This window comes from Micromonospora sp. IBHARD003, assembly GCF_056106285.1.
The window spans coordinates 57,672-171,390 of record NZ_JBWBBX010000001.1; the positions used below are offsets into that span (position 1 = coordinate 57,672).

General features: G+C 68.7%; 99 protein-coding genes and 1 pseudogene (2 of these 100 only partly in view). 49 read left to right on the plus strand and 51 right to left on the minus strand.

What is annotated here, in order from left to right; translation table 11 throughout:
- The 6 genes in view from ACTWOL_RS00220 to ACTWOL_RS00245 are tightly spaced (at most 24 nt apart) and all read right to left on the minus strand, a layout consistent with a single transcriptional unit that may run on beyond the window.
- Positions 1-655: the 5' portion of an SDR family NAD(P)-dependent oxidoreductase gene (locus ACTWOL_RS00220; protein ID WP_474292971.1), read on the minus strand. It extends 89 nt beyond the left edge of the window; the window shows 655 of its 744 coding nt (coding positions 1-655); its start codon is at positions 653-655; the stop codon falls past the left edge of the window.
- A gap of 11 nt (positions 656-666) precedes the next feature.
- Positions 667-1,335: a GntR family transcriptional regulator gene (locus ACTWOL_RS00225; protein ID WP_474292973.1), complete on the minus strand. Its 669-nt coding sequence runs from the start codon at positions 1,333-1,335 to the stop codon at positions 667-669.
- A gap of 24 nt (positions 1,336-1,359) precedes the next feature.
- Positions 1,360-2,250, minus strand: coding sequence for an SMP-30/gluconolactonase/LRE family protein (locus ACTWOL_RS00230; protein ID WP_474292975.1), 891 nt, complete (start codon positions 2,248-2,250; stop codon positions 1,360-1,362).
- The gene (locus ACTWOL_RS00235) at positions 2,247-2,897 is read right to left on the minus strand and encodes a bifunctional 4-hydroxy-2-oxoglutarate aldolase/2-dehydro-3-deoxy-phosphogluconate aldolase (protein WP_474292977.1); all 651 of its coding nucleotides are present in this window, start codon (positions 2,895-2,897) and stop codon (positions 2,247-2,249) included. Before ACTWOL_RS00235 ends, ACTWOL_RS00230 begins: the two co-directional genes overlap by 4 nt.
- The gene (locus ACTWOL_RS00240; protein WP_474292978.1) at positions 2,894-4,330 is read right to left on the minus strand and encodes an aldehyde dehydrogenase family protein; all 1,437 of its coding nucleotides are present in this window, start codon (positions 4,328-4,330) and stop codon (positions 2,894-2,896) included. The genes ACTWOL_RS00235 and ACTWOL_RS00240 overlap by 4 nt, the downstream gene beginning before the upstream one ends.
- Complete coding sequence (locus tag ACTWOL_RS00245) at positions 4,327-5,520, minus strand: mandelate racemase/muconate lactonizing enzyme family protein (protein ID WP_474292979.1); 1,194 nt, start codon at positions 5,518-5,520, stop codon at positions 4,327-4,329. The genes ACTWOL_RS00240 and ACTWOL_RS00245 overlap by 4 nt, the downstream gene beginning before the upstream one ends.
- A gap of 52 nt (positions 5,521-5,572) precedes the next feature.
- On the opposite strand from ACTWOL_RS00245, the gene dgoD reads away from it, so the two are divergent.
- Positions 5,573-6,736, plus strand: coding sequence for a galactonate dehydratase (gene dgoD / locus ACTWOL_RS00250; protein WP_474292981.1), 1,164 nt, complete (start codon positions 5,573-5,575; stop codon positions 6,734-6,736).
- Positions 6,737-6,865: 129 nt separating this feature from the next.
- Here the strand turns inward: dgoD and ACTWOL_RS00255 are convergent, their stop codons facing one another.
- Positions 6,866-9,148 carry a carbohydrate-binding protein gene (locus ACTWOL_RS00255; protein ID WP_474292982.1) on the minus strand — a complete coding sequence of 761 codons (2,283 nt, stop codon included), beginning with the start codon at positions 9,146-9,148 and terminating at the stop codon, positions 6,866-6,868.
- A 184-nt stretch (positions 9,149-9,332) separates the two neighbouring features.
- Between ACTWOL_RS00255 and ACTWOL_RS00260 the strand changes: the two genes are divergently transcribed.
- Positions 9,333-10,763, plus strand: coding sequence for a sulfatase-like hydrolase/transferase (locus ACTWOL_RS00260; protein ID WP_474292984.1), 1,431 nt, complete (start codon positions 9,333-9,335; stop codon positions 10,761-10,763).
- A gap of 27 nt (positions 10,764-10,790) precedes the next feature.
- On the opposite strand, the gene ACTWOL_RS00265 is transcribed toward ACTWOL_RS00260, so the two are convergent.
- The 3 genes from ACTWOL_RS00265 to ACTWOL_RS00275 form a co-directional block, all read right to left on the minus strand.
- Complete coding sequence (locus tag ACTWOL_RS00265) at positions 10,791-11,444, minus strand: formylglycine-generating enzyme family protein (protein ID WP_474292986.1); 654 nt, start codon at positions 11,442-11,444, stop codon at positions 10,791-10,793.
- A 136-nt stretch (positions 11,445-11,580) separates the two neighbouring features.
- Positions 11,581-13,065 (minus strand): sulfatase family protein, encoded by a 1,485-nt coding sequence (locus ACTWOL_RS00270; RefSeq protein ID WP_474292988.1) that lies wholly within the window; start codon positions 13,063-13,065, stop codon positions 11,581-11,583.
- A gap of 165 nt (positions 13,066-13,230) precedes the next feature.
- Positions 13,231-14,391, minus strand: a complete 1,161-nt coding sequence (locus tag ACTWOL_RS00275) for an ROK family transcriptional regulator (protein ID WP_474292990.1) — start codon at positions 14,389-14,391, stop codon at positions 13,231-13,233.
- A gap of 1,013 nt (positions 14,392-15,404) precedes the next feature.
- Here ACTWOL_RS00275 and ACTWOL_RS00280 point away from each other — a divergent pair.
- Positions 15,405-16,199: a GntR family transcriptional regulator gene (locus tag ACTWOL_RS00280; protein ID WP_474292992.1), complete on the plus strand. Its 795-nt coding sequence runs from the start codon at positions 15,405-15,407 to the stop codon at positions 16,197-16,199.
- Positions 16,200-16,564: 365 nt separating this feature from the next.
- Here the strand turns inward: ACTWOL_RS00280 and ACTWOL_RS00285 are convergent, their stop codons facing one another.
- The 9 genes from ACTWOL_RS00285 to ACTWOL_RS00325 form a co-directional block, all read right to left on the minus strand.
- A complete protein-coding gene (locus tag ACTWOL_RS00285) occupies positions 16,565-16,786 on the minus strand; it encodes a hypothetical protein (RefSeq protein WP_474292995.1) in 222 nt (73 codons plus the stop codon).
- Positions 16,787-17,916: 1,130 nt separating this feature from the next.
- Entirely contained in the window at positions 17,917-18,303 is a 387-nt protein-coding gene (locus tag ACTWOL_RS00290; RefSeq protein WP_474292997.1) for a hypothetical protein, read from the minus strand.
- Between the two features lie 447 nt (positions 18,304-18,750).
- Positions 18,751-19,869 carry an NAD(P)-dependent alcohol dehydrogenase gene (locus tag ACTWOL_RS00295; protein ID WP_474292999.1) on the minus strand — a complete coding sequence of 373 codons (1,119 nt, stop codon included), beginning with the start codon at positions 19,867-19,869 and terminating at the stop codon, positions 18,751-18,753.
- A gap of 703 nt (positions 19,870-20,572) precedes the next feature.
- A complete protein-coding gene (locus tag ACTWOL_RS00300) occupies positions 20,573-21,895 on the minus strand; it encodes an aldehyde dehydrogenase family protein (RefSeq protein ID WP_474293001.1) in 1,323 nt (440 codons plus the stop codon).
- Positions 21,896-22,754: 859 nt separating this feature from the next.
- Positions 22,755-23,900, minus strand: coding sequence for a DUF475 domain-containing protein (locus ACTWOL_RS00305; RefSeq protein ID WP_474293003.1), 1,146 nt, complete (start codon positions 23,898-23,900; stop codon positions 22,755-22,757).
- 125 nt (positions 23,901-24,025) lie between these two features.
- Positions 24,026-24,421, minus strand: coding sequence for a universal stress protein (locus ACTWOL_RS00310; RefSeq protein WP_474293005.1), 396 nt, complete (start codon positions 24,419-24,421; stop codon positions 24,026-24,028).
- A 104-nt stretch (positions 24,422-24,525) separates the two neighbouring features.
- Entirely contained in the window at positions 24,526-26,025 is a 1,500-nt protein-coding gene (locus ACTWOL_RS00315) for a tripartite tricarboxylate transporter permease (protein ID WP_474293007.1), read from the minus strand.
- Positions 26,025-26,561 carry a tripartite tricarboxylate transporter TctB family protein gene (locus tag ACTWOL_RS00320; RefSeq protein ID WP_474293009.1) on the minus strand — a complete coding sequence of 179 codons (537 nt, stop codon included), beginning with the start codon at positions 26,559-26,561 and terminating at the stop codon, positions 26,025-26,027. The genes ACTWOL_RS00315 and ACTWOL_RS00320 overlap by 1 nt, the downstream gene beginning before the upstream one ends.
- A complete protein-coding gene (locus ACTWOL_RS00325; protein ID WP_474293011.1) occupies positions 26,558-27,559 on the minus strand; it encodes a Bug family tripartite tricarboxylate transporter substrate binding protein in 1,002 nt (333 codons plus the stop codon). Before ACTWOL_RS00325 ends, ACTWOL_RS00320 begins: the two co-directional genes overlap by 4 nt.
- A gap of 79 nt (positions 27,560-27,638) precedes the next feature.
- Between ACTWOL_RS00325 and ACTWOL_RS00330 the strand changes: the two genes are divergently transcribed.
- Genes ACTWOL_RS00330 through ACTWOL_RS00340 form a run of 3 tightly spaced genes read left to right on the plus strand, consistent with a single transcriptional unit; the run spans position 27,639 to position 30,447 of the window.
- Positions 27,639-29,303: a sensor histidine kinase gene (locus ACTWOL_RS00330; RefSeq protein ID WP_474293013.1), complete on the plus strand. Its 1,665-nt coding sequence runs from the start codon at positions 27,639-27,641 to the stop codon at positions 29,301-29,303.
- Positions 29,300-29,974 (plus strand): response regulator, encoded by a 675-nt coding sequence (locus ACTWOL_RS00335; RefSeq protein ID WP_474293014.1) that lies wholly within the window; start codon positions 29,300-29,302, stop codon positions 29,972-29,974. The genes ACTWOL_RS00330 and ACTWOL_RS00335 overlap by 4 nt, the downstream gene beginning before the upstream one ends.
- Before the next feature lie 53 nt (positions 29,975-30,027).
- Entirely contained in the window at positions 30,028-30,447 is a 420-nt protein-coding gene (locus tag ACTWOL_RS00340; protein ID WP_474293016.1) for a hypothetical protein, read from the plus strand.
- A 435-nt stretch (positions 30,448-30,882) separates the two neighbouring features.
- On the opposite strand, the gene ACTWOL_RS00345 is transcribed toward ACTWOL_RS00340, so the two are convergent.
- The 4 genes from ACTWOL_RS00345 to ACTWOL_RS00360 all read right to left on the minus strand — a co-directional run bounded on the left by ACTWOL_RS00345 (position 30,883) and on the right by ACTWOL_RS00360 (position 34,746).
- The gene (locus ACTWOL_RS00345) at positions 30,883-31,266 is read right to left on the minus strand and encodes a hypothetical protein (protein ID WP_474293018.1); all 384 of its coding nucleotides are present in this window, start codon (positions 31,264-31,266) and stop codon (positions 30,883-30,885) included.
- A gap of 346 nt (positions 31,267-31,612) precedes the next feature.
- Complete coding sequence (locus tag ACTWOL_RS00350; RefSeq protein ID WP_474293020.1) at positions 31,613-32,008, minus strand: hypothetical protein; 396 nt, start codon at positions 32,006-32,008, stop codon at positions 31,613-31,615.
- 155 nt (positions 32,009-32,163) lie between these two features.
- Positions 32,164-32,457, minus strand: coding sequence for a hypothetical protein (locus tag ACTWOL_RS00355; protein WP_474293022.1), 294 nt, complete (start codon positions 32,455-32,457; stop codon positions 32,164-32,166).
- Positions 32,458-33,294: 837 nt separating this feature from the next.
- Positions 33,295-34,746 (minus strand): amidase, encoded by a 1,452-nt coding sequence (locus ACTWOL_RS00360; protein ID WP_474293024.1) that lies wholly within the window; start codon positions 34,744-34,746, stop codon positions 33,295-33,297.
- Positions 34,747-34,873: 127 nt separating this feature from the next.
- On the opposite strand from ACTWOL_RS00360, the gene ACTWOL_RS00365 reads away from it, so the two are divergent.
- The 3 genes from ACTWOL_RS00365 (at position 34,874) to ACTWOL_RS00375 (ending at position 38,362) form a co-directional block, all read left to right on the plus strand.
- On the plus strand, positions 34,874-35,500 hold the full coding sequence (locus tag ACTWOL_RS00365; protein WP_474293026.1) for a TetR/AcrR family transcriptional regulator: 627 nt from the start codon (positions 34,874-34,876) through the stop codon (positions 35,498-35,500).
- 838 nt (positions 35,501-36,338) lie between these two features.
- Positions 36,339-36,785, plus strand: coding sequence for a DUF485 domain-containing protein (locus tag ACTWOL_RS00370; RefSeq protein ID WP_474301069.1), 447 nt, complete (start codon positions 36,339-36,341; stop codon positions 36,783-36,785).
- A complete protein-coding gene (locus tag ACTWOL_RS00375; protein WP_474293028.1) occupies positions 36,782-38,362 on the plus strand; it encodes a solute symporter family protein in 1,581 nt (526 codons plus the stop codon). The genes ACTWOL_RS00370 and ACTWOL_RS00375 overlap by 4 nt, the downstream gene beginning before the upstream one ends.
- A gap of 382 nt (positions 38,363-38,744) precedes the next feature.
- On the opposite strand, the gene ACTWOL_RS00380 is transcribed toward ACTWOL_RS00375, so the two are convergent.
- On the minus strand, positions 38,745-39,065 hold the full coding sequence (locus ACTWOL_RS00380; protein WP_474293030.1) for an alpha-galactosidase: 321 nt from the start codon (positions 39,063-39,065) through the stop codon (positions 38,745-38,747).
- 192 nt (positions 39,066-39,257) lie between these two features.
- Positions 39,258-39,434 carry a hypothetical protein gene (locus tag ACTWOL_RS00385; RefSeq protein WP_474293032.1) on the minus strand — a complete coding sequence of 59 codons (177 nt, stop codon included), beginning with the start codon at positions 39,432-39,434 and terminating at the stop codon, positions 39,258-39,260.
- Between the two features lie 277 nt (positions 39,435-39,711).
- Between ACTWOL_RS00385 and ACTWOL_RS00390 the strand changes: the two genes are divergently transcribed.
- The gene (locus ACTWOL_RS00390; RefSeq protein ID WP_474293033.1) at positions 39,712-40,245 is read left to right on the plus strand and encodes a GNAT family N-acetyltransferase; all 534 of its coding nucleotides are present in this window, start codon (positions 39,712-39,714) and stop codon (positions 40,243-40,245) included.
- A gap of 98 nt (positions 40,246-40,343) precedes the next feature.
- Here ACTWOL_RS00390 and ACTWOL_RS00395 read toward each other — a convergent pair whose 3' ends face one another.
- Both ACTWOL_RS00395 and ACTWOL_RS00400 read right to left on the minus strand, forming a co-directional pair.
- A complete protein-coding gene (locus tag ACTWOL_RS00395) occupies positions 40,344-40,544 on the minus strand; it encodes a PspC domain-containing protein (protein WP_474293035.1) in 201 nt (66 codons plus the stop codon).
- A gap of 580 nt (positions 40,545-41,124) precedes the next feature.
- On the minus strand, positions 41,125-41,490 hold the full coding sequence (locus tag ACTWOL_RS00400; protein ID WP_474293037.1) for a hypothetical protein: 366 nt from the start codon (positions 41,488-41,490) through the stop codon (positions 41,125-41,127).
- Between the two features lie 410 nt (positions 41,491-41,900).
- Here ACTWOL_RS00400 and ACTWOL_RS00405 point away from each other — a divergent pair, with 410 nt between their 5' ends.
- Complete coding sequence (locus tag ACTWOL_RS00405; protein ID WP_474293039.1) at positions 41,901-42,761, plus strand: hypothetical protein; 861 nt, start codon at positions 41,901-41,903, stop codon at positions 42,759-42,761.
- Between the two features lie 106 nt (positions 42,762-42,867).
- On the opposite strand, the gene ACTWOL_RS00410 is transcribed toward ACTWOL_RS00405, so the two are convergent.
- A complete protein-coding gene (locus tag ACTWOL_RS00410; RefSeq protein ID WP_474293041.1) occupies positions 42,868-43,770 on the minus strand; it encodes an SDR family oxidoreductase in 903 nt (300 codons plus the stop codon).
- 54 nt (positions 43,771-43,824) lie between these two features.
- Here ACTWOL_RS00410 and ACTWOL_RS00415 point away from each other — a divergent pair, with 54 nt between their 5' ends.
- Positions 43,825-44,421, plus strand: coding sequence for a TetR/AcrR family transcriptional regulator (locus ACTWOL_RS00415; RefSeq protein ID WP_474293043.1), 597 nt, complete (start codon positions 43,825-43,827; stop codon positions 44,419-44,421).
- On the opposite strand, the gene ACTWOL_RS00420 is transcribed toward ACTWOL_RS00415, so the two are convergent.
- Both ACTWOL_RS00420 and ACTWOL_RS00425 read right to left on the minus strand, forming a co-directional pair.
- Positions 44,405-44,659, minus strand: a complete 255-nt coding sequence (locus tag ACTWOL_RS00420) for a hypothetical protein (protein WP_474293045.1) — start codon at positions 44,657-44,659, stop codon at positions 44,405-44,407. The two genes, ACTWOL_RS00415 and ACTWOL_RS00420, sit on opposite strands and share 17 nt — an antisense overlap.
- Before the next feature lie 34 nt (positions 44,660-44,693).
- The gene (locus tag ACTWOL_RS00425) at positions 44,694-44,852 is read right to left on the minus strand and encodes a hypothetical protein (protein WP_474293047.1); all 159 of its coding nucleotides are present in this window, start codon (positions 44,850-44,852) and stop codon (positions 44,694-44,696) included.
- Positions 44,853-44,902: 50 nt separating this feature from the next.
- Here ACTWOL_RS00425 and ACTWOL_RS00430 point away from each other — a divergent pair.
- The 4 genes and pseudogenes from ACTWOL_RS00430 to ACTWOL_RS00445 form a co-directional block, all read left to right on the plus strand.
- Positions 44,903-45,036: pseudogene (locus ACTWOL_RS00430) on the plus strand (aminoglycoside phosphotransferase); the annotation flags it as partial.
- A gap of 218 nt (positions 45,037-45,254) precedes the next feature.
- Positions 45,255-48,740 carry a cytochrome b5 domain-containing protein gene (locus tag ACTWOL_RS00435; protein ID WP_474293048.1) on the plus strand — a complete coding sequence of 1,162 codons (3,486 nt, stop codon included), beginning with the start codon at positions 45,255-45,257 and terminating at the stop codon, positions 48,738-48,740.
- A gap of 451 nt (positions 48,741-49,191) precedes the next feature.
- Positions 49,192-49,512 carry a hypothetical protein gene (locus ACTWOL_RS00440; protein ID WP_474293050.1) on the plus strand — a complete coding sequence of 107 codons (321 nt, stop codon included), beginning with the start codon at positions 49,192-49,194 and terminating at the stop codon, positions 49,510-49,512.
- A gap of 21 nt (positions 49,513-49,533) precedes the next feature.
- Entirely contained in the window at positions 49,534-49,728 is a 195-nt protein-coding gene (locus ACTWOL_RS00445; protein WP_474293052.1) for a hypothetical protein, read from the plus strand.
- A gap of 126 nt (positions 49,729-49,854) precedes the next feature.
- Here the strand turns inward: ACTWOL_RS00445 and ACTWOL_RS00450 are convergent, their stop codons facing one another.
- Positions 49,855-51,189, minus strand: coding sequence for an ABC transporter substrate-binding protein (locus ACTWOL_RS00450; protein WP_474293054.1), 1,335 nt, complete (start codon positions 51,187-51,189; stop codon positions 49,855-49,857).
- A gap of 103 nt (positions 51,190-51,292) precedes the next feature.
- Positions 51,293-51,682, minus strand: coding sequence for a hypothetical protein (locus ACTWOL_RS00455; protein ID WP_474293056.1), 390 nt, complete (start codon positions 51,680-51,682; stop codon positions 51,293-51,295).
- 238 nt (positions 51,683-51,920) lie between these two features.
- Here ACTWOL_RS00455 and ACTWOL_RS00460 point away from each other — a divergent pair, with 238 nt between their 5' ends.
- The 9 genes from ACTWOL_RS00460 to ACTWOL_RS00500 all read left to right on the plus strand — a co-directional run bounded on the left by ACTWOL_RS00460 (position 51,921) and on the right by ACTWOL_RS00500 (position 60,923).
- The gene (locus ACTWOL_RS00460; protein ID WP_474293058.1) at positions 51,921-52,967 is read left to right on the plus strand and encodes a LacI family DNA-binding transcriptional regulator; all 1,047 of its coding nucleotides are present in this window, start codon (positions 51,921-51,923) and stop codon (positions 52,965-52,967) included.
- A gap of 502 nt (positions 52,968-53,469) precedes the next feature.
- The gene (locus ACTWOL_RS00465; protein ID WP_474293060.1) at positions 53,470-54,420 is read left to right on the plus strand and encodes a SagB/ThcOx family dehydrogenase; all 951 of its coding nucleotides are present in this window, start codon (positions 53,470-53,472) and stop codon (positions 54,418-54,420) included.
- Between the two features lie 9 nt (positions 54,421-54,429).
- The gene (locus ACTWOL_RS00470; protein WP_474293062.1) at positions 54,430-55,518 is read left to right on the plus strand and encodes a hypothetical protein; all 1,089 of its coding nucleotides are present in this window, start codon (positions 54,430-54,432) and stop codon (positions 55,516-55,518) included.
- The gene (locus ACTWOL_RS00475; protein WP_474293064.1) at positions 55,515-56,879 is read left to right on the plus strand and encodes a YcaO-like family protein; all 1,365 of its coding nucleotides are present in this window, start codon (positions 55,515-55,517) and stop codon (positions 56,877-56,879) included. Before ACTWOL_RS00470 ends, ACTWOL_RS00475 begins: the two co-directional genes overlap by 4 nt.
- Positions 56,854-57,531: a lysostaphin resistance A-like protein gene (locus tag ACTWOL_RS00480; protein ID WP_474293066.1), complete on the plus strand. Its 678-nt coding sequence runs from the start codon at positions 56,854-56,856 to the stop codon at positions 57,529-57,531. The genes ACTWOL_RS00475 and ACTWOL_RS00480 overlap by 26 nt, the downstream gene beginning before the upstream one ends.
- The gene (locus tag ACTWOL_RS00485) at positions 57,528-58,292 is read left to right on the plus strand and encodes a CPBP family glutamic-type intramembrane protease (RefSeq protein WP_474293068.1); all 765 of its coding nucleotides are present in this window, start codon (positions 57,528-57,530) and stop codon (positions 58,290-58,292) included. Before ACTWOL_RS00480 ends, ACTWOL_RS00485 begins: the two co-directional genes overlap by 4 nt.
- Complete coding sequence (locus tag ACTWOL_RS00490) at positions 58,289-59,317, plus strand: ABC transporter ATP-binding protein (protein ID WP_474293070.1); 1,029 nt, start codon at positions 58,289-58,291, stop codon at positions 59,315-59,317. Before ACTWOL_RS00485 ends, ACTWOL_RS00490 begins: the two co-directional genes overlap by 4 nt.
- 3 nt (positions 59,318-59,320) lie before the next feature.
- Complete coding sequence (locus ACTWOL_RS00495) at positions 59,321-60,070, plus strand: ABC transporter permease (protein WP_474293072.1); 750 nt, start codon at positions 59,321-59,323, stop codon at positions 60,068-60,070.
- Between the two features lie 4 nt (positions 60,071-60,074).
- Positions 60,075-60,923, plus strand: coding sequence for a class I SAM-dependent methyltransferase (locus ACTWOL_RS00500; RefSeq protein WP_474293074.1), 849 nt, complete (start codon positions 60,075-60,077; stop codon positions 60,921-60,923).
- Positions 60,924-61,029: 106 nt separating this feature from the next.
- Here ACTWOL_RS00500 and ACTWOL_RS00505 read toward each other — a convergent pair whose 3' ends face one another.
- Positions 61,030-61,260 (minus strand): hypothetical protein, encoded by a 231-nt coding sequence (locus ACTWOL_RS00505; RefSeq protein WP_474293077.1) that lies wholly within the window; start codon positions 61,258-61,260, stop codon positions 61,030-61,032.
- Between the two features lie 147 nt (positions 61,261-61,407).
- On the opposite strand from ACTWOL_RS00505, the gene ACTWOL_RS00510 reads away from it, so the two are divergent.
- From ACTWOL_RS00510 to ACTWOL_RS00520, 3 genes are all read left to right on the plus strand, one after another.
- A complete protein-coding gene (locus ACTWOL_RS00510) occupies positions 61,408-63,546 on the plus strand; it encodes a right-handed parallel beta-helix repeat-containing protein (RefSeq protein ID WP_474293078.1) in 2,139 nt (712 codons plus the stop codon).
- Positions 63,543-64,022, plus strand: a complete 480-nt coding sequence (locus ACTWOL_RS00515) for a cupredoxin domain-containing protein (RefSeq protein WP_474293080.1) — start codon at positions 63,543-63,545, stop codon at positions 64,020-64,022. Before ACTWOL_RS00510 ends, ACTWOL_RS00515 begins: the two co-directional genes overlap by 4 nt.
- Before the next feature lie 73 nt (positions 64,023-64,095).
- Positions 64,096-65,412 (plus strand): hypothetical protein, encoded by a 1,317-nt coding sequence (locus ACTWOL_RS00520; RefSeq protein ID WP_474293082.1) that lies wholly within the window; start codon positions 64,096-64,098, stop codon positions 65,410-65,412.
- 454 nt (positions 65,413-65,866) lie between these two features.
- Here ACTWOL_RS00520 and ACTWOL_RS00525 read toward each other — a convergent pair whose 3' ends face one another.
- The 3 genes from ACTWOL_RS00525 to ACTWOL_RS00535 form a co-directional block, all read right to left on the minus strand.
- Complete coding sequence (locus ACTWOL_RS00525; protein ID WP_474293084.1) at positions 65,867-66,751, minus strand: LLM class flavin-dependent oxidoreductase; 885 nt, start codon at positions 66,749-66,751, stop codon at positions 65,867-65,869.
- An 88-nt stretch (positions 66,752-66,839) separates the two neighbouring features.
- Entirely contained in the window at positions 66,840-67,430 is a 591-nt protein-coding gene (locus ACTWOL_RS00530; RefSeq protein ID WP_474293086.1) for an isochorismatase family protein, read from the minus strand.
- A 195-nt stretch (positions 67,431-67,625) separates the two neighbouring features.
- Positions 67,626-68,231 (minus strand): DsbA family protein, encoded by a 606-nt coding sequence (locus ACTWOL_RS00535; protein WP_474293088.1) that lies wholly within the window; start codon positions 68,229-68,231, stop codon positions 67,626-67,628.
- Between the two features lie 126 nt (positions 68,232-68,357).
- On the opposite strand from ACTWOL_RS00535, the gene ACTWOL_RS00540 reads away from it, so the two are divergent.
- Complete coding sequence (locus ACTWOL_RS00540) at positions 68,358-69,278, plus strand: helix-turn-helix domain-containing protein (RefSeq protein WP_474293090.1); 921 nt, start codon at positions 68,358-68,360, stop codon at positions 69,276-69,278.
- 46 nt (positions 69,279-69,324) lie between these two features.
- Here ACTWOL_RS00540 and ACTWOL_RS00545 read toward each other — a convergent pair whose 3' ends face one another.
- The 5 genes from ACTWOL_RS00545 to ACTWOL_RS00565 all read right to left on the minus strand — a co-directional run bounded on the left by ACTWOL_RS00545 (position 69,325) and on the right by ACTWOL_RS00565 (position 76,842).
- Positions 69,325-70,008: an aquaporin gene (locus ACTWOL_RS00545; RefSeq protein WP_474293092.1), complete on the minus strand. Its 684-nt coding sequence runs from the start codon at positions 70,006-70,008 to the stop codon at positions 69,325-69,327.
- Positions 70,009-70,124: 116 nt separating this feature from the next.
- The gene (locus tag ACTWOL_RS00550) at positions 70,125-71,129 is read right to left on the minus strand and encodes an MBL fold metallo-hydrolase (RefSeq protein ID WP_474293094.1); all 1,005 of its coding nucleotides are present in this window, start codon (positions 71,127-71,129) and stop codon (positions 70,125-70,127) included.
- Positions 71,130-71,852: 723 nt separating this feature from the next.
- Positions 71,853-74,162 carry a GH92 family glycosyl hydrolase gene (locus tag ACTWOL_RS00555; protein WP_474293096.1) on the minus strand — a complete coding sequence of 770 codons (2,310 nt, stop codon included), beginning with the start codon at positions 74,160-74,162 and terminating at the stop codon, positions 71,853-71,855.
- Positions 74,163-74,475: 313 nt separating this feature from the next.
- A complete protein-coding gene (locus ACTWOL_RS00560) occupies positions 74,476-75,264 on the minus strand; it encodes a DUF4142 domain-containing protein (protein WP_474293098.1) in 789 nt (262 codons plus the stop codon).
- Positions 75,265-75,462: 198 nt separating this feature from the next.
- The gene (locus tag ACTWOL_RS00565) at positions 75,463-76,842 is read right to left on the minus strand and encodes an FAD-binding oxidoreductase (protein WP_474293100.1); all 1,380 of its coding nucleotides are present in this window, start codon (positions 76,840-76,842) and stop codon (positions 75,463-75,465) included.
- A gap of 508 nt (positions 76,843-77,350) precedes the next feature.
- On the opposite strand from ACTWOL_RS00565, the gene ACTWOL_RS00570 reads away from it, so the two are divergent.
- The 3 genes from ACTWOL_RS00570 to ACTWOL_RS00580 all read left to right on the plus strand — a co-directional run bounded on the left by ACTWOL_RS00570 (position 77,351) and on the right by ACTWOL_RS00580 (position 80,920).
- Positions 77,351-77,776, plus strand: a complete 426-nt coding sequence (locus ACTWOL_RS00570; protein WP_474293102.1) for a hypothetical protein — start codon at positions 77,351-77,353, stop codon at positions 77,774-77,776.
- A gap of 148 nt (positions 77,777-77,924) precedes the next feature.
- Entirely contained in the window at positions 77,925-79,007 is a 1,083-nt protein-coding gene (locus tag ACTWOL_RS00575; protein ID WP_474293103.1) for a hypothetical protein, read from the plus strand.
- A gap of 38 nt (positions 79,008-79,045) precedes the next feature.
- Positions 79,046-80,920 (plus strand): hypothetical protein, encoded by a 1,875-nt coding sequence (locus ACTWOL_RS00580; protein WP_474293105.1) that lies wholly within the window; start codon positions 79,046-79,048, stop codon positions 80,918-80,920.
- On the opposite strand, the gene ACTWOL_RS00585 is transcribed toward ACTWOL_RS00580, so the two are convergent.
- Positions 80,862-81,680, minus strand: a complete 819-nt coding sequence (locus tag ACTWOL_RS00585) for an alpha/beta fold hydrolase (protein WP_474293107.1) — start codon at positions 81,678-81,680, stop codon at positions 80,862-80,864. The two genes, ACTWOL_RS00580 and ACTWOL_RS00585, sit on opposite strands and share 59 nt — an antisense overlap.
- Positions 81,681-82,058: 378 nt before the next feature.
- On the opposite strand from ACTWOL_RS00585, the gene ACTWOL_RS00590 reads away from it, so the two are divergent.
- The 3 genes from ACTWOL_RS00590 to ACTWOL_RS00600 all read left to right on the plus strand — a co-directional run bounded on the left by ACTWOL_RS00590 (position 82,059) and on the right by ACTWOL_RS00600 (position 85,410).
- Entirely contained in the window at positions 82,059-82,787 is a 729-nt protein-coding gene (locus ACTWOL_RS00590; RefSeq protein WP_474293109.1) for a class I SAM-dependent methyltransferase, read from the plus strand.
- A 771-nt stretch (positions 82,788-83,558) separates the two neighbouring features.
- Positions 83,559-84,002 carry a hypothetical protein gene (locus ACTWOL_RS00595; RefSeq protein ID WP_474293111.1) on the plus strand — a complete coding sequence of 148 codons (444 nt, stop codon included), beginning with the start codon at positions 83,559-83,561 and terminating at the stop codon, positions 84,000-84,002.
- Positions 84,003-84,243: 241 nt separating this feature from the next.
- A complete protein-coding gene (locus ACTWOL_RS00600; protein WP_474293112.1) occupies positions 84,244-85,410 on the plus strand; it encodes a hypothetical protein in 1,167 nt (388 codons plus the stop codon).
- Positions 85,411-85,579: 169 nt separating this feature from the next.
- On the opposite strand, the gene ACTWOL_RS00605 is transcribed toward ACTWOL_RS00600, so the two are convergent.
- Positions 85,580-86,644 (minus strand): helix-turn-helix domain-containing protein, encoded by a 1,065-nt coding sequence (locus ACTWOL_RS00605; RefSeq protein ID WP_474293114.1) that lies wholly within the window; start codon positions 86,642-86,644, stop codon positions 85,580-85,582.
- A 180-nt stretch (positions 86,645-86,824) separates the two neighbouring features.
- Here ACTWOL_RS00605 and ACTWOL_RS00610 point away from each other — a divergent pair, with 180 nt between their 5' ends.
- The 4 genes from ACTWOL_RS00610 to ACTWOL_RS00625 all read left to right on the plus strand — a co-directional run bounded on the left by ACTWOL_RS00610 (position 86,825) and on the right by ACTWOL_RS00625 (position 91,440).
- Positions 86,825-87,817: a hypothetical protein gene (locus ACTWOL_RS00610; RefSeq protein ID WP_474293116.1), complete on the plus strand. Its 993-nt coding sequence runs from the start codon at positions 86,825-86,827 to the stop codon at positions 87,815-87,817.
- Positions 87,790-88,200 (plus strand): hypothetical protein, encoded by a 411-nt coding sequence (locus tag ACTWOL_RS00615; RefSeq protein ID WP_474293118.1) that lies wholly within the window; start codon positions 87,790-87,792, stop codon positions 88,198-88,200. Before ACTWOL_RS00610 ends, ACTWOL_RS00615 begins: the two co-directional genes overlap by 28 nt.
- Positions 88,201-88,924: 724 nt before the next feature.
- A complete protein-coding gene (locus tag ACTWOL_RS00620) occupies positions 88,925-90,004 on the plus strand; it encodes a C40 family peptidase (protein WP_474293120.1) in 1,080 nt (359 codons plus the stop codon).
- Positions 90,005-90,126: 122 nt separating this feature from the next.
- A complete protein-coding gene (locus ACTWOL_RS00625) occupies positions 90,127-91,440 on the plus strand; it encodes an RICIN domain-containing protein (protein ID WP_474293122.1) in 1,314 nt (437 codons plus the stop codon).
- Positions 91,441-91,591: 151 nt separating this feature from the next.
- Here the strand turns inward: ACTWOL_RS00625 and ACTWOL_RS00630 are convergent, their stop codons facing one another.
- Positions 91,592-92,278 carry a hypothetical protein gene (locus ACTWOL_RS00630; protein ID WP_474293124.1) on the minus strand — a complete coding sequence of 229 codons (687 nt, stop codon included), beginning with the start codon at positions 92,276-92,278 and terminating at the stop codon, positions 91,592-91,594.
- Positions 92,279-92,529: 251 nt separating this feature from the next.
- Between ACTWOL_RS00630 and ACTWOL_RS00635 the strand changes: the two genes are divergently transcribed.
- Positions 92,530-92,877 carry a response regulator transcription factor gene (locus tag ACTWOL_RS00635; RefSeq protein WP_474293126.1) on the plus strand — a complete coding sequence of 116 codons (348 nt, stop codon included), beginning with the start codon at positions 92,530-92,532 and terminating at the stop codon, positions 92,875-92,877.
- Between the two features lie 127 nt (positions 92,878-93,004).
- Here ACTWOL_RS00635 and ACTWOL_RS00640 read toward each other — a convergent pair whose 3' ends face one another.
- The 7 genes from ACTWOL_RS00640 to ACTWOL_RS00670 all read right to left on the minus strand — a co-directional run bounded on the left by ACTWOL_RS00640 (position 93,005) and on the right by ACTWOL_RS00670 (position 101,661).
- Positions 93,005-93,874: a DUF6924 domain-containing protein gene (locus ACTWOL_RS00640; RefSeq protein ID WP_474293128.1), complete on the minus strand. Its 870-nt coding sequence runs from the start codon at positions 93,872-93,874 to the stop codon at positions 93,005-93,007.
- Between the two features lie 85 nt (positions 93,875-93,959).
- The gene (locus ACTWOL_RS00645) at positions 93,960-94,985 is read right to left on the minus strand and encodes a NucA/NucB deoxyribonuclease domain-containing protein (RefSeq protein ID WP_474293129.1); all 1,026 of its coding nucleotides are present in this window, start codon (positions 94,983-94,985) and stop codon (positions 93,960-93,962) included.
- A gap of 156 nt (positions 94,986-95,141) precedes the next feature.
- Positions 95,142-96,584 carry an MGH1-like glycoside hydrolase domain-containing protein gene (locus ACTWOL_RS00650; RefSeq protein ID WP_474293131.1) on the minus strand — a complete coding sequence of 481 codons (1,443 nt, stop codon included), beginning with the start codon at positions 96,582-96,584 and terminating at the stop codon, positions 95,142-95,144.
- Between the two features lie 25 nt (positions 96,585-96,609).
- Complete coding sequence (locus ACTWOL_RS00655; RefSeq protein ID WP_474293133.1) at positions 96,610-98,397, minus strand: alpha-galactosidase; 1,788 nt, start codon at positions 98,395-98,397, stop codon at positions 96,610-96,612.
- A 73-nt stretch (positions 98,398-98,470) separates the two neighbouring features.
- Positions 98,471-98,605, minus strand: coding sequence for a hypothetical protein (locus tag ACTWOL_RS00660; RefSeq protein WP_474293135.1), 135 nt, complete (start codon positions 98,603-98,605; stop codon positions 98,471-98,473).
- A gap of 38 nt (positions 98,606-98,643) precedes the next feature.
- The gene (locus tag ACTWOL_RS00665; protein WP_474293137.1) at positions 98,644-99,504 is read right to left on the minus strand and encodes an alkaline phosphatase family protein; all 861 of its coding nucleotides are present in this window, start codon (positions 99,502-99,504) and stop codon (positions 98,644-98,646) included.
- Between the two features lie 42 nt (positions 99,505-99,546).
- A complete protein-coding gene (locus tag ACTWOL_RS00670) occupies positions 99,547-101,661 on the minus strand; it encodes an alpha-galactosidase (protein ID WP_474293139.1) in 2,115 nt (704 codons plus the stop codon).
- Between the two features lie 168 nt (positions 101,662-101,829).
- Here ACTWOL_RS00670 and ACTWOL_RS00675 point away from each other — a divergent pair, with 168 nt between their 5' ends.
- The 9 genes from ACTWOL_RS00675 to galK form a co-directional block, all read left to right on the plus strand.
- Positions 101,830-102,987 carry an ROK family protein gene (locus ACTWOL_RS00675; protein ID WP_474293141.1) on the plus strand — a complete coding sequence of 386 codons (1,158 nt, stop codon included), beginning with the start codon at positions 101,830-101,832 and terminating at the stop codon, positions 102,985-102,987.
- 169 nt (positions 102,988-103,156) lie between these two features.
- Entirely contained in the window at positions 103,157-104,425 is a 1,269-nt protein-coding gene (locus tag ACTWOL_RS00680; protein WP_474293143.1) for an ABC transporter substrate-binding protein, read from the plus strand.
- Positions 104,425-105,417, plus strand: coding sequence for a carbohydrate ABC transporter permease (locus tag ACTWOL_RS00685; protein ID WP_474293145.1), 993 nt, complete (start codon positions 104,425-104,427; stop codon positions 105,415-105,417). Before ACTWOL_RS00680 ends, ACTWOL_RS00685 begins: the two co-directional genes overlap by 1 nt.
- A 5-nt stretch (positions 105,418-105,422) precedes the next feature.
- The gene (locus ACTWOL_RS00690; RefSeq protein WP_474293147.1) at positions 105,423-106,268 is read left to right on the plus strand and encodes a carbohydrate ABC transporter permease; all 846 of its coding nucleotides are present in this window, start codon (positions 105,423-105,425) and stop codon (positions 106,266-106,268) included.
- 136 nt (positions 106,269-106,404) lie between these two features.
- Entirely contained in the window at positions 106,405-108,159 is a 1,755-nt protein-coding gene (locus ACTWOL_RS00695; RefSeq protein ID WP_474293149.1) for a glycoside hydrolase family 35 protein, read from the plus strand.
- 40 nt (positions 108,160-108,199) lie between these two features.
- Positions 108,200-111,244 carry an alpha-mannosidase gene (locus ACTWOL_RS00700; protein ID WP_474293151.1) on the plus strand — a complete coding sequence of 1,015 codons (3,045 nt, stop codon included), beginning with the start codon at positions 108,200-108,202 and terminating at the stop codon, positions 111,242-111,244.
- A gap of 177 nt (positions 111,245-111,421) precedes the next feature.
- Entirely contained in the window at positions 111,422-112,075 is a 654-nt protein-coding gene (locus tag ACTWOL_RS00705; protein WP_474293153.1) for an HAD family hydrolase, read from the plus strand.
- A 176-nt stretch (positions 112,076-112,251) separates the two neighbouring features.
- Entirely contained in the window at positions 112,252-113,217 is a 966-nt protein-coding gene (gene galE / locus ACTWOL_RS00710; protein ID WP_474293155.1) for a UDP-glucose 4-epimerase GalE, read from the plus strand.
- On the plus strand, positions 113,214-113,719 hold the 5' end (the start) of the coding sequence (gene galK, locus ACTWOL_RS00715) for a galactokinase (RefSeq protein ID WP_474293157.1). 754 nt of this gene lie beyond the right edge of the window; only the first 506 of its 1,260 coding nucleotides appear in the window; the start codon lies at positions 113,214-113,216; its stop codon lies beyond the right edge, outside the window. The genes galE and galK overlap by 4 nt, the downstream gene beginning before the upstream one ends.

The following is a 113,719-nucleotide window of genomic DNA, read 5'->3' on the forward strand; positions in this document are numbered from 1 at the left end:
CTGTGGCGATGTCGTCAGGTGAGGGGCAACGGCCCAGCGGAAATCGTGCTTCGCGCTGCGCCGTGATCTCGGCATCTTCCCATGCGTCCCGGTTGCGGGGAACCGCGACGAACGCGGGAGACACGCTGTTGCACCGTACGCCCAGCGGCCCCCATTCGACGGCCATGGTGCGGGTCAGCGCCAGCATCGCCGACTTGGCGGCGCTGTATGGTCCGTACTCCGCGAAGGCGGCGTGGGCGTGCACGGAGGCGATGTTGACGATCGCCCCGGGTCGGCCCTCGAGTCGTTCGACGAGGCCGGCTGCCCAGCGCCAGGCACTGACGGTCATCACCTGGTAGGCGTCCTGAAACCGCTCGACCGTGGCACCGGCCAGCGGTGTCAGCTGTTCGCAGAGCGTCGACATGACCAGAAGCGTGGGCGAGGGACCGGGCAGCTCGCCGTGTGCCCGGGCCACTGTGTCCGCAGAGGTGGCATCGCCGACCAGCATTCGGCACCTGGGGTCGCGCCACGGCGCCCGGGTCGTGTCGGGCGCGGTGAGGTCGACGCCCAGGACCGTTGCGCCGCAGCGCAGGAGTTCTTCGGTGATCGCCGTTCCGATGCCTCCCGCGGCACCGATCACGAGGGCGGTCCGGCCGGCGAGGGGTGCGTCGCGCATGACGGTGGCCCTCACTTGTCCGGGTGGCTGCTCTGGGTGCGCAGCGCCGTGGCGAGGCGCGCCACATGCTGTTTGGCCGTGAGTTCCGCCTTCTGGGCGTCGCCTGACGCGATGGCCTCGAGGATGGCACGGTGATCGGCGACAGCCAGGTGCGGTCCGCCGGTCACGGTCGTGGTGACCATGGCAAGCCGTACCTGTGTCTGGATGTCGTCCAGCATCCTCATGACGTAGGGATTTCCGCTGGCCTCGCGCACCAGTTGGTGGAACTGCATGTCCAGACGGGCGTGCTCGTCGAGGTCGCCGGACGCGACGGCCTCCTCGTGCCGGGTGACGATCCGGTTGAGCCGCTGGTGCAGTCGTGCGCTCGCATGTTCCGTGGCCAGCCGGGTCGCGACGCCTTCGAGGACCTCGCGGACGTCGTAGAGTTGGGCGAGCTCGTCGGCGGTGATGTGCGCGACCACGGCGCCACGCCGGGGGGCTTCGAAGGCGAGCCGTTCCTGGGTGAGCCGGACCACGGCTTCACGTACGGGGCTGCGGCTGACGTTCAGTTTCTGGGCGAGGGCGGGCACGCTGAGCCTGGTGCCCGGGGGCAGCGCCCCGGAGAAGATGGCGCTGCGTAGTGATTCGTACACCGTGTCGGTGATCCTGTCCGACGTCGGCAGCGGTGTCAGTTCGTCCATGCTGGGTCCTTCATGTTGCCTAGATTATGCTGCCGTCGCCGGCGGTAGGCTCCGTGGCCGGTAAGGGATGGCCGGCGGTCCCGACACCCCGGTGTGCACGGCGAACAGCCCGCCGTCGAGTGGTGCGGTGGCACCGCCCGGCGGGGCCTGTCCCGAGGTGATGAACAGGGTCCGCCCGTCGGAGCCTCCGAAGGCGCAACTGGTCGGGTGGTGGACGGGGAGCCTGATCACCGTGTCGAGTGTGCCGTCCGGCGCGTACCGGTGAAGTGACCCCGATCTGTACAGGGCCACCCAGAGGTATCCGTCGTCGTCGAGGGTGAGTCCGTCGGGGACCCCGTGGTGGGCGGAGAGGTCCACGAACGTCCGCCGGTGCCGCGGTGTCTGGGAGGCGGGTTCGATGTCGAACACGTCGATTCGCCGGGTCGGGGTGTCGACGTAGTACATGCGTTCGCCGCCGGGGGTGAAGGCGATCCCGTTGGAAATGGTCACGTCGGCCAGTTTCACCTCGACGGTCCCGTCCGGGTCCAGGCGGAACAGGGAGCCCGCGCCGGGCGTCTTGTCGTAGGCCATGGAGCCGAACCAGAAGGCGCCGTCGGGGGCACAGGTCCCGTCGTTCATGCGGATGCCCGGCCGGGCGAGGTCCACCAGCGGGGTGCGCCGGCCGTTTTCGTCGATCAGGGCGAGGCCCTCGCGGAGAGCGGCAAGCCAGCCGCCCTGGGCGTGCGGAACCACGGCGCCGATGTGGCTGCCGACGTCGAGGGCGCTGTCGGTGCCGGTCCCCGGGTCGTAACGGTGCAGCCGGGATGCGGTGATGTCCACCCACAACAGCCGTCCCGTGGCCTCGTCCCAGGCGGGGCCCTCGCCGAGTACCGCTCCGGCGTCCAGGACGAGTTCGGCGTCAAGGGTCCGGGTCATCGTGCCTCCAGCGTTGCGAGGTAGCGGCGGGTCGCGCGTTGGAGGGCGGGCCAGTCGTGTGCCTGCACCGCTTCGGCGTCGATCAGGGCGAGTCCGACGCCGAGGGAGACGCATCCGGCGTCCAGGCAGGCACGTCCGGCCTCCGCGGTGATCCCGCCGCAGGCGAGCATCGGGATGTCGGCGAGAGGTTCGCGTACCGCCCGGATGTACTGGGGGCCGGCCACCTGCAGGGGGAAGACCTTCACCACGTCCGCCCCGGCCCGCCACGCGGCGTGGATTTCGGTGGGGGTGAATGCGCCGGGGACCGCGACGAGGCCGCGGCGGTGCGTGGCGGCGACGATCTCGGCGTCGAAGTGGGGGGACAGCAGGAATCGGGCCCCGGCGTCGGCGGCCTGGTCCACCGCGGCCACGGTTCGCACCGTGCCGGCACCGATCCGTGCCGTATCGCGGTGCCGGGCGGCGAGAGCGGCGATGGAGGCGAGTGCGTCCGGACTGTCCAGCGTCACCTCGACAGCACGCACCCCCGCCTCGACCAGTGCGTCGACCGCGGGGAGCAGCTCGTTGGTGCCCAGGCCCCGGGCGATCACGACCAGTGGCGGAAGGGCCGGGGCTGCGGTTGCCCCGGCCTGTCGGTTCGCCGGCCTCATGCGGACACCGCCACGGACTGCGGGGCCAAGAAGACGTCGAGGCCTGCCTGGCCGCCCTCCCAGCCGATGCCGCTCGACTTGAGCCCTCCGAAGGGGATCTGCGGGGTGTTGGGCGTCGCTGTGTTGACGCCCACGATCCCGACGTCGAGCGCCTTGGCGACCTCCATCGCCCGGTCGTTGTCGGAGCCGACCACATAGCCGGCCAGGCCGAGTTCGCTGCTCCGGGTGTGGTCGAGCACCTCCGCGATGTCGTCGTAGCCCAGGACGGCGAGCACGGGGCCGAAGCTCTCCTCGGTCACCACCCGGGCTTCGCGCGCCGGCTCGACGCAGATGGCGGGGCGGACGAAGTGGCCCTTTTCCGGTAGCGCTCCCGCACCACGCAGGACCCGGGCACCGTGGCGCCGGGCGTCGGCGACGAGGTCCTCGATCCGTGCGACGTCGCCGGGCAGGGCCAGGGGGCCGAGCGAGGTGGCATCGTCCAGCGGGTCGCCGGACACGAGACCGTCGGTGATCCAACGGAGCTCGTCGACGACCTGGTCGAGCAGGCGGGCGGGTACCCAGGCGGTGTTCGCGGCGATGCACGACTGACCGTTGTTGCGGTACTTCGCCTGGGCGAGCAGCTTCGCCGCGGTCGCGGCGTCGGCGTCGTCGAGCACGATGAAGGGAGCGTTGCCGCCGAGTTCCAGCACGCAGCGGGTCAGATGCGGCACCGCCTGCGTGGCGATCGCCTTTCCGACGGCGGTCGAGCCGGTGAAGCTGATGCCCCTGACCCGTGGGTCGGCCAGCAGCGCCGAGGTGATGGCCCGCGGCTCCCCGATCAGTGTGGACAGGACACCGGGCGGCAGTTGGTCCTCGATGAGGGCGGCGAGACGCAGACCGGCTTCGGCGGCGACTTCGGACGGCTTGAACACCACGGTGCATCCTGCGGCCAGCGCCGCCGCGATCTTCCGTGCGGGGATCGAGACCGGGAAGTTCCAGGGCGTCGACACCGCCACCACGCCCAGGGGCCGGGTGTGCACCTCGTGCCGGATCCCCTTTACGGCGTGCACGGTCGAGCCGGTCCGGGGCTGAAGGGCTGCCGCGAACCACTCGAAGAACCCGGCGGACATACCGATCTCCGCATGCGCCTCGGCGAGCCGCTTCCCGGTCCCCCGCGCTGTGGTCTCGGCAAGTTCCGCGATGACCTCGGGCCGGCGGAGCTCCCGGGCGATCTCCAGCAGCGCTCGCGCGCGCAGTGCCTGAGGGGTGTCCGACCAGCTCATCAGCGCCGCCGAAGCCGCATCCACCGCGGCCACCGCGTCGGCCGCTCCGCCGCCGACCACCTCGGCCATGGCCGAACCGGTGGCCGGCTCGACCACCGTCACGGGCCAGGGAACCGACGGAGCCTGCTGTCCGTGTATCCGTACGCCGCGTACGGACCTCGTCGTCGTCATGGGGCGACCTCCGTGAATTGGTCGACAACGCTCATGTTCAGTTCGGCCCCAAGGCCCACGCCGTGGGGAATCGCGATCCGGCCGTCAACGGGCACCGGAGGGTTGTGCAGCAGCGGATCACGAAGCGGGTTGTGGCGCACGTCGTACTCGACGGTACTGACGGTGGGGGACGCGGCGGCGATCTGGAGGGTGGCGAGGAAGCTCAGGGCACCGCTGTACAGGTGGGGGGCCACTTCCTTGCCGTACGTCTCGGCGAGCACGCAGACGGCGAGGACTTCGCTTATCCCGCCGGTCTTGGCGACGTCCGGCTGCAGCACGTGGACTGCGGCGGAGCGTGCATAGGGAGCGAACTCGGCGCGGCCGTAGAGATTCTCGCCGGTCGCAATCCGCAGCCCGGTCCGTTCGTGGAGGCGCTCCAGGTCGTGCAGGCGGTTGCCGCGCACCGGTTCCTCGATCCACTCGACCCCGTGCTCGCGCAGCATCGGCGCCGCGCTGACCGCCTCCGCCACGGTCCAGCCCTGGTTGGCATCGGCGTAGACCGCCGTGTCCGGGCCACAGATCCGGCGGGCAGTGGCGAGGTTTTCGTCGTCGGTGGCGTCGCCGAAGCCGACCTTGACCTTGACTGCCCGGAATCCCGCATCCCGGCAGCGGGCGGCGAGGTCGGCGACGTTGGTCGGTCCCAGACTGCTGGCATAGACGGGGACGTGGTCCCGGAAGCGTCCACCACCGAGTCCCGACACCGGGACTCCCAGTCTCTGCGCACGGAGATCCCACAACGCGGTATCGACCGCGCTGATCGCCTGGTACACCGGTCCCCGGGCCCCCCACTGGCGTCCGAGAGGCTCCAGAACGCGCAGCAGTTCGCGTCGGATGCTGGTGATGTCGTCCGGGTCCCGGCCGATGAGCAGCGGGAAGACACCGTCGGTCAGCGTCGCAACGCGCTCGATGGGAGCCCACGAGGGGAAGTTCACCCAGCTCTCACCCCGGCAGATCAGTCCGTCGGCCGTGACAAGCTCCACCAATACCATCGACCGCTGCTGCAGAGGGGAGAATGACATGGCGATGCCATCGTGGACCTCTGCTCGCAGTGTTCGCACCCGGGCTTCGATGATCTTTCGGCCGTCGGGAATCACACCGGGGGCCGATACGGCCGCCGGCGATCCCTGACTGGGCACCTCGTCACGCTCCATGGTTACATGTTACATGTAAAAGCGGGCAGGGCCCATCCCCAAGGAGAGACACATGAAACTCGACGCACTGGACGTGTTCGCCGTTCCCCCGCGCTGGATCCTGGCCCGCGCCACCACGAGCGACGGCTCCGTGGGGTGGGGTGAGGCGATTGTGCCGAAGCGCCTCGGGACGGTGACCGCCGCGATGGGGGAGCTCGCGCGCGCGATCAAGGACATCGACACCAGCCGGATCGAGGAGATCGTCCAGCGGTTCCGGCAGGGCGCGTTCTTCCGTGGCGGACCGATCCTGTCCACCGCGGGCGCGGCGATCGAGCACGCCCTGTGGGACATCAAGGCCCGGCGCCTCGGGGTGCCTGTCTACGAAATGCTGGGCGGACGGGTACGCGACAAGGTCAAGGTCTACGCGTGGATCGGGGGAGACCGGCCGGACGATGTGGTCGCCGGCGCCCGGCTCCGGCGGCAGCAGGGCTTCTCCGTGGTCAAGATGAATGCGACAGCCGAATTCGACTACATCGAGACCACCGAAGCCGTCGACTCCGTGATCGCCAGGGTCGACGCGCTGCGCTGTGAATTCGGCAGCACCCTGGAGGTGGCACTGGACTTCCACGGCCGGGTACACCGCAGCATGGTCGGCCCGCTGCTGCGCGAACTGGAACAGTTCCGCCTGCTGTGGGTCGAGGAGCCCGTGGCGCCGGGCTACGAGTCCCTGCTCCCCGAGATCTGCCGCGCCGCCGGATCGACGCGCATCGCCACAGGCGAACGTCTCGCCTCCCGCTGGGAGTTCCGCGACCTCCTGCGCCACGGGGCGGTGGACATCCTGCAACCGGACGTCTCACTGACCGGCCTGTTCGAGCTGGAGAAGATCTGCCGCATGGCGGAGAGCTATGACATCCCGGTGGTCCCCCACTGCCCCAACGGACCGGTGTCCCTTGCCGCGTCCCTGCAGGTGGCCGCGTGCTGCACGAACATCCCGCTGCTCGAGCAGTCCCTGGGCCTGCACTACAACACGGGCTACTCCGGTTCCGGCTCCGCCGAGCTGCACCACTACCTCGTCGATCCCGCACCCCTCACCCCCGAAGCCGGGCACCTTCCGGTCCCGACCGGTCCGGGGCTGGGCATCGAGATCGACGCCAGTGCCGTCACCGCACGCCGGTCGGACCACGTCCTGCCGGATGCGGACTGGCACCTGCCCGATGGTCGCCTCGCGGAGTGGTAGTCAACGGCCCCTGGGAGGCGGCCGGTTGACGCCAGGCGCCCCGGAGGTACGGCGGGCGGCTTCCCGTACAGCGTGGCCGCGCCGGACGGGAAGCCGCCTTCTGCAGTCAGAAAGGACTGCCCACTGCGCTTACCGGCTCACGAACCCGAACCAGTCGAGGTTCGCGGTCCCGGTCCGGCCCGCACCCTCCACCACCAGGTACACATCGTGGATCCCCGAAACGGACGCCATGGTGACGGACTGGGACACATACGTACCGCCGCCTCCCGTGCCGGCCGCCGCAAGCGTCCCGACCGACCTGCCCGTGGGGCTGTCCAGCCGTACGACGATCCTTCCCGTGTAGGCCGGGTCAACGGACAGGTTCGCCCTGAACATCAGCGGGGTACCGCCGCCGACGTTGAAGTCGATACCGCTGTACTTCAGCCAGTCCCCGGAATCGAGACTGCCGACCACGGTGCGCGTTCCTGCGCTCTGCTGTACGGTGCCGGACTGCCCCGTGGACGCTTCGGCCTCGATCCTCGCTCTCACCGACTTCCAGCCCGCGGTCCAGAACTGACCGTACTCGTACGCCCCCAGGTCGGGCCCCCTGCCGGCATATCCGTCGGTGAACGGCGGATCGACCGTTCCCGCGTCGATCGCTGCCGCGGTCGACTGCAACCGGTAGTCCTGGTGCGCGGGGTCCACGAAGGTGGCGGACGACTTCACGGACAGGTTGTTCAGGTCGGTGTTGGTGGAGGTCGAGGCGCCGAAATGGTAACCGTGCGGGAGCGCCGTGTTGTTCACGACCCGGTTCTTCTCTCCGCCGTTGACCCCTACACCGCCGCCACCGGAGATGTTCCAGATGACATTGTGGTCGACCTGCGCACCGCTTGACTTGTTGTCGAGATAGAGCCCGTAGTAGACCTCCCTGGACCTGTCCTGGCCGTCGTCGTGGATCCAGTTGTGGTCCAGACGCGATCCTGTCATGTCAACGCCCGTGCCGGGCTTCGTGTTGCAGCAGATGTAGATCGGAGCCTGATCGGCACTCAGGTATCCGGTGCCCGACAGATCGTTGTACGCGATCCGGGCCTTCGGTCTGAGGAAGGTACTCGCGTACGCGGCGATGTTGACCGCGCTCCGGCCTGATTCGCTGATGGTGTTGTGCGTGACCGTCGCTTCCTGCCCGAAGACGCTCACACCAGCGGCGTAGGTGCCCGTGTAGTCGGTGTCGTGGATGTAGTTGTTCGTGACGGTGTTCTTCGAGCCTCCCACGGCGACACCGTTGCCGGCGCTGTAGGCGATGACACTGTTCTGGAGGACGTTTGCGGTGCCGGCGAGAATGATGCCGGTGTCCGTCGCGCCCACAGGCACGGTGCAGCCTGTGCCGATCTCGGTGTAGTGCGATACATAACGCACGTCGAGGCCGTCGAGTGTCACATGGCTCGTCCCCGCGTCCGTGGTGACGGTGGAGGCGAAGAGAGACAGGCCCTTGACATTCACATGGCTGCGGCCGGACAGATCGAAAGCCGACGTCCGTTTCTTGATCTTCACCGCGTGCTTGGCGGGGCTGTCCCCGCTGGGTGCCCACAGGTACAACGTCCCACCCGTGTAGGCCCACTGCCCCGGCGCCGACATCGCCTTGAGGGAGTCGTAGAGACGGTAGCGATACTGGCGCTGAACGGGGTTGGCCCAGCCGCAGGTCGGATGGCCGGCCAGCGTGACCGTGCCGCCGCCCGTCTTCGCGGTGTACGAGGACACCGTGTCGGTGCGGGAGACGTACCACTGGTTGGTCCATATCTTCACCCCGTTCCAGTATCCCGTCCCCTGGGAGAGATCCTGGCCGGTGATGGTCGTATGCGTGGTCGTCGACTTCATCGTGTTGGTGGTGGCCGACGCCGTCGCAAGGACCGGGCGAGAGATGTCCGCGCCGGGAGCGGGGTACTGGGCGATGTTGACCATGCGGTCGTCCACGAACACCTGATCGGTCGAGGTGTCCTTGTTCATCGTCACCTTGGCCTTGTACAACCGCCCTGCGGTGACCGCAGTGCTCAGAGCGGGCAGAACCGTGCCCACCTCGGAGGCGGTCGCTTGGCTCCAGGCCGTTTTCGATACTTCGTCCGCACCGCTCACGGTGACCTTGCCGTCGCCGTAGGGGACGAACGTGATCGGCGCCGTGGAGGTGCCGGAGCTCGCCGGCGTCACTGTCTCCCGATACGTACCCGCATGGATCCTGCAGGTGTCTCCGGCCGCGGCGACCGTGGCGCATTTCTGGATCGTCTTGAACGGCTTGTCAGAAGTGCCGGGGTTCGTGTCAAGGCCGGTGGCGGAGGAGACGTAATGGACCGCGCCGACCGCGTGGGCAGGCGCAGCCGGCACCACACCCAGTCCAAGTCCCATGAGCACCGGCACGGCAGTGGAAATTAATCTTCTCATCTTCAGACTCCTTGAGCTGGATCTCGTCCCGCTTGCACGGCGGTCTCACGGAGGGCTGCCCATTGCCGCTGCCTGGACGGCTCCCCCGCGGAACCCCGCTTTGACGCGCAACATGTTACATGTAGCATGGAGAAAATGGGTTACACCGCCCTGACAAGCCCCTGCGGGTCCCGAAGGAGTCCGAATGGCCAGCCGCGATCCGGAACGCCCCAACATCCTCGTCATCGTCTCGGACGACCAGGGGCCGTGGGCCCTGCGCTGCGCGGGGAACGAGGAGATACACACACCCACGCTGGACGCACTCGCGGAACAGGGGATCCGGTTCAGCCGGTTCTTCTGTACCTCCCCGGTGTGCTCGCCAGCCAGGGCTTCGCTGTTCACCGGGCTCATCCCTTCACAGCACGGGGTCCACGACTTCATCAGAGGCGCGGCGAACCGTGTCAGCTTCCTCGAGGACCGGGCCACTCTCTTCGGAGAACTGGCGTCCCACGGCTACCGTTGCGGAATCAGCGGCAAGTGGCATCTGGGCGCGAGCGACCGGCAGCACCCCGCGTTCGAGTTCTGGTACGTGCACCAGAGCGGGGGCGGTCCCTACTACGGCGCGCCGATGATCCGCGACGGGCAGCCGGTGACGGAGGACCGTTACATCACCGATGTCATCACGGACGAGGGTCTGGGCTTCCTCGACCGTTGTACCGACGAGGCCCCCTTCTTCCTCAACGTGAACTACACCGCGCCTCACAGCCCGTGGATCGACGCGCATCCCGAGGAGTACGTACGCCTCTACGAGGACTGCGCATTCGACAGTTGCCCCGACGAGCCGCGTCACCCGTGGCAGCACAGCAGTGTGCCGCCGGAGACCTGGGACCGCCGCCTCGACAGTCTCCGGGGCTACTTCGCGTCGATCACGGCGATGGACGCGAATATCGGACGGCTCTTGCGGCGGCTGGACGATCTGGGTCTGCGCGAGAGCACGGTGGTGTGGTTCCTCAGCGACAACGGGTTCAACTGCGGCCACCACGGTGTGTGGGGCAAGGGCAACGGGACCTTCCCGCAGAACATGTACGACAGCTCCGTGTTGGTGCCGGCGATCGTGAGCCAGCCGGGCCGGGTTCCGCAAGGGGTCGTCTCGAGCGCGCTGGTGTCCGGATACGACTTCACGCCGACGGTGCTGGAGCATGCCAATCTCCCCGTCCCCCGGGCGATTTCGGAGGTATCCCCAGGAAGCAGCTTCGCCGGGGTGCTGAACGGGGACACCGAGGACGACCGGACGCGCGTCGTCGTCTTCGACGAATACGGGCCCGTTCGCATGATCCGCAACCACACGTGGAAGTACGTGCACCGCTACCCGCACGGTCCCCATGAGCTGTACCACCTCGAGACCGACCCGACGGAGCGGACCAATCTCGTCTCCGATCCTGCACACAGCGACACCCTGCGTGCCATGCGGCTGGAACTGGCCCGCTGGTTCGACCGCTACGTCGTGCCCGCTCTCGACGGTACGCGGCAGCCGGTGACCGGCCTCGGTCAGCTCGACCGTCTCGATCGTGCCGTGTACGAAGACGCCTTCGAGACCGGCAAGGACGCCGACCACTCCGCCGGACACAGGCCCTGATGCCGGGGGCACGTGTGCGGGAACGGGTCAGGCGGACCAGGCGCAGCGAAATCCCATGTGGCCGGAACTGTCGGGGGCGTTGGAGGTGCGCGCGGTGACCCGGCAGCGGTTGCAGTGGGCAGGGTGGCACGGGTAGGAGCCGCCGCGCATGACCCGGGTGTTTCCGCGAGGCGGGCCGATCGAGTCGTTCTTCGCGGGAGCTGAGCCGGCGGTGTGCCAATGGGGGCTGAACCGGTCCGCGCACCACTCCCGGACGGTGCCGGCCACGTTGTGGAGCCCGTAGCCGTTGGGGGCGAAGACGTCGACGGTGACGGTGGCGGTGGCGTCGACGGGGTGCTCGGGGTAGGGGAAGTCGCCCTTCCAGATGGTGCAGCGGCGTTCGCCCTGCTGGTGGAGTCCATCACGGCACGCGTACCGCTTGCGTTCCGCTCCCCCGCGGGCGGCCATCTCCCACTCCGCCTCGGTGGGCAATCGTTTGCCGGCCCAGGTGGCGTAGGCGAGGGCATCGTGCCAGGAGATGTGCACGACGGGGTGGTTCTGGCGGTCGGCGATCGAGGAGCCCGGGCTCTCCCGACGCGTGCCAGCAGGCTCCGCGCACGGCGCGCCACCAGGGCGCGCCGGGAACCCTCCCGTCCAGGATGTACCTCGCCCTGGCCTCGAAGATTCGCCAGGCCGTGACACCAGCCGCAGGCAGTACTGTCGGTCGATCGGCCCCCGGCGCCTCTCGCGGACTGCTCGGGGCGGGCGACGATACCGTCGTCGGCCCGGCCAGGCCTGCCGATGGGGCGCCGGAGAACAAGGGTTCGCCGGCGCCGGCTCATGCGACCTCGTCGGCCACTCCGTCCACGTCGGACGCGCGGTCGCCGCCGATGTCGGACATGTAACTCATCCACGTGTAGGCGGGATCGCCCCGGCGCTGCAGCTCCCGGTAGAGACGGACCGTGAGATCGCGTCGCACACCTGCGTAGGCGGGGGATTCGTAGACGTTGTGCAGTTCATCCGGATCGAGCTCCAGGTCGTAGAGCTCGTTGACGCTCTCGGGGTTGTATACGAACTTGTGACGGCTGTCGCGGATCATCCGTTGCGAGTACGGGAAATGGTGTCCGTGGAACTCGGTGATCACCTGCTCCCGGGTGCCGTCCGGTGCCTCGCCGTCGAGCAGCGGCACAAGGCTCGTGCCGTCGCATCCGTGCGGTGCGGGCAGGCCGGCCAGTTCCAGCAGTGTCGGGTTGAGGTCGATGAGGGTGGCGAAGTCCTCGCGGACCTGAGGCGGACGGCCCGGTACTCGGATGATGCCAGGGATGCGATAGATGTCTTCGTACATCGCCGGGCCCTTGTCGTTGAGCCGGTGGGAACCGGTGAACTCACCGTGGTCGGCGGTGAACACCACGGTGGTGTCATCCCACAGGCCATGTGTCCGCAGCGCTTCCAGGAGCCGGCCGATCTGCTGGTCGATCAGTGTGACGTAGCCCCAGTAGACGGCGATGAGCTTGCGCCAGGCGTCGGCATCGAAGTCGTCCGAGGACCAGTACTCGCTGTAGCGGCGCTGCACGTCCGGCTTGCCGGCGAAGGTCTCGGCCATGGAGTTGGGCAACGGCACCGACGCGGGGTCGTACATGTCGTAGTACTCGTCGGGGATGAGGTAGGGCAGGTGGGGTCCGTACCAGTGGCAGGAGAGCATGAAGGGCTGTTCCTTGCCGTGCCAGTCGCCGGCGTAGCGGTCCAGGAGTTCCAGTGCCTGGTCGGCGAGATAGGCCTCCATGGTGGCCTCGGCCGGCTGCTGAAGGCGGCCCGCTATCAGGTGCCCGCGGCCGGTGCCGTTCGCTGCGGTGCCGAACACTGCGTCCTTCACCGCGAACCGGGGATACCCCTTGTGCTCCAGCCAGGCCTCGTACGACGGATGGTGGACAGGGTTGAGCGCCCCGGGCAGGTGCTCGCCGTCCATCCCGTAGTACTCGGGGCCGCGGGTGCGGCCGATGTGCCACTTGCCCACGTGGCCGACGTGGTAGCCGGCATCCAGCAGCGGCTGGGACAGCACGGGCGAGCCGTCCTCGACCTCGTCACGTCCGCCGCCGTTGCGCTCGGGGTTCACGAGCAGGCCGTGGCGGAACGGGTGCTGCCCGGTGAACAGTGACGCGCGGGCGGGGGTGCAGATTGCGGTCGGTGTGTAGAAGCGATCGAAGCGGGTGCCCTGCGCCGCGAGGGAGTCGAGTGCCGGGGTGCTGACCACAGGGTTGCCGTAGCACGCGAGTGTGTCGACCCGGTGCTGGTCGGTCATCAGGAACAGGATATTGCGGGTCACGGGGGACGACCTTCCGATCGGTCCGCGAGGAAAGGCGACGCACTGACGGCGCGCGGCCCCTCGCGGTCGGCGAAGCAGCACGATGCAGCCTTATTTTTTCCTGGATCGGATCATATTTCCCGGAGTCGGTGACCCACAAGGGGCACCGGTGGTCTCCCCCGGCTCTCAGACCGCCGCGCCATCCTCCTGCAGCATCACCGCGACCGCGCCCAGCGCCGCTGCGGTGACCCCCAGCTCCGCCTGCACCACCTCCACCCGGCGTGCCGCGTTCGGCAGCGCCAGCCGGCCGATCGCCTCGCGGACGGGCCCCATGACGAACGAGCCGAGCTGCGCCAGTTCACCGCCGATCACGATCCTGGAAGGGTCCAACTGCACCACGGTCCCGGCAAGTACTCGACCCAGACGCGCCGCTGCCGCGGAGACCACTCCACAGGCCGTGGGAGACAGGCTCTGCACAGCCGCCACCAGAGCGTCGAGGTCCGCCAGCGGCAGGCCCTGCCGGGCACACTGCTCAAGGAGGGCCGCGCCGCCGGCAAGGCCCTCCAGACAACCCTGGGCGCCGCAATGACAGGGCCTCCCACCTGGATCCACGTTCACATGCCCGATCTCGCCGGCGCAGCCGTGGGCCCCGGCCACCACCCGTCCACCGATGGCCAGGCCCCCGCCGATCCCCGTGGACCAGCGCACGTAGAGCACGTCCTGGACCGAGCGGCCCGCACCCCACGTCGCCTCGGCCTGAGCCGCCGCCCGGGAGTTGTTTCCGACCACCACCGGTACGCCGAACTCCCGTCCCAGCCGCGCACGCACCGCCTCGACCCGGGCGGGCTGCTCGCCGATGCCGACGATTCCGGCAACGCCGACGCCGATACCCGCCAGGGCCGAGATGTCGACGTCCGCTTCATCGGCGACCCGACGCAGCAGGTCGGCCAGCGCCGATGCCGGCGCCCCGGCCGGCATGGCGGCGGGCAGGTCGTGCAAGCCGCTGGCCACCACCTCGTGGGAGGCGTTCACGACGACCAGACGCATCCGGCTGCGGCCGATGTCCACACCGGCGTACAGACCCACGGCCGGGTTGAGGGCCACCAGGACGGCCGGACGGCCTCGGCCCCGGCCCCGGCCCCGGCCGACGTTGCCGTCACCGGCCGAACCCTGCTCGACGAGGACACCACCTTCGAGCAGTCCGGCAACCGCATTGAACAGGGTGGTCTTGGACAGGCCGGTACGTCGAGCCAGTTCGGCACGGCTGAGTGCCCCGAAGCGGCGCAGTTCGGCCAGGATCAGATCGTCGTTGGCCGCCCTGGGGCGGCGGACAGGGGCATCAGTCACGTACCGCATGATGGGCCTCCCCACTGCATCAGGGCAAAGAACGGGAGACAAGGCGCAGGCCGACCACAACGTCGGGCTCGCCCCTCTTCCCTGTCGGAACGTGCGGACCGCAGACGCCGGAGCGGAACCCACGCCCGGGGCGGGCTTCCGTCAATTATTCCATCACCGGGACTAATGGAGCCTTCGCCCCCTCCCGGTCGATCTGCATATACGAGGACATCCATGGGACCGCACCCGTGGCAGTTCAAGGAACGCTCCCTGAACTGCGGCTTCGTCCAGCAGAACCCCCGATCGGCTGCCGCAGGAATGCACCGGGCGATGGGCCGCCGCGTGCTTCGCCGGTCCGAGGGCAGATCCGCGACGGCGCCCGCGGCATACCTCGTTCGCGGACCTATTCTCACGGAGATTCCGTGATGCACAGCGGCATCGGGTCCTGGCACTCTCGGTGTCTGCCAGGGATGCCCCAGGTGCCGGCCGTCCTCCCCGGAACGGTCGAGCGCGTGCACCCGGGCCCCTGCGCGCGCAGGGGCCCGGGTGAGGCAGTGGTCAAGCTGATCACACTCGCCGCCGTACGTACCCGCCCGAAGGGTGTGCCGCACCGGGCAGTACGAGCGCTGCGCGCCTCTTGTGGACCCGATCGCGTAGAAACCGGTTCGTTCCCTCACCCCCCGGCTCAGCGACACGATCGGCGCGCCGCGCAGGCCCGCCCACCTGGACAAGGAGGGCTCCATGCCACTCGTTGACCCCCCTGCCGCCCGTCTTCCGTGCAGCCCAACGGGCCCCGGGGGAACAAGTACGCATCGCGACGCGGTATCTCGCCCGGCTGCCCGTACGGAAGCCCACCCCGTTGTCCGGGTGAAGGTCATGTGGGTCTCCTCCATCGCGGACGCGGCAGCCTCCGCCGTGCGCCATGCTCGTGGCGTCGGGCTGCCGTCGCGTCCTCGAGCCGCCCGGGCCACGCTGGCGCTCCCAGGGAGTTCGGCCTCGTGAGGCGGACCGAGGAGGGCTCCGCTGTGAGTCGTCCGACGTGCTCGCGTGACTCCTTCACACGCACACCCCTGCGGCGTCGGATCGTAGCCCAGTTCGAGGACCAGATCGTCAACGGTTTCTGGCCTCCTGGAACGCGGCTTCCCTCCGAACGGCAGTTGGCCACCGAACTGGGCATTGCCCGGTCGACGATCCGCCAGGCGCTGGAGATCCTGGAGCGTTCACAGCTCGTGGTCCGACGCCACGGCAGCGGTACATTTGTTTCCCGTCCGCGGCTCGGCCGGTCGCTGCTGGGTCACTTCTCCATTTCCACCACATTGCGCTACACCCGCATCATGGGGAGCACGGTCTTCAGAGGGCAGACGACACAGCCCGCCAGTCCGGCTGTCGCCGGCGAACTCGGCGTCCCTGCGGGTGCCGCGGTGGTGAAGATCGAGCGGACCCACTGCATCCGCGATGAGCCGTTCCTGCTCGAGTCGACCTGGGTGCCCGGCAACCTCTTCACCGAAGCCGAAACCGAAACCGAAAGCATCGATCTGCCCTCGGACCGTCTGCACCAGTTGCTCCGTGAGCGGATCGGAGACGAAGTCGTCCGCATCGTGGAATCGTTCGAACCCATCACGCTGAGGCGAGATGAAGCCGTCTTGCTGGGGCAGATAACGGGCGATCCCGCGTTGCTCTTGTTGCGGGCGACCTACGCCGAGGACGGCCGTGCCATCGAGCTCACGCATGCGGTGCTGCGTGCGGACCATTGCCGGCCTCTCGTTCAACGGATCGTCGAAGAACCTGTGTTCCGGTATCCGAGTGAGGGCGGCGCATGAGTTCACGGCGTCCGACACAGGTGGGCGGTGCTGCGCCGCCGTCGCGCAGATGCCCTCCTCACCTGGGGTGAAGCGTCGCGTGGAGGCGTTTTTGCAGGTTGAACCACAGCTGAAGGAACTGCACCGCGTTGCGTTCACACGCTCAGGGCCGGGCGCACGGACCGAGGAGGCGTACTTCGAAATCGAACACCCCCCTGCTGGAGTTGACCAACGAGCTCGGTTCGGCACCGACGACATCATGAGCTGCGTCCGCCGAGGACGTCGCGCGATGCCTGGCCGTCTACGCAGCCCAGGACGCGAAGCTCGCACGCCCGTGACGAAGCCAGGAAGCCGGGCGCGGTCAACTCTTCCCGCCCACCGCGAGATCAACTGTCAGCTGGGGCAGCCTGCCAGTCGTCGGTGCCACCCAGCAGCTCGGTCAGTGCGAGTCCGGGGTCGTCGGCCTCTGCGGACCAGCGGTCGTAGGTTGCCTCCCACAGCGGGGCGAGCTGGGAGGCCCACGGCAGCCGGTAGCGGTAGGTGAAGGTCGCCTCGCCGGGCTGCTCGATGGTGAGTTGCTGTCTCAGCAGGCTACTGCGGTGTCGCACTGCGGCATCAGGCTTCAAAAAGATCCGCCGGTCGCCGACGCTGAGCACCCGCCGCCCTCCAGCCTGGCGAAGCTCCGCCCGCAGACGCCCGAGCTGTCCGGACCAGAGGAGGGTGCCCTGCGATCCAGCGGGTTCGGTTTCCACCTGACTCCTCCTCGATACGGCCGCCGGAACAGCCTGTCCGCTGCTTGCTCCAGCTGCAAGACCAATGGGCACCCCTCGGTAGGCCAGCCCCCTGTGGGTGGGGGGAAACAGGGTGAGCATGTACGAGGGAACGCCCCGAACGATGACGGGGAAAGGGATCAGAGGCTGGCCGTTGCGCCCCGTGGTGGCCCATGCCCCGCTCGGCGGCGTCCGTCCTACGAACGGCAGGCCCGGCATCGGCCGTTACACCGGTATCTCCATTCGCTTATGGCCTCCGAAACCAGCTTGTGTGAGCGACGGTGAGGTCGTCTTCGGAACCGCATGCGAGACACCGGAAACCGTCACGCCTGAGGACGACTATCCGCGTGGTTTGGCGGGCCGTCGCGGGAGTACCTCATGAGCGCAGCAACCGCAGACTAACGCCGGGACGAACGACGGGGCGTCCCATGCGCGCGGGTCGGCGGAGTACTCGTCAGGATCATCCGGCACCCCATGGCATCCGCAGGTACGTCCTGGGAGCCCTGCGTAGCTGGTGTACGTGTCCTTGTCACTCACTGCGCCAGCCGAGAAGTGCCCAGGGCCTTGGACCGGCGCGTTCCGCCACCCGGCCAGCCGCGGCATCGCGTCGTCCGGCCGCGAAGACGGAGGCGCAGCCGGCAGCCGATCCGAGGTTCCACACTGCCCGCTGGCTGTCCCTGACGGTGACGGGCTGGGCGTACGGCGTCGACGGGATCGTGCTCGGCACCAGATCCCGAAGGACTCAAAGAGCTCTACCTCCAGGACGGCGGAGGCCGCGCCACAGGACCCGACGAGCAATAGAACGTTGATCGAACCGCACCTGCCGATAGGTGAGTACGGCCCCAACCCCAGGGCCAGGCATCGGAGCGTGGGGGTCCCGACCGTGGTCGGAGCCCTCCATCCAGACAGCGGGGCTGTGCCCTCCCCTTCTTCACCGTCCAGGGAGTCAACGCCCGACAGCCACCGGGTTATGCGCGTTCTTGCGGCTCTTCCTGAAGGGCCGCCCGATGCTGCCGCCCATCGGACGCGAGCGGCTCCGCCGGGCGGCCCTCCAATTCCCGCTGCCTGGCGGCCAGGGCCCTCGCCAGCATCTTCGCCCGGTGGGGGTTCGATGTACCGAGGGCCTTCGCCACCTCCACGGCCTCGTCCAACAGGGCCAACCGTCGCTCAGGCAACTCCCGCACCAGGGGCGACGCGCTCGCCTCCACCAGGACGTACGCCAGCTTCGACCCGTACGCCTCCGGCTCGACCTGTGTCAGAAGGCGGTAGATCCACAGCCCCTCGGCACCGCGCACCACCCGCCTGTTGGCACTGAGCAGCCTGACCCTCGCCAGCACAACCATGTCCTGATCCATCGATCCCCTTCGTCCCCCACCCCCGCCCCGTGCACGTCACACGGCGAGACAGCACAGCGAACGCGCCGACAACCGAGAAAGGTCGCCGACGGGTTGGCCGGAGAGTGGATGACGACGAGTCTGGCGTGCGGTACCAGCTGCCACAAGGCCGAACGAACGTGCCGTGTGTCCTACCGAAACCGCCTCCGAACAGGCATGATGGACCTGACACGCACTCAAGTCCCATCTGCCACCCCTTGCGTCGGCTCAGCCACGGCACGCTGTACATGAGTGCCAGTTTCTGATCAAGCAGCCATGCCCCCTGAAGATCACTGCTCCGTCACACGGGCACCCACCACGGCCGCGTCGGACGTGGACGCTGCCGTAGCCTCTGCTCGCGCCGCGCCGACCAACGGGGAGTGGCCAGTCGCGGATGTACTTCAGGGTGTGTTCCTCTCGACGCCGAGCTCAGCTGCCCGGCAACAACACGGGCTTGATGGTCGTACCTGCCACCGAGTCCCGCTCGGCGTCGTTGATCGCGCTGAGTGGATAGGTCCGCACGAGCCGGTCGAAGGGGAAGCGCCCCTGCTGCCACAGCTCCAGCAGCTGCGGTATGAAGAGCTGGGGCACGGCGTCACCCTCCAGAATTCCCCTCACGTTCTTGCCCTGTGCCAGGGCGGAGGGAGGAAGGGTCAGAGGCCGTGATTGGACGCCGACCAAGCCGACGGTACCCGTGGGTCTCAGGGCATCGATGGCCGTGTTGATGACGCTGGGGACCCCGGTGGTGTCCAGGGCGTACTGGGTTCCTCCCCGGGTGAGTTTGTGCAGCTGCGCCACGATGTCGTCGTCGCCACCGTGCACCGTGGCGGTGGCGCCGAGTTCACGGGCCAGGGACAGCCGGCTCTCGTGCAGGTCCACTGCCACGATCGTGGTGGCCCCGGCGACCCGGGCAGCCATGATCGCGGACAGGCCCACCCCGCCTGCCCCGAAGACGACGACGCTGGAGCCTGCCCCGGCCTGCAGGGCGAGGAGGATCGAACCGGCGCCCGTTTGGATCCCGCAGCCCAGCGGGCCGAGCAGCTCCAGCGGCAGGTCTTTGTCCACCTCGACGATGTTGCGTGCGGTGGCCAGCGCATAGGCCGCGAACGACGACTGACCGAACCAGCGGGCCGCCACGGGTTGCCCGTGGTGGTCGGTGGCCGGGCCGACACCGTCGAGGCCGGAGCCGGTGAGGTTGCGGCCGGAACCGGTGAGGTTGAGGCGGAAGAAGTCCTCGCAGTACGCCGGGTGTCCACCGAGGCAGTTCTGGCACGCTCCGCAGGAGTCGAAGGAGAGCACGACGTGAGCGCCAGGGGCGATTCCGGTGACACCGGGGCCCACCTCCTCCACTATCCCGGCGCCTTCATGTCCGGTGATGATGGGCGGCTGGGCCATGAACCCGGACGTCCTCGGCAGCATGTCGGTGTGGCAGAACCCCGCTCCCACGATCCGTATCAGCACCTGGCCGGGGCCGGGAGGCGCCAGCTCGACCGGCTCGATCGTGTAGGGGTCACTCGCCCCGCGCAGCACCGCGGCCTGAATCTCCATCTGAGTCTCCTTCATCTGATGTCATGCGCGGTGCGGGAAACGTGGCAGTGCACAGCCCGCCTCGACGACACGCATGTTCCTTCTTGTTGGCGCCTCCGGTGTGTCCCGCGCGCGAGCGCTTCGGGGGCTGCGCGCGGGCCCGGAGAACCGTGTGAACCGTGTGAACCGGCAGTTGGCCGACCTCCGGCGTGGGGGCATGGACACGCGTACAGCGGTGTCTGCACTCCCGTCCACTGCGCCTGTGGTCGGAGCGGTCATTCGCGATCCGCACCTCAAAAATTCAAACGTGGGCATCTGGCTGAAGACCCAGCGGGCCGCCGCCCGCAAGGCGCAGGGATCGAGCAGCAGCCTGGCGACGTCAGCGCCTGCCGCCGCTACTGCGCATGATGCGTCTCTGCCTCTCGAGGGGCTGCGCACCAGATAGCCCTTCTCCGCCCTCCCCACTCAAAGCGCTGCCCGCCTACCGCAACGTCACCGGAGACGGTATGAACACATCCCCAAGGCACACACCCGCTCGCCGCCGGTGGGTGTTACCGAGTTGTCACCCACCGGGACTCCGGGGTCAGCCGTCATGGGGCAGGTAGCGCCACTGACAGCCCGTCCGGTTCTGGTAGAAGGGTCGCTTGGATACGGTCTTCGCATACGGCGATCAGTGCCACGACCGAGCGATCACGAACCAGGGAAGATCGGACCTCACGCCCTCTCAGGCCAGCGGTTTTGCGAGTATGGCCTTGCGGTGGCTGAAGGTCTCGATGGAGTGGCGGCCGTGGTAGCTGCCCATGCCGCTCTCCCCGACGCCGCCGAAGGGCAGGTCCAAGACCATGAGGTGGGCCAGAGGCAGGCCGTAGCCGAGGCCGCCGGAGGAGGTCTCGGCAGCGATGCGGTGCCGGGTGTCGTCGGACTCGGTGAACACGTACAGGGCGAGGGGCTTGTCGCGGTCATTGACGAAGTCGATCGCCTCGTCGAGGCCGGTCACGGTGACTATCGGCAGGATGGGGCCGAAGATCTCCTCCTGCATGACCGGGGAGGTGGGGTCGACGTCGGCCAGGACGGTCGGGGCGATGAACTTGCTCGTCCGGTCACTACCTCCTCCCACAACCACACGGCCGGAGCCGAGCAGGCCGGTGAGACGGTCGAAGTGCCGCTCGTTGACGATCCGTCCGTACTCCTCGGACGTCGCGGGATCGGTGCCGTAGAGACCCTCGATGGCGCGAGTGAGGGCGGGTTCGAGGGCGGCGGCGGTCTGCGGATCGGTCAACACGTAGTCCGGAGCGACGCAGGTCTGCCCGGCGTTGAGGAACTTGCCGCGGGCCAGCCGTTCTGCGACCACGTCGAGATCGGTGCCGCGGTCGACGAAGACCGGGGACTTGCCGCCCAGTTCCAGGGTGACGGAAGTGAGGTGTTCGGCGGCGGCCCGCATGACGATTCGGCCGACCATGCCGTTGCCGGTGTAGAAGATGTGGTCGAAGTGCTCGGCCAGGAGTGCCGTGGTCTCGGGGATTCCGCCCTCGATGACGGCCACCGCCTCGGTGTCAAGGTATGCCGGCAGCAGCCTGGCCAGCGCTGCGGAAGTGGCCGGGGCCAGCTCGCTCGGTTTGGCCACAACCGCGTTCCCGGAAGCCAGCGCGCCGACCATCGGAGCGAGCAGCAGCCCGGCCGGATAGTTCCACGGGGCGATGATCAGTACGACCCCCAGCGGGTCGTACTGAGTCCAGGCCGATGCATCCCGCCCCAGCTGCGGCGGGACCGCTACCGCCTCGGGAGCCAGCCACGCCTGAAGGTGGTCGAGCGTGTGGTCGATCTCCCGGATCGTGAAATCGATCTCCGTGCGGTATGCCTCGCCGGAAGGCTTGCCGAGGTCGGCGTGAAGAGCCGCGGCCAGATCAGCGCCGCCCTCGGTGAGCATCTCCCGCAGCCCGCGCAACTGCGCCGTGCGCCACTCAAGGGGCTTGGTACGGCCGGTACGGAAGGCGGCACGCAGCCGCGCCACGATCTCGGCCGGTGACTCGGAGCAGAAGTGATTCACGGGGACCTCGCTGATAGTGCGGCGCGACCAAGGCGGACCACGCACGACAGGTGAACGGGGGTGGGTTGTACGGGTTCGTTGGGTGTTCACCAGTGCAGAGCAGTGCTCACCTGGAGAACGGTGTTCATTGAGCATTCATCCGAAGCGTTTTGTGCCTCTTCGTCCGTGCCGGCCATGCTCACGTAACCTTTCGATCGACCGCCATCACAGTGCGTCGTTCGATGTGACCAAGACTCCGACAGGGCGTTGTCCACTTTCCAGAGCCGACGGGGACGAAGACCGTCCACCCCTGTCCACCCGTGCCCGCCGCCGATGTCAGGCGCGCCGTCTCTCGAAGACCAATGCAGCTGCCCATCACCATCCGCCAAGCACGGCTCACAGCCGCGCCGTTCAAGGTCATCCGACCTGCCGGTCCCCTGGTGAACGCAGTGCTCATCGACCACGATCAGCACCCGGACACCGGGCCTTCCTCCTTGATCGTGGACACCTCGAAATTGAATCTTGAGTCCAGGAAGAGGAGTCCCGGGCGGGGACCCACCAGTTGGAGCTCCAGGCAGGAACTCAGGAGCTGCGGGTAGTCGCGGTGACTGTGCCAGCGTGGCCTGTCAACAGTCCGAATGAGGCTGGGCTCGAAACCGGTCTCTGGTGACCTGCCCGAATTCCTTGAGTCTCTGTTGAAGCCTGTGACCAAGGCTTATGGGCGCCGCCCCTTCATCGAACCGTGACGGCCAGCAGCCCGTCGGGGCGGCTGGCCGTTGGGGGCGGGTAGCGGCGGAGGTCAGCTGGCCTTGGCTGGCTCCCCAGCTCGTGCCCGTGTGCTGTCGCCACGCTCCCTGTCGACGGGTGCGTGGCGTCGCCGTCACACCGCGGAGGGGACTTTGGGCGTACCGTCCGCAGAGGGGACTTCCCTCTCGTCGGCGGCGAGTGCGCGTCTGCGGTGGACGGAGGAATGGAAGGACCACAGGATCAGGGCGACGCCGATGAGGCCGGTGACGACTTCGGGGATCTCGTACTGGATGGTGACCAGCAGGATCACAGCGAGCGCGCCGATCGCGTAGTGCGCGCCGTGCTCCAGGTAGACGTAGTCGTCGAGGGTGCCCCGGCGGACCAGGTAGACGGTCAGGGACCGGACGTACATCGCGCCGATACCGAGACCGAGGGCAATGACCACCGGGTCGTTGCTCACTGCGAAGGCACCGATGACACCGTCGAAGGAGAACGAGGCGTCCAGCACCTCCAGGTACATGAACATGAAGAAGGCAGCCTTGCCGACGATTTTGACGGCCGGGACCGGCCTGCCGGCCTTGCGGGCCTCCTCCTCGGCCTCGTGCTCGCGCTCTTCCTCTTCGAGCTTGTCCTCGAAGTAGCCGGAGAGGCCGCCGACGACGAGGTAGGTGATCAGGCCGGACACACCGGCGAGGAGCGCGGTGGCCGACTTGTCGGTGTGCTCGCCGCCGTACTGGTGGGCGTGCACCGCGAAGGTCGTCGCCGTGATCAGCAGGACGATCAGCGCGAGGCACGCCGCCAGCATGTCGATCTTGCCAAGCTTGGCCAGCGGCCGCTCCAGCCAGGCCAGCCACTTGATGTCCCGGTCCTCAAGAATGAAGTCCAGGAAGATCATCAGCAGGAAGACGCCGCCGAAGGCGGCGATCGCCGGGTGGGCGTCGGTGACCAGCTGCTCGTACGTCTCGTGGTCGTTGAGGGCGAGGTCGACCGCCTCGATCGGACCCAGCTTCGCGGTGACCGAGACAATCACCACCGGGAAGATGAGCCTCATGCCGAACACGGCGATCAGGATGCCGATGGTGAGGAAGATCTTCTGCCAGAACTCGCTCATCTTCTTCAGCACGCCGGCGTTGACCACCGCGTTGTCGAAGGAGAGGGAGACTTCGAGGACGGTCAGGATCGCGACGATCCCCAAGGCCGTCCAGCCCCCGTAGAACGCGGCAGCGACCAGGCCGAGCGCCGTGACTGCGAACGACCAGCCGAAGGTTTTCAGTACCACTGGCTACCCCATCATGGTGGTTGGGTTCCGTTTCGCACCGGCCCCCGAGCCGTACGCGGTCGGGCGCGCCTCCTGCGGGGACGGCGCCAATGCCGGAACTGCGTCGAGGGCCCGGTGCTGGGACGTCAGGAGTCGGCCTTCACCGCGAGAACCGGGCACGGTGAGCCCAGGAGGATGTGCTGTGCCGCGGAGCCCATGAGCAATTTGCCGACCGGGCTGCGGTGTCTGAGCCCGATCACGATCAAGGAGGCCGCTGTCGACTCCGCGAGGTCGAGGATCTCCTCGGCGGCGTCGCGCCCGCCGACGACCTGGCGTACGGCGAAGTCGACACCCGTGTCGCTCAGTTCGCTCCTGACGTGGTCGAGGTCCTTCTGCTCGGCGAAGCCGCGGTCGGCGTAGGCGTCGCCTCGCGTGGTGTTCACCACCAGCAGGTTCTCGCGCCTGGAGCGGGCTTCGGCGACTGCGGCGCGCAGTGCGGCCTCGCCCTCGGGCGTCGGTATGTATCCGACGAGTACGGTCATGGCTCTCTCTTTCCCGGGCACGTTGTGCCACGGTGCTCCGGCACGTCGTACGGCATGCTCGGACGGGTGGTGCGACAGGGTTCAGACGCGTCGTACGACGGTGCTCAGACGCGGCGCGCGACGGCCGGCCGTACGGCGTACCGACGGACCAGCGGCCAGGCCAGCACCAGCACGATCACCGTGTAGATCACATAGGACACCGGTCCGCCCAGCAGCCCGGACAGCTCGCCGCCGGACAGTTGAAGGGCACGACGACCTTGAAGTTCCGCACGCGGACCGAGGATGACGCCGATGATCAGCGGCAGCACCGGCAGCCCGAACCTCCGCATACCGAAGCCGAGCAGGCCCAGGAGCAGCAGCAGGAACAGATCCACGGGCTGGGCGTTGACCGCGTATGCGCCCATGGACGCGAAGAACACGATCCCGGCGTACAGATAGGGGCGGGGGATGCGCAGCAGCTTCGCCCAGACCGGAGCGAGCGGCAGGTTCAGCAGGAGCAGCAGCAGGTTGCCGATGAACAGGCTGGCGATCAGGGCCCAGACCAGGGTCGACTCGCGCTCGAACAGCAGCGGGCCGGGCTGGATGCCGTACGACTGGAAGGCGGCGAGCATCACGGCGGCGGTCGCATTCGTCGGCAGCCCGATGGCGAGCATCGGCACCAGTGTGCCGGCCGCGGACGCATTGTTCGCGGCCTCCGGGCCGGCCACCCCCTCGATCGCGCCCTTGCCGAACTCCTCGGGGTGCTTGGTCAGCCGCTTCTCCGTGGCGTACGACAGGAACGTCGGGATCTCCGCGCCGCCGGCCGGCATGGACCCGAACGGGAAGCCGTACGCGGCACCGCGCAGCCAGGGCTTCCACGACCGTTTCCAGTCCGCCTTGCCCATCCACGGTACTCCGACCGGGATGACCTTGGCGGGTTTGCGCCGCAGATGCGCGGCGACCCACAGGGCCTCGCCGACGGCGAAGATGCCGACCGCGACCACCACCACGTCGATACCGTCGGCGAGTTGCGGGATGCCGAAGGTGAGGCGCTGCTGCCCGGACACCGCGTCGATCCCGACGATGCCGATCACCAGCCCGATGAGAAGCGAGGCGAAACCGCGGACGCGGGAGGCGCCGAGCACGGCGGTGACCGCGATGAAGGACAGCATGACGATCGCGAAGTAGTCGGGTGCGCCGAGGCTGACCGCGAAGTCCACCACCAGCGGTGCGACGAACACCAGCAGCAGCGTGCCGATCGTTCCGGCGACGAAGGATCCGATCGCCGCGGTGGCAAGTGCCTGTGCGGCCCGGCCGGCCTTGGCCATCTTGTTGCCCTCGATGGCCGTGATGACCGAGGACGATTCACCGGGCGTGTTCAGCAGGATCGAGGTGGTCGACCCGCCGTACATCCCTCCGTAGAAGATGCCGGCGAACATGATGAACGCCTGCGTCGGCTCCATGCCGTACGTGATGGGCAGCAGCAGGGCCACGGTCATGGCCGGGCCGATGCCGGGCAGCACCCCGACCGCAGTGCCGATGGTGACCCCGAGCAGCGCCAGCAGGAGGTTCACAGGGGTGACGACGTGGGCGAACCCCTCGAGAAGGTGACTGAGGTTGTCCATCACAGGATTCCTTGCAGAACGCCGGCCGGAAGGTTGACGCCGAGCCCGATGGCGAAGGCGTAGAACGTGATCAGCGACAGCGCGAGCGAGATCGCGAGGTTGCGCACGTAGTGCCGGCTGCCCAGGGCGAAGGCGGTTCCCCAGAACAGGAGGGACCCGCTGATCACCCAGCCGAGAGGTTCGATCAGCACCGCGTTCACGGTGAAGGCGCCGATCACCAGCAGCACCGTGCGCAGGTCGAGCCGGGTCGTGAGGTCGATGTCCTCACCGGCCTCGGGCTCGCCGCGCCCGCCCCGGGCAACGTCGATGGCGTACACCAGCGCGACAACGACAAGGAGCCCACCGAGCAGCAGCGGAACACTGCGCGGGCCGAGCGGGTCGGTGCTGCTGGTCGTGTTTCCCATCCCGAGAGCGTCGATGATCACGAGCACCCCCACCAGGGCGAGGAACGCGCACACCCCGTACTGTGCGCGGTCCCCGTCCTTCGGCGGGTGGCGCTGATCTGCGTCGCTCCGCTCGTTGACGTCGAGGCTCATACCAGGCCGAGCTCAGTGAGGATGTCGGCCACTGCCTTGTCCTGATCCGCGAGGTACGCGGCGAAGGCGTCACCTGACATGAACGCGTCGGTCCAGCCGCGCTTGGTCAGCTCGGCCTTCCACTCCTTGGAGCCGTGCATCTCGGTCAGCGCGTCGATCCAGACCTTCTTGTCGGCTTCGCTGATACCGGGCGGGGCGACGATTCCGCGCCAGTTGGTGAAGACGAGGTCGATGCCCGCGGACTTCAGTGTGGGGACGTCCTTGAGGGCGTCGACCGGCTTCTCGCTGGTGACTGCAAGCACCCGGACCTGGCCGGCCTCGATCTGGTCGAGGAATTCGCCGAAACCGCTGGCGCCGAAGGCGATCTTGTTGCCGAGAATGGCGGGGAGCAGTTCGCCGCCGCCGTCGTAGCTGACGTAGTTGACCGTCTTCGGGTCTATGCCGACGGTCTTGGCGAGCCGCATCGGCAGCAGATGGTCCGGCCCGCCGGGTGACGAGCCGCCGCCGACCGCCATGGCCTTGGGATTCTTCTTCCACGCGGTGACAAGATCGCGGATCGTCTTGTACGGCGATTGCTTGGGCACGACGATCGCGCCCGCTTCCTCGATCAGCTTGGCGATGGGCGTGGTCTGCGCGAGCGTGGCCTTCGACTTCGCGGTGTAGGAGGCGCCGACTACGCCCAGGCCCATCTGCATGGCGAGCTTGCCGTTGCCCTTTTCGTTCAGGGTGCGCTGGAGGCCGACCGTGCCTCCCGCTCCCGGCAGGTTGAAGACCTGGACACCGGACGCGACCTTGGTGTCCTCCATCACCTTGGCTGCGGTACGCGCGGTGGTGTCGTAACCGCCTCCCGGGGTGTTCGGGACCATGATCCGCAGACCGGTCGCGGGCTTGTCCCCCTGCGTCGACGCGTCCTTCTGCGCCGTGGCGCCGCAGGCACCGACAGTGAGCATCGACACGGCGGCCAGGGCACCGACGAGGGCGGCTGTTCTTGGTCTCATGGCTGGTCTCTTTCGCTTCGGTCACTCGGACGCCATGATTGTGAGCCGGGGCCCACACCCCGTCTGCATTGTGTCGGCAGTGAAGGTTGAGTTCATAGTGGTCGAAAGGTTCCGCCGCCATACCCTCGCCGGTGAGCTGCTGATTCTTCAGTTCGCGATCATCATCGTGGTGCTTGTGGCGGTCGCCGCGATCTCCCTCGCGCAGTCGGAGGCGACCTTCAACCGGGTCGAAGGACGCCGGGTCACCGCGCTGGCCGAGCAGATGGCCGGAAACCCACTGACCCGCAGCCAGCTCGACCGCCTCGCGCCGCAGGAAGCACTCGCTCCACTGGTGCAGACGACCCAGACGCAGTCCGGCGTCACCTCGGTGACCGTCGCCGACCACAAAGGCAGAATCGTGAGCTCGACCATCCCCACGATGGTCGGTGACCGGATGCCCCTCGGCCCCGGCGTCGCCGTCGCACGCGGCTGGTCCGGCGAGGTGGAACTGGAAGGATCCAGCCACCTGGTGGCCCAGGTCCCGGTGATCGGAGCGGCACCGCAGAACCTCGGCCGGCACCTCGGAACCGTGATGATCAGCGAGACGTCACCCACGGTCTGGCAGCGGCTGAGCAACGCGTCGTCCTATCTGCTCGCCTACCTCGGGATCGCCAGCGGAATCGGCCTGATCGGATCGTGGCTGCTGGCCCGGCGCACCAAGCGCCAGACGCTCGGGCTGGAGCCGCGCGAGATCGCGGGACTCGCCGAGCACAGGGAGGCGATGCTGTACGGGATCGCCGAAGGCGTCGTCGCGCTCGATCCTCACTTGCGGTTCACCCTGGTGAACGAGGTCGGAAGGCGTCTGCTCGACCTGCCGGAGGACTGCGTGGGGATGAGCCTGGCCGACCTCGGGATCGAGGGCCGGCTGCACGACGTGCTGGCCGGGGCGCCCGGGGGGACGGACGGGCGGCTCGACGAGGTCGTCATACGCCGGGGCCGGGTGCTGGTGATGAACAGGATGACGGTCACGAAGGACGGGCGGCAGCTCGGCTCGGTCACGACCCTGCGGGACCGCACCGAGCTGGCACAGCTGGAACGCGACATCGGATCGTTCCGCAGCTCCACCGAGCTGATGCGGGCACAGGCCCATGAGTTCGCCAACCAGCTGCACACGATCTCCGGACTGATCCAGGTGGGCAAGCACGACGCCGTGGTGGATTATGTCCGCGCCCTCAGTAGACACCGTCAGTCGTTGGACATCACCGTGACCAGGCGGATCCGCGACATGCCCGTCGGCGCCCTGCTGATGGCGAAGTCCTCGCTCGCCGCGGAACGGAAGGTTGCGCTGCGGGTCTCGGAGCGTACGGCGCTCGACCGGCTCGCGCCCGAGGATTCCGCGGACGTGGCGACGGTGCTCGGAAACCTCGTCGACAACGCCGTCGATGCCGCGGCGGTCGGCGGCGAGGGCCACGAGGCGTGGGTGGAGGTCGAGTTGCGCAACGACTCGTCCAGCGTGGAGATCGTGGTGCGTGACTCCGGCCCTGGGGTGGCGCCCGAACTCGCCCAGGAAGTGTTTCTGCATGGCTTCACCACGAAGGCCGCCCAGGAAGGGGCGCGGGGCATAGGGCTGGCGCTCACCCGTCTCGTCTGCGAGCGTCGGGGCGGCGAGGTGGCGGTGGCCAACACGCCCGACGGCGCCATGTTCACAGCCCGGATGTCCGTAGCGGTCCTGGCCGACGCGGTACAGGAAGGAGCTTCCTCATGATCGACGTGCTGGTCGTCGACGACGACTTCATGGTGGCGAGTGTCCATCAGGTCTTCGTCGAGCGTGTCAAGCCCTTCCGGGTCGTCGGCACGGCGCACAACGGCGAACAGGCGGTCAAGGCCGCCGGCGAGCTGTGCCCCGACCTGGTCCTGCTCGACCTGTACCTGCCGGACATGTTCGGCCTGGACGTCATTCCACGGCTGCGGACCGCAGTGCACGACTGCGACATCATGGTGATCACCGCTGCGCGCGAGGCATCCGCAGTACGGCGGTCGGTGCGCCATGGCGTGGTCAACTACCTACTGAAGCCCTTCGAGTTCGAGGATCTGCGCCCCCGCCTCGAACGGTACGCCGCGCAGCGCAGCAGTCTGCTCGCCTCCGTCGTCAAGGACCAGTCCGATGTGGACCGCGTCCTGGCCGGTACAGCTCTGTCGGCATCGGGCCCGGTATTGCCGAAGGGTATGAGCGTGGAGACCGCACTTCTCGTCGAACGGACCCTCAGGGATGCCGACGGAACGCTGTCCGCCGCCGAATGCGCGGCCGCAGCCGGGATCTCCCGGGTCAGCGCCCGCCGATACCTCGAACACTTCCACGGCACAGGCCACGCGGACGTGTCCCTGAAGTACGGAGTCGCGGGCAGACCCGAGCGCCGTTACAGCTGGCGGGGGTGACGCCGCGAGCGATGTACTGCCCGGCAGGGGTGGGACGTGGGTCCGGACGGGGCATGGGCGAGACCGTCACCGCGCCGGCTGCCGGGATCCTGGTCGCGCCTGTGTCGTTCCTGCTCGCCGGGTGGGCGATCCTGTCCGGCACATGCGCCCGCCGCCGTTCCGGTGCACACCTCGAGGCAGCCGCTCCGAGTGAGCGACCGCGTCGAGGCGGTAGTAGTCGGCGACGCACCGGGCCGGCCAGACCCGGCGCCCCCGTCGCCGAAGGGCTCCAGCATCCCGCCGACCGGCAGGCGTACGTACGGCAGCACAAGGGCCCCCTGCGCCGCCCCGGCACGCAGCCACCGGTCCTGGCGGTCCCATCGCTCGGCCCTGATACGCATGTCGTCGCCGAGCCGGAGGAGGGGGCCCGTCAGGGCCCCGACGGCACCCACGTACAGCACGACCGCCCCGGCGAGGACGGCGTGCCGCCATAGTGGCGGTGCGTGGCGCAGGGTGCGTCCCAGGAAGCCGCCCAGGGCCACGAGCAGCAGCACGTACCGCTCGCGACGCCCGTGCTCTCTTCTTCCCTGGCCTGCTCAGCCCTCCTGCGCACGCCCCGAGCAGAAGCGTTCCGCTGAGCCCGGTGACTGCCGCGATCAGACCCCTCGCGCCTATAGACCGTGCGCGCCGCATTGCGTGAGCGAGGCTCATAGTGTGACCCGCGATTGACACTTGGGGGCATCGGCCTACGGGTTCGGTTGATGGGTGATTCAGTGCTTGCCTGGGCTCGCGGCCGCGGGTAACAGTTGCTGTCTGGTCGGCCGGGGGCTGGGGGTTCTCTTCCGCCAGTGTGACGGCGCGGTCTGATTCCCGGACGTTCTGGGTTTGGGGTGGCGCGGCGCCCGTGCGAGGTGCCGCCCCTTGCTCGACTATTCCGTCAGGCTCCTGGTGGAGCAGATCCCCGTGTAGTCGTTGGGACCGTCGACGATGCAGAGTTTCATCGTGTATGCGGTGCCCTCAAGGACGTTTTCCTCGAACTGCTGCCAGGTACCGGCCCCGGTGTTCACATAGGCCTCATCCATGATGAGGTTGCCGCGGTTGCGGATCAGCATGCCCCGGATACCGTGCCCGTCCCGCAGTTCGTCATAGACCCGGAAGATGTCGCCGTCGTCGTAAAACTTCATGCTCCCGGCCACATCGGACCAGGCCACGGTGAAGGTCACGTTGGCGGCGTAGGCGTTCGAGCCTGTGAAGACCAGTCCCATGGCCGCGATGCCGGTCACCGTCGCCCTGGTGATGGAGCGCCTGTTCATGGATCCCCCTTTGATCGATTGACGGGGACACGCTAGTACAGGGGACCGCCGAGGCGTGACCGAACTCGGCAAGAACGCCTTCCTCGGGAAGGTGTGCCTGGACCTCGAGCGCGCCCTGGCCGCCTTCGCAGATTGGTGGCCGACCGGCCATCGAGTGGCCATCGGTCGTGAGATTCGGTCACGGGATCCGCGATCCCACAATGGCTGTAGGTTCTGACTTTCGGTGTCATGCGCCGACGCTATGACCTGGACGTTCCACTTCAGTCTCACGACGTGTCGGCTGGCGGCTGTCTCAGATCGGTGTCATTTCCTCAGACTGTCCAGCCGCCTCCCCCTGTCCAGGGCGTCATGAACCTGCATCGGCAGCGATCCGTTCCACCCACTCACGCACCTTCACCGCTCGCTCGACGCGGCTGACGATGTCCTTCTTGGACGCCGCGTCCAAGGTCTCCGGGATCTTGTCGAAGGTGTCGGGAAGGACGTCGAGGAGACCCCAAATCTGTTCGCCGGTGCTGACGGTCAGCAGCTGCTGGCACCTCCACTGCAGCGGCATCTCGGGACGGTGCGTGAGCCGCTGCACGAGCGTCGGGAACAGGTAGTGCGTCGCCTCTGCAGCGAGGTGCTCTTGGAGCCAGTCGACCGGAAGGCGCTGACTGAAGCCGTGCATGGCGGCCTCCTGGGCCAGGGCCAGGAGCTGAGCGGTGTCGACGGCTCGGACGGTGCGGGGAAGCGTCGGGGTCATGTCGCGATGATGCCAAGAAGCCTGCGCGGCGCCGAGATGTCAGCTGGGCAAGGATGCGAATTGTTGACGGGCAGGACCCCAGACTTCTCGAACTCCACCGCGATGAGCTGAATGTCGCGCTGGAGCGTCAGACGACGGCAACGGGCGCGCCCCGGTCAGTCCCAGAGGGAGAGCGCGAGGACCATGGCGGCGACCGGGGCCAGCAGCCACGGCTCGGCCAGGGCCATGAGACCGGTGAAGATCAGGGCGAAGCAGGCCAGTGCCTTGGCGGTGCGCCGCTTGCCCTTGCTCTTCTTCGTGCTCTTGTTCTTCTTCACGCCCTTGACGTGAGGTGCCGCTGTGCCAAGAGCCGTCTCAAGGATGCCGGTTTCGGTGTGGACTGCGGACAGGGTCTCGGTTGTCGTCGCCGTGATGGTGGCGGTGGCGGAGTTCGTGTCGGTGTTCGTCATGGCACTCAGCTTCGTCGCGAGAGCACCGCCCTCGCGTCGGCGAAGCCCGCCTACGTGGGTGATGGCACCCGACACATACGTAACGTCGACTCAGAAGCGTCGGCTCCGCGCCGCGAGCGCCTGTCCTCGTCAGTGGGTCCGGAGTTGTCCGAGGTCCGGAGTTGTCCGAGGCAGGAGGCACCGCCAATCAGTTGGGCGAACGGCGGCGTGGCCGGTCGACGACCGGAGCCGAACCAACGTCTCCAGCACGGCTGGAGGTTCCAAGGCCCTGAACAAACGCCGAGTGCGAACAGCAGTGATCGGCCGTGCCGATTCCGAGCTACCCGTGGTCCTTCCGATGGAAGCGGAGAGCTCGACGACTTCCCAGCACGCGGGCGAGACCTACCGGTGCGGCGTGTGGCCGGGCGGGGGCGGACACCAGCTCACCACCAAGCTGTATACCGTTCGTGCCTGACACTTCGCTCACAGGCCGGACCCGAGCACACTTCCACCTGCTCAAGGAAGGCGGCCGGAGTCTCCGGCGCTGACCACCTGTACATCAAGCACGGACTGTTGGCCTGGCCGGCGGAGCAGGACATCGCCGCCGACGCATGGATCCCGCGCGATGCGGTCGGTGCGATCGGTGGGGAGGTGTTCTTCGCCCCTGCCAGACACACCAGCCGCCTGCGGGTTCTGCTCTCCGAGTCGCCCGGATCCCCGGCCCCGGCGGGAGAGGACCGCGCGCAGACGGTGCTCGGCCCTGAGGTGGAGGCCCGGGAGTACCGGACGACATGCACGGTGTGGTTCTCCCACTTCCTCGGTGCGTGGCCCGTGGACTCCCGGCTCCAGGAGTGCTCCTCAGTGGCCTGTGTGGTTCCCTGCCCACACCGTGGGAGTCCGGCCCGCCCACGGGCTTGCCTGCTCGAGCTGTCCGGCGAGGCGGAACAGGCGGCCTTCGAGCCCGAATCCGGCGGCGAACTGCATACCGATCGGGAGTCCCGTCTCCGTGTCGGCCGTCACCGGCACGGACATGGCGGGCGTACCCGCCACATTGAACGCCGCCGTGAACGGCGAAAGATCAAAGACGCGGCGGAGCCAGCCGAGGCCGTCCAGCCCCTCTGCACCCTTCGCATACGTGCCCAAGGGCAGGGGAAGCTCCGGCAAAGTCGGGGTGAGCAGTACGTCGTGGGTGTCGAAGAACCGTGCCAGGCTTCGGGCGACCCGGTTGCGGAGCGCGAGAGCGGTGACGAACTGGGGGCCACTGATCCGCTGTCCGTAGTGGTAGCTGGCAAGGGTGGGCGGTTCGAGGGTCGAAGAGTCGACGGGCCGGCCGAAGGCGGCAGCCAGCTCGTCGACCGAGGCCGTGAGATGCGCCGTCCACTGACGGACGCCGGCCAGGACGAACTCCTCCCAGTCGACCCCGAGGTCGACCGTGACCTCCTCCACCTGGTGGCCGAGGGATTCGAGCAGTCGCACGGTGCGAGAGAGGGCGTCGGCCACTGGCGTGGTGGTGCGGCGTCCGCCCCATGCCTGGGTGAGGACACCGATCCGCAGCGAGCCCGGGTGGCGGGTGACTTCCTCCGCGTATGGCCGGGACGGCTCCTGGGCGAAGTAGGGGTCGCCCGGTTCCGGGCCGCGTATCTGGTCGAGCAGCGCTGCACTGTCGCGTACCGTGCGGCTGACGCTGCCCTGCACGGCCAGGCCGTTGAAGAGCTCGTCGAAGTCGGGACCCATGGAGACCCGGCCACGGGTGGGCTTCAACCCGAAGAGGCCGTTACAGGCGGCGGGGACGCGGATCGAACCGGCGGCATCGGTGGCGTGCGCGATCGGGACCACACCGGCAGCGACAGCCGCGCCCGCGCCCCCGCTGGATCCGCCCGCGCTCCGCTCCAGGTCCCACGGGTTGCGGGTGGCGCCGTACAGCACTGGTTCCGTCGTGATGCTGTAGGCCATCTCCGGTGTCGCGGTACGCCCGAACGTCACGAGGCCGGAGCGACGGAAGCGCCGCATCAGGGAGGAGTCGGCGCCGGCGACGTTGCCGGCCGCGAGACGGCTGCCCAGCTCCATTCGCCGCCCGGCCATGGAGACTCCGAGGTCCTTGATCAGGAAAGGGACGCCGGCCAGCGGTGTGCTGCCGGGGACGGGCTCGTCGTCGGCCGGCCAGGTCTCCACGATGGCGTTGATCTGCGGATTGACCGCCTGCGCGGCCTCGCGTGCGGCTGCTTCCAGTTCGGCGGGTGTTACCTCGCCCTTTCTCACCAGCTCCGCGAGCCCGACCGCGTCGAAGCTCGCGTACTCGGTAATCCTCACTGTCACTCCCAACGGATAGAGCGGTACCGATGAGTACCGAATGATACCGATCGGTATCGCATGGAACGGACTGGTACCGTAGCAGGGGTTGAGTGGCCCAACAACGGACCGATGTCACGGAGAAGTCATGGCGGCGACAGCCAGCAGGCCGAGCAGGGTGGCGAAACTGCCGCCTCGGGAGCGCATCCTCGACGCCGCGGAAGAGCTCTTCCAGAGCGAGGGGATCCGGCGGGTGGGCGTGCAGACGATCGCCGAGCGGGCCGAGACCACCAAGATGGCGATCTACCGGCACTTCGAAACCAAGGACGCGCTGGTCGCGGAGTGGCTGCGAATCGTCGCCGCCGACTACCAGGCGGCCTTCGACCGGGTCGAAGCCGAACACCCCGGCCGCCCCAGGGAACAGATCCTCGGCCTGGCCCGCTTCATCGCCGAGGGACTGCCGGCCATCTCACACCGGGGCTGCCCGTTCATCAACTCCATCGCCGAACTGCCCGACCGCTCCCATCCCGCACGGCAGGTGATCGAGAAGCACAAGGCCCACCAGACCCGCAGACTGGTCGGCATGTGCACCGAAGCCGGGCTGCCCGACCCCGAGCAAGCCGCTGCCGCGATCACCTTCGCACTAGAAGGCGCGCAGGTCAGCACACAGAACGGAAGCATTGATCAAGCGGGCGACCGCCTGATCAGAATCATCGAGGGAATCCTGGCCCAGCACCACTCCCCCCACGACACATCCCGGGCAGCCACCGACTGACCTCCCCGCACCCGCGTACCCAATACCGAGAACCAGGTGCGCATTTACTCCAAGTGCACCGGAACGCGTCCTCGAACCGGGCATGGTGCAGGCCATCCAGCTGAGCCAGCCCGTAGCGCAGACCCCGTGTGCGGACCGCTTCCCACCGCGCCTGCTGTGCCGGGCGATGTGGTCGTGGGCGATCTGGTGGTCGGCGGCGACGCGGTTGCGCCAGTCCAGGACCTGCTCGCGGTCAGGTCCCCGAGGACCAGCTCCTGGTCGTCGTCGCCGTTCGCGACCTCCAGCTCCGGGGCGGGGGCGATGGCGGCCGGCGACAGGTGCGGGACCGGGACGAACGGCACACGTGGATGCGTGAGGAGCTATCGCGAAGGCCGACCGGGATCCTCGGTGACTGATGCCCGGATGACGAGTTGTGCCACTTCGGCGTAGATAGTGGTGCTCGGCCGGGGGGCTTTCTCTCTACCGGTGGCCGATCCCGATGCTCTGACCGATGCCCCGGAATCCAGCGCCTGAGTCGTCGTCGACGCCGGTCAGCATCCCGTACGCCCCCATCAGGCGCGGATGTCGGCATCGAGGGTCTGGACGTTCTTGTGTGCGCGGCGATGAACACAATGTACGGAAGTACGCCGGATCGTTGCCCTCCTCGATCTTGTGGCCCAAGCCGCCCGTGGGGGACCGTAATCCCGCAACGCGACCGCCGATGAACTCGGCGTAGTCCGCCGGGCATCAGCCCTGTCCTCACCCTGTGCGGGCACCTGCGCCCGGCCGTACCCACACGGTCGCTTTCTCGTCCCCGTGTTACCGCCCGCCAGGAGGTATCAGCGTGCCTGCCTTCGGCATGCCCACCGACGACGATCCACACTTCGTGGGTCCTCCCGTCCCCGGGAGACACCGGTCCCCTTCACCGCCACTGAGCAACTCACCGTTTCCGGGCCACTCTCCGCATCAGGGTCACTCACCGCAGTCCAGTCCGTCACCGCACCCCGGTCACCCGCCACACCCGACCTCCGCCGCACGGGAGCGCGCGGCACGTCGGCTGCCGGTGCGTATCACCCTCGTGCTGCTCGCCGTCCACGCGGCCATCGTGCTCCTCGCCTCACACGCCGAAGGCCTGCTGGCCGTGCCGCTGGCCGGCCCCGTCAACCTCGGTCTCGGTCTGCTCGTCGCGCAGACGTGCATGACCGCCGGGGTCGCCGTCTGGTACGGGCGCTACGCCAGGGCGGTCATCGACCCGGTGACCGAGGACCATCGGTCCTCTTTTCCTCACCCGGAGGGCCACCGGTGAACACCCTGCTCGCCGCCGGTTCCGGCGACAACTTCCCGATCTTCACGGTCTTCGCCGTCTTCGTCACCTGCACGCTGTTCTTCTCGGTGGCCGCGGTCGGCCTGGACAGCTTGAGCAACTACTACCTCGGACACCGCAAGCTGTCGTGGGCCGGCAACGGGCTGGCAATCTTCGGCTGTTTCATGTCCGCGGCCGGAATATTCAGCAACCCCGGGCTGGTCTCCCTCACGGGCTTCGACGGCATCCTGTACCTGCTGACCTCCACCGCCGGCTGGATCGTTCTGCTGATCCTGATCACCGACCGATACCACGGTTCCGCACGGTTCACGCTCGGCGACGTTCTCGCCCGGCGGCTGAGCCCGCGTCCGGCCCATACGGCGGCCGGCGTGGCGACCCTGATCATCTCGCTGCTCTATCTGATCGCCCAGCTCGTCGGTGCCGGGACGCTCGCCGCGCCCATCCTCGGTTTCGGTGGGGCCGGTGCCCAGCGTGCCGTCGTGGCCTGTCTCGGAGTCCTGATGATCCTCGCCGTCGTCGGCGGGGGCATGCGGGCGGCGACCATGGTGCAGGGCGCCAAGGCGGTGCTGCTCCTGGCCGGTGCGGGGTTCCTCGCGCTCGCTGCGCTGTGGCACTTCGACATGAGCCCGGCGGCCCTGCTGCGGGCCGCCGCCGACCACAGCGCCTTCGGTGACGACTTCCTCGCGCCCGGCACCCGTACCGAAGGCGGCGCCGGTGAACTGGACTCGCTGAGCCTGGAGTTGACGAGGCTGCTGGGCATCGCGGGTCTGCCCCACGTGCTGATGCGGCTCCGTACGGTGGCGACGGTGCAGGAGGCGCGGCGATCGGTGCAGTTCGCCGCCTTGCTGATCCTCGGTTTCTCCGCCCTGGCCGTGGTCATCGGGCTCGGCGCGGCCGGTGTGCTCGGCAACGAGGCCATCACCTCCGACAGCTCCTCCGGGGCGACCGCCGTGCTCCTGCTCGCGAACTCCCTCGGCGGCCCGCTGCTGCTCACCGTGATCTCGTGCATCGCCTTCGCCACGATCGTGGCTGTCGTGGCCGGTCTCACGCTCACCGCGGCCACGTCCCTCGCACACGACGTCTACGGGGTCACGATCAAACGGGGCAGGGCGACGGAGAAGGAGGAACTAGGCGTGGCACGACTGGCGGTGGTGCTGGTCGGTGTCACCGCCATCGCACTCTCCCTGTTCGTCCAGCACCTCAACATCTCGTTCCTGGTGGCACTCTGCTTCACCCTCGCGGCCTCCGCCGTGCTGCCCGCCCTCCTCTACACGCTGTGGTGGCGGGACTTCACGACCCGGGGAGCGACCTGGAGTGTCTACGGCGGCCTGCTGTGCACGCTTGTGCTCGTGGCCCTGTCGCCGGCGGTGTCGGGGAATCCGGGCGCGCTGCTGCCGAGCGTCGATTTCGCGGTCTTTCCCATGCGCAATCCGGGGCTGATCAGCATTCCGGTGGGATTCCTGGCGGGTTGGCTGGGATCCGTCATGGACCGGCGGGGGCATTCCGCAGAGGAAGCCGATCGATGGAACTCCGCGGATCGGACGGTGTTGCCGTCCTGACGCGGCTGCCCTGGGCCCGGTCCCCGGTCGGCAAGGAGTCCTGGCCCGCCCGAGGCGCGCCAGGACTCGGCGGAACCACCGGTGCCGGGGCGGTTGTTGCCGTCGTCGAACCACACCGGGCGGTCGACCGAGGCGCCGTGCGGCAGCGGCGCGGCGGAGGGGGCTCACAGCAGCCGGTGCATGTTCGGGCGGTTCCAGTTCCCGCTCATGTTGTTGATGCTGAAGCCGACCGCGAAGGTGTTGTCCGGGCACTGCAGCTGGTTGCCTTGGTGTACATGGCCACGTGAGACGCTCCCCCATTTCCCGTGCCAGAGCCCTGAACACGACCGCAGCTCCCGTACGTCACCTGCCGGAACGAGGCTTCATACGGGCTGCGGCTGCTTCAGTCCACCGGCCGCGCAGTCCGCGGCCGGAGGTCGGGATCCAGACCTGCCGGACGAAGAGAGGCGTCTGTCCAGGATCCAATGGGACTGGACGCAACGCTCCTGCGTGCGCCGAACCAGCCGTCGCCAAGGACGAAGACGTCGGCGCCCAGACCTGCGGCGAGCCGGGCCGGCGCTCGCTGACCATGGTGTTCAACACCGAAGCCGGCAGCTTCCCGCACGTTGTACACGACGGGCCGGCCGCGGCCCGGTGCCGGCAGGCCATGGGCGCCGAGGACATCGCCCCGGCGGCTGCTGTGCAGGGTGGACTCTCCGGCCACCCGAGACGGACAGCCGGTCCACGACGATCGGCGCGCTGCTCACGCCTCCCAGCGCGCCCCAGGCCGGTTCGGTGGGCGAGTCCGGCCCGCAGGGTCAGGGAGTGTCGCCGGACCAGTCCCAGCGGTTCCGCTCGCCGGGACGCGGGTCGTACAGAGCCCTGCCTCCGGGGCCGAACCGCCCGAGCTCGGTCATCAGCGCGACGCCGGTCTGGAACTCGTCCGCTGTCCAGCCGGTGATGTCGAGCAGCAGGCCGTCCAGCGGGCCGCCGAGACCAGTTCGGCGCAGCCCCGGTTCGGCCGCGGGCCCGGGTGGTCGTGGTCGGCGCCGTAGACCCGGCGGTGCAGCAGCTGCTCGTCATCACGGTCCATCCGTTCAGGCCTTGCAGCCGCTACTGACAGCCGGGTCCGGTCGCGTCACCTGCGGAAGCGAGAGACCCTGCTCTTGATGCCGGTGCTCGTCCGGCCAGGCTTTCGGTCTCACCTCGACCGCTCTGGCAAAGCGGCACGTCGTCTGCCCTGGCGTCGGCCTGGTGTTTTGCCCGGCATGATGTGCGGAGCAGGCGCCTTGGTGCATTGCCACCCGAAGCGGCGGCACGGGCGAACGCCGATTACCGATGAGGTACTTGCCTTCGGCAGGATGGGTGCCATGACCGAGATCATTACCCCCCGCCTCCTCCTCCGTCGCTGGCGTGACGACGACCTTGCGCCGATGGCGGACATCAACGCGGACCCGCGGGTCATGCGCTGGATCGACGACGGCTCTGTGCGCGACCTGGACCACACGGCGGAGGCAATCGAGCGGTGGGAAGAGGAGTGGGACGAGGAAGGCTTCGGACTCTTCGCCGTCGAACTGCTGGCTTCGGGTGAGCTGGCGGGCTTTACGGGCCTGTCCATGCCCGAGTTCCTGCCGGAGGTACTGCCCACCGTGGCGATCAGCTGGCGGCTCGGCTCACAGTTCTGGGGGCAGGGATACGCATCCGAAGCCGCTCACGCCACGCTGGAGTTCGCGCTCCAGGACCGCGGCCTCGACCGCGTCATCAGCATCAACCAGGTGGGTGACGATGCCTCCGAAAACGTCATCCGCAAGCTCGGCATGGTGCCCGAGCGAGAGACGGTACACCCGGTGTACGGCTATCCACTGCGCATCCACACCATCGATCTCACCGAGTTCCAGGCGTGAACCGACTGAGCTGTGGTCAGAGCTGTTCCGTGATCCGCCGGCCGATGTGCTGGAGGCCTTCGGGACCAACGGAACCCCTTGGGGCTGTTCGGGCCCCCTCACCAGGCGGTCGACGCGGTCTTCTCCGTCGGCAGCAGCATCCACAGCGCCAGGTACAGCAGGAACTGCGGGCCCGGCAGCAGGCACGACACCAGGAAGATCACCCGCATGGTGGTCGCGGAGGTACCGAAGCGCCGCGCGAGCGCCGCGCACACTCCGCCGATCATCTTTCCGTCACGGGGGCGAGCAAGTGCAGCCATGGTGGGCTCCTTCACGAGTCCTTCGTGGGAGTCACACCTGTGTGCTCCCGATGACTCGATACTCGCCTGGAACCAGGGGCCGAAGCGTCGCTCTACGGTGCGATCCGGACCCTGGGAATCGTCGGGGTCGGCCCCTGAGGAACCTCCTCCCGGAGCAGGGGCCGCGCTCATTCCCGGGACGGGGAGACGGCCGGATCCCTCTGCGCCGCAGCCTCGCACGGCCAGCCGGGACCACCCGGCGCGCCTTCGGTGTGCACCGGGCGATGGACGCGGCGGACACGCTGTTGGGCCCGCTGGTCGCGTTCCAGATCCTGCGGGCGACGGTGGACGCCTACGACTGGTGTTCACTGCCGAGCTTCTGCGTCGCCGTGCTGGTCGTGCCGGGCGGACGGGGCCGTTGGGAACCCGAGGCCCGTCCCACACTGCGCGCCGGCTTCGCGGGGGACGAAGGGTCGCACTGGCAGCATCCACACCCGCCTGACCGGTACCACCTTCGGACCACGTTGATGAAAGTCCGCGGCACGGTGGTTCCTTGCCGCCACTGGCAGCAAGGAACCACCGCTACATCAGGGCCGGGTGGTCAGGCGTTCGCGCAGATCGCGTACACGCTGATGCCGACGCTTGCGTAGCCGTCCTGTCGGCCGAGTCCGATCCAGCCGCGCCCGTCGTCGGTTGGGAAGCTGCCGACCAGGACCGCGCCGTTGCCCTGGGCTTCGGCACCACCGCCGATGACTTTCTTGCCCGTCGGACAGTAGAGGGTCCGACGCTGGAAGTTGGGCACGTTGGCGTTGGGGAGCTTGACGATCTGGTAGCCGTCCACGGCCGCGACCGCCGCCGGCGCCTTGACCGCAGCGGTCTCGGCGGTGGTGGCCTGGGCTGCCCAGCCGGCCCCGCATACCAGGGCCAGTGCCAGCGCGCCCGTGCCGACCGCCTGCTTGCCTCGCATACATGTGTCCTTTCATCCTGAGGAACTCGCGGGTGGTGGAGTCCCCTTGGCGGTCATCGTCGCGGCGGCAGTCATCTTGCGACGGCTGATTCGGGGCAAACACCTCAATGGAGCGAACAAGGGGCAGAGGGGGCGCACACAACCGGAGATTCAAGGGCGCTCAAGGGCCCCGCTCCCGGACCCCGCCACCGCGCCCAACGCTCCGTCACACCCGGCGTGCCGCCCGCGCTCGATCCGGTGCAATGCGTCCGCGTCGCGATACGGTCATGCGGTGTTCCGCGCCGAGACCGTACCTGCACGGACAAAGCGCCAGTCGTGAGACCAGATCCACAAGGGCGGTCACAAAGTGCCGATTCGATCGAACAGTCGTGGCTGACGCCGCCTCACGCGCGAAACAACGGATTGCGCACGTGCGAGACGAGCCGACCGGACGTTACGCGCTGGCGCAGGAGTTCTATCGGCTCGCCACAGGCCCTCGCCGGCGGTACGGCCGTGCCGAGCTGAGTTTCATGCGCTGGTCACTGGCCCGTGGCGTACTCGCACCGCAAACCGCCGATCCACCGGGCAGCCCTTGGTGGCGCGCCGTCAACGAACGGCTGCTGCGCGACAAGACCGAGGCCCACCTGCTGTACACCGAAGGCTCGGGTGCAGCCAGTGCCCGGAGCGTCGAGTCCTGGGTGGAGTTCATCCGCGCGCCCTCACCGGGACGCTGGTACCGCGCGCACAACGCCAGCATCGTCGCCGGCTACCTGGAGCACGAGGACCTGGCCGCGGCCGAGCAGCGCGTGGAGCGGTTCATGATGAACGTCGCACTCCTCCGCGTCCTGTTCACCCATGCGATGCTGGTGCGGCCGGGACTCGCGCTCGGGCCGCTGGCTCCCTTGGGCCCTCTGCTGGCCGACCCGCGCCACCGGAGCGTCCAGATGTTCCTCGACCTCGGCCGGTCCTTCCCGCCTCACTACCCGGTGAGCACGCCCGTCGAGGAGACCGTCCTCGACGAGCACCCTCTCGCCCGCATGCTCGACTACGGTCTGATCGCCCCACGGCTGCCGGCACTCTACGCGTTCTCTGCCGCGTCTCTGGGCCAGCCTCGGCTGACGGGCCTGCTGGACGACGGTGTCCCCGCCTACGCTTGGCCGCACGCGGACCGATCGATCTGGTACATCGGCAACACGGGTCCGCACTTGCGTGCTATCGCGCGCGCCACCGGCGTGCGCCTGCGTTGGGAGCCGTCTTCGTTCGCCACCGGCCGTCGCAGACCAGGCCGGTGACGGTAGCGCGCCTCACGCCGGTGCTCCCCTCCACGGTCGACGACGATCTGTTCCGGGGGCGAGGGCCGGGGCGACGGCGGACTGAGGGCTGCTGCCTGGGGCGAGGTCACGGTTGACGAGGTTGCGAACCCTCCGTGAACGCGATGGCGTGGTCAACACCCCACTGGCGAAACGTTCGCGGCGCCGTCCCGAGGATGTCAGCCACCGCAGTGGTGACGTACGCGGGCTGCCCGACCGCCGCGCTCCACGCGGCGAGCAGCATGTCGACGGCGGAGCTGGGCACCGTACCCTCCCACAGGCTCCGGAACTCGTCTGGCGTCATCTCCTCGAATGCGATCCGGCGTCCCAGGGCATCACCGATGACGTCCACCTGCGCGGCTTGGGTCAGCGATTCGGGGCCTGTAAGGACGTAGTCGCCTCCGACGTATCCGTCCTCACAAAGCGTCCGCGCCACGACGGCTGCGATGTCGCGGTCGTCGACCGGCGCCGACTCGGCAGCGCTGTAAGGCCACCGGACGACTTCGCAGGCCCGGATCGCAGGCGCCCACCAGGCAAGCGAGTTCGACGCGAACATCCCCGGCCGGATGATCGTCGACTCCAGTCCGGTGGCCTCGATGAGTCGCTCGATGTCGGCGTGCAGCACCGCCATGGGATTGGGCTGCTGGAAGAAGGGGTGCGGCGTCTGATGCGGGGAGGAGAGGAAGACGACCCGCCGCACGCGGGCTGCCAGCCGCTCGACGACTGCCTCGGCGGTCTGAGGTGGGGCGGTCCAGACGAGGAAGACCGCACCGGCGCCATTCAATGCAGGGTCGAGCGACTCGGGCACGGTGAGGTCGCCGGTGAAGACCTCGACCTTCGCCGGCAGCGTCGCCGCCGCCTCGGGGCGACGGGTAAGGGCGCGGACCGGCACGCCCGCGTCGAGGAGTTGGTCGATGACGACGCGGCCGACCCGGCCCGTCGCCCCGGTTACGAGCACGGGAGGAATGTCTGTCCGATTCATGCCGCCCATGAGAACGTTACTCGGTTAAAAACGCAACCCGGTCACGAATGTTACGGTGGTCAGATGAACCAGCAGACGGGACTGCGGGCCCGCAAGAAGGCGCGGACGCACGACGCCATCGCCGACGCAGCCATCTCACTGTTCCTGGAGCGCGGCTTCGACCGCGTCTCGGTCAACGACATCGCCGCGGCAGCCGAGATCTCCAAGCCGACCCTCTTCCGGTACTTCCCCACCAAGGAAGACCTGGTGCTGCACCGGTTCGCGGACCACCAGGGCGAGGCCGCACGCCTCGTACGTGACCGCAGTTCCGGCACCAAGCCGGTAACAGCGCTGCACCGGCACTTCCGGGCCGGCCTCGATCGGTACGACCCCGTCACCGGCCTCAACGACCATCCCGAGGTGGTGGCGTTCCATCGGCTGGTGTTCACCACACCGAGCCTGACGGGACGGCTCACGCGATACCAGCTCGAGGACGAAGAGGCACTGGCGGACGCCCTCGGCGAAGGCATCCAGGCACGCCTGCGAGCCGCCCAGGTACTCGCGGTCCAACGCGTGCTCGCCCAGACCAACTGGCAGAAGATCGCCGACGGTCGAACCGCCCGCGACGTCCACCCCGAGGCCGTAGCCGACGCCGACCAGGCATTCAACCAGCTGCGGTGACCGTCGCCGCCTCCCGGTCCCACGTCACCGGACGGATCGGGACCGCTTGGACATCGAGCCGCTGCCGGCGATAGGCGTGCAGGTCGGCTTCCCCCGCCGCGAGCAGATCGGTCCCCCGCGACGCGAGGCACTCGGCCGGCCGCAGCACGACGTGCGCGTACGAACACATCGTCTCCGGACCCCGCCCCAGATGGACGAGATACCGGAACCATGAGCACAACGGCTCCACCGGCCGCATGTCCCGCCCCAGCACGACCGGGGTGCCGGCCGGGTCACCCGGCGAGCGGCCGAGGACCGCGGCAGACGTCCGACGGTGTCGGCAGTACCGTGTGCTCGGACCTCTCCGGCCAGCCGGTGTACCAGCGGGCGAAGGCCACCGGCACGCCCGACGCCACAACGCGTTCGCGTATCCCTGCCCACTGATCAACCATGTGCAGACCGTACGTGCCGCCACTGACACCAACCGATTTCCACGCTGTGACGGCTCGGCGACGATCTCGCCGTCCGGCTGTGCTGGGCGACGCTGTCCGCGGACGCGCTGCTGTGCAACGAGCACAAGTGGCTTCCCGCTCTCGCCCGCATCTTCCCTTGCCGGCCCCCGTCCCGCAGCGCCTCAGCGAGCTGACACACAGTGATCCCGCCCCTTGACGGACCATCCGCGCGTTCCGGCTTTTCGCCGCGCGGGCAACCAATGTGAGAGATCGCCACTCTTCCCCCCAAAGGCATCACACACGCCGGACGGACAACTGGGCCGCCTTTCCCACCTCGCGGTGCGTGGATGCGTTCCTCGTGCCGCACCGCCCGCCGGCTCGCCATCGGAGAGTAGCCGCACGATGACCGATTCCCTTATCCACCAGACGCCCGAGAGCACCCGCTCCACCGATGACCCCGCGGTGCCGAGCCGGAGTGTGCTGGAGTCCGCCGAAGAGTACAACGAGGCATACGGCCACGAACTGAAGGGCTTCCTCTCCTCCTCGTCCGGCTTCATGCCGAAGCTCCCCACCGTGCGGTCCTTCCCGGCGAGCCACGCGGCATGGGACGAGGTGATCGCGCGCATGCCGGAGCTGTGGCGCACGGTGACCCTTCGTCAGACGCTCCGCGACATGCCGGTACTCGGCGCCGGTCCGGAAGACCTCCCCGACGCATTCGTCTGGCGGGCGTCGGTGGCAATGAGCGTTTTCGCCCATGCCTTCGTGCGCGTGGAGGTGCTGCCCGACGACGGGCTGCCGCCCTCGATCACCGTGCCCTGGGCTCAGATCAGTGAACGACTCGACCGCCGCGAACCGCACATGTCGTACAACGACCTCATCGTGTACAACCATCTGTTGCGCGACGAGAATCTGCCGGATCCCTACCAGGTCGAGAATATGGAGCTTCTCGTACCCAGCGTGGACAACCGCGAGGAGAAACGTTTCTACCTGGCGCAGGTCGAGATCCTCGCCCGGTCAGCGCCCATCGTCACGGCGGTGGTACGCGCCCAGGAGGCCGTGGCCCGCGATGACCGTGACGCCCTCTCCGCCGAACTGTCGCTGATGCTGCGGACCTGGCGCGACATCACCGAGCTGTCGTTCCGCAAGGTCGACCCCAACCCGCTGTCGGCAACCTACGTCGACCAGGTGGTGTGGGCGAACACCGTCGCCCCGCTGGCGGTACCGATCAAGGCCGGCACCGCGGGGCCGGGAGGCGAGGCGTCCCCGGTCTTCCATCTCATGGATGCTTTCCTCGGCCGCAAACACAAGCAGTCCCGGCTCGGCAAGGAAGTCGCGGAACTGCGGGAGTGGTTCCCGCCCCATCACATCGCCTTCATCGAGGCGGTGGAAGAAGTCTCGGTGCGCGACTACGTCGCCTCGAGCGGTGACAGGCGCCTGCAGAACCTGTTCTCCACACTGTTCGACGCCTATGCCGGTAAGAAGGGCTATCTCGGCACCCACCGGATGAAGGTCTACGGCTTCCTGGAACTGGCCTTCAAGGTCGGCCGGTCCAAGACCATCACGGGCATCGTCGGCGGCTTCAAGGAGCAGCACTGGAAGACCCTCGACGAGATCCTGGAGGAGACCCGCCTGGAACGCTACAAGGAGCTCCCGCCGCACGTTCAGCACGCGCGGATACGCACCCGGACGCCGGCCGCCGAGGAGGGCGACGTCACCCATGTGGTGCTGGACGCCGCCGAGACCGGTGCCCTCTACCGTCCTGGTGACCGTTGCGGGGTGCTGCCCACCAACCGGCCGGAGACGGTCGAGGCCACACTGCGGGCGCTCGGTGCCACCGGCGAGGAGGAGATACCGCTCACCGCCGCCTGGCGGGAGGCGATCCGCTACCGCGCCCGGCACCCGCTGTCCACGGACACCCTGCCGGTGCGGACCTTCCTGTCCTACGCCAAGCTCCGTCCGCTGACCGGCGACCTGGCCGGCTCACTGCTGGCGATCACCGGGTCCCCGGGCCTGCGAGCCGTCGCCGGAAGCCGGGGACTGGCGCAGTGGGAGCTGTCCGACGCGCTGGCCCTGCTGACCGAGGAAGGCCATCCCGTCCACCGACTGCTGAGCGCTGGTGTCCGGGACGAGTGGTCACTGGCCCGGATCGTGCCACCGGAGGACTTCCGGATGTACTCGGTCTCCTCGGCCCCGGCACACGGTGACGGGGAGGTCTCCGAGGAGGTCCGGCTCACCGTTGCCAGACTGAGCCACCAGGCCGACGACGACAGCCCGCGCGGACCTGCGGCCGAACTGCTGGGCACCGCCTCCGGCTATCTCACCTCGGCCGGGGCGTCCGATGCGGTCCCGCTCCAACTGGTGCGGCCCAGCCGGTTCGGCCTGCCACGGGACAGCTCCCGCCCCGTCGTCATGTTCGCCGCCGGAGTGGGCGTCTCCCCCTTCCTGAGCTTCCTGGCACACCGCCGGACCGACCCCGCGGCCGGGCCGAACTGGCTGTTCTTCGGCACCCGGACACACCGCCATCTCTATGGCGAGCCCGACATCCACTCGGCACTGGCGGAGGGCAAACTCGCCCTCTACGTCGCGTTCTCCGCCGAGGACGGCGGTGTACGCGCGGGATTCGGTGAGCCGGCCCGCACGGTCACCACCCCCGCCGGGCGCCTGCACGATGTCCTCGCCGACGACCCGAAGGCCCAGCGGACCCTGTGGGACCTGCTGCGCAGCGAGGAGGACGGTGGACAGGGAGCCCACTTCTACGTCTGCGGGCGCGCCGAGTTCGCCGAGAGCGTCATGGCGGCCCTCAACCAGGTGGCCACCCGCTTCTCCGGCCCCGGTGAGCGGCCCGAGACCGTACTGCGCCGACTGGTCGCCGAAGGCCGCTACATGCAGGACGTGTTCAGCTCATGGACCCCGGCGGGGGCCGACGGCACGGCGTACGACGTCTCGGAGGTGGCGCGGCACACCACCGCCGAGGCCGGGCAGTGGATGATCCTCGACGGCGAGGTCTACGACCTGACGGAGTTCCTCCATCTACACCCCGGAGGCCCGCGCATCCTCACCGAGAACATCGGCCTGGACGCCACCACCGAGTACCGGGCCGTACTGCACCACGAGAACAGCGAGATCAACGCGATGCTCGCGATGTACCGGATCGGCACCGTCCGCCCGCTTGACCTCGGCGACCAGCGCGGTACCGCCGTACCCCCGGGCCATGACGCCGTCGAGATATCGCTGGACGAGCTCTACCGCTGCTGGGTCCGCTTGCTGCACCTGCTCACCGCGATGTCCAACGCCCTCGCCAACGACTGGGGCTTCATGGCGGGGGCGATGACCCGCGGGGACGACCCGGAAGGACTCAACGCGCTGAAGGTGCAGTACGCATCCAACACGCACCAGCGCTTCCTGGGCAGCTACTACGAGGCCGTGCTGACGGAGGAACTCCCTTCGCTGTGGGCGCTGACCACCGCGCTCGCCGCACCGCAGGGCCTCACACGCGACCTCGGCAGCGTCCTCACCCGGACCATGTCCGAACCCGACGCCCTCGCGGCGGCCCGCTTCGCGGAGGACTTCCGCACCGCCTACCGGTCCGTCGACGGCGACCCTGCCGCCGTGGACGAGTCCACCTGGTCGGCGCTGCAAGCGGTCTGCGTCGAGGTGCGGACGCAGGACCTGGCGTTTCTCGAGGATCTACGCTCGGCGATCCGCGACGGGGTCATGGTCTTCGAGGAACTGGAGGCCCGCGCGGCCACGGACGGAGCGGAGCGGCTGATCGCCGTCCTCGACGCGGTACCCGCGCTCGTGCGCTCCTACCACAAGGCCCTCCTCAGCGGCCTGGCCCCGGTGTGGCCCACCCCGCCCGGCGGGAAAACTCCCCGCTCGGCGGACTGACACTCCCCCAACGATCGGTGCGGTGCGGGCCGGACACTCTCAGATCCGGCTCGCCCACCGCATCCGAGTGACAGGCGCCCTCGTCCCCGGGAGCCGGCAAACCCCTCCAGAACGCCCACCAGCACACGACGACACCTTGTGCGAATGCTGCGCTGTTTCACTCAGTCGGGCTCCGCTTCTCCCTCGATCAGGGCAATCACTCTGTCGTTGGCCGGAGTCGGCGAAGGAGCGGTAGTCGGTGTGGAGAGTGGCGTTGTGGTCCTGGTCGCAGCCGGTGGCGTCGGCGTCGGTGACCATGACGACTCGGTGGCCCAGGGTGGAGGCGTCGCGTGCCCTCGTGTGTCTCCCTCTGTAGCCACCGGAGACTCATCAGAGTCTCGGTTACGCAACCCACTTCGATGCCCCGGCGTCCCACTCCACAACGGACGATTGCGATCACCCGGGAGAACACATGGCGAAGAAGGACCGGACGACGGACGCGGCGAGGGAGAAGGACCGCGAAAAGTGGATGGCGCGTTTCCAGGTACGGCTGGTCACGCAGCCGGGCGTGGACCGGGCAGTCGTGCTCCAGGCGGTCAAGGAAGTCACGGCCCGGTGCGAGGATACGGGAGAGCACCCGCAGACTGCGTTCGGCGACCCGGACGCCTACGCCGTGCAGGCCGCCGCACGACTGGTGCCGGTGGACCGGGCAGCGCGCGCGAAGCGGCACAACGCCGTGGTGGACGCGCTCGACTCCGTGTTCAAGAAGGCCAGGGACGTCGCCGGTCTGTGACCGGTTGCAGCGATTTCTGTCATGGCCTGGCGCACGGGTTGGGACACGGGCTTCCATCCGCGGGGGCTGCTGGGCAGCTCACGACCGGGGGCCCGTACTGTCCACCCGGGAGAGGGGGCCCGGCAGGCTCACAGGGGCCTCCCCCACAACGGCTGTATGCGGACGGCCGACGGCGGCGAGAAGACCCGCTCCACGATCTCCCCGGACGACATCTGACGGCCACCGCCGCGCCGGCCGGCGCACACCGGCCCCTTCGTGCGGCCCCAGCTCGCGGGCGGGCGTGGCCGGGCGGCGCGGCACGGGTGCCGCGCCGCCCGGCGCTTCTCTCCTGCCTGCCGAGTGCTACTTCTCGACGGAGAAGCCGTGCTTCTTGCTGTACTTGAGCGAGGCGTCCTGCCATGCCTTCAGCCCCTCCGCCAGCGTGGTGTCCGAGACGTAGGCCTTGCCGACCGTGTCGTCGAAGATCGAGTTGGCGTAGGACTGGAAGGGCAGGTACGACCAGTCGTCGGCGACGTTTGCGGCCGCCTCGGCGAAGATCTCGTTGGCCTTCTGGCCGCCGAAGTACGGGAATTCCTTGTTCCTGAACTCCGTGGACTCCAGCTCCGCGTTGGTCGCCGGGAAGGCGCCCTCCTTCATGCGGGTCGCGACACCGTCACCGGCGTTGGCGTACTCGACGAAGGCGTAGGCGAGTTCCTTGTTCTTGCCGAGCGCGGGCAGCGTCAGGGACGAGCCGCCGTTCTCCGCGCTCGTCTTGTCTCCCTTGGTCCAGGCCGGCATCTCCGCCGCACGCCAGTCGCCGGAGGCGTTAGGAACGCCGGTGACGAAGTTGGCGGGCATCCATGCGCCGGTGGCCAGGGTGGCGATGGTGCCGTCGCCGAGGCCCTTGTACCAGTCGTCGGTCCAGTTGGTGATCGGGGCGAGCAGTTTCTCGCTGATCAGCTTCTGCCAGACGGCCTCGAACCTCTTGGCACCCGCGTCATCGAAGTCGATCTCAACCTTGGTGCCTTCGAGCTGGTAGGGCCGCGAACCGGCCTGCCACAGCAGGGAGGTGGTGAAGCCCGCGTCGCCGGTGTCGTTGGCGATGTACGCCTTCGGGTCGGCCTTGTGCAGCTTGCGGGCCGCCACTAGGTACTCGTCCCAGGTGGTCGGGACGGCGATGTTGTACTTGTCGAATACCTTCTTGTTGTAGAACAGCGCCATCGGTCCGGAGTCCATCGGCAGGCCGTACACCTTGTCGCTGTCGCTCACCGCGTTCCACGGACCCGAGGTGTACCTGCTGGGGAGCTCGTCCGCCCCGTACGGGGCCAAGTCGCTGAGGCCGTCGGTGAGTGAGTACTGGCCGAACGCGAAGTACTCGACCTGCGCGACGTCCGGCACACCCTTGCCGGCGGCGATCGCGCCGGACAGAGCGGCGTAGTGCTTGTCGCCGGACCGCTCGCCGACCAGCTTGATCTTGACCTTGGGGTACTTCTTCTGAAAGTCGGCCGCGACCGTCTTCAGCGTGGGCTCCCAGGCCCAGACCGTGACCGTGCCGCCCTTGCTCAGAGCCGCCTGGAATTTCCCGGCGGGCGCCTTCGTGTCGGAACTGTCGTTCGAGCTGCCGCAGGCGGTGGCGCCGAGCGCCAGGGTCGAGAGGAGTGCGAGGCCGCGCAGCAGGCGGCTGGTCGTTCTTCGCATGATGGTGCTTCCACTTCTCCGTGGGTGGGACTGGTGAGGGCGGGGGTCGTGCAAGGGCGGTGCTGGGCAAACGTGGGGCTTGGGGCGGCCGCAGGGCCGTGGATCACTCCCTGACGCTCTCGTGGTGAGACCCGACTGCCAGTACTTCTGCGGCAGCGGGAACGCGGTGATCGGCGGCGTGACGGTGAGGAGCGAACCGGCGATCACACGGTTGTCGATCACGTCGCCGCCGGCGGTCGTCACCTGGGAGTTCCAGACGCTCCGGGCCGGGAGTCAGCAGGGAACAGTCCGCGTCCTTCGGCATGGTCAGAGGAAGGACGTCGTTGTTCCAGGTGGCGCCCGTGGTGAACAGCAGCACGGTCACGATGCCGGGGGCGAGCAGTGACAGGGCGAACACGGCCACGAACGGACCGATGAAACGCCATCCCGTCCAGGAGCTGCGGTCCCGTCTCGCCGGCGGGGGTGGTGCCGGCGTCGGTCGCAGCGTCGTCATGTTGTTCCTCGCTCGTGCAGTCCTGGAACCGGGGGTGTCGTGAGGAGACTTCCGATCGCTTCACCGCCCTCGCGATGTTTACGCAAACATCCGCCACGCACGAGAGGTCGACATGTTGTCATGTTTACGTAAACATCTGACGGCGGCATGTCTACACTGCCGTGAGAACTATGGTCAAGGGCCCCGTTGGAGCAGACGGTGACGCCTACGCGGACGGAGAGGTGGGGACACCGTGGACATGGCTGAAAGAACCCCTGCCAACAAGACGGGACGTGCCAGAACCACCGCCTCCATGGCCGACGTGGCCCGCCTCGCGGGGGTCTCATCGCAGACGGTCTCCCGGGTCTCCAACGGTTATCCCGGCGTGAACGAGGAGACCCGGCAGCAGGTGCTCGACGCGATGAAGGAACTCGGCTACCGGCCCAACAGCGCCGCTCGCGCACTGAAGCGCGGGGAGTTCCGGACCATCGGGGTGATCACGTTCTCGCTGTCCTCGACGGGAAACGTCCGCACGCTGGAGGCGATCGCCAACTCCGCCGCCGCCGAGGGGTACGCGGTGACGCTGCTGCCGGTCGCGGTGCCCACGCAGGACGAAGTGCGGGGCGCTTTCACCCGGCTCGAGGAACTGGCCGTCGACGCGGTGATCGTCATCATGGAAGTGCATCTCCTGGACGCCACGACGATCACGCTGCCGCCGTATGTACACGTCCTCGTCGTCGACTCCGACGCCGGGGAGCACTACACGGTCGTCGACACCGACCAGGCGGGTGGAAGCCGTACCGCTGTGCGGTATCTGCTCGACCTCGGGCACGACACGGTGTGGCATCTGGCCGGGCCCGCGGATTCGTTCGCGGCACGGCGCCGTACCGATGCGTGGCGCGCCACGCTCGCCGAGGCGGGGCGTGCGGCGCCGCCCCTCATCCGGGGGAACTGGTCGGCGGAGTCCGGGTATCACGCGGGGCTCGAACTTGCGGGTCGCTCGGACTGTACGGCTGTCTTCGCCGCGAACGATCAGATGGCGCTGGGGTTGCTGCGGGCGTTGCATGAGCGGGGGCGGCGGGTGCCGGAGGATGTGAGCGTCATCGGTTTTGACGACATTCCCGAGGCGAGTTCCTTTCTGCCTCCGCTGACCACCGTGCATCAGGACTTCGCCGGGGTCGGGCAGTTGTGTGTGCAGACCCTGTTGCGGAAGATGCGGCAGCGTTGCACCGAGCGGGGGACGACGCTTGTGCCTACGCGGCTCGTGTTGCGGGAAAGCACGGCTCCGCCGCCGGGTGCCGGGTAGTTCCGTGTCCGCGAGTGCGTTGCGGCTGATGTCGGGTGTCCGGGCTCCTGCTGGGCGAAGCTGCTGCCCGTCCAAAGTCCGGGAAGCGCGGTCACCGGTGATGCATATCGTTCGTCAACTCCCCTACTCCTCAGGGCACTTGGGGAGCGCGCTCCGCTAATTGGATGCTGCTCAACCATTCCCGGTGATGCGCCGTGACTGCTAGCCTCCGAACCGCTCGGTAACACGGCATTTCCGCTCCTCCCATCCCGATTGGAGGTGAAGGAACATGTTGAGCTTTTCCAGCCAGGTCGGCAGCACTGCCACCGGTGGTGCGTTCGTCCAGGTCGCGCCGGGTGCCAGCACGACGTGTGGCGGTGGCAACTGCTCGTGCACGTCCTGCTGTAGCTGGTAGCCGAATCGCGTCGGGCGGGACCCTGGCGGTCCCGTCCGACGCGTCTGCACCGGCGCACGCCCGCTCCGGATCGATCTCCACGCCACTCAGTGAGTGAAGGGCCCGAGGATGTCACTCAAAGACTCCCAGGAAGCCGTCTCCGCATATCTCGACCAGCAAAGCCACCTGGCCGCCGCAGGGGCGTTCGGTCAGCAGCACACATCGGTCTCCGTATACAGCGCGACCACCGTGGTACGTGCGCCGGAAGCAGTGGTGCGGGGCAGGTGGAGTCAGGCCGTGGACGGATTCGTCGGCGAGGAGCTGCTGCTGAACCATCGCCGCAGCGGCCGGGATCTGGGCATGCAGCTGGGCGTCTCGCGCTTCTACTCGCACGACGCGGTGCTCTCCAGCGCCCACAGCGATCTGCGGGAGCGGGAGGACCGTGCCATCGCGCTGCCGGAGCACCGCCGACTGAAGGGCGGACTCACCTCGATCGTGGCCGGCCGGCGAAGTGAGCGGCAGTTCTCGGGCCGGCCCGCCACGCTCGACGAGCTGGCCACCGTGCTGTGGCACGGGCAGGGCGTCACGGGCAGCCTGCCGGTCCCGACCGCTCCGGACGCCGGTGCCGCGGTGTCGCTGCGCACCGTGCCGTCCGGTGGCGGCCTGTACCCGGTCCGCCTCGCCGTCCTCGCACAGCATGTCAAGGGACTGGCACCGGGCGCGTACGAGTACCAGCCGCAGAGCCACACCTTGTATCCGCTGCACCGGACCCGGGTGCCGGTGGACCTGGCACGGCAGCTGTGGACCGCGGACGTGGAGCTCGACAAGGTCGCCTTCGCGCTCGTGTACGTCTACGACCTGTACGTCAATTCGCAGAAGTACGGTGACAGCGGGCTTGTCTTCGCCCTGATCGAGGTCGGCGGTATCTCCCAGAACATCCATCTGGCCCGCACCGCCCTCGGCATGATCGCCTGCGACCAGGGCGGTTACGACAAGCAGACCCTCGAGAAGACCCTGGGATACGACGGTACGTCACGCCATGTCGTCCATTTCACGCTCGTCGGACACGGAGAGGCCTGAGAACCGGCAATGACCGTTGCAGCTTCCGAGCCGGGCATCGTCCTGGCCCCATCCGTACGGCTACTGCCCGTCGAGCCGGGTGTCATCCGGCTGCGCTGGGGGATATGGAACTTCTCCGAGGTGACCGTGGACCTGCGGGCGGAGTCCCCGGCGGTCCGTGCCGCCATGACCGCGCTCTTCGAAAGGCTGGCCGCGGGCGGGACGGCCGACGGGTCCTTCGACGGGGCCGGCGGCCTCTCCCCCGTCGAGCGGGCGAACCTGCGGCTGGCGGTGAACGAGCTGCGGCAGGCAGGCTTCCTCGCCCACGACCGCCCTTCGGAACACGGCACCGAGATGGCACGGGCGCTGCTCGGGAACCTGGATCTCTTCGGCACGCCTGAGTCCTCCGGGGCCACGGTCGCCTTCGTCGCCGACTCGCCCAGCGCTGCCGCCTATGTGTCCCGGCAGACGGAGTCCCTCGGGGCGCCGGTGGAACTGCTGCCCGCCGAATTCACCACCGAGCTGGGCGTTGCCGACTTGACGTCGGGAATGGACGGCCTGGCTGCGGCCGACACGCTCAAGCGGCTCAGTGGGTACGTCGAGCACTGCGACTCACTGGTTGTCTGTATCAGCCAGGCCTCGATGCTGACACTGCGCAATCTCAACCGCCTCGCCTGCCACCTGGAGAAGCCGGTGGTGGTGGGGCTGCTCGACGGCCCGTTCGCCACGGTGGTCGGCGCCGAGAGCCCGCGGACCGGCTGCCTGGAGTGCTTCGAGCAGCGCTCGCTCGCCCGCCTGGAAGACCACATCGGCTACCACGCGTTCGTCGGCGCCGCCGTGCCCAAGACGGGGACCGGCCCGAACGGGATCGAGTGGCTGCTCTGCGCCTTCCTGGTCAACGAGGCCGTCCTGCTCCGCTCGCTGGGCACCTCCCGCTTCCTCGGCCGTGCGCTGAGCATCTACCTGCCGACGTATGAGATGCAGGCGCAGGACGTGCTGCGGATAGGCACCTGTCCGGCCTGCGGACACGTTTCACGGGACATCGTGGAGGAGATCAACTTCAGCAGTCGGGTCGTCATCGACCGCCATGTCCGCGATGCGCTCGGGGGACCGCGATGAGCCCCATCCCGACCCGCGGTTACCCGGGGATGACCACCGCGCTCGCCCGGTACGCGCGGATCGGCGGCAACCAGGGCGGTATCCTCCCCGGCATGCTGGTGTCGCCGGCCGCGGTCGCGGGCGAACCGCACCTGCGATCGGCGACCGCGGCGATGCCCCAGTACCACCGGCTGGCGCTGCGGGACCCTCATATGCAGATGCAGTACCACCTCGCCGGCTACGGGTCGACCAACGAGGAGGCGGTGACCCGGCTCACCGGCGAGTCGGTCGAACGGTACGCCGCGATGATGGCGATGCCCCTCTTCCAGCACCGCATCGAGTACGCCTCCTACCGTTCGCTGTCCTCCCGGCACCGCTGCATGCCGGTGGAGCTGCTCGGGATCTTCGACGCCGCCCAACAGGAGCGCATCGCGGGCATGTTGCACCGCTGCTCGCCCGAACTGCCGACGGAGGACGACGTCATCGCGTGGATCGCCTGCCCGTCGCTCACCCGGCAGGGCGAGGAGGTCTACCTGCCCGCGCAGCTGTTCTTCCTGGGCTTCCGCAGCAACGCCGAGTACGGCGACATGTTGTTCACCCCGTCCTTCTCGACCGGCACGGCCGCCCATGTGTCGCTCGACAAGGCGCTGCTCGGCGCCCTGGTCGAGGCCGTGCAGATCGATGCGTTCATCCTCAACTGGTACACCGACGCGAAGGCCCCCGTCATCGAGCAGGACGCGGACGGGCGCGAACTGCTCGCGGCCGCCGGGCTGCGGCCGGACGGGCCGTACGAGGTCCGGGCGACGTACTTGACCAGGCCGGAGCTGTCGCTGCCCAATGTGGGCGTCACCTTGGTGCGGCGCGACCGGGAGCTGCCGTACATCGCGTTCGGGCTGCAGGCCGATCCGGATCCGCGCCAGGCACTGCTGCGCGGGGCGGCCGAAGCGACGGCCATCCTCGCCATCGGTATGTTCAGCACCGTCTTCGACCTCCCCAACGTGCATTTCGCGCAGTCGAGTTCGGCGTTCACGGATCTCGACACCAACGTGCTGTACTTCGCCGTCCCGAACGACGCCGAGCGCAAGCTCGCCGCCGTCGAGAGCCGCACCGCCGGGCGTTTGAACCTCAACTCGGTGGATACCTATGGTCCTGACGGCGAGACGGCGCTCCGCAAGCTGCTCGCCGAGGTGGCCGCGATCAGTGAGTGGGCGGGCTACCTGGACATCACTCCGCCGGCGCTGGCGGACACCCCGTGGAAGGTGATCCGGGTGCTCGTCCCGGAACTGCTGAGCATGTGCCTTCCCGGGTTCCCGGCGAGCCGCCATCCCCGGATGCGCAGCTACGGGGGTGTGACACATGTGGTCCCACACCCGCTCCCTTGAGGGCCTGGTGCTGGTGGCGACTGTGGCACCTGCCGAACTGGTTCGCATCGCGGGCTCGTTCCGCGGCGATACGGGCACCGCTGGGGTCCGGACACGGACAGCCACCGTCGGTGTTCCCCTCGCGTACCTGGTCGTCACCGGGCTGGCCGTCGCCGTTGCGGCGTCCGGGCACATGGTGCCGGACCGCATCGGCGCGTGGCGCACGAGCCTTGCCTGGCTCGTGGTCGCGATCGTTGCCGGAGCCGTACTGGTCGGGGCCGAGTTCGCGCTCGGAGCCGTGCCGGAACTTCTGCGCGGGGCACGCAGCCTGCACCTGTCCGTCCCGGCAGGCACCCCGGCGGGCCCCGGCTACCTGGCGTCGGTCCTCCTCACCGCGGTGGCCGAAGAACTGCTGTACCGGGGGCTGTGGATCGGCGCCCTCGAACAGTGGCTGCACCTGGCCACGTGGTCGGCGATCTGCTGCGCGGCGGTCGGCTACGCACTCGGGCATCTCTTCTTCGGTGGCCTCGCGGTGCTCCAGAAGACGCTGTCCGGGCTGGTGTTCGGGGTGCTGCTGGTCGCCTCGGGCAGCCTGCTCGTGCCGGTCCTCGCACACCTCGGGCAGAACCTGACGGTCCATGCCCTGGCACGACGTCAGGTGGTCCGGCGATGAGTGTGCCCGAGTACGCGGGCCTGTGCGTCGCGACGGTCGGCGGCTGGTTGGCGCTGTACCGGCTGCCGTTCGGGGATCCCGCGCGTCGTCGACGGGTGGGGCTGTGGCTGGCGGACAGGACGGGGCTGCGCCCCGACGCGGCTTTCGCGCTCTTCGGGACGGCACTCTACCTGCTGCTGGGCGCAGCGGCGCTGGCTCTGCTCGGGGCGTTCGCAGAGCTCTCCGTCCGGCAACTCGTCGGGCGGCCGACGGCCGGCGCGGTGCTCGCCCTGCTGCTCGCGGTGTGCGGGACGTCGAGCCTGAACATCCTGTGCGTCTCGCTGCTGTACCGGGCGAACCCTCGGGTGGACGTGCCGGGAGAGATCACACGGGTGCAGTGGATCTCCTCGATCCTCGCCCTGCCCCGGCACTTCCGCTGGGTGATCCCGGCGGTGGCCGCGCTGGTCGAGGAGCTGGTGTTCCGAGGCGCCGTCCTGCTGGGGCTCGGCTCGGCCGGCAGCGGTTTGGTGTTCGCCGCGGCGTTCAGCACCGTGCTGTTCGCGGCCGGCCAGGTCGTCCTGGTCTCCACCCGGGTCCAGGCCTACGTCCTGGGCGCGTCCAGCCTGAGCCTCGGCACCGTCGGCAGCCTGCTGACCGCCGCCACCGGAAGCATCCTGCCGGCACTGGTCCTGCATATGTCCTTCGCCGGGTTCTACACCCATCTGAGCGCCGGCTCCGGTGCGCGCGCTTCGTCAGCAGCACCCAGGAGGCTGAGCCTGTGACAGAGAAGCGATCCCGTACGTTCGCGCCTCGACCGGCGGCGGAAGCGGAGAGCGGCCCGGTGGTGCGGGTCGAGCGGCTGCACGTCGCCTACGGCTCCCTCGTCGCCGTGCGCGATGTGTCCTTCCAGGTGAGCCCCGGGGAGATCCTCGGGCTGGTCGGGCCCAACGGCGCGGGCAAAACGTCGATCGTCGAGTCGGTCGCCGGTCTGCGCGGACCCGTGCGCAACGGCTCGATCTCCGTCTGCGGCTTGGATCCGCACCGCGATCGGCCGGCTGTCAATCGCCTGATCGGCATGCAGTTGCAGGAGTCGCAGTTCCCCAGCCGCGCACGGGTCGGTGAACTGTGCGACCTGTACGAGGCCATCTACTCCGCCCCGGGGGCCTCAGCTCGGTTGCTGGACACGTTCAACCTCGCCGACCGACGGCGCAGTCTCATCACGGAGCTCTCCGGGGGCATGCGCCAGCGCCTCGCGCTGGCCCTGGCGCAGATCGGCGATGTGCGGCTGGTGGTCCTCGACGAACTGACCACCGGCCTCGACCCGGAGCAGCGGCGGGGCACGTGGCGCGCCGTCCTCGATCTGGCCGCGCGTGGCGTCGCGGTACTGCTCACCTCGCACTCGATGGACGAGGTGGCGGCGTTGTGCGGGCGGGTCGGCGTACTGCGCGGCGGTGAACTGATCGCGTTGGACACCCCTGGACGACTGACCGCGGCACACGGCGGACCGGCGACCGTCTCGGTCGACGTCGACGCGGCTCCCGGCATCGAGCGGCGTCTCGACGCACTCGGGCTGGCCCGGCTGCCTGCCGGGACGGACCGTCGGGTCGAATATGCGGCGCGCTTCCCGACGGACTACGACCGCGTTCTCCAGCACCTGGTGGCGGCCGGCCTGCCGCCCTCCGCGGTGAGCCACCGGGCACCGACCTTCGAGGACGCCTACCTCAAGCTGGTCGGCATCGGTGCCGACAGTGCGGCAACCGGCCGCGCAGAAGCCGTGCAGGGCACCACCGAGAAGGGCGGCAGCTGAGACATGGGACTGCTCTGGCAGGTCGTCGGGTTCGAAGCGCGGCGCATGACGCGGAACTTCGCGCCGGTCTTCTTCGCGCTCGGCTTTCCGGTGCTGATGTTGTGCATGTTCGGCGGCATCTACGGCAACGAGCCCTCCAGCCAGCTCGACGGGCGGGGCACGGTGGACATGTCGGTGCCCGCCTACCTGGTCCTGGTGGTCTCGGTCACCGGGCTGATGAGCTTTCCGCTCGGTCTGGCGGAGTACCGGGACCGCAAAGTCCTCAAGCGCTTCCGTGCGACGCCGTTGGGCGCCCCGGCCCTGCTGATCGCCCAGGGGTTGGTAAACGTCGCACTCAGCCTGCTGGGCGCCGTGCTGCTGGTCGCGACCGGTTACCTCTTCTTCGGCCTGCACCTTCCGGACACGGCCGGCGCGGCGGTGGCCGCCGCAGGAGCGCTGGTGCTCGCGACGCTCGTGATGTACGCGATAGGCGGGGTCGTCGCGGCCGTTGCGCCCTCGGAACGGGCGGCGACGGCCGTGGCGAATCTGGTCTACTTCCCGATGATCTTCCTCTCCGGGGCGACGATCCCGCTGCAGATCTTCCCCTCCACGATGAAGACGATCAGCGATGCCGTACCGGCGACCTATGCCGTGAAACTCCTTCAGCACGCCTGGCTGGACAGCGCCACGAACGTCGCCCTCGATGTCGGCGTACTGACCGGCCTCCTGGTGCTCGCGGGAGCCGCCGCCGTGCGGCTGTTCCGCTGGGAGTAGCCCCGTGTCCGCCGAAGACATCCTGGCCGGCAATGTGCCCGCCACCGCGTTCCTGACCGCCGTCGGCCGGGCCCGGGCGACCTCCGATCCGGACAGCACCCTCGACGATCCGTTCGCGGCCCGGTTCGCAGAGCTCTGCCCCGCGGCAGTCCGCGGAGTCACACGGAACACCGCCGGGACGGCGGTCGTGGTGGCACGCACAGTGCTCGTCGACCGCATGCTGGCCGAGCTGTTGAGGCGGGAGGAGGTGGACACCTGCGTCAACCTCGGTGCGGGCTTCGACGCCCGCCCCTTCCGGATGCACTGGCCGGGGCACTGCCGGGTGATCGAAGTGGACACGGCTTCGGTACTCGACCTCAAGGACCGCCTTCTTCCTACGGCTGACGCCCCAGTCCCTGTCGAGCGGCTGCGCAGCGACCTGCGGGACGCCGAAGGGCTCGCCGGCCTGTTGCTGCCGCGCACCGCCGGGCGGCGTTGCGTGATCCTTGCGGAGGGGCTGCTGACCTATCTGCCGCAGCACTCCGTCCGTGGGCTCGCCGCCGCGGTGGCGCGCCTGGGCACGGCCACGAGCTGGATCTGCGACGTGCTCTCCGCAGACTCCGCGCGCAGCCTCGCTCGTGCCTCGCAGATTGCCGGGGTGCCGCTGGAGATGCACGGCCTTACCGACCTGTCCGCCTTCGAAACCGGCGGCTGGCAGTGTGAGCAGCTCGAACTGCTCCCCACCGCACGACTGGCGACAGCGGCGTCCGCTGCGAGCCGGCTGCTGCCGGACAGCGTGCTGCGGCTGCGTCGGAGCGGGACCGTCACGCCTCGCTCTCGGGGACACGACCCGGCTGGTGGAGCGGGCTCATGAGCCGTTCCCGCGCCTGAGCCACGGATCCGACCGGTGACCCAGATCGCCTGTCGGAGTCGGTTTGCCGGGTGCCGGACGGGTTTTGAGTGACCGAAGGTCAGTGCGCTCAGCCTGTATATGAGGCTATCCATATCGGCTCCGACGCCGTGATCACGCCAACCAGGGTCGAGATCATCGCGCTGGTCCAGCCGGGGTAAGCCGCAGCACGGGCTGCGAGTGAGGAGACGTTGAGCGCATCGGGCTCCCTGCCGTGCTCGGTCGCCGAGGACTTCGCGGCGTTCTTGACGCCTGCTGCGGAGCGGTGCGGGCGCGCTCCTGCCTCATGGCGGTGTTTCACGTGCCCGCTGTACTGCGCGAACGTGATTCTCGCCGTCGTGCCGACGGTGACTCCTCTGCAGGTGTCGGGTTGGGACGGCGGCTTGAACATGTGATGTGTGATGTGTGAGGGGATCCCAAATGATGAGCAGTGCTTTACTCTTCCGCCATGCCGAGGACCCGCGGAGCCCTGAGCATCCTGTTAGCCTGCATATTCGTGCTGGTCGGCGCGTCGCCCGCGCCGGCGCACGAAGAGCGTCCCGTGGACTTCCCCGACGGTTCGGGGAGCGTGCCCGCGTATCGGAGCGCAGAGCCCGATCTCATCGTGTGCAAGACCGACCGTGCGGACTTCGAGCGGCGGATCTCCGGCTTCCCCGCCGAGCAGAAGGACCGCAATATCCGGCTCTTCGACCGCTGCCAGGCCAAGGGATTCCGGCATCTGCAGGAGGCGGTGAACGCCGTCGACAAGCCGGGCATGAACATCGCGATTCTGCCGGGACTGTATCTGGAGGAGCCCACCCAGCCGGCCCCGACAGGCCAGTGCACCCGGCTCAAGGCGCCCAAGTCATCGTTCGGCTACCAGATCCTGTCGTACGAGCAGCAGGAGCAGTGCCCCAACAACCAGAACCTGATCGCCATCCTCGGCAAGACGAATCTGCAGATCGAGGGCACCGGCGCCAGCCGCAACGACGTCATCATCGACGGCAGGTACAAGAAGCTCAACGTCATCCGCGCGGACAAGGCCAACGGTATCTACTTCAAGAACTTCACCGCGCAGCGCTCGACGTTCAACTCCCTCTACATCCTGGCGGGTGACGGCTTCGTCATCGACGACGTGCTCACCCGCTGGAACGACGAGTACGGCTTCCTGACCTTCGCCAGCGACCACGGTCTGTACAAGGACTGCGAGTCCTACGGCAATGGCGACTCGGGTATCTATCCGGGCAGTGCCTCCGACGTCAACAGCGACCGGGGCTACGACGTCGACCGCTACTCCATGGAGATCACTGGCTGCCGCAGCCACCACAACATGGTCGGCTACTCCGGAACCGCCGGTAACTCCGTCTGGGCCCACGACAACGAGTTCGACCACAACATGGCGGGCGCCACCATGGACAGCGCCTTCCCCGGTCATCCCGGACTCCCGCAGGACCACTCGAAGTTCGAACGCAACCTGATCCACGACAACAACCAGAACTACTACCGCCACGTCCGTGACGGCACCTGCGCCAAGCCGCCCGCCGAGCGTGGATACGAGAAGGGCGTCGTCTGTCCTCAGATCCCGGTCCCGGTCGGCTCCGGCGTCATCATCGCCGGCGGCAACTACAACCTCTTCCAGGACAACTGGATCTACGGCAACCAGCGCGCCGCTATGGTGCTGCACGCCGTACCCGGGTTCATTCGCGGCGAGGAGGGCGTGGCCAAGCAGTGGGACACCTCCCATCACAACCGTTTCATCGGCAACCGTCTCGGCGTCGACCGGCAGGGCAACTCCCGCCCCAACAAGACCTCCGTCTGGTGGGACGGCCAGGGCGAGGGCAACTGCTGGTCCGGCCTCGAAGGCCGGAGCAGCCCGCCGACGGTGCCGGCGTGCGGCGACAAGCCGGGTGAGGTGTCGGGAGGCAGCGACCGCATCGTCGGCGAGCCGGTGAAACTGGTACAGCTGCTGGTGTGCTCGGAGTACGACGTGGGGGCGCGCAGGCTGCCGGCCGGGTGCGACTGGTACGGCGCGCGGGGCGTGCAGCGGATCGAGACTCAGATCGCGATCGCCGTGGCGGCCGTGCTGGCACTGGTCGGCGGGGTGCTGTGGTGGCGGAAGTTGCGCCGCGATCGATGGGGGACGGTGGCTGCCGGGGCGGGGCTGACCGGGTTGGTGGTCGATGTGATCGGTTCGGCAAGTTCGTACGGCCACACGGTGATCCCGGCCCTGGCGCTGCTGCTGCTCGGACTCGGATGGGCCGGCATGGGGCTGCGGTTTCTCCAGCGGCGCAGGGTGTTCGGCTGGGTGACCGTCGGACTGGGCGTGCTCACCCTGCTCGATGCCCTTGACAAGGCCGTCGTGATGGTCCCGTGGACTCCGGTCAGCCCAGCGTGGCTGCGGACCCTGGTGGGCGTGGTGTGGGTGGTCTGGGCGGTGATCGCTGCCGCCGGTCGGCCTCCGCAGGCGGGCGACTTCACGGACCAGAGCCGGCCCCAGGACCGGGCTACGGCTACGGCTACGGCTACGGCTACGGCTACGGCTACGGGCGATGTACGCACCGAGGGCCCAACGGAGCCTGGCCCGGACACGAAGGCGGCGACGTCATGAAGAACCCCATCGCATCCTTCCGCCTTGCCACCCTCGCCATCGGCGCCGTCCTCGTACTCACCCTGACTGCGATCGGCTGCGCCCGGCTCACCACCCACCACAAGCCCGGGACCAGCCACGACACCGCAACCAGCCCCGTCGCGCCGGCAACCCAGCCGCCCGACGCATCGGGCAGCGACATGCAGGAAAGCGGCGACCAGGACGCCGGCTCGTCCACCAGGACCGTCCGTATCAGCATCGCGGGCAACAAGGTCAGCCCCGCTCCCCACCGCGTCGAAGTGGCCAGGGGCAACCGGGTGACTCTCGTCGTCACCAGCGACCGGGCCGACGAACTGCACGTCCACGGGCTCGACATGACCGCCGAGCTGACTCCTGGGCGTGCCCAGAGTCTGTCCTTTGTGGCCGACCGGACGGGCCTGTTCGAGGTCGAGACCCATGAGTCGGAGCTCGTCCTCGTCCAGCTCGTCGTCCGCTGATGGAACCGCTCACCGGCGCGGCGCCCCGGCGGGCCACCTCGGCACCCGTCCCGCTCAGCCCCGGTACCCGCTCATGACCCACGACCTCGATGCCGGTCCCGCCCATTACCTCGCCCACGGCATCGGCAGCCGCCAGGACCTGCCCATCTCGGCCTTCTACGCCTATGCCGGAGCCGTCACGGCCCTCTTCGTCTCCTTCCTCGCCCTGGGTCTGCTCTGGCCCGCCCCCAGATTCACCGGCGCCACTGCCGGGCGTCCGCTGCCCGCCGCCCTCCAACGCGCGGCGGACGGCACGCCCCTGCGCCGCGTCCTGCAAACCTTCGGCCTCGCCGCCGCCGTCTTCATCGCCGTCCACCTCCTCCTCGGCCCCGACGACCCCGACCGCAACCCCGCCCCGGGCACGGTCTACGTCCTGTTCTGGGTGGGGCTGGTCCCCGCCTCCCTTCTCCTCGGCCCCGTCTGGCGTCTGGTGAACCCCCTGCGCACGCTCCATGCCGCCGCCTGCCGTGTCCTCGGTCGCAACCCTCGCTCCGGGCGTCCGCTGCCGAACGCCTTGGGCTACTGGCCCGCCGCCGTGGGCCTGTTCGTCTTCACCTGGCTCGAGCTCGCCTCGCCGGAGCCTGCCTCCCGCACCGTCCTGATCACCTTCTTCTTCCTCTACGCCGCCGCGCAGTTCGCCGGGTCAGCGGTGTACGGGGCACTCTGGTTCGACCGCGGTGATGCCTTTGAGGTGTACTCGGCGCTCCTCGGTCATCTCTCTCCCCTCGGCCGCCGCCCGCACGACCGGCGTCTCGTGCTGCGCAGCCCCTTCAACAGCCTGGACGCCGTCCCTGTCGCGCCGGGACTCGCCGCCACGCTGTGCGTCATGCTGGGCAGCACCGCTTACGACGGCTTCTCCAAGGCGCCGTGGTGGATCACCACACTGCAGACCTCACCCCTGGGCCGGACCGGTGCCGCCACCCTGGGTCTGACCGCCACGTGTGTCATCGTGGCCCTGCTCTACACCTGCTGTGCCGCCGCCACACGTCTCATCTCCGGCCCCGGCCACGAGCGTCCCACCAATGCCTTCGCCCACTCCCTCCTCCCCATCGCCACCGGCTACCTCATAGCCCACTACTTCTCACTCTTCACCATCGAAGCCTCACGTACGGTCACCATCGCATGGGGCACTGACAATCCGCCCCCACCCGCAGACCTCCTCTCACCAGGCGACCTGGCCACCCTCCAGGTCACCGCGATCGTCCTCGGCCATATCCTCGGCGTGATCGCCGCCCACGACCGATCCGTCCGCCTCTTCCCGCCGTCCCGCGCTGTCGCCGGTCAGGTCCCCCTCCTGGTGCTCATGATCTGCTACACCGTCGGAGGGCTGACGCTGCTCCTGCAGGCATAGCGATGACCGTTGGCCCCGGGTCCGCGTCTGCGGACCGGGAGCCCCGCGTTCGGGTGCCGCGGCCCCGGGCCATCGGGCCGGAGCGCCGCGGAGGTTGGCGGGCGAGTGGTCAGGAGACGAGGGGGGCGGCTTCCGCTCGGTCAGCTTGACCGTGCACAGGCCGCCGCGCTCGGTCTTCACGTCCGTCACCTTCAGCTGGGTGCCCGTCGTTGGGAGAGCTGATCGAGGCCGATGTGCCCGTGTGTTGCATACCGGAGGAGCATGGCCGGGCGGCGGCTTCGTCGACCTGCTGGCTCCGCACACAGCGCCCGCATCGTTCCTGCGGCACCACCCACTGGCCAGACCTCCGTATCGCCGCCTGAACACTCAAAGAGTGCGACTGAGTGGCTGTGACAGGCGGATGTCTGGTTGCCTGCACCTGGCGCGACGATCCCTGGTGATGCGAGTGGGGCCGTCAGTTCGGCGCAGCGGGGAATTCTTCGCGGACGAGGGGCACGACCTCGTGGGCGAAGAGGTCGATCTGGTGCTGGTGGTCGTCGGTGGGCCAGTAGACGAAGCCGTTCATGCCCTGGTCGGTGACTGCGGTGATGATCTGGTCGGCCCACTGGCGTACGGATCCCTGGAAGGGCTCGGAGTTGGGGAGACTGCTGATGGTGCCGTTGAGGTTGTAGACCTTGCGCAGGCTGGCGGGGTCACGGCCGGCGTCGGTGGCAGCGGTGTCCAGGCGGGTGACGGCGTCACCGAGCCGGTCGGGCGGGAGGAAGCTGCTGGAGGGCAGCCACCCGTCGGCTCTGGTGCCGGTGAGGGTGAGCATGCGGGGTCCGTAGGCTCCGAGCCAGATGCCGAGGTCGACGCTGGGGTGCGGGCCGGGGTGGACCCCTGCAACACGGTAGTGCCGTCCGGTGATGCGGAGGGAGCGCTCGGTGCTCCACATGCCGCGGATGACGGTGATGGCCTCGTCGAGGGCGTCGACGGCTTCGCGTTTGCCGCGGCGTGGTCCGCCCATGGCCTCGATGGCATCCGAAAAAGCTCCGGTTCCCAGACCGAGGCGCAGACGGCCGCCGCTGAGGACGTCGAGGCTCGCGGCGGCTTTGGCGAGCACAGCCGGGGGCCGTAGGGGCAGGCTGGCGACAGCGGGGACGAAGGTGACGGTGCGGGTCTGGGCCACGAGATAGGACAGAAGGGTCCAGGTGTCGTAGAACGCCTTCTGATAGGGGTGGTCCTGAATGGTGATCAGATCCAGACCGGATTCCTCGATGCGGCGGGCCAGGCGTGCGGGTGCGGCCGGGTCACTCCAGACAGGGTCGACGTTGGCACCGAACAGCAGGGGCAAAGACATCGGGATCTCCTCGGTACGGGGATGCCCCGGAGCCGCCCGCCGTCTGCGGTGGCGAGGGGCTCCGGGGCGGTGGTGTGACAGGCGAGTGCTACTTCTGCGGCATCAGGGCCATAACAATCGGGACGATCCGGCTGCCGGGTTCGGTGGTCCAGTTCACGGCGAGCTCGGACAGGAGCTGGTTGGTGGAGGTGAGCGTGGCGCCGGCGTTCTCCATGCGGCGCAGGGCGATGTCGTCGGCCATCTTCGTCGGGGAGCCGCCGGCGTCGGCGACGACCTGCACCTGGTAGCCCTGCTCGAGAGCAGTGAGGACCGGGTAGACAGTGCACACGTCGTTGGTGACACCGGCGACAATCACCTGGTTGCGGCCGGTTGCCTCCACCGCGCCGGCGAAGTCCTTATCGTCGAGGGCATTCACGACGCCCTGGCGCCGGGTGCGGGCGGCGAACTCCTCGGGGGCGATCTCCTCCAACTCGGCCAGCAGCGGGCCCTGCGCGTACTCCTCCATGGAGGAGGTCAGCACCAGCGGCATGTCCAGGGCCTTGGCGGCCTTGGCCAGGGCGAGGGCGTTGCTCTTCATCTCCTCGAAGCCGATGGAGCCGACCCAACCCATGGTGCCGACCTGGTGGTCGATGAGCAGCAGGGCGGCGGTGCCGGCGCTGAACTTTGCAGTGGTGGACATCAGATTCCCCTCAGGTGTGTGGGGTGATCGCCCGAAACAGGTGTCTGGGCAAATTTCTTCAGGCCAGGGAGCCCCCGTGAGTGAGGACTCCTCATCCCCTTTGTGATCTTTTTCTGGCCGGCACGCATGGCTGGAGGCATCAGGCGACGTGCTGGGACCCCACCCCTTGGGACAGGAACTGGTCAAAGGCCCGGATCAGGTTCTGGGCGGAGGAGATCGGGCCTCCCAGGCGGTGCATGCCGCTGGCCGTGTGCAGCAGCAGCGTCGGGTAGCTGTCGACACCCAGACGGCGCACCTCGCGGGCGCCGGCAAGGGCTTCTTCCCGGGTGGCCGGGATGTGTAGGCGGCGGCCACCGTGACCGGGTCCAGCCCCAGCTGGACGGCGATGTCCCGGTAGGTCTGCACATCCGACAGGTCGCGCCCGTCGAGGTACCAGGCGCGCTGGAACACGGCGGTGGCCTCCAGGACTTGCACGCCGGGCTGGTTGCGCAGCGCCACGAGCCCCGTGGCCGCGTCGGTGGAGTCCATGACAGCGGTCCCCTCGGCCAGCACCTTCTGGTACGCCTCGCCGAAGGTGACACCGGTCAGTTCGGTGATACGGGTATTGGCGGCCGGGATGTGCGGGTGGGCCGCGACGGGCAGGGCCCGGATGCCGGTGAACAGGCCGCCGGACAGCACCCGCAGCTCGATCCGGTCGGCGCAGGCCTCGGCGAAGTCGTGCAGGGCCGGGCCGAAACCGTAGCACCAGCCGCAGTAGGCATCGAAGGCGTATGTCAGCCGAGCCCTCTTCATCACGGACATCTGGATTCCTTTCCTGTTTCGGTCACCGGTGCCTCACCGAAACCGCTGCGGTACCGTTCAAACTAGGGAGCGATATGGTGAAGAGCCGGATACATTGGCGACTGATGATGGTGAAAAAGAGACACAATGACCCAACGGAAGATCACTGACGTCGCCTTCGTGGCTCCCGTCGGCAGGCCTACCGGCCTGGAGGTCATGTCCCTGGCGGAACTACGCGAGCGGGCACCCCTCCGCATGGGGAGAGAGGGCCTGGCGACCCCGCAACGGCCGGCCTTCCACCACCTGCTCACCCTCAGCAGCGGCACGCTGTGGCACAGCGTGGACTTCACCGGCTACGCCCTCAGACCCGGCTCCTGGCTACGGGTACGACCCGGCCAGGTGCAGCAATGGGGCGACCTGGCCCAGGCTGAGGGCACGCTGATCCTCTTCGAGCGCGACTTCCTGGATCCGGGCACCGTGACCGCCGCCCACGTGGACGACCTGCATGCCCCCGTCCTGCAGGTCCCGCTCCCCGAGGACAGCCAGGCCCTGGAGATGGCCGTCACCCATCTGACGCTCGAATTCGAGGCCCAGCGCCCACTTCCCCCCGGAGCACATGTCGCGATGCTGCGCCACCTGCTGGCAGTCCTCGTGCTACGCCTGGCCCACCTCACCGCCCCAGCCGGCAGCCCGGCACCCGACCCCGGTCAGACCTTCCTGCGCTTCCGGGACGCCGTCGAACGCGACTTCACCCGCACCCGCCGCCTGGACGACTACGCCCAGGCTCTCGGCTACTCCTCCCGCACCCTCTCCCGCGCCACGCTGGCCGCCGCAGGGATCGGGGCCAAGGAGTTCATCGACGGGCGGGTCATCCTCGAAGCCAAGCGGCTGCTGGCCCACAGCGACCACCCGGCATCCCGTATCGCCGCGCAACTCGGCTTCTCCAGCGCCACCAACTTCAGCAAGTACTTCCACCAGCGCGCCGAGACCACTCCCCTGGCCTTCCGTGCCACCGTGCGCGGACAGGCAGCAACAGCCAACGGGCACGGCAGCGGATCGGGATCCTGAGCGTGGGAAGCGGCTGCCCGCGTCCCCAGCCGCGGGCAGCCGCCTTTCAGGACTGCCGGTGCCGGCCGCGGCGGCAGCGGACGGCCAGGGCCGTGAAGACCGCCCCGGCGAGCGGTGCCAGCAGATAGACCCACAGGTATCCGGTCGCGCCGGCCCACAGCGCGGGCCCGAACTGACGGGCAGGATTGGCGGCCCCGCCGGTCGCCGTCCCGAGGCCGACGACAAGCGCCGCTGCTGCCGCCGGAAGGGCCAGCGGAATCCACTTCACCCGCTCAGGACGGGACAGGAGCAGCACGGCGATCGCAAGGATCGCAGCGGTCGCCGACGCCTCCGCCGTGAACACCGCCGCGACCCGCCAGCCCGGGCCGGGCCGCACGGCTGAGTAGGACACCTGGCCCGTGGCCACCGCCGGACCCCACACGAGCCTGGCCAGGCCGGTGCCTGCGAACGACCCGGCGAACTGGGCAGCGGCGTACGGCACGACGTTCCGCCCGGGAAACACGCCTGAGAGCCACAGGCCCACGGTGACAGCCGGGTTGAGGTGCCCGCCGGAGTACCGTCCCCACGGGGACGTTATCGCCAGCCCGATCGACACTGCGACCATCACCGCCACAACGGCCAGCCGCAGGTGAACACCGCCGCCCAGCGCCGGGACGACGGAGGAAGCCATCACCCAACGGACGGCCGACACCACCACGAACAGCACCGCACCGGTGAGGACGAACTCCACCGTCGCCGCCCAGGCAATGTCCTCGCACCCATTTCCGTGCCTTGCGGCGCCGGTGCCGCAGCCGGAAGGTGTTGTGTCATCCCGCCGGACGATGCCACGGGCAGGTGTGAGCATGGTCAGCCCCAGGACATCTCACCCGTGGCGACCTTGGACCCCAGGTCCAGGGCCACCTGCAGGCCCAGAGTGGGATGGCGGCGCAGCATAGCCGCCTTCAACGCCTCGGCGCTGCCACCGCTTTCCGCCAACTCTTCCTCGAAGGCGGACAGATAGTCGCGGGTGAAGGTGATCACGGACGCATCGGTGGCGGAGTCCGCCGAGCGGTGGCCCGCAACGACATAGCGAGCGTCCAGCTTCCCCATCTCGGCCAGCGTATCCACCCAGGCAGCACGCTCACGGCTGGTGGCCGTGTCGGCGGTCCACACATGCAGGCCGGAGAACAGCAGAACACCGCCGACCACTGCCCGGTCCTCGGGCTGCCAGAGGTACTCCGTCCGCCACAGAAGGTCCGGATGCCCGCCGCGGATCTCCAAGCGGCGCCCCTCGACGCTGAGATGACCGTCCTGCAGCACCTCGGGGACAACCACGTCGGTGGGCAGATTCCTGCCGAGATTCGCCCAGGTACGAAGTTTGGCTTCCCAACTTGCCTTGATCTTCTCGACGGTTACGGCCGTCGCAACAACCCGGACCCGGGGGAATGCCTGGCGGATCACCTGCAGGCCGAAATAGTAGTCCGGGTCGGCACTGGTGACCACCACAGTGGTCAGCTCCTTGCCGCTGTCGATGATGTCCGCGAGGACCCGGTGCTGCTCGGCCAGCGTGAACTGCCCGTCTACCAGCACAGCCTCGCGGTCACCCACGATCAGCACGGATGACTTGCGCAGGCCGGTGTCACCGGCAGCATGCACGTGATACGTCAGAGGAGAGGACATGAAGGTGTTCTGCCTTTCGGAAAGAGAGAGGTAGAGAATCGAGCCGTCGAAAGGATGTATGGCCGCCCGGCGGTTCAGGGAAGGCAGAGGAGACCTTTCCGCTGCAGGGGCCGATGCGGATTCGGTGAAGTTGCCCGAGCCGCTCGGACACACGCCCCTGCGCCCTCCGTACAGGCCGTCAGTCATCATCATTCTTTCCAACTTCCGTCACCCCGCTCAAAGCGCTCGGCGGGTCGACATGACCAAAGCTATGGTCAGAGGCGAGGTGAAACGAGATACCCTCGCGACGGAGTATGGTTAAAAAGCGACAGTCTGGTGGTATCGCGAGAAGGCTGGACTGAGCCCGCGTGTTGCGACCAACACGAACCGGGATACGAAGACACGAGGGTTGGCTGCCCTGACAATCCAACTTCCCCTGCGAACAGGTGCTTTGGCAGTCGCCGTCGCGCTCGGCGACCCGAACGCCGTCGCGGACCTCGCCGTCCGACTCGACGGCCGGTGGCAAGGGCGGTGCGTCGTACTGCATGACGCAGAGGGTGTGCCACAGGAGAGTACTTCTGGGGAGTCCCGGGCGAGTGACTGCACGCGGCAGACCGGCATCCAGGTCGGTACAACGGCGAGGAAGAAGCCATGGGAGTCAACCCAGCGGCAGACCACCCGAACAGGGATCACCACCAAACGGGAAGGACGGCCGCCGATGGTCAGACGTGCGGGCGTCAGCCACTCGCCTCCGGCCCAATGCACCGGCCGGCCCCGTCAGCCGACCACCTCCTCGTGATCGGGTGACGGGGCCGCGGGTCCCACGGTCCTCGGCCTGCGCTACGCGGCGTCGACGAACGACAGCGGCGCCCGCTTCGGCGGCTGCTCGTCAATCTGTCGCCACAGGAACCACGGCGGACTCCGATTCCTCCGGTGTCAGTGCAGCGGTGGCGGCCCGTCCTGGGCGCCCGTTCCCCACCCGGACGGGTCGGTGCCGACCGTGAACGCCAGCGACCGCATGCCCCTCAGGGCGTCTGCCGTCAGATACGTGCGGCCGTGAGGTGAGCCGTCGACGCGGGCCGACTGGATGTAGCGGTGGTCGTTCGAGGTGCCGGGCGCCGTCACCGTGAGTGCCCCCGCCGGGTAGTAGCGCCGGTCGAGGGTGAGGTCGACGCGGTCGAACACCGGGGTGGACAGGCCCCAGGTGCCGGCACCCGGCTGCACCGGGAAGATCCCGATGGACGACAGCACCATCCAGGCGGACATCGTGCCGAGGTCGTCGTTGCCGGTCATGCCGGTGGGACTGTCCGTGAACAGGGTCAGTGCGGCGTGCACGACGTCGGTGGTCTTCCACGGCTGACCGGTCGACAGGTACGTGTACGGAGCGATGAGATCGGGCTCGTTCTGCGGGTTGTACTTGCTCGCGTTGTAGTAGTCGTAGGGACCGTTCACCCATACCTCGCGAGCGGTCTTCGCAGGGTCCTTCACGAGCCGGTCATAGGCGAAGAAGGAGTCCAGCCGGTCGTTCGCCGCCTGCTTTCCGCCGATCAGGTCGACCATGCCCGGGAGGTCCTGCGGCACGAGCCACTGGTACTGCCAGGCCGTTCCCTCGTGGAATCCCTCGCTCTTGGCCGGGTCGCTCGGACCGGTGAAGGCACCGGAGGCGTCACGTGCGCGGAAGAAGCGGGTCGAGGGATCGAAGATCTTCCGGTAGTTCTGGGCCCGGGCTGCGTAACGGGCCGCGTCGCCGCGGTGACCGAGGTCGCGGGCCATCTCGGCGAGCATCGCGTCCGACAGGGCGTACTCCAGTGTCGCGGACGCGCCGTGGGCGTAGTCCGAGTCGCCTGGCTTGGGGTGCGGACGGCGCTTGCCGTGGGGCACGAACCCGTTGGTGATGTACTCCTCGTTGGCCTCACGGCCCGCGGCCGGAGAGTCGGCGGGCGGTACCCCGTCGGCGTTCTTCTTCAGCGCGCGATAGGCCCGTTCCTCGTAGCCCTCGAGCAGGCCTTGCCGGTAGGCGTGGGTGAGGAACGGGGTGACCGGGTCGCCGGTCATGATGTTCGTCTCGACCGTGCCGTACCCCCACTTCGGCAGCCAGCCGCCCTCCTCGTCGATCTTGATGACCGATATCGCCATGTCCCGGGCCTCACGCGGCGCGAGGAGGGAGAGGAGCTGGGCCTGCGTGCGGTAGGTGTCCCACAACGACCAGTTCTGGTAGTACGTGAAGCCCCGTGCGCGGTGGATCTTCTTGTCCCAGCCGGTGTAGCGACCGTCGGCGTCGCTCCCGATGTTGGGTGCGAGGAAGGACCGGTACAGGGACGAGTAGAACGTACGGCGGAGGGTGTCGCTACCGCCTTCTACCCGCACGTCGTCAAGCCGTTCCTCCCAGGCCCGCTGTGCGGAGTCGCGGACCTCACGGAACGAACGGCCGCCCTCGGCATTGAGGTTGACGGCCGCGCCGTTCGCGTCGACGTAGGAAAGGGCCGTCGTCGCCTCCACGGTACGGTCCTTGGTGGTGTCGAAGCGCAGATAAGCGCCGTCGCGGCCGGCCTTCGAGCCGGCGGTGACCGTGGAGCCGTCCCACGTGCCGTGCGCGGTGAAAGGCCGGTCGAATCGCGTGATCGTGTAGACGGTGTAGGACTTGGTGCCCTGGCAGAACCCACTGCCGGTGATCGCGGTGCGTACGGTCCGGTCGTCGAGTACCTCGACCTTGGTGGATTCCTTACGGTGCAGTGACTGGCCCGCGTTGAGCAGGACATTGGCCTTGTCGGTGGCCGGGAAGGTGTAGCGCTGCACGCCGGTGCGGGCGGTGGCGGTCAGTTCCGCGCGGATGCCGCTCTTGAACCCGACCTTGTAGTAACCGGGGCTTGCCTTCTCGGTGTCATGGCTGAACTCTGCCTGGTACCTCGCGTAGTCCGTCTCAGCGACGTCACCGGTGGTGGGCAGTACGGGCAGATCACCGCCCAGACCGCAGCCGACGCCGGACAGATGGACGAGGGAGAAGCCCCGGATGTGGTTGTGGGAGTAGTCGTATCCGGTGTTGTGTCCGGTGTCCGGGGAGAACTGCACCATCCCGAAGGGCACGGCCGCGCCCGGGTAGGTGTTGCCCTCGTTCTCGGTTCCGATGAACGGGTTGACGAGGTCGGTGAGTCGGCCTGCTTGGGTGGCGACCGTCTGGGTCGTGGGCGCCATGGAGGCGGCTGGAAGGAACGCGAGCGCCGCGACCACGGCGGCTGCACGGTGCATACGCCGATGCCGTCCCATGAACATCAGTCCCATTCTTGGACATAGACAACGTTATCAAGCAACGGTCGCTCATCTTTCGTGCTGTAGAGGCGCCCGTCAAGTATGCACGTAAGAGCGGAAGTTGCTGCTCCGTCTGCCGGATGAGGTTCGCCGTCGGAGGGTGACGTCCGGAAGAAGGCTTCCGCGCGCCATCACGAGGAAGAGGAAGCGGATTCGGGGACGGTCGCGATCCGGCCCCCTCTCCTCCCCTCCGGCGCCCGGGAATCCCGGCAGGTCCCAGCGGCCTCGGCGGTACGGCGGTCCCGGCGACCCGTCAGCCGGTCGAACCCGCTCCGGGCGCCGGGCGTCTGGTGTCGACGGCCGTCGGAGGCCCGGGCCGCGTCGACGGCTTCGACGTGGGCCGGCCTTTGCCGCTCGGAGTGACCGGAGCCGGGGTCGGCGGGAGGTCGCCGTCCGGCGGCGGTGGGCCCGTGGGGCTGGCCGTCGCGCCGGTCGCGTCCTCGTTGGCGATGGTGTCAAAATCCACCAGGCCGGTCGCCTCGAGCACCATGATCTGGTCGAGGACGGTCTGGTTGGCGTCGCTCGCGAGCTGCCGGATCAGGCTGTTGCGCGTGGCGTGGCGCACCTGGCCCGCCAGTGTGAAGTCCTTGCCGTGGGCGTTGCGCAGCAGGTTCGCGAACTTGTACTCGTACTCCTGGCCGCTCGCCTCGGTCAGCTCCTTCAGCCAGCCCTGCTGCTGCTCGTTGGGCTGGTTGGGCAGCTGCACGCCGAGCTTCGCCGCCGCGTCCAGGGTTCGCCGGTCGAGGTCGGTGTGGCCGACCACAAGGTGGTTCCCCGCCTCCTTGATGGCTTTGCTGGGCGCGCGTTCGACCGCTTGCTGGCCTGCGGGGAGTTCCCACAGGTCCGCCAGCCGCACCTTCACCAGGAAGTCGCGGTCGGCGGCGGACAGAGGGCCCCATTGGGTCGCCACGGTCGCGGCGTTCAGGTCGGCCGGTTCGCTCGTGATGCGGTCGGCGTAGGACCATACGGGGTACGCGATCGCCCCGACCGTTGCGGTCAGCGCCGCGCTGATGACGACCGGGCCTTTGATGCGCCGCAGCAAGGGTGCCTCCTGAGCGTTGTGCACTTGGCGGTATCAGGAGATACGCGTGTTGGGACCGCTCTGTTCAGCCGTCGAACTCGCCCTGCACGTCCGGAGCGTGTGGTTCCGCGGCGACCCGCAAGTGCTGCCTCCGGTCAGTCGTTTCAGATTGCGGATGTCCGGCATCCCTGCGCACAGGCGCGAAGGTGTCCCGCAACGTCAGACAGGTTCACCACGGATCGAAGCGGGCGGGATGCTCTGCTCGTACCGGAAGACGTTGTGGGGGTCGTACTTCGCCTTGATCTCGCGCAGCCGGTCGAAGTTGGCTCCCCAGTAGGCGGTTTCCCAATCCTGCATCCCGAGATTCGGTACGTTGACGTAGGCACCGTCCACGTAGGGCTGCAGTGCCCGGCTGAACTCGGCGATCCATGCGTGTGCCCGCGGTGTGATCGCGTCACCGCTTCCCGCTTGTCCACGAGTGCCCCAACCGACGCCGGGCTCGGAGTAGAAGAGCGCTTCACGATGAGGGAACGCAGTGTCGCCGCGGGGGCTCCTTCTGACAGCCCCGCCGAAGGCCTGGGTGAAGAAGTTGCTGTCGGCCGAGGGGGCATCTCGCATGAATGAGGCGATCAGGTCGATCGCCTCGCCCGGGAACGGCTTGGTGGCGAACTGCGAGAAGAACTTCCAGTTCGCGGGTTCGTCCCCGGTCGGAATCTGGAAGCCCGCGTATACGTCTCCCCAGCTGCCGACCCGGAACGAGACCTCGGGGTTGCCGACCGACAGGATCGGGGCCAGCAGTTCCTTCGCCTCGGCCGGCGATCCTTCCGCGAGAACGGCGAACAACAGGATCCGGCCTCGGTGGATCTCGAGCTGGGTTCCGAGGCGATTGTCGGCGATCGGCGCCGTGTGCTGCCAGGTGTCGAAGACCTCGGACAGGTCCTCGAGGCCGTCCCACGTCACCTGCGCATAGGTGACGCTCTTCAGCGGAACCACCTCGTAGGTAAGTGAGGTGACGATCCCGAAGTTCCCGTTTCCCGCCCCGCGCAGCGCCCAGAGCAGGTCCGGGTTGTTCGTCAGATCCGCTGTGACCACCTCGGCGCTCTCGGCACCCGACGCGACGACGATCTCGGCCCCCACCAGGTTGTCGCAGGCCATGCCGAGGTAGCGGGTGAGGAAGCCGAAGCCGCCACCGAGCGTCGCACCCGACAGGCCGACACTGCCCTCTGTTCCGGTCGTCACCGCAAGGCCTTGCCGCGCGAGCGTGGTCACCGCTTCCAACTGGTTGAGACCGGCGCCAACTGTCGCGATACGAGAGGCAGGGTCGATGCGGGCCGACTTCAGCTCGCTGACGTCGATCACGATACCGTCGTCCACGTTCGACCGGCCCTCGAGGCTGTGGCCGCCGCTCCGTACCCGCAGCGCGACGTCGTTCTGCCGCGCCCACGTGAGCGCGTTGACCACGTCCTGGGGCTCCTGGGCATAGACGATGACCAACGGATGGTGAACGAAGAGCTCGTTCCAGCCAAGGCTCGCCCTCGCATACCCGGGGTCCTCGGGGCGGACGATGCGGCCGGTCAGCTGCGCCAGCCTGCGCTTCACGCTTCCGGGCCCTCTGCTCTTGGCGTCCGCGCCCGGTCGCCTCCGGCCGTAGCGCCCGGAACATGAGCCACGTCGGCGTCAGCGGCCGACGTCGCCTTGAGTGATCCCCAACGAGAAGGACCGTGCATGGTCCGTATCCTCTCGACCGGAATTCACCAGTACTCGGCCAAGGCGGACCATGTCCGCCAACTGGCACGTTCAATGCGTCGAAGACGATTCCTGGGGTCCGCAGATTAACAGGGGCGTCCCCGTGATGGGGTTGCCCGACACGCTTCGATGAAGGGTGCATGGCATCGGCAGGCCGATGCCGCTATCCCCCGACGACGTTGCAGAAACGCTACTGCGCGGCACGGTCGTTGTCGGCTAGCAGAAAAGTCCTCAGAATCCTGATGAAAAGCCAAAAAGGACACATCACCGGATCGTGAGTGTCATCGTGCAGAGGGGGACATGAGCCGGACGAATGGGGCAGACGTTGGATCGTTTCAGCAGATGGCTGGTGGCAGTCACCGTGACCGCAGTCGCTTTCGCAGCGGGCACGTGGCTCTGCGGAGCGCTGCTGCTGCCGCTGATGAAGGACCCGGCTGCGCGGTGGACGGTAGCCTGCGGAGCAGGAGCAGCACTGGCCGCACTGGCGGCTATGTGGGGGTACGGCTTCGTCAGCGGTATCCGCGCCGCCCCGGGACCGAATGCGGGCGGGTCCGCACATGCATCCGGGGCGCGCTCGGTTTCCGTCGGCCGCGACAACACGGGCGCCATCTCCACGGGCGACACGCATGTCCCACCCACCCCGAGGCCGCCCGGCCCCTCGGCCCCACCGCCGCGCGGAACGCCTGGCGGTTCCGCCGCTGCCTCCGGGGAGCGGGCGATCGCGATCGGCGGCGACAACCACGGTTCTCTGTCCACGGGCGACTCCGGCGACGAAACGGCACGGTGACACCCTGTTCCGCATCCCGACAGGCCCGTTCCGCAGGCGGCGACCGGCGCAGTCCGTCAGAGCCGACGGACCTCGGTCCGTCGGCGTCGGCCGTCACAACTTCGGCATCGTCCAGACCGGGGACAACGCCAAGGCGCTGTGGCTCGAGATGCCCCGGATCCTGTGGGTGTCGTTGGTCGTGGTGATTCTCTCCGGCTTGGTGGCAGGCGGGGGCTGGCTCTACTTCGATTGGTTCTCGCCGAAGTTCGCGCCGAATTACCGGACCCAGTTCCTGATCGACACTGCGGAAGGCACCGAGCCCGGAGGCATCGCAGCGATCGCGGCATCGCTGCGCAAGACGGTCGGAAACGCAAGCGACCATGACGCGCTCGCCCTGCGCAGTTTCGGCGGCCAGTGCGGTGCGTCCGACAACACGACGCGGTTGGTCGGCTTCGACGCCGGCAATCAGCGGAAGATCACCCAGGCAGCGGGGCGAATCCGATCGACCGGCAAACCGACGCTGGTACGCGGAATCGTCCAGGCGGTCGAGGACTTCTCCCAGCCGTTCGATCAAAATGCCCGCCAAGTCAACCGGATCATCGTCGTGACTCGGCACGGCGTGGACGCTTGCGAAGACGACATCGCCTTCGTGGAAAGGGAGATTCGCGAGCGGGTCGGCACGGCCGGACTGTCCCTGCAGTTCCGCGTGATCGGCTACCAGGTACCCGACGGGCAGCGCCGAAAGCTCGACGAGATAGCCGCGGCTGCCAAGGCGCCGCCTCCTGCGTATGTGGACAACGCGCCCGACCTCGACAGGACCCTCGACTGGTTCTCCAACGTGGAGCCGGTCCTCAAGGGAGCCCAGCGGATCGTTGGCACTCTCAATGCCACAGTCACGCAGGTGAACACGGCTGTCCAGGCGATAGACGACGGTCGACTCGATGTCGCCGACGACACCCTGAGCCGGGCTCGGAAAGCGGTCAACGGTGCCGACCCGGAGATTGACGACCTGAACGGCCGGGCGAAGAGCGCTGACGCCCAGAACGTGCACGACAGGGCTGTCCGGCTGCGTGACAAACAGCGACAGGTCGTCGACGCGGCCTCCCAACTGCTCAAGGCCGCGCGGGCCGGTTCACCGCTCGATCCGCGGATGAAGGTGTTCCGGCAGGCCGCCGCGGACTACAACGACGAGGTGAACGGCATGAACAGGCTCCTCGCCGCCCTTCGCGGGAAGCTGACCACGACCTCATGACGACCAACTCCGTCCCGCGGCACAGGCGATGGCTTCGTGTGCTCCTCATCGTGTCCGCCGTCGCCGCGCTGGTGACCGGCGTCGCGGCCTTTCTGGTCCTGCGAGCAGTCCCGGACTACCGGACCGCCTTCCTCGTCGACACCTCGGTGGTCAAGAACAGCGGGGACTTTACTGCGATCGCGGATGCCGTCGGCTCGGCCGCGCAGAACTCCGCCGACGGTGACTCCCTGTCCTTGCGCCGGTTCGGCGGCGTGTGCGGCGCCAGGGAGAACACCACGTCGGTCGTCGGCCCCGGCACAGGGCAGGCCCAGAAGATCAGCACGTCCGTCCACGCTCTGTCGCCGTCGGGGAAGCCCACACTGGAGAGCGGTCTCCGAGCCGTGATCGATGACTTTTCCGGCTACTACCCGTTCCGTGGGAGCAAGCGGAACCGGATCATTGTGGTGACGTCGCACGGTGTCGACGCCTGCACGGCGGATCACGCCGCACTGAGGCAGGCGGTGAACAAGAAGGCCCATGACGGCGGAGTGAAATGGGACTTCCGGTTTGTCGGCTACAAGGTTCCGCGGAATGAGCAGCAGCCACTTGCCCGCCTGACCGACACGATCAAAGCGCCCAACCCCCGGTTCGTCACCACACCTGCGGAGCTCACCGCGACCCTGAAAGAGCTCACCATCCCCGAGTCCACGGATGCCCAACACGTCGATGTCCCGTCCATGACGCCAACGTCGCCACCCGCGTCGCCATCCACCTCACCACCGGCCCGCGCCGTGCGGCTCATCCTGTCCACGTCGTCGTTGAAGGTTGGCGGCACCTACACGGCGGAGGCGAGCGGGATGGAGCCGGGCGAGCGCGTCCTCTTCACTTGGACCGGCCCGTCCGGAGGCAGCATCGGGACGTTCACCGCAGGTCGGTCGGGGGAAGTCGCGACCCGCATCCGTCAAGCGGGCAGGCCGGGCTCCTACACCATCTGGGCAGAAGGGGAACGTTCCGGCCGGAAGGCGTCGGCGTCGTTGCGGGTCTTGCCGGCCGACATCACCACGCCTCGGCTGACCCTCAACCCATCCACCCTCAGAGTCGGCCAGCCCACCACGGCGACGGCTTCAGGCTTCCAGCCAGGGGAGACCGTCGATTTCTACGTGGGCCCTTGGGGGCACGGCGGCAGCTACGCGCACGAGAAGGCCAACGACTCAGGGGTCGCCGTCGGTCGGCTGGGAGACGGGTGGATGGCCGCCGTACCGGGCCGCACCTATGGCGTCACCGCCGTGGGCAAGCGGTCCGGCCGCCATGCCGTCGCCACGCTCCGGTACGAGAGAGTGAAGCAGGTTGGGCGAGTGAGCGCGCACGCCAGCCCCAACCCGGCGAAACCCGGCGAGAGGGTCACCGTAACGGGCAGCGGTTTCGCGCCGCATGACAACGTGCAATACACCTCGACGCTGTTTCCCGGTAATGCGACCACCGCGGCAGACGACGGTTCCATCGAGTTCACCGTGTCCATTCCAGAGGATGCCAATTCAGGCAACTACTCCATCCGCATCGACCAGATCGCTTCGGGAACCGAGCTGACAGTCCCGCTCGAAGTGCAGTCGGCCACGCCACCTCCGCCACCATCCCCCACACCGACTCGCACATCGCCGTCAGACGAACCACGCCCGTCTCTCACTTCCGCCGCCGACGGGAGTCCACGCCCACCCGGCCCGAAACAGCCCATCACCTTGGTAAAGCGGAAGGCTTCCCACGCCGTCCCCCTTGCGGTTCGCTCACCGCTCTTCCCCTCGACCGCCGCGCGCGGCAACGTTCTCCCCGTCAGGGTCGAGGCAAGGTCCAGCAGGCCGCCGTCGGACATCGCGGCGGTCAGGTCGACAGCGTCCCGCCGTCGACCTCGCGCCAGAAGGCGTGGACTCGTGCGTTGAACACGTCCGGGGACTCCTGGAACGGCTGGTGGGCCTCCCCCGTCATGATCTCGAAGCGGGCGTCGGGGAGGGCATCGGCCACGACCCGCCCCAGCCGCGGCGGTGTGGCGATGTCCCGCTCACCGGCCAGGACGAGGGTCGGTACGGTGATGCCGGGCAGCCGTTCGCGCGTGTCGTGCCGCATGAACGGCTCCAGTTGGCGCTGGAAGGCCTCGGCGGACTGCGGGTACGGGAAGGCGAGCGTTTCGTCGATGAACTGCTGCACCGTGCCGTCGGCGTGGGCGCGCGGCGTGTAGATCCACAAGAAGAACGCCTCCAGCATGGCCCGCTCGTCGGGCGCCTCCGTCACCAGCCAGTTCCAGAACCCGGTCATGGTGGTGAAGTAGGCGTCGGCCTGTGCCCAGGTGCTCATGAGAACGAGACTGCGGACGACCGCGGGGTGACGGAGCGCCAACTCCTGTGCGATCGCGCTGCCGCCCGAGAAACCCGCGACATGCGCCCTGTCGACTCCGCATACCCGGAGCAGTTCCGCGGCGTCGTCGGCCATCAGGGCCACGGACAGGGGCCCCTCGGGCAACGGCGTCCGCCCCACCCCCCGGTTGTCGAAGGCGATGACCCTGTACCGGTCCGACAGCCCGTCGAGCTGCGCCTGCCACGCCTCCGCGGGATCGCCCAGCCCCGCGATCAGCAGGACGTCGGGCCCTTGGCCACGGCTCTCGGCCCAGATCGTGGTGCCGTTGGCTTCGACGTACTCACCCATGGAAATACACCTCCGGCCTCATCGTCTCCCCCGCCGGTCCTCGACGAATACCGCCGCGCCGCACGCGCTCGCAAACACCCGACGGCCCTGGACGTGGGGTACGACGGCCGGATCGACCAACGTGCGGCACCTGTGGGATTCCGAAGGAGGACCGCACGGGATCGACGCAGGCTGCCCCGGTGGCCGGCTTCTCACCTGTCGTGGCCGGGGCTGTCGGGCCTCTGCGTGTCCTCGATCAGCCCGCACGCGTTGTCTTCGGCGACGTGTGAAGCCGCACCCCCTGCGGCACCGCACGGCAACCCCGGCCACCGCCCGACAGCCGGGGCGGCTTCTTCAGGTCGGGCCGAGGGGACGACGTCCGAAGGAGCCCGCACAACCATGCCGACGCCGCAGTACGACCGGATCGGAACCCGTTTCGAACAGTCCAAGTCCACCGCCGCCTTCTCGGCCGCCGACACCCACAGCCTGCTGCTGGAGATCGGCGATATGGCGGGCACCGCGGCCCTCGACCTCGCCTGCGGCGCCGGGTACAACACCCGGCTGCTCGCCGAACGGGGCGCCGCCCCCGTCGTCGGGGTGGACATCTCCCGTGAGATGGTGCGCCTGGCGCGCGGGCACGAGGCGGAGCGCCCATTGGGCATCGAGTACGCGGTACACGATGTGGCTGCCATGCCGCGCCTGGGCGAGTTCGGCCTGGCCACCGCCGTCTATCTGTTCAACTACGCGCCCTCCCGAGCCGTCTTGCGCGCCATGTTCGCAGCCATCCGCGCCAACCTCGTCCCCACGGGTCGACTCGTGGCCATCGTCCCCAATCGTGCGCCCTTTCCCGGGGGCAACTGGGACACGGTGGGCGTCACCATCCGCGAGCGTGTGCCCGGCCCGGAAGTATCGCTGCTGCGCGCGGCCTTCCTTACCGAACCACCCACCCCTTACGAGTTCTACGAGTGGCCGCACGCCGACCTGGAGGCGGCCGCACGCGCGGGCGGCTTCGGCAGCGTCGACTGGCGGCCCGTCACCACCCCGCCGGCAGACGGGCACCACGGCGCTGAGACCTGGGAGGCGTACCGGGCGGCGCCAGTGGCGTCTCTCATGATCTGCCGCCCCTGACGGCCCACGGTCGCGGCTCAAGGCAGTGATCCGCATGGTGAACCGCGGGGGTGGTGGCGAGCGCGACGGCCTGCCCCCGAGCTGCGGCTTTCGTCTGCACGCCGGTGGCCACGATGTCGTCTTCTGCCGCAGTCAGCGGGTGATACGGCGGTATCCGACGACGTCGGAAACATCTGCCAGTGGTACGACGGTGACGGTGCGGCCGGGCGGGAACGTGGCTGACGTTGCCGCCGTCGCCGATATGGATCTGGACGTGGCGACCGCAGGGCCCGGTGCCACGCCGGATGTACGCCTTGCCCACCCGGGCCCTGGGCCCTGGCGACGGCGATCGCCGCGCCGCCGCACTTCGCCGGCTCCGCCCTCTGCGGCCTCCTTCACCAGCCGCTGTGCTCGCGGCTGGTGAAGGAGGCTCTTCCCGCCTGACAGTCTCTCGCCCGGTCTTCCGGCGTCCCGGACAGTCCGCGTCCGACGGTCGGTGGACGCCCGCTGCAGACGGCAGGCGAAATAGGCGCGGACACCCCACCTGACCTGCACAGACAGCGCCGGACTGTCCCGGCCGCCGCAAGGCGTTGCCCGGCCCCGGGTGCAGGGCAATGCTTCTTCCACCGCCCCGCACCGACGGGCGGCGCCTCCGTCGAAGGCGCCGCACGCGCTGCCGGGCTGGCACTGCCGCCTCTGGTGTCGACGACCGCAGGCAGGCGCAACCCCAGCCGAGGCCATGTGAACAAGCCCGGCCTCGCGACCAGTTCTCAGCTGAAGAGGAGTTTCAGCATGCGTATCGCCCGATCACGATCAACCCGCGCCCTGGCGGTGGCCGTTGCCGCCGCAGGTCTGCTGGCCGGCGGCGTCACCGCCGCCACCGGTGGGTTCGCCACCGACAAGGCTGCCGAGAGGGCCACCGACACGGTCGCCGTGGTGGCTGCGGAGCACTCGCAGAAGCAGTCCAAGATCATCGGCAGGTTCGAGGTGTGGGACACGTGCCCGTACCTCGTAACCTCCAGCGGCACGCACTACTACCTGCCGGGCTACACGGTCGGCGGCAACGGCGCACTGTACAAGCGGTCGACCGGCGGCTTCATTGCCCATCGCGGCTGGAAGATCCAGGCCAACGGAACCACGTACAACAAGCCTCTGGCTCGGCGCACCACACTCTGCACCACCTGGGGCGACCAGCGTCGCATCAAGGCGAAGTCGATCTACGCACTCGATCACTGAGCCACGCCGTAGCCGGAAGCACTCGCCACTGCGGCCCCCGAGCCGCCGTGCCCGGCGTGTTCCTCGCCCCAGGTGGGCGGGGGACACGCCCCGGCCGCCCCACAGCACATCCCGGCTCGCGCCACTCCCCCCGCCTCGCTGCAAACGGGGACTTCGATCACACAGTGCCCGTCGACAGCACTGCGGCAGGGGATGCCGAGTCTCTGTCTCTCTCCCTCACTCCATCACAGGAGCATCATCCATGCGCATCGCACACAACCGAGCGCCCCGCACCCTGGCGATCGCCACGGTTGCCGCCGCTCTGGCAGCGGGCGGCCTCGCCGTCGGCACCGTCGATCTCTCCCCTCGCGGGGCGAAGCCGTCCACCGATCAGATCGCCAACGCGGCGGCCTCCGGGCGTGGGGGCCTGCCCCGTGTGAAGGGGCTGAAGTTCACGCTGGGCGACCGGTCGGTGAAGCTTTCCTGGAAGAAGGTCCGCGGCGCGGACGACTATCGCGTCTACGCCGACTATTCCTGCGACAACCTTCCCCGCAGCACCGGCACCTATCAGCTCGTCAAGGAGCACCTCGGGCAGCAGACCGTGTGGACCCATCGAGACATCACGGCGACGTGCGTCAACTATGCGGTCGCCGCGGTACGCGACGGCAAGCAGGGCGCCCTGCCTCCCGTGGGCGAGCGGGCGGTGATCTCGATGCCCAACCGCGACCACATCAAGGCTGCCCAGAGGTACTTCACCGCAGCCCCCGATGCCGGCGACACCGTCGCCCGGACCCGTGTCGCCTCTGGACCGGACCGCGGAATCGTGCTGGCCCGCGCCTACATCCGCAACAAGGACGCCTTCACCGACTCCATCGGCGACCACCGCGGCTGGACGGCCGACCCGGCAGCATCGTCCAAGGTCACCGTCGCCTGGAATACCGGCACCGGCGAAGTCGCCGCCTACGTCCACAAATCCTGTGTCGCCGGCGCCGGCCTCCCCAACGGCGGTTCCGTGCAGGCGGGGTGCCACGACGCTCTCCCCGCCGCGTTCGTCTCCAACGCGGCCTCCGTGGGCGACGGCTCGAAGGATCGGCGCAACCTCATCAGCGTCTCCCGCACGAGTTCGGGCGGGCTGACGATCGGCATCTCCGCGGTCAACTCCGTTTCGAACGTGTTCGGCCGGATCGACGGACAGCTGAGCCTGTCCCCGCACAAAGACAGTTTCCGTGTCACGCTCACGGCCGACAAGTTTCCGGCATGGGAGTTCATCCGCTATCCCCACTTCGTCCAGGGCGCGCCGATCGGTGAGTCCAGGGTCATCGGCACCCGCGACCAGACCCGTATCGGCGACCTCTCCAGCGGACGGCAGTCCATCTGCACCAGCACGGGATCCGAGACGCTGGACTTCCAGAACCCCATGTCCTGCTGAGCAGTGACGGACCAGCCGCTGCGGTGCGTGCCGCAGCGGCTGGTCCGTGGGGCGGGCCGGACAGGGCCGGTCCTTGGGCGCTGCCGCCGGATCCGTTGCTGTCCGTCGAGGAGTGCGAGGGACAGGCACCGTGACGGCGTGGGAGCCGCTCAAAGGACCGACCCTCAGATCACACACAGTCGTTGGTGACGTCCCAGCAGGTCTCCTCCGGGAATGGGTCGCCACTGCCGCCCGGAGGGGGCGTACTCGTCGAGGGATTCGCCTCGTAGGGATCCGACGGTGGCTCGTACGGGTCGGGTTTGGGTGTCCACGTGCTCCGCACCGGCTTCGGTTCAGTGGGAACGGTCCTCTTCTTGGAGGGGCTCGACGGCCCGGCCTTCGGCGTTCCACCAGGCGCAGGTTTGTCCTTGATGGGTTTGGTGACGGCGGCACTGGAAGCGACACCGTCCGCAGGACGGCTCGGCGTGCTCTGTGGCGAGACAGTGCGGGCCGGCACACCCGTCCGGCTCACTTGCGGCTCGTCGCGATCGTTGCGATCGCTGCGGGGAAGCAGAATCCCGGTGGCCGAGGCTGTCAGGAGCACGATCGCGGCAGCGGCCGTGATCACCACGCCCGGCTGCCGGAGACGGTGCCGGGCCGTCTTCTGCGCTGCTGGTGCGGGATTCGCTGTCTGCGGTGTGATGGAGGGGCTTTCCCGGGCCAGATCGGCGGACTCGGAATCTGTGGCGCCGCGAGCCACCGGCTCGGCGGCCGGCAGTGTTTCATCCACGGGTCGATCCGGCGCCGTGACGTACGCCCCGGTCTCCGCAGCAGCAACAGACTGTTCCGATTCGCCAAAGGTGCAGTCGCCACCGTCCCGTGTTCCTGCTGCCCCTGAGTTCTTCCGCTCGTCAGCGCCTTGCTGCCGGCGCGGTGTGCCAGAAGGATCTCCCGCTGCGGGCACGACGTCGGAAGTGTGCTGCTCGAGCTCAACAGCCAGACGTTTACGGACACCCGCCCACACCTCGACTGCGGCCTCGTCAGCGCCGCAAGCCCGGACAAAGGCAGCCACCAACTCCTCGCGGGGCAGCTCCCGCCTGCTCAGTGCGCCGGAGAGCGTGGCGCGCGGAAGGACGTCTCCCCCTGCGCCGGCCCGGCGCTCCAGCTCGCGAAAACTCACATCCGCCCACTGGCGTAACTGGCGCATCTTCGCGACGAACTGCGCAGCATTCTCAGCATCCTGAGGCTGCGGCATCCCCCCGTCCACCCCGGTCCCCCATTTCCGTTGACGGGCCTCAATCACCCCCGGCAGCTTAGACGCTGGCCTGGCTTCCTCGCCGAGGCCGGCCCACACCGATCGCCGGCGGTTCCGAGTCGTCCGGATCGAGGTCGCCGCGGCGGGAGCGAAGGGCGCAATCGCTGCGATACTCACCCGATGCCAGACCTCAGAGGCAGGTTCACCAGCCTGCGCCGCGCCGGTGTGCGTGCGTTCGACGACATAGAGAACAACCTCGCCGGCGTGAACGGCCCCGGAGTGCCGGCCGACAACGAGAACGGGGTCATCGGCTGGGGCACGGCCTGGCGGATGCAGGGTTACCTGCTGATGGCCCAGCGCACCGGCCGCACCGCGTACGCCGAGCGCCTCGTGGAGCTCGTCGACGACGTGCTCGACGCACGGGACGACGTGCGCGGCGTGCGGGACTTCCGGGGCCGCAGCCTTCCGGTGTGGAGCAGCGCCCACAAGTTCACCGCCGCCTCGGTGCTGCTGCGGGACGCCGCGGCGCGCCCCGCCCTGGAGGTGACGGTCTGTCCGCCGCGCGCCCGGGCCGTCCGCGTCACGGTCGAACCCGACGGCGAGCGGCATTTCCGGCTCACGGTGTACGGCCCCGAGCGCCCCGACCACACGGTGGGCGGGCTCAGCCTGGACCCGCTGGACGACCGCCGCGCCGACCGGGTCCTGTACGGGACGTACGAGCAGCGCACCGGCGTCACCGCCCGGATCGTCCTGCCCGACGAACCCGTCACCGAGCCGCGCGCCCCGCGCCCCGGTACGTACGCGGTGCGCCCGGCCCGGGTCTCGCTGGCAGCTCAGACCGGCATGATCACCTACCCGGTAGCGGGGCTGGTGCGGCTCGCCCGCACCCGGCCCGACGCCGTGCCGCGCGCGTACGCGAGCGCGCCGACGGGTACCTGGACGCGGTGGAGCGGGCGATGCGCGTCCACGACGAGCAGTGGGACACGACCGCAGACGGACGCGGCTGCTACCGCTGGCTGCCGGACGAGCCGGTGTCGTTCGCGGGAGCGGAGCTGCCGACGAACGAGTTCCTGGCGATGGGCCGCACAGCCGTCCAGCTCGCGGTGGTCACCGGGCACGCGGAGTGGCGCGAGCGTGCCACGGCGATGGCCAGGGCACTGCACAGGGACCTGACGGTCACGGACGGGGCGGCCGTGTGGCCGTACTGGCCGGGCTTCGGACGGGTGTACCAGGGCTGGTCGGCGACCGGCTCGCCCAAGACCGACGGCTCCGACTTCCGGCCCTTCTACCGCGCGGTCACCGTCCCCGAGGACGTCACGCACGCGTTGATCGACCTCGACTTCCTGTGCCTTTACCGCGACGCGCCGGGGCTGCCGGAGGTGTTCACGGACGCCGACATGCACGCCGTCGCGGCGACGTTCGGCCGCAACACGGTGGAGCGCCGGGGCGGGGCGCTGCGGATGCGGCACGACGTCGGAGGCACGGGACGCAAGGGGCACCGACCGCGAACAGGCACACGTGGCCGCCTGGTTGCCGCTGCGACGCTGGTCGCCTGACATACCCCGGAAGGTGCGCGCGATCCGTCCGAAGCGCCCGCCACTGCCGCTGATGGGCGTGGACACGTACTGCGCGGCGCTCCTGACGGGCTGAGCCGCGCGGGGGAGGCCGCCGGGGATGCCTGATGGTGACGGCTCTACGCCACGGCAGCCATGCCGTCAGGGGCCGACCGGTGCGGGACACCGGCGCCGTGCTGGTGCGCGCGGGCAGACTCACCTCTGCTCAGCGACCGACACGACACCCTTCGCTCGGCCGTGTCCCCCCATGCGGGCTCGCAGCCCGCGGACGCCATGGGGTGTGCCGATGCCCGTGACCAGGTCGTATCCAGGCATCGCGCAGTAGGCGCCGGCGCAGCCGGTGACGATGTCGTGGAAGTGCCAAGGTCGTACGTAGGGGTAGGCGTTGGGACGGCCGGGACAGTCCGGGGCCGTCCGACGAGGTGTCTGAGCTGTTCATTGCGGAGCCGGGAGGTAGGTGTCCGGGCTCCCCTGAACCACGTTGAGGCTGCCGTCGCGTCCGTCGCCCCCGCACGCACCGCCCAACGAGCGCGCCCCCTGTCGCCTCCGCCGACGACAGGCCCACGAGGACCAGGACAGGGAGCCTGAGCTGGCAAGACACTTCCGGACTGTCCCGGCCGCCCGGGGATCTTGCCGGACACCCGGGCATCGCGAAGTCTCCTCACCGAACCGACTCCACCCCCCCCCTCGAGTGAAGGAGATCGTGATGGTCCAGGTGATCGTGCGCACCGCTGCCGCCACAACGCAGACGCCCACCGCCATACCGGGAGCCCCGGCGGCGAGAACGGCCACGAAGACGAAACCGGCACCGGCGAAGGTGATCGTCACAACGCCGAAGCGGTCGCAGGAGCACCGACCCGCGCCCGCCCCACCGGCCACCGCATCCCCCCGCAACCAGCCGGCCAAGGAGGGCGAGGGAAGGCGTCGCCACGCAGCCCCGACACCGTGGACGGTGTGGTCCGTTGCCGCCAAGTGGTTCTCGCCGACAGCCGCATCGGTCGCCACAGCGGCCATGCGGATCGCGGGCATCACCCTGCTGGGCGTTCTGGCGGTCCTGTTCGGTGCCGTCCTGACCCAGAACACGGTACCCGACGAGCCGCTCGCCCCCGGCCGGGGCACCACGCTCCAGCCACCCGCCCAGCCCCCTGCCGACACGGCTCCCGCAGATACGCCCACGGCCGAACGCAAGCGCAAGCCGTCCCCGAAACCACCGACGCACGCCTCACCCACGGTCCTTCTGCGCCCCGGTGACACCCTGTGGGCGCTGGCCCAGCGGCACCACACCACGGTGGCCGCCCTGCAGAAGGCGAACAGCCTGGGCTCCTCGACCACCATCTACGCCGGCGAGCACCTCCACCTGACCCCGCCCCACCCCGTGCCACCACGGACCGCGCCCCCTGCCGACACGGCGCCCAAAGAGGCGACGAATCCCAAGGGCAGGGCAGCCCAAGCCGTGTCGTTCGCCCGGGCCCAGCTGGGCAAGCCGTACATCTGGGGTGGTACCGGCCCACGCGGTTACGACTGCTCCGGCCTGGTCCAGGCAGCCTGGAAATCCGCCGGGGTCAACCTGTCACGCACCACATACACACAGATCCACGACGGCCACCGCACCACTCGCTCCCGCCTCGCCCCCGGCGACCTCGTGATCACCAACCATGGCCACCACATCCTGCTCTACACCGGCGACGGCAAGGTGATCGAAGCACCCAAGACCGGAATCCGCATCCGCACCGCCCCCCTGCCACCCCACCACCAGGTCGTCGCCTACCGCCACATCACCCCCTGACCACCACGAAGATGACGACGACAGCTCAGATGAACGCCGCCCTGCAGCAGCAGTTCCCGCCGGTCCCTCACTCCCCTCACGCACGCACTACTCTCCTCACAACGTGCGATCGAGGAGGGGACATGGGGGAAACGGGGCCGGACCCGAAGGCTGCCCGTACGCCGGCGGAGTTCGTGGCCACGATGCGCCGATTACGCGGTTGGGCCGACCTGAGTTACCGGCAGCTGGAACGCAGGGCCGAGGATGCCGGTGACGTATTGCCGCGTGCCACGGTCTCCGGCGTGCTGGCACGGGGAGACCTCCCCCGCGAAGAGCTCCTGATCGCCTTCGTCCGCGCGTGCGGCGGCGACGCGGCCACCGTCGACGCCTGGGTGGAAGCCCGCCGTCGGCTCGCGATGAGCGCGGAACCGGTGGCTCCAGACGGCGCCGGCGATGCGGAAGACGTCCCGCCGGACAGCACGGACGACACCGCCACCAGCACGGACACCGCAACGAGTTCGCACAACGAGACACCATCGAACGCTGAAACCGGCCTGGACGACGAGACACTCTCGGACGCGGCTGCCGATGCCGGCCTCAGCACGACCGACCAGGCGATCACCACCACCGAGGCCCCCGAGGGAAAAGCGGCGCCCACCGCGCCGCCGCCTCCCCGACCGCATTCCGAGGCCAACGAACGCAGACGCCGTAGCCGTACCCTGCCCGTGGCTGTCACCAGCGCCTGCGCGATCGCGGGGGTGCTCCTGGCCGCCCTGTGGCCCGGCGTCAAGCCTGGCGGCGACAAGACGGACGCTGCCCCGCCCAGCAGCACCAGACCCTCGGCACCGACCTCGTCCGCTTCATCCCCTGCCTCCCCCTTGCCGTCCATGTCGCCAAGCGCCAACCCGCCCGGCGACGACAAGGCGGACACGCCGAGGCCGCCCGGGCCCTCGGCACGGCCTGCCAGGACCCCAACCGGGAAACCCGCGCCCACGACACCCGTTCCTGCGGGAATGCCCAAGGCCGGCTGGGTGAGGATGCACCCGGCGAGCTCCTCCGGTCTGTGCATCACGGAAGGCCGGGAACGCAACGGCCGTACCGACCGCGAGATCGCCGTGCAGCGCCCCTGCGCCGAGGCGCCCCAGCCGAGGGTCTACCTCGAATCCCTGGGCAACCAGATCTACCGAATCCAGTGGCACCGCCCCGAGTTCGGCAAGGGCTGTCTGGGTGTCGACGAAGCGCCGGTCGAGGGATCGGAGCTGATGTCCCCCGGCGACTGCACCGACTCACTCGGCCTGCAGTACCGCCTGGAGTCCTCCGGCAACGGATACCGACTGCACCCCATGGACAGCGGCATGTGCATCGGCATCCTGCCTCCCCGCACTGACGGTGCCGAAGCAATCCAGGCCACTTGCACGGGAGGCGGCGACCAGGTCTTCCGCTTCAGCCCCCTGTGAGCCCGTCGGTGACCGACGGACCGTCCCGGGGCCTTGTCGGGCGGCGCGCCTCGACGATGACGACGCGAGCGGCGCGGTCCGGCACCTCCTGCCGGGGCGGGAGCCGCTCCCTTCGGGGGATGCGGAGGCGGCTCCCGTCGCGCAGGGGGTGTTACTTCTGGTTGGTGAGCCGGCCGATGAAGGCACCCTTGGTGGCGTGGAGGGTGACGCGCTTGACGGCCTTCTTCCCGAAGGTCTTCACTCGCGGGAGGGCGGTGATACGACCGTCGGCGTCGTTGCCGTCGACGCTGCTGGTGGCGTCGATACGGATCGCGGCGTTGATGTTGAACACGTCGGTGCTGGCCGTGGTGGTGCCGGGGAGCTTGCCGACGGTCGGGTAGACGAGGGTGATGCCCTCGGTGGTGACGGGGATGTCGAAGATCTTCTCCGTCACGGAGAACGTCGCGGTGGTCGTGCGGGCCTTGTCCTTGGCGGTCGTGAAGTGCGCCTTGGTGACGAAGGTGACGTTCTTGCCGTAGTGGTCGACCGTGGTGACGTTGCGGATCTTGCCCCAGGCCTTGCCGGTAAGGGCCTTGTAGACCTTCTGGTCCTGGAGGGTCCTGACGAAGACCTGCTTCCGGTTCTTGTTCAGCTTGGCGAACTGGGCTGCAGCCTTCTTCGCGGCCGGAGAGCTCTGCTGCTTCAGGTACTTCTCGTATGCCGGAACGGTCAGCTTGGCCGCCGGCTTCGCCGGGACGGCGTCGGCGTCGGCGGCATGAGCGGCCGGGGCGAGGACGGCGAGCCCGGCAACGGTAGCGATGGCGGCAGAGGCGAGACGGCCGCTGGTGGACGTGAGCATGCGTGACTCCCGTGTCGTATGAGCTCCTGAGCAATCGTCAACAACCCTATGGACGGGGTTCCTTGACCGGGATTGTCTCTTTGGGCACGGCCGTTCGGGCACTGCCCTTTCCGGTAGCGTGTTTTCGGGTTGTGGAGGCACCGTGACGGCTCGCGTGCCCGTCGCCGTAAGCCAGTAGGTTGTACATGGCCACCGCCGCACCCAGGCCACGGGGGTCTTCCGGGGAGAAGCGGTGGTCAGGAAGGACCGGCATGACTGAACGGTCCGATGCGGGCGGTCACGCCTGCGCCTACCGTCGGATGGGCGCCCATCCGGTACGGGGTCTGTGGAAGCTCACACGTCTGACGGACCGCGAGCGGGAAGTACTCCTTCTGGTGGGCACGGGTGCAGGAAACCGGGAACTTGCGCGGGAGCTGGGGATCGCGGAGCGCACGGTGAAGGCGCACATTGCGCGAATCGAGGAGAAGCTGGAACAGCAGACGCGGCTTCAGGTCGCGGTGCTGTCCGTGCTCGCCCACGAGAAGCTGTGCTCCGATCCGCGGTGCGAGTGCCGTGAGACCGGCGTCCCGCCCGGGTTCTCGGTGACGACGGCCGCCTGATGCGGGGGCCGTGCCCGTGCCCGTGTGGAGCGGGTGCGGACACCACCGCGTACGGGGCTGACGGCTCAGCATCAAGGGGGATGACAGTGGGGGCGTACACCACGTGGTGTACGCCCCCTTGGCCCTGTCAGTAGTGCTCTTCCCGGTAGACGCCGTCGGCGTCGGCACCGCCGCCCCACTCACCGAAGCTCGTGTTCGCCTGCTCCATGTTGACGACGAAGGAACCGGCCGCTGCGAGAGTGATCCTGAACGGATCGTCGTTGTCGTCGGGGAGGTTGTTCACGGCCAGCAACGGGAACTCCGCGGAGGCCAGTGCGCGTTCGTCGGCAATGAGGACGAGGGTGCTGTCGGGCCAGTCCTCGTCATCGCGCCCGATCCGTGCCTGGATCTGATCCACCGTGAAGCCCGCGTAGGCGCGGTTGTCGATGACGGTGATCGACTCGTAGTGCTCCGAGCCTCCTTCGAGGGTCTGAAGCAAGTGTGCCCACTGATCCGGCTGCCCGAAGGACGTCCGTACCAGGAGCGGACCGGCGGACTCCTCGATCGTGGAGCAGGGCGGCTCGGGCTCGGCACCCGTACGCTCGCCGGGGATGACCTGGATAAGGAATCGGGGCTTCTTGCCGTCCGACGACCGGTCACTGGCATGGACGCGGATCAGGTACGGGCCGACTCCTGCGGTGGCGAGATTCTCTTTGCGCAGCGGCTCGTATCCGCTGTCGCACAGGGCGAGGAAGCCGGTCGTGGAGATCACGGTGATCTCTTCGACCTCGTTCCATCCACTCTCTGCTCCCGGATCGTCTCCGGCGTAGAGGGTGACGATGGGGTTCTCCAGGGCGCTTCCGGCGTCGATGTGCAGCCAGTCCTTCTCTGCCGCCAGGAATCCCCGTCCGCGCGGCTGCTTGCCGGCATCGGGGTCCATGACGGCCAGATCGCCCCATTCCTTCATCTTGAGCGGCCGGGTACGGCCGTCAAGGAGCGGCCAGTTGGAACGCTGCATGGAGAACCCCCATCGTGCTTGCTGTGCCTACTGGTTACGTCCGGAAGGGTAGACGTGACGACGCGTGGCAGGCGCGTTGCGCGGCCTACTTGATGCGGATGTAGTAGCCGTCGGCGTTGAGGACGCGCTGAGCCTTGTAGAAGCCGCCGAGGCGGGCGCCGGCGCTGCGGTTGTCACCGGCGGAGATGATGCGGGTGCTGCCGCGGGCCGGGTTGCCGCCCTCCTTGCTGGCGGCGAAGGGGTACTCGTCGCAGTCGTACTTCTTGGGGTCCGGGTTGTGCACCCTCGCGCACATGGCCCTGCGGTGGGCGTCGATGGTCTTCTCGTCGGTGATGCGGTGCAGCGGGGTGGAGGCGCCCGGGTGACCGGCGATCTTGCGCTGGGCGTCGAGGATGTGGGTGGCGGACTGCTTCACCTTCGCGTCACTGCGGGAAAGGGTGAAGACGGGAGAGGCAGCCGGGAAGACGCAGCCGGGGTTCTTGGTGCGCTTCTTCTTGTCCCGGGACCAGAAGGTGTCGTCGCAGCGGTACTTGGCGGACTTGTAGGTGAAGCCGCCCGCCGAGTAGCCGGGCTTGGTGAAGGTGAACCGGTAGGAGGCCGGGCTGGCGAGCTGCTTCATCTTTCCCACGCCGGCGGCGTAGCCGACCGTTCCCTTGCGGGCCGGTCCGAGGGTGGACCCTTGCGGGAACTTGACAGCGGTCTTGACGCCCTTGCCGCCGCCGACGGACACGTTGATGTGGATTCCGCCGGCGTTGACGAGCCTGGCCTTGCCGACGGTGAAACTCTCCGTCCACTTCAGCTTGTTGGTCTTCAGCGTCATGGAGTGCTTGATGTCGAAGGTGGCGGAGCCGACCGGCCTGCCGTTCCTGAGCACGTTGACGCGGGCGCCGACGTCCATGCACATGCTGGTGCGGGTGACGGTGATGGTGTTGAGCTTGCAGCTCGCTGCGGCGTCCGTGTCGGCGTAGACGGTCTTGACGGCCGGGGCCTGGGCGACGGCGATGTCGTAGTTCGGCTGCGCGGCCTGCGCCGTTGCGGCGCTGATGCCGGTGAGTAGGAGGGTGCCGAGAGCGGCACCGACAACTGCTTTGCTGGGCGTGCTGATGCGCATGTGTGTCCCCTCGTTGGTGGAGGGACGGCACCACGTCCGGGCTGCCGTCCGTGAGGCCAGCACGCTATGCGCTTCAACAGCCGTGCATCTATTGGCAGTTGGGACACTGCCTGATAGGGCAGGTTGGGTTTCGGTCAGGAGCTGTGGCCGTGATGTCTACTCGTGCCGAACGCGCACCGTGTGGCAGCCCTCGCTGAGGTCGTACGCCGTACTGTCGACGGTGAGCCGGAGCGGTCCGCTCGTCTGCACGCTCAACAGACCTTCTCCGCCGTCGACCACGCTCAGGGACGTCGTGCCGCAGTACAGGCCGCGGATGCCGGCCACACCGCCGGGGCGGGTCCAGACCACTTCGTTCCGTGTCGCGTCGACCCGGAAGCCGAGGACATGCTCGATGAGCATGGCGATCGGAGCGAGAGCCGACCAGCCGCAGAAGTCGGGGCGAACGATGTACTCGTCGTCCTTGCCGGTCGATGGTGCGGGGCGGTTCGGAGAGTACGCCTCCCAGATCGTCGACGGTTGGTGATCGCAGTACGTCCTGGCCATGTGGTCGAGGAGCCGCCGTGCAGCGCGGGCCGCCGATGCGGCGTGCCCGGCGTCAGCGAGTGCTCGGGCGCTCATATAGGCCAAAGGGATCCAGACCCCGCCGCGCCAGTAGTGCCCCGTGGCCCGGAACGCGGCGTCGTCGCGTGCCACGGAGGGCCACGGCACTTCACCGCCGAAGACGGCGCCGTCCTCCAGCTTCGCCGCCTGCTCCGTGCCGGACGCGCCCGCCAGCAGTGGCCAGTACGCGGCTGGTGTCTTCACCCGGTGGAAGTCGAAGGGTGCAGTGCTGGCGCGGTCGTAGTACATCCCTTCCTCCCGATCCCAGAAGTCGTCGACCAATTCGACCAGCTCGGCATGACGGGCCCGGAATTCGGCGGCGAGCCCGTGATTTCCCACGAGTTCGGCGAGCCGGGCGATGCTGCGTGCGGAGAGCGCCTGCTGCGCTGCGGCGTCGAACCAGAGGATGTCGCCGTAAGTACCGTGCTCCGTCTGCTCGCTGGCTCGAGGCGTGTTGTCCATACCGTTGCACACACCGTTCCACAGGTATACCCGGTCGGTGCGTTCGACAGCGGTAGGGGTGTTGCTGTAGGGGAATACCGATCCCGGCCGGACGGTGTCGAAGAAGGTGAAGTGTTGTTGCAGATAGCCTCGTTCGAGGATCCGTGCAACACGCGCCACGTCGCCTGTGTGGCGTACGTATTCCTCTTCCGACCATGCGAACAACGGCGGGTTGTCGGGATGCTGGATGGACACCGAAGAGGCGGCTCCGTCGTACATCACCTGGTAGAAATTGTCCAGGCTCTCGATGCCGGGGAACTTCCTGGGCGCGTATTTGCAGAAGTGCGCCATGAAACAGGTGTCCCAGATCCAGATGGTCTCCGGATCGAATCCCTGGTCCATGTAAGGCGATTGCGCGACGTCGTCGCGCTCGACCACATGGTCCCAAGCCATCGCCCAGGCCGTCCAGTAGAGCTCGATCAGGTGGGGCGCGGAGTCAAGGACCGGTTCGGGAATGCCGGAGCGGTCAAAAGGTATCGGATTCGCCAGTGATGCCATTCTCGGATCCCTTCGAGGCTGGACGTCAGACCGGCAGCGAAAGACGGGCGAAGCCGCCGGGTGGGATACCGAGGACACTCAGCCCCTCGATGGTGACCGGCCCTTCGTCGACGACGTTGCCCTCGCAGTCGCTGATGCGGCAGACGGCGGTACGGGTGCGGGCCGAACGGACGGCGACCTCGCCGTCGTGGGCGTTGACGACGATCCACTCACTGGCTTCGTGCGGTATGTCGGAGAATGCGGGCGCGTACTGGGCGGTGACAGTGGTTCCCTTCCGGCTGGCTTCGACAACCGTGTAGTTGCCGGCAATGCCGGTCACCCGCAACGAGCCGTGCAAGAGGACATCGGAGTACTCGGTCCACAACTGCATCCAGGTCCGCAGGGTGGCCAGCTGTCGCTCGGACTGACCGGTGAGGGCCACGGAGACCTGCGGCACGCCGAACAAACTGCTGTGGAGGTGCTGGGCCACCCGTTCCGGGCTGTCGGCCTCGCCCCACATGATGGGGTCACTGTGCACGGCGATCCCGTCCGTCATCAGCCTCAGGTCGATCACGCCGGTGCGATTGACAACGGGGCTGAGGGGACAGTCCGCGACCCGGAGCATGGTGGCACGACGGACTGTGTCCCCGGATATGTAGGGTGCCCGGAACTCCAGGGACGGCTGATCCTCGTGGACGGTCAGGGCGTCATGGATTTCGTCCAGGAGGCTGAGTGCGGCCCGGGTGACGGAGGGTTCCACCGCGTCGGCGGGCGGTGCCGTTGGGGTTTCGGCGGCCCACCGCTCCAAGAAGTCGATCTTCAGGCCCGCGGCGCCGGTGCTGCCCACCAGGTGGTCGAGACGGCTGACGAGGTGGGTTCGGGCGCGGCGGGAGCGGGGGTCGAGGACTGCGGCTTCCATTGCCGGTTCTTCGTACAGGGTGGGGAGGCCGCCGGTATACGCCTCGGAACGGTGGCCGAGGAAGGGCGTACCGATCCACCAGAGGGTGCGCAGGCCCAGGCGGCTGATCTTCTCGACGAGTGCGGGCGCGTCACCGATCTTGGCGGGGTGGATGTTCCAGTCGCCGCAGGATCCGTAGCCGCGGTCGCAGTCCTCGGTCTGCCACCCGTCGTCGACGATGAGGTTGCCGAAGCCCAGCTTGGCCGCGGCTGCGGCTTCCTCCAGCAGACGGTCGGGGTCGAGGGCCTGATGGAAGGAGTACCAGGTGCACAGCACCGGAGCGTGCTCGGAGGGGCCGACCGGGGGGCGGGTCATGCCCAGGGCGCGGCCGACGGTGGCGACCGCGGTCTCGAAGCTGTCGCCGTCGAGCTCGAGAACGATCTCCATGGGGCCTTGGGCGAGATCGGCCTCGAAGGACAGCAGCAGGTCTGCCGTCTCCTCGACCATGCCGGCGCGCATGCGCAGGCTTCCAGCCGCCGTAGTGGCACCGAAGGTGACCAGAGCCCGGTCGCCCCGGCCCAGCAGGCTGCCGATCGCGGGTCCGGTGAACGGGGTGACGGAGGTGTCGTCGACCCATGACGGACGCAGCGAGGAGCGATCGCCGGAGTTGCCTGGGAGCCAGAGGGCCACCGGGTCGGCGACGGACAGCAGCAGGACGGCAGTGGCCGGGCTTGGACCGCCCAGCAGTAGGCGCAGTGTTCCGTCCTGGCCGTCGATCCGCGTCTCGGCGGACACGGCGGCCGCGTCGTCGGCTGCTGTGATGTAGACGCGCAGGTCGGACGCGGAGCCGGGCGGCAGAGGAAGGAGCCGGGTGGACTGGCGCCGGGGAGCTCCCGGAATCCAGGGGGTGTCCTCTTCGGGCAGTGGGTTGGTCATGGGGGATCCAGTGAGGGAGAAACCGCCGATGAGGTGCCGTTGCCTGCGAAGAAGACGCCAACGCATGGCATGACTACGACGATTGCGGTGGCCAGGAGCAGTGGGTGGTGGTTCCGTTCACCGAGGTGGAGCCGGCGAGCGCGGGGGACGGCGTCTTGAGCTGGTCGTCGTCGGAGTTGTGGATCGCGCGGGGGGCGAGGTGCTCCACGCCTGTGCCGGTGACCGGGCGGTGGGTTCCCGCCGGTGTCAGGCGATCTGCGGTGTGTGGGAGTGGAAGGGCTGTCCGTCGAGCGTCCAGTGGGAATCGGGCGCGATGCCCAGGGCGGCGTAGACGTGGGCGGCGACATCGGCGTGCCGGAGACCGTCGGGTGCTGTGGAGGGTGCGATGCCGGGGCCGTTCGCGACGATCCATGCGGTGCGTTCCTCTGTACTGCGTCCTCCGTGGCCGCCTTCGTCGCGGTGGCCGTGGTCGGTGACGACGATGACGGTCCAGGTCTCCGCCGAGGCGTTGGGGCGCTCGCGTACGGCGGCGAGCATCCGGCCGAGGCTTCGGTCCGCGGTCTCGATGGCGCTCCGGTACTCGGGGCCGCAGCCGAGGAAGTGTGCGGTTTCGTCGACGGCGCCGAGGTAGACGAAGCCGGCGTCCAGGTCCTCGCCGGAACCGAGGACCCTCACGGCCTCGGCCGTCACGTTCTCATCGCACTCGTCCCATGCCTCCGGGGTGTCCTCCCGCGGGGCGATGTAGGAGAGCCTGCTGGGAGCGGTGAAGAGCGGTCCGCCGTGCTGCGCGGTGAAGAGTGGGGCCCAGCCGCCGACCGCGAAAGTGCGCCGTCCGTGTTCGGCGGCCAGGCGGGTGGTGAAGTCCGGGAAGACGTCGATGCGGTTGCCGTCGAAGCGGTTGCCCCAGACCCCGTGTTTGGTCACGCCGACACCGGTGAGGATGGTCGCCCAGCAGGGGCCGGACATGGTCGGTGTGTCGTCGTCGATGGTGACGGGTGCGAGGAAGCCGGTTCTCGCGAGTCCGTCGAGGTAGGGGGTGTGCAGCGACGGCAGGAGGCTGAGGCGCACGCCGTCGATGCCGACAACCAGGACACGGGGGGTGGTCACGTTCTCGGTTCCTTTGCTGGTCGGGTGAGCGGGCGGGGGCCTTCAGGCGTGCCGGCGCAGCCGGATCAGGCTGCTGGCGTAGTCACCGGCGGGCAGTCGCGGGTCGATGCCCCTGCGGGTCAGGACGGCGCCGCTGTGGGTGATTCCTTCGTCGACGTCCAGGTAGTGGGCGGCGGGGTCGAGAGCCGGAACGAGAAGGGCGGGTGACGGGTGTCCGAAGCGGTTCCCGGGTCGCCAGACGAGGATGGCGTGTTCGGTGCCGTCGTCGGACGCGTAGTGGACGGCCGTAACGCCTCCGGCGCCACTGAGGCGGTACTGGCGGCCGTGCTGGACCAGGGCGCGGATCTGTTTGTAGCGGGTGACGAATCCGGCGGCCTCGTCGAGTTCGTCCTCTGTCCAGGCGGCCAGATCTCCACCGAGACCGAGCGCTCCGGCCATGGCGACATGGAAGCGGAAGCTCAGGGGGGTGGTGCGTCCGGTGGTGGTGTTGGGGCTGTCGGTGACCCAGGCAGCCATGGTCTCGGCGGGGAAGAGCTGGCTGAAGCCGTGCTGGATGGCGATCCGGTCGACGGGGTCGGTGTTGTCGGAGGTCCACGCCTGGTCGGTGCGGGCGAGGACGGCGAGGTCCACCCGGCCGCCGCCGCCTGCGCAGGCCTCGATCCGCAGGCCCGCGTGGTCGGCCCGGAGTCGGTCCATGATCCGGTGGACGGAGCGTGTGTGGTCGACCCACAGCCGATCGGGGTCCGGGTGGTCTGCCCATCCGCCTTCGGTGATGACCCGGTTGGCGTCCCATTTCAGCCAGTCGACGTCGTTGTCGCGCACCAGCTGGTCCAGGGTGCGATGGGCCCAGGCCTCGACCTCGGGTCGGGCGAAGTTGAGCATGAGCTGGTTGCGCAGCTCGGTCGCGTCACGGGTCGGTGCGTGGATGACCCAGTCGGGATGGGCGCGGTAGAGGTCGCTGTCGCGGTTGACCATCTCCGGCTCCACCCACAACCCGAAAGCCATGCCCATGCGGTGGACCTCGTCGGCGAGCGGGCGCAGCCCTTCCGGAAAGGCTTTGCGCCGCGGTGTCCAGTCGCCGAGTCCCGCCCGGTCGCTCTGGCGTGCGCCGAACCAGCCGTCGTCGAGGACGAAGAGTTCGGCGCCGAGGCGCGCGGCGATCCGGGCGAGGCGCAGCTGGCTGTGGTGATCGACATCGAAGCCGGTGGCTTCCCACGAGTTGTATACGACGGGCCGTTCGCGGTTGGGGGCGGGCAGGACGCTGGTGCGGAGGTGGTCGTGCCAGGCACGGCTGGCGGAACCGAAGCCGTCAGGGGTGTAGAGGCCGGAGAAGACGGGGGTGTGCAGGCTCTGGCCGGGCTGGAGGGTCCATCTGAGTCCCTCGTGTCCGAAGCCGCCGGTCCAGGTGGTCCGGCCGACCGGGTCGCGGTGCACGGTGATGCGCCAGCTTCCGCTCCAGGCCAGAGCGGTGCTCCAGACCTCGCCGTATTCTTCGGTGGCGCTGCCGTCGTCGAGGGCCAGCCAGGGGTTGGCGTGGTGGCTGGTGAGGCCGGAGCGGCTGGTGAGGACGGTCTCGGCGACCGGGAGCCGGTCGCGCTGCAGCTGGAACTCGCTGCTCCAACCGCCGACGAGATGGCTGAGCCGGTAGTCGGGCAATGCCGGTGCCGTCCAGGAGGCCGAGTCCAGCCGGTCGACGGTGATGGGCCCCGATCCGTCGCCTCCGGTGTGAGTGAGCTCCGCCCACCGCTCGATGACGTCGCTGCCGGGCCGGACGCGGTAGCACAGTTCGACGGCCAGCGGGTAACCGCGGTCGGTCAGGCGCAGCCGCAGTTCCCCGTCGTCGACACCGTGCCCGGCGAAGGCCCACTGGGCTCCGCGGGTGCCGTCCGCGAAGCGGACCTGGAGGCCGGCCGGTCCGAAACGCGGGCCGGTCTGCGGCGCGAGCTCGTCCGGGGCGGCGTCGGACTCGAAGCTGCTCTCGGCGGGCGAGGTGGCCGCGGGAAGCGCCGCGAGGGCGTCCGTGTCGAGTGGAGCCCCCCAGTACAGATGCCGGGGGCTTCCATCGGCACCGATGCGTATGGCGTAGACGCTCCCCGCAGTCCGTAGGACGAAGAGACCACGGGCAGCGTCGAAGGAAACGGGCGTGGATATGGGCAACGTAGGGGTCCCGGGGGTGTGGAGCGACGGTGAGGACTCGGCGCCGAGTGGACGGGCTGCACATGACGGAGTGGCTCTGGGAGATCGCAGAGGTGGCCAAAGGTTAGGGACGCACGAGTTCGAAATCAATACTGGACGAAGTTATTTATTTACCGGTACGTTGCCCCCGTGTTTCCGAACCACTCGCATCCGCTGGTCTCCGCACCCGCCGACACCGCTGTCCTGGCCCTCCTGCTCGCCGAGGGCCCGCTCAGCAGGGTCGAGCTCGCCCGCCGCACCGGCCTGTCGTCCACTGCGGTGACCAAGGCCGCGAGGCCTCTCATCGACGATGGCTACCTGCGCGAACTCCCCCCGGAGCGCACTGCTCCGGGGGCCGGGCGCCCGGTCAATCCGCTGGCCGTCATCCCCGACCGTGAGTTCTTCGTCGGGGTGAAGATCAGCGCCGACACCCTGTTCGGTACGGTCTGCGATCTCCGGGCCGAGATCCTCACCATCGCCCAGCGCCCGCTCGGCGACCGCGACCCGGATTCCGTATGCGCACTGGTGGCCGAACTGGTCACCGAACTGCTCGACGCGAGACCCGAGTTCCGGGCCCGTACCCGGCACCTGGGCATCGCGGTCTCCGGGGACGTGGACCCACGAAACGGCCTCGTCCGCTACTCCGTCCTGCCCGGCTGGTGCGATGTGCCGCTGGCCGAGACTGTGGCCAAGGCGACCGGTCTGACCGTCTCGGTCGAGAACGACGTCAAGGCCCTCACCGTCGCCGAGCACTGGTTCGGCGAGGGCATCGGTACCGAATACTTCGCGCTGGTCACCATCGGTGCAGGGATCGGCGCCGCGATCGTCGTCAACGGTGAGCTGATCACCGGGGCGTACGGAGTAGCCGGCGAGATGGGGCACATCTGCGTCGACCCGTCGGGACCCCGCTGCCACTGCGGATCGGTCGGCTGCATCGAGGCCATCGCCTCCACCGACGCGATCCTCGCTACCGTCCGCCGCGCCATCGACGATCCGGACCTGGACTTCGGCGGCGCCGTTCAGCTCGCTCGCAGTGGAGATCCCGCCGCGGAGCAAGCCTTCATCAGGGCCGGCCATGCCATCGGCATCGGCATAGCCACCCTGGTGAGCCTCGTGGGGCCGCAGCGCATCGTCGTCACCGGCGAGGGCCTTGAGGCATACGACCTCTTCGGCACCCATATCAAGGAGGCATACGCAACACACTGTTTCAAAGCGGCGGCACAGTGCCCGCTGACGTTGCGTCCACTCCCCTGGGAGGAGTGGGCCCGCGGCGCCGCCGTCATCGGCATCCAGGCGCTCTTCCCCTGAGCCGACGGACAACCGTGCTCCCGGGCAACCGGGAGACACCCGTCATCCCGCAGCCCCCGGTGTGACGGTCCGGCACCTATCTGCCTGCCAGCTGTGAAGGCGCCGGACTGGGTCCACTCCGGGTGACCACCCATATTCTCACGCCCCGCCCTCGAAGCAAGGACGCGAAATGAGTGCACACAGAAGTCACCTTAGCCGACGCGGATTCCTCGCGGGATCCGTTCTCTTCGTGGCCGGAACGGCGGTCGGTTGCAGCACCAACCCGACCGGTGGCTCCTCCATCACGGCGAAGACCACACTGAACGTCTGGTCCCACGCCTACGGCGAGGCAGGCACGCAGCAGGCCCTCACGCGCTACGCCGCTGCCTTCACCAAGGCCAACCCCGATATCGCCGTCAAGGTCACCTGGGTTCCCGGGGACTACGGCGCCAAGCTCAACGCGACGCTGCTCACCGATGCCGCCCCCGACGTCTTCGAGATCGGCGACTTCAGCGAGAACCTCGCCCGGCGCGGCCAGATAGCCGCACTCGACGACATCTACGGCAGCGCCAAGTCCGACTTCAACAAGGGCGCCCTCGACATGGTGACCGTCGACGGCAAGCTCTACGGCGTCAAGATGATCGACGACATCATGATGCTCTACTACCGCAAGAGCGTGCTGTCCAAGGCCGGGATCACCCCGCCCCGGACCTTCGACGACCTCGTCGCCGCGGCCAAGGAACTGACCACCAGGAAGACCAAGGGCCTGTTCGTCGGCAACGACGGACTGGGCGACTCGGCTGCACTGGCCGTGCTGTCCAACGGCGGCGCCCTGGTCGCCGACGGCAAGGCGGGCTTCGGCACCCCGCAGGCCGCCCAGGCCGTGGCCGGCCTCACGCGCCTGCACCAGGACAAGTCCCTGCTGCTCGGCTTCACGACCGACTGGTGGGACCCCGCGGCGTTCAACCAGAACGTCGTCCCGATGCAGTGGTGCGGTCTGTGGGCGATGCCCGGCATCAAGACCGCGCTCGGCGACGACTTCGGCGTCGTGCCCTGGCCGGCCTTCGGCACCGGTGGCACTCCCGTCGTGCGGGTCGGCGGCTGGACCAGTTGCGTCAACGCCAAGGGCAAGAACGTGGACGCGGCCAAGAAGTTCGTCCAGTGGCTCTGGGTCGAGGGCACCGACCACCAGATGGACTGGTCGGTGAGCTACGGCTTCCACGTCCCTCCGCGTATGTCCGTCGCCGCCAAGGCCGACAAGCTGTCCGACGGCGCTGCCAAGGAGACCGTCGCCCTGGCCGGCAAGTACGGCAAGAGCAACCCCTCCACCTGGAACGCCGCCGTGAGCACCCTGTTCAGCGCGGCCGCGGCCAAAGTCGTCAAGGGAGGCGACGCCGCCAAGCTCCTCGGCGACGCGGCCAAGCAGGCCCAGCCCGAGATCGACAAGCAGCGCGCCTGATGAACCCCGTACCGTCTGCCACGCTTCACAGCGAGGAGCGTGCCGGTGGCCCCGCGGCTCAGCCGCGGGGCACCGCCCCCACCCGCCGGGCCCGCGCCGACTGGCGCGCCTGGGGAGCCTTCGCACTGCTCGCCGGACCCATGCTGATCGGCCTGGGTGTCTTCAAGTACGTCGCCATCGGCTGGAGCTTCCTGCTCAGCTTCAGCGAAGCCCGGGGCACCATCGCGCTGGGCCAGTGGGTCGGCCTGGACAACTACCGGACGCTGCTGTCCGACGCCGCGTTCCGCCAGTCGCTCATACAGATCGTGCTGTTCACGGTGTTCATCGTGCCAGTGACCTTCGCCGCTTCCCTGGCGCTGGCGCTGCTGGTGCACCGGATCCGCCGCGGCCGTGCCCTGCTGCGCACGGCCTTCCTGATCCCGACCGCCGTCTCCTACGTCGCCGCGTCACTACTCTGGAAGATGTCCCTGTTCAGCGGGCTGCCGACCAGCATCGCCAACACGATCGGCGACTGGTTCGGGATGTCCCCGGTTCCGTGGATCCAAAGCACCGAACCACCTCTGTACTGGGCGGTGCTCGTCACCCTGCGTCTGTGGCTCCAGGTCGGCTTCTACATGGTGCTCTTCCTCGCCGGACTCCAGGCCATCCCCAGGGACATATACGAGGCCGCTGCCCTCGACGGCGCCACCGGCCTGCGCCTGTTGCGCAGCATCACCCTGCCGATGCTGCGCAACACGTCGGTCGCCGTTCTGATGCTGCAGTTCATTGCCGCGTTCCAGGCTTTCGACGAGTTCTACAACCTGTTCAGCAGTGGGCTCAGCGGAACCGGCACGGCCCCGGTGCAGACCCCGCTGGTCTATCTCTACAACACGGCCATGGGCGCCCAGAACTACGGACTCGGCTCGGCCGGAGCCTTCGTGCTCACCGCCCTCATCATCGGCGTAACCCTGCTCCAGGGCCGGATCACCGGCTTCGGCAAGGGTGGGGAGTGAGCGACATGACGACTGTGCGACAGGTCCTGCGGGTGTCGCGTACGCCCGTACGCGGGCTGGTGGCCGGGCTTCTGACGGTGGTGTTCCTGACCCCCTTCTACCTGATGGTGCGCAATGCGCTGATGGACACGCAGGCCCTGACGTCACCGGAGTGGACGTGGTGGCCGTCGACGGTGCACTGGGAGAATTTCGTCGCTCTGTTCGACGACCCCGCGCTGCACATGGGCCAGGCCCTGGGCAACTCGTTGCTGATCGCCGCGATCACCGCCCCTGCCTCGACGCTTCTCGCCTCGGCCACCGGCTACGCCCTCGCCCGGATCCCCATCCCCGGACGCGGCATCCTGCTCGCCCTGGTCGTGGCCACGCTGATGATCCCGGGCTCCGTGACGTTCGTTCCCACCTTCGTGGTCGTCGGGTCGCTGGGCGGGGTGAACACACTCTGGGGCATCATCGTTCCCGGGCTGTTCAACCCCTTCGCGGTCCTGCTGTTCCGAAACTTCTACCTGCAGTTCCCGAGCGAGATCGAGGAAGCGGGACGCCTGGACGGGCTCGGCTGGTTCGGCCTGTACCGCCGGATCGCGCTGCCGTCGTCGGGAGCGATGCTCGCCTCGCTCGGCGCGCTCGCCTTCATCGAGAGCTGGAACGCCTTCCTGTGGCCGCTGGTCATCGGTCAGGACCCGTCCGCGTGGACGGCCCAGATCGCCCTGTCGACCTTCCTCACCTCCCAGAGCATCAATCTGCCCGGCCTGTTCGCCGGAGCCGTTGTGACCATCACACCCCTGGTGGTCATGTTCCTGGTCGCCCAGCGCTACATCGTCGAGGGGATCGCGACCAGCGGCCTCAAGGGCTGAACGCGCCCACCCCTTGCGTCCCAGACCCTGCGCACGGGCCTGCGCCAGGTGCCGCCGCACGGCGGCACCCGGCGCCCCACATGGCCGCCGCGGCCCCCACCCAGGCGACAGCCCCGTTTCAAGGAGCACTCCAGCAATGCCACGATTGGAGATCGCCGCAGACGGCTTCCGTCTCGACGACCGACCGTTCCGCATCATCTCCGGCGGACTGCACTACTTCCGAGTCCACCCGGAGCAGTGGGCCGATCGACTTCACAAGGCTCGGCTGATGGGGCTCAACACGATTGAGACCTATGTCCCGTGGAACCTGCACGCGCCCCGGCGCGACACTTTTCACCTGCACGAAGGTCTCGACCTCCCCCGTTTCCTCAGCCTCGCCGCCGCCGAGGGGCTGCACGTCCTGCTGCGCCCCGGACCGTACATCTGCGCCGAATGGGAAGGCGGCGGTCTGCCCTCCTGGCTCCTCGCCGAGGACGGCATCGAACTGCGCAGCCGTGACCCCCGCTACCTTGAGGCGGTCGACGACTACTTCGGCGCCCTCCTGCCGCCGCTCCTGCCCCACCTCGCCGGCCACGGCGGCCCCGTCATCGCCGTCCAGCTGGAGAACGAGTACGGTGCCTACGGCAGCGACACTGCCTACCTGGCCGAACTGGCCGGTCTCCTGCACCGCCACGGGGTCGACGTCCCTCTGTTCACCTGCGACCAGCCAAGCGATCTCGGGCGGGGCGGGCTCGACGGCGTCCTGCGCACGGCCAACTTCGGCAGCCGGGTGGACGCCGGCCTCGCGGAACTGCGCAGGCACCAGCCCGACGGGCCCCTCATGTGCTCCGAGTTCTGGATCGGCTGGTTCGACCGCTGGGGCGGCAGCCACGTCACCCGCGACCCCGACGACGCGGCCGCCGACCTCGACCGGCTGCTGGCCGCCGGAGCCTCCGTCAACATCTACATGTTCCACGGTGGCACGAACTTCGGTTTCACCAACGGAGCCAACGACAAGGGCATCTACCGGCCCACCGTCACGTCGTACGACTACGACTCCCTACTCGACGAGGCCGGCGACCCCACCCCCAAGTACGACGCCTTCCGCAAGGTCATCGCGAAGCACGCACCCGTCCCCGGGACAGCCGTGCCTGCCCCCTCGGCGAAACTCGCCCCCGTCCACGTCGACCTCACGCGGTGCGCGAGCCTGCTGGATCAAGCGTCCGTCCTCGGCGATCCCGTGAGGGCCGAGCGCCCGCAGACCATGGAAGAGCTCGGGCACGCCTTCGGCTTCGTCCTGTACGAGACCGCCCTCCCGGCCGCAGGTCCGGCTGTCCTCCGTGTCGGCCAGGTACGCGACCGTGCCCAGGTCTTCGTCGACGGGCAGCCGGTGGGTGTCCTCGAACGTGAGAACCGCGAGCGCGCCCTCTCGTTCACCGTGCCGAGGCCGAACGCACGGTTGGCGGTGCTGGTGGAGAACCAGGGCAGGGTCAACTACGGAGCCGGCATCCACGACCGCAAGGGACTCCTCGGCGAAGTCGGCCTCAACGACGAGGAGCTGACCGGCTGGAGCAGCCGCGCGCTGCCGCTCGACTCCCTGGACGCCCTCGTCTTCACCTCATCCGGGACGCCCGCGCCCGTGGTCGGGCCGGCCTTCCACCGGGGATACGTCGAGATCGAGCAGCCGGCCGACTGCTTCCTCGCCCTCGACGGCTGGACCAAGGGCCACGCCTGGATCAACGGCTTCGCCCTCGGCAGGTACTGGTCCCGCGGTCCCCAGAGCACCCTCTACGTACCCGCACCGGCACTGCGACCCGGCCGAAACGAGATCACCCTCCTCGAACTGCACGCCACGGCCACGCACCGTGTCGAGCTGAGGGACACACCCGACCTGGGGCCCACTGAGGCGTGAATCGCCCAGGGCCACGCACGCCTCCCGGAGGAATGGCGCCATGCACAGCAAGCGAAAGCTCACCGAGCAGCGGCTCGAACGAGTGTTGAAAGAGCGCATCCGGCCTGCCGTATACGCCCGCTGCGTCCCGCTCCGGCTCGAGATCTGGGACGCCCCCGGTGAGCCGGTGCCGGTGGCGGACGGGCTGGGCGCGCCGTACAAGAGCGTGCCGGTCGGACACAGATGGGGACCGGCGTGGTCCACCAGCTGGTTCAGAGTCAGCGGGCGGGTCCCCGAGGAGTGGGCCGGGCGACGGGTCGAGGCGGTCATCGACCTCGGCTTCAATGTGACCGGGGCCGGCTTCTCGACCGAAGGGCTGGTCTACCGGGTGGACGGCACGGTGGTGAAGGCCCTCAACCCGCGCAACGCCTGGGTCCCGGTCGCCGAACCGGCGGCGGGCGGTGAGGAGTTCTGCTACTACATCGAGGCGGCCGCCAACCCTGCCCTGTGCGACGACCACCGCCCGACCGCGATCGGCGGCCGCCCCGCCTGGTTGAACGGCGCCGACGCCGGCGCCGAACCCGACCCGCTGTACCGGGTGCTCCGGGCGGACCTCGCCGTATTCGACGCGCAGGTGTGGGAACTCGCCCAGGATCTCGACGTCCTGGGCGGGCTGATGCGCTCGCTGCCCGAGGAGGAGCCCCGCCGCTGGCAGCTGCTCACCGTGATCGAGCGGGCCCTGGACGCCGTGGACCTGCAGGACATCGGCGGCAGCGCACCTGCCGCTCGCACAATCCTGCGTCCCGCACTGGCGGCACCAGCCGTACCCAGCGCACACCGGGTCTCCGCCGTGGGACATGCGCACATCGACACCGCCTGGCTCTGGCCGCTGCGGGAAACGGTCCGCAAGGTCAGCCGGACCCTCTCCAACGTCACCCAGCTGATGGACGATCATCCGGACTTCCGCTTCGCCATGTCCCAGGCCCAACAGCTGGCCTGGCTCAAGGAGCACCGCCCCGAGGTCTACCGCCGAGTCCAGGACAAGGCCAGGGCCGGGCAGTTCCTGCCCGTCGGCAGCCTGTGGGTGGAACCCGACACCAACATCACCGGCGGTGAGGCGATGGCCCGTCAGCTGGTCCACGGCAAGCGCTTCTATCTCCAGGAGTTCGGCGTCGAGACCGAGGAGATGTGGCTCCCCGACACCTTCGGCTACAACGCCGCCATGCCGCAGCTGATGAAGCTCGCCGGGGTGAAGTGGTTCCTCACCCAGAAGATCTCCTGGAACACGACCAACAAGTTCCCGCACCACACCTTCTGGTGGGAGGGCATCGACGGCACCCGCATCTTCAGCCACTTCCCGCCCGTCGACAGCTACAACGCCGAAGTGACCGGAGCCGAACTCGCCCACGCCGTCGCCAACTTCCAGGACAAGGCAGGCGCCAACAGCTCACTGCTTCCGTTCGGCTACGGCGACGGGGGCGGTGGTCCGACCCGGGAGATGCTCGCTCGGGCCAAGCGTCTGGCGGACCTCGAGGGCTCTGCCCAGGTGGTGATCGAAAGCCCCGCGGACTTCTTCGAGCGGGCGCACGCGGAGTACCCTGACGCCCCGGTGTGGCTGGGTGAGCTGTACCTGGAATTCCATCGCGGCACGCTCACCAGCCAGCTCAGGACCAAGCAGGGCAACCGGCGCAGCGAGCATCTGCTGCGCGAGGCCGAACTGTGGTCGGCGACCGCCGCCGTACGCGCCGGGTTCGACTACCCCTACGAGGACCTGGACCGGCTGTGGAAAACAGTCCTGCTGCACCAGTTCCATGACATCCTGCCCGGCTCGTCCATCTCCTGGGTGCACCGGGAGGCGGAGCAGACCTACGCCGCCGTCACCGCGGAACTCCGCGCGATCGTGGACGGCGCCCAGCGTGTCCTGGCCGGGGACGGCGACCAGCCCGTTGTCTTCAACGCCGCCCCCTTCGCCCGTGACGGCGCTCCCGCCCTCGGCGCCTCGCTCCGGCGGCCGGAGTCCCGAACCGTCGTGCCGACCGCCTGCGAGGACGGCTTCGTTCTGGACAACGGCCTGGTACACGTCCGGATCGACGGCCGCGGCCTGGTGACCTCCGCCTACGACGTCGCGGCCGACCGCGAAGCCCTGGCCCCCGGCGCCGTCGCCAACCTTCTCCAGTTGCACCAGGACTTCCCCAACGAGTACGACGCCTGGGACATCGACTCCTTCTACCGCAACACGGTCCACGACTTGCTCGATGCCGAGTCGGTCAGCGCGCGGGCCACCGGTGTCCTGGTGGTGCGGACCTTCGGCGACTCCCGCGTCGAGCAGTTGATCTCACTGTCCGAGGGCTCGCGGCGTCTGGACATCGACACCGAAATCGACTGGCACGAGAAGGAGAAGCTCCTCAAGGCCGCGTTCCCGCTCGACGTCCGGGCCGACCACTCCAGCGCGGAGATCCCTTTCGGACACGTCCAGCGCCCCACGCACACCAACACCAGCTGGGACGCCGCCAAGTTCGAGATCTGTGCCCACCGCTTCCTGCACGTCGGCGAACCCGGATGGGGCGCGGCCGTGGTCAACGACTCGACCTACGGGCACGAGGTCACCCGCGACGTCCGCACCGACGGCGGCACCACGACCACCGTGCGGCTCTCCCTGCTGCGTGCCCCCCGCTTTCCGGACCCGGATGCCGACCAGGGACGCCACCGCCTGCGGTACGCGTTCGTCATCGGCGCCGGGATCGCCGACGCCGTCCGCGAGGGTTACGCGTTCAACCAGCCGGAACGAACCGTTTCCGGTTCCAACGAGGTTCAGCCGCTCGTCGTCTCGGACAACGAGGCCGTCGTCATCGAGGCCGTGAAGCTTGCCGACGACCGGTCCGGAGACATCGTCGTACGCCTCTACGAAGCTCACGGCGGACGCGCCCGAACCCTCCTGACCGCCGGACTCCCGCTGGCATCCGCGGTCGTGACCGATTTGCTGGAACGTGAACTAGTCCCGTGCGCGAGCGCGGACGTCACACAGGTGGACGACAGCCGACTGCGCCTGACTCTGCGTCCGTTCCAGATTGTTACTCTCCGGCTCCGGCCCCAGACGGGCCGCTGACCGGGAGGCAGCGCGCAGGCGTCTCGGCGGCCGTGGTGAGCCCCCACCCCGCTGACGGCGCCCGCGGAGCTGCAGCCGAGACGTCCCGCCATGGAGCTGCAGTGGCCGTTCCCTGGCGGGACGTCCTCCAGACCAGCCGCGCGCCTGCCGCGCGCCCCGAGCCCGCAAGGTACCGCCATGCCCGCACTCCCCGCCGCCGTTCTGTTCGACATGGACGGCACACTGGTCGACACCGAGCGCTTCTGGCTCGAAGCCACGGCCGAGCTGGCCGGCGAACTCGGTCGCCCTCTCACCGACGAAGACCTGCCTCACGTGTTGGGCCACGCCGTCGAGCACACCGCCGCCCACCTGCACCGCACCACCAGGACCCCGCCTCACACCGGCGCCCTGGCCAAGCGCCTCCATGACGCGTTCAGAAGCAAGGTCGCCGACTCCGTCGTTCCCCGGCCCGGGGTGCTGACGCTGCTCACCGAACTACGTGACGCCGCCGTGCCGACCGCGCTGGTTTCGGCCTCTCCCCGCAGTGTGGTGGACCTCGTCCTCGGCAGCCTGGGCTCCCACTGGTTCACCGTCACCGTCGCCGCCGAGGACACCCGGCGCACCAAGCCCGACCCCGCCCCCTACCTGGCCGCCGCCGAGCGGCTCGGCCTGGACCCCGCGGCTTGTGTGGCCGTGGAAGACACCCCGACCGGAGTCGCCTCGGCGCACACCGCCGGCTGCACGGTACTGGCCGTGCCCTCCGCCGTGCCGATCGCCGCAGGCGCGCGGATCACCGTGCTGGACAGCCTGGAACGGGCCGATCTGACCCTGCTCTCCGCGCTCACCATCTGACCCCGGATCTGCTGCTCGTGCGGAGATACGCCTTGGCCGGGACCGCCGGCCGCGACCGGCCGACCCATTGACGAGGCAAGTTTGATCGTGGTTCTTTGTGTTTACTTCTGTTTGAATAGCAACACAGAGTCTGGGCCCCGAAACGGCGGCCGAACGGCCCGAGAGGTGGCAACCACATGAGCAAGTACCTGGTGACCGGCGGCGCGGGCTACGTCGGCAGTGCCACGGTGGCGCACCTCCTGGAGGCAGGGCACGAGGTGACCGTGCTCGACGATCTGTCGACCGGCTTCCGCGAGGGCGTGCCGGAAGGGGCCGCCTTCATCGAGGGCCGGGTGCAGGAAGCTGCCCGCTGGCTGGAGCCCTCGTATGACGGCGTGTTCCACTTCGCCGCGTTCTCACAGGTCGGCGAGTCGGTCGCGCACCCGGAGAAATACTGGGCGAACAACGTCGGGGGGACGATGGACCTGCTGGCCGCCATGCGTTCCGCGGGGGTGAACCGGCTGGTGTTCTCGTCCACCGCCGCGACCTACGGCGATGCCGACTCGACCCCGGTCACCGAGACCGCCCCGACCGCCCCGACCAGCCCCTACGGCGCGTCCAAGCTGGCCGTCGACCACATGGTCGGCGGCGAGTGCACCGCACACGGGCTGGCCGCGGCCTCCCTGCGCTACTTCAACGTGGCCGGCGCGCACGGCGGCTGTGGCGAGCGCCACGACCCCGAGTCGCACCTCATCCCGCTCGTCCTCCAGGTGGCACTGGGGATCCGTGAGGCGGTCTCCGTGTTCGGCGACGACTATCCGACGCCCGACGGCACCTGCATAAGGGACTACATCCACGTGGCCGACCTGGCCGAGGCACATCTGCTTGCCATGAACCGGATCACCCCGGGCAGACACCTGATCTGCAACCTCGGCAACGGCAACGGCTTCTCGGTCCGCGAGGTCGTCGAGACCGCGCGCAAGGTGACCGGCCACCCGATCCCCGAGGTCATCGCTCCCCGCCGCCCCGGGGACCCGGCCACACTGGTCGCCTCCGCAGCGGCGGCACACGAGCGGCTCGGCTGGAGCCCGTCCCGGGCCGGCCTCGCCCGAATCATCGCGGACGCATGGGGGTTCGCGAAGGAGAAGGCGGCGCAGGCATGAGCGAGGCAGCACGATACGAGCGGGTGCGCGCGCGGTTCGAGGAACTGTACGGGTACGCACCCGAGGGCGTCTGGGCAGCACCGGGCAGGGTCAACCTGATCGGGGAGTACACCGACATCAACGACGGCTTCGTGATGCCCTTCGCCCTGCCCCATACGGCCATGGCCGCCGTGGCCCGTCGCACCGACGGGCTGCTGCGGGTCCACTCCGCGGACCTCGAGACGGGCGTCGTCGAGCTGGACGCCGCCCGGCTGGCGCCCCCTTCGGGCCCGGGCGGGGCCCCCGGCTCGGCCCCCGGTGCGCACACCGACTGGGTGGCGTACCCGGCCGGTGTGGTGTGGGCGCTGCGCGAAGCCGGGTACTCGATCGGGGGCGCGGACATCCATCTGAGCTCGACCGTCCCCACAGGCGCCGGGCTCTCCTCCTCCGCGGCCCTGGAGGTCGTGACCGCGCTCGCCTTGGACGAGCTGTACGGACTGCGACTCGGGAGGGAGTGTCTCGC

Excerpts from the sequence above, each read along its gene's own strand:
- ACTWOL_RS00225 (WP_474292973.1), bottom strand. The coding sequence starts at position 1,335 with ATGGACGAACTGACACCGCTGCCGACGTCGGACAGGATCACCGACACG.
- ACTWOL_RS00230 (WP_474292975.1), bottom strand. The coding sequence starts at position 2,250 with ATGACCCGGACCCTTGACGCCGAACTCGTCCTGGACGCCGGAGCGGTA.
- ACTWOL_RS00235 (WP_474292977.1), bottom strand. The coding sequence starts at position 2,897 with ATGAGGCCGGCGAACCGACAGGCCGGGGCAACCGCAGCCCCGGCCCTT.
- ACTWOL_RS00240 (WP_474292978.1), bottom strand. The coding sequence starts at position 4,330 with ATGACGACGACGAGGTCCGTACGCGGCGTACGGATACACGGACAGCAG.
- ACTWOL_RS00245 (WP_474292979.1), bottom strand. The coding sequence starts at position 5,520 with ATGGAGCGTGACGAGGTGCCCAGTCAGGGATCGCCGGCGGCCGTATCG.
- dgoD (WP_474292981.1), top strand. The coding sequence starts at position 5,573 with ATGAAACTCGACGCACTGGACGTGTTCGCCGTTCCCCCGCGCTGGATC.
- ACTWOL_RS00255 (WP_474292982.1), bottom strand. The coding sequence starts at position 9,148 with ATGAGAAGATTAATTTCCACTGCCGTGCCGGTGCTCATGGGACTTGGA.
- ACTWOL_RS00260 (WP_474292984.1), top strand. The coding sequence starts at position 9,333 with ATGGCCAGCCGCGATCCGGAACGCCCCAACATCCTCGTCATCGTCTCG.
- ACTWOL_RS00290 (WP_474292997.1), bottom strand. The coding sequence starts at position 18,303 with ATGGATCAGGACATGGTTGTGCTGGCGAGGGTCAGGCTGCTCAGTGCC.
- ACTWOL_RS00295 (WP_474292999.1), bottom strand. The coding sequence starts at position 19,869 with ATGGAGATTCAGGCCGCGGTGCTGCGCGGGGCGAGTGACCCCTACACG.
- ACTWOL_RS00310 (WP_474293005.1), bottom strand. The coding sequence starts at position 24,421 with ATGACCGTACTCGTCGGATACATACCGACGCCCGAGGGCGAGGCCGCA.
- ACTWOL_RS00315 (WP_474293007.1), bottom strand. The coding sequence starts at position 26,025 with ATGGACAACCTCAGTCACCTTCTCGAGGGGTTCGCCCACGTCGTCACC.
- ACTWOL_RS00320 (WP_474293009.1), bottom strand. The coding sequence starts at position 26,561 with ATGAGCCTCGACGTCAACGAGCGGAGCGACGCAGATCAGCGCCACCCG.
- ACTWOL_RS00325 (WP_474293011.1), bottom strand. The coding sequence starts at position 27,559 with ATGAGACCAAGAACAGCCGCCCTCGTCGGTGCCCTGGCCGCCGTGTCG.
- ACTWOL_RS00335 (WP_474293014.1), top strand. The coding sequence starts at position 29,300 with ATGATCGACGTGCTGGTCGTCGACGACGACTTCATGGTGGCGAGTGTC.
- ACTWOL_RS00340 (WP_474293016.1), top strand. The coding sequence starts at position 30,028 with ATGGGCGAGACCGTCACCGCGCCGGCTGCCGGGATCCTGGTCGCGCCT.
- ACTWOL_RS00345 (WP_474293018.1), bottom strand. The coding sequence starts at position 31,266 with ATGAACAGGCGCTCCATCACCAGGGCGACGGTGACCGGCATCGCGGCC.
- ACTWOL_RS00350 (WP_474293020.1), bottom strand. The coding sequence starts at position 32,008 with ATGACCCCGACGCTTCCCCGCACCGTCCGAGCCGTCGACACCGCTCAG.
- ACTWOL_RS00355 (WP_474293022.1), bottom strand. The coding sequence starts at position 32,457 with ATGACGAACACCGACACGAACTCCGCCACCGCCACCATCACGGCGACG.
- ACTWOL_RS00365 (WP_474293026.1), top strand. The coding sequence starts at position 34,874 with ATGGCGGCGACAGCCAGCAGGCCGAGCAGGGTGGCGAAACTGCCGCCT.
- ACTWOL_RS00370 (WP_474301069.1), top strand. The coding sequence starts at position 36,339 with ATGCCCACCGACGACGATCCACACTTCGTGGGTCCTCCCGTCCCCGGG.
- ACTWOL_RS00385 (WP_474293032.1), bottom strand. The coding sequence starts at position 39,434 with ATGGACCGTGATGACGAGCAGCTGCTGCACCGCCGGGTCTACGGCGCC.
- ACTWOL_RS00390 (WP_474293033.1), top strand. The coding sequence starts at position 39,712 with ATGACCGAGATCATTACCCCCCGCCTCCTCCTCCGTCGCTGGCGTGAC.
- ACTWOL_RS00395 (WP_474293035.1), bottom strand. The coding sequence starts at position 40,544 with ATGGCTGCACTTGCTCGCCCCCGTGACGGAAAGATGATCGGCGGAGTG.
- ACTWOL_RS00400 (WP_474293037.1), bottom strand. The coding sequence starts at position 41,490 with ATGCGAGGCAAGCAGGCGGTCGGCACGGGCGCGCTGGCACTGGCCCTG.
- ACTWOL_RS00410 (WP_474293041.1), bottom strand. The coding sequence starts at position 43,770 with ATGGGCGGCATGAATCGGACAGACATTCCTCCCGTGCTCGTAACCGGG.
- ACTWOL_RS00415 (WP_474293043.1), top strand. The coding sequence starts at position 43,825 with ATGAACCAGCAGACGGGACTGCGGGCCCGCAAGAAGGCGCGGACGCAC.
- ACTWOL_RS00420 (WP_474293045.1), bottom strand. The coding sequence starts at position 44,659 with ATGCGGCCGGTGGAGCCGTTGTGCTCATGGTTCCGGTATCTCGTCCAT.
- ACTWOL_RS00425 (WP_474293047.1), bottom strand. The coding sequence starts at position 44,852 with ATGGTTGATCAGTGGGCAGGGATACGCGAACGCGTTGTGGCGTCGGGC.
- ACTWOL_RS00435 (WP_474293048.1), top strand. The coding sequence starts at position 45,255 with ATGACCGATTCCCTTATCCACCAGACGCCCGAGAGCACCCGCTCCACC.
- ACTWOL_RS00440 (WP_474293050.1), top strand. The coding sequence starts at position 49,192 with ATGGCGAAGAAGGACCGGACGACGGACGCGGCGAGGGAGAAGGACCGC.
- ACTWOL_RS00445 (WP_474293052.1), top strand. The coding sequence starts at position 49,534 with ATGGCCTGGCGCACGGGTTGGGACACGGGCTTCCATCCGCGGGGGCTG.
- ACTWOL_RS00450 (WP_474293054.1), bottom strand. The coding sequence starts at position 51,189 with ATGCGAAGAACGACCAGCCGCCTGCTGCGCGGCCTCGCACTCCTCTCG.
- ACTWOL_RS00455 (WP_474293056.1), bottom strand. The coding sequence starts at position 51,682 with ATGACGACGCTGCGACCGACGCCGGCACCACCCCCGCCGGCGAGACGG.
- ACTWOL_RS00460 (WP_474293058.1), top strand. The coding sequence starts at position 51,921 with ATGGCTGAAAGAACCCCTGCCAACAAGACGGGACGTGCCAGAACCACC.
- ACTWOL_RS00465 (WP_474293060.1), top strand. The coding sequence starts at position 53,470 with ATGTCACTCAAAGACTCCCAGGAAGCCGTCTCCGCATATCTCGACCAG.
- ACTWOL_RS00470 (WP_474293062.1), top strand. The coding sequence starts at position 54,430 with ATGACCGTTGCAGCTTCCGAGCCGGGCATCGTCCTGGCCCCATCCGTA.
- ACTWOL_RS00475 (WP_474293064.1), top strand. The coding sequence starts at position 55,515 with ATGAGCCCCATCCCGACCCGCGGTTACCCGGGGATGACCACCGCGCTC.
- ACTWOL_RS00480 (WP_474293066.1), top strand. The coding sequence starts at position 56,854 with ATGTGGTCCCACACCCGCTCCCTTGAGGGCCTGGTGCTGGTGGCGACT.
- ACTWOL_RS00485 (WP_474293068.1), top strand. The coding sequence starts at position 57,528 with ATGAGTGTGCCCGAGTACGCGGGCCTGTGCGTCGCGACGGTCGGCGGC.
- ACTWOL_RS00495 (WP_474293072.1), top strand. The coding sequence starts at position 59,321 with ATGGGACTGCTCTGGCAGGTCGTCGGGTTCGAAGCGCGGCGCATGACG.
- ACTWOL_RS00510 (WP_474293078.1), top strand. The coding sequence starts at position 61,408 with ATGCCGAGGACCCGCGGAGCCCTGAGCATCCTGTTAGCCTGCATATTC.
- ACTWOL_RS00515 (WP_474293080.1), top strand. The coding sequence starts at position 63,543 with ATGAAGAACCCCATCGCATCCTTCCGCCTTGCCACCCTCGCCATCGGC.
- ACTWOL_RS00520 (WP_474293082.1), top strand. The coding sequence starts at position 64,096 with ATGACCCACGACCTCGATGCCGGTCCCGCCCATTACCTCGCCCACGGC.
- ACTWOL_RS00525 (WP_474293084.1), bottom strand. The coding sequence starts at position 66,751 with ATGTCTTTGCCCCTGCTGTTCGGTGCCAACGTCGACCCTGTCTGGAGT.
- ACTWOL_RS00530 (WP_474293086.1), bottom strand. The coding sequence starts at position 67,430 with ATGTCCACCACTGCAAAGTTCAGCGCCGGCACCGCCGCCCTGCTGCTC.
- ACTWOL_RS00535 (WP_474293088.1), bottom strand. The coding sequence starts at position 68,231 with ATGTCCGTGATGAAGAGGGCTCGGCTGACATACGCCTTCGATGCCTAC.
- ACTWOL_RS00540 (WP_474293090.1), top strand. The coding sequence starts at position 68,358 with ATGACCCAACGGAAGATCACTGACGTCGCCTTCGTGGCTCCCGTCGGC.
- ACTWOL_RS00550 (WP_474293094.1), bottom strand. The coding sequence starts at position 71,129 with ATGATGATGACTGACGGCCTGTACGGAGGGCGCAGGGGCGTGTGTCCG.
- ACTWOL_RS00555 (WP_474293096.1), bottom strand. The coding sequence starts at position 74,162 with ATGCACCGTGCAGCCGCCGTGGTCGCGGCGCTCGCGTTCCTTCCAGCC.
- ACTWOL_RS00575 (WP_474293103.1), top strand. The coding sequence starts at position 77,925 with ATGCCCCGGATCCTGTGGGTGTCGTTGGTCGTGGTGATTCTCTCCGGC.
- ACTWOL_RS00585 (WP_474293107.1), bottom strand. The coding sequence starts at position 81,680 with ATGGGTGAGTACGTCGAAGCCAACGGCACCACGATCTGGGCCGAGAGC.
- ACTWOL_RS00590 (WP_474293109.1), top strand. The coding sequence starts at position 82,059 with ATGCCGACGCCGCAGTACGACCGGATCGGAACCCGTTTCGAACAGTCC.
- ACTWOL_RS00595 (WP_474293111.1), top strand. The coding sequence starts at position 83,559 with ATGCGTATCGCCCGATCACGATCAACCCGCGCCCTGGCGGTGGCCGTT.
- ACTWOL_RS00600 (WP_474293112.1), top strand. The coding sequence starts at position 84,244 with ATGCGCATCGCACACAACCGAGCGCCCCGCACCCTGGCGATCGCCACG.
- ACTWOL_RS00605 (WP_474293114.1), bottom strand. The coding sequence starts at position 86,644 with ATGCCGCAGCCTCAGGATGCTGAGAATGCTGCGCAGTTCGTCGCGAAG.
- ACTWOL_RS00610 (WP_474293116.1), top strand. The coding sequence starts at position 86,825 with ATGCCAGACCTCAGAGGCAGGTTCACCAGCCTGCGCCGCGCCGGTGTG.
- ACTWOL_RS00615 (WP_474293118.1), top strand. The coding sequence starts at position 87,790 with ATGGCCAGGGCACTGCACAGGGACCTGACGGTCACGGACGGGGCGGCC.
- ACTWOL_RS00620 (WP_474293120.1), top strand. The coding sequence starts at position 88,925 with ATGGTCCAGGTGATCGTGCGCACCGCTGCCGCCACAACGCAGACGCCC.
- ACTWOL_RS00625 (WP_474293122.1), top strand. The coding sequence starts at position 90,127 with ATGGGGGAAACGGGGCCGGACCCGAAGGCTGCCCGTACGCCGGCGGAG.
- ACTWOL_RS00630 (WP_474293124.1), bottom strand. The coding sequence starts at position 92,278 with ATGCTCACGTCCACCAGCGGCCGTCTCGCCTCTGCCGCCATCGCTACC.
- ACTWOL_RS00635 (WP_474293126.1), top strand. The coding sequence starts at position 92,530 with ATGACTGAACGGTCCGATGCGGGCGGTCACGCCTGCGCCTACCGTCGG.
- ACTWOL_RS00640 (WP_474293128.1), bottom strand. The coding sequence starts at position 93,874 with ATGCAGCGTTCCAACTGGCCGCTCCTTGACGGCCGTACCCGGCCGCTC.
- ACTWOL_RS00645 (WP_474293129.1), bottom strand. The coding sequence starts at position 94,985 with ATGCGCATCAGCACGCCCAGCAAAGCAGTTGTCGGTGCCGCTCTCGGC.
- ACTWOL_RS00650 (WP_474293131.1), bottom strand. The coding sequence starts at position 96,584 with ATGGCATCACTGGCGAATCCGATACCTTTTGACCGCTCCGGCATTCCC.
- ACTWOL_RS00655 (WP_474293133.1), bottom strand. The coding sequence starts at position 98,397 with ATGACCAACCCACTGCCCGAAGAGGACACCCCCTGGATTCCGGGAGCT.
- ACTWOL_RS00680 (WP_474293143.1), top strand. The coding sequence starts at position 103,157 with ATGAGTGCACACAGAAGTCACCTTAGCCGACGCGGATTCCTCGCGGGA.
- ACTWOL_RS00685 (WP_474293145.1), top strand. The coding sequence starts at position 104,425 with ATGAACCCCGTACCGTCTGCCACGCTTCACAGCGAGGAGCGTGCCGGT.
- ACTWOL_RS00690 (WP_474293147.1), top strand. The coding sequence starts at position 105,423 with ATGACGACTGTGCGACAGGTCCTGCGGGTGTCGCGTACGCCCGTACGC.
- ACTWOL_RS00695 (WP_474293149.1), top strand. The coding sequence starts at position 106,405 with ATGCCACGATTGGAGATCGCCGCAGACGGCTTCCGTCTCGACGACCGA.
- ACTWOL_RS00700 (WP_474293151.1), top strand. The coding sequence starts at position 108,200 with ATGCACAGCAAGCGAAAGCTCACCGAGCAGCGGCTCGAACGAGTGTTG.
- ACTWOL_RS00705 (WP_474293153.1), top strand. The coding sequence starts at position 111,422 with ATGCCCGCACTCCCCGCCGCCGTTCTGTTCGACATGGACGGCACACTG.
- galE (WP_474293155.1), top strand. The coding sequence starts at position 112,252 with ATGAGCAAGTACCTGGTGACCGGCGGCGCGGGCTACGTCGGCAGTGCC.